This is a genomic window from Mesorhizobium sp. LMG 17147, assembly GCF_024297145.1.
Taxonomy (GTDB): domain Bacteria; phylum Pseudomonadota; class Alphaproteobacteria; order Rhizobiales; family Rhizobiaceae; genus Mesorhizobium.
This window is the reverse complement of record NZ_JANCTC010000003.1, coordinates 221,267-334,287: the sequence shown is the minus strand read 5'-3', so window position 1 is coordinate 334,287 and position 113,021 is coordinate 221,267. Positions and strand designations below refer to the sequence as shown.

General features: G+C 61.9%; 114 protein-coding genes, 1 tRNA gene and 1 pseudogene (1 of these 116 cut by a window edge). 79 read left to right on the top strand and 37 right to left on the bottom strand.

The window, feature by feature from the left end:
• Positions 1-11: 11 nt before the first annotated feature.
• From NMG46_RS09295 to NMG46_RS29870, 5 genes are all read right to left on the bottom strand, one after another.
• Positions 12-410 (bottom strand): hypothetical protein, encoded by a 399-nt coding sequence (locus NMG46_RS09295; RefSeq protein ID WP_368389284.1) that lies wholly within the window; start codon positions 408-410, stop codon positions 12-14.
• Entirely contained in the window at positions 407-1,012 is a 606-nt protein-coding gene (locus tag NMG46_RS09290; protein WP_254817374.1) for an ATP-dependent Clp protease proteolytic subunit, read from the bottom strand. The genes NMG46_RS09295 and NMG46_RS09290 overlap by 4 nt, the downstream gene beginning before the upstream one ends.
• A gap of 25 nt (positions 1,013-1,037) precedes the next feature.
• On the bottom strand, positions 1,038-1,562 hold the full coding sequence (locus tag NMG46_RS09285; protein ID WP_254817373.1) for an SRPBCC domain-containing protein: 525 nt from the start codon (positions 1,560-1,562) through the stop codon (positions 1,038-1,040).
• Positions 1,559-1,873: a helix-turn-helix transcriptional regulator gene (locus tag NMG46_RS09280; RefSeq protein WP_254817372.1), complete on the bottom strand. Its 315-nt coding sequence runs from the start codon at positions 1,871-1,873 to the stop codon at positions 1,559-1,561. The genes NMG46_RS09285 and NMG46_RS09280 overlap by 4 nt, the downstream gene beginning before the upstream one ends.
• A gap of 139 nt (positions 1,874-2,012) precedes the next feature.
• Positions 2,013-2,267: a cupin domain-containing protein gene (locus NMG46_RS29870; protein ID WP_368389287.1), complete on the bottom strand. Its 255-nt coding sequence runs from the start codon at positions 2,265-2,267 to the stop codon at positions 2,013-2,015.
• 273 nt (positions 2,268-2,540) lie between these two features.
• On the opposite strand from NMG46_RS29870, the gene NMG46_RS09275 reads away from it, so the two are divergent.
• Both NMG46_RS09275 and NMG46_RS09270 read left to right on the top strand, forming a co-directional pair.
• Positions 2,541-3,053, top strand: a complete 513-nt coding sequence (locus NMG46_RS09275) for a single-stranded DNA-binding protein (RefSeq protein WP_023674867.1) — start codon at positions 2,541-2,543, stop codon at positions 3,051-3,053.
• Positions 3,054-3,174: 121 nt separating this feature from the next.
• A complete protein-coding gene (locus tag NMG46_RS09270; protein ID WP_254817371.1) occupies positions 3,175-3,600 on the top strand; it encodes an OsmC family protein in 426 nt (141 codons plus the stop codon).
• A gap of 8 nt (positions 3,601-3,608) precedes the next feature.
• Here the strand turns inward: NMG46_RS09270 and NMG46_RS09265 are convergent, their stop codons facing one another.
• A complete protein-coding gene (locus NMG46_RS09265; RefSeq protein ID WP_254817370.1) occupies positions 3,609-4,238 on the bottom strand; it encodes a MarC family protein in 630 nt (209 codons plus the stop codon).
• Between the two features lie 74 nt (positions 4,239-4,312).
• A complete protein-coding gene (locus tag NMG46_RS09260) occupies positions 4,313-4,843 on the bottom strand; it encodes a hypothetical protein (protein WP_254817369.1) in 531 nt (176 codons plus the stop codon).
• A gap of 86 nt (positions 4,844-4,929) precedes the next feature.
• Between NMG46_RS09260 and NMG46_RS09255 the strand changes: the two genes are divergently transcribed.
• Together NMG46_RS09255 and gyrA are read left to right on the top strand one after the other, a co-directional pair.
• Positions 4,930-5,757 (top strand): AraC family transcriptional regulator, encoded by an 828-nt coding sequence (locus NMG46_RS09255; protein WP_254817368.1) that lies wholly within the window; start codon positions 4,930-4,932, stop codon positions 5,755-5,757.
• A 148-nt stretch (positions 5,758-5,905) separates the two neighbouring features.
• Positions 5,906-8,713, top strand: coding sequence for a DNA gyrase subunit A (gene gyrA / locus NMG46_RS09250; protein WP_254817367.1), 2,808 nt, complete (start codon positions 5,906-5,908; stop codon positions 8,711-8,713).
• A gap of 54 nt (positions 8,714-8,767) precedes the next feature.
• Here gyrA and NMG46_RS09245 read toward each other — a convergent pair whose 3' ends face one another.
• The gene (locus tag NMG46_RS09245) at positions 8,768-8,920 is read right to left on the bottom strand and encodes a hypothetical protein (protein ID WP_254817366.1); all 153 of its coding nucleotides are present in this window, start codon (positions 8,918-8,920) and stop codon (positions 8,768-8,770) included.
• A 196-nt stretch (positions 8,921-9,116) separates the two neighbouring features.
• Here NMG46_RS09245 and coaD point away from each other — a divergent pair, with 196 nt between their 5' ends.
• The 7 genes from coaD (at position 9,117) to tgt (ending at position 13,715) form a co-directional block, all read left to right on the top strand.
• Positions 9,117-9,617 (top strand): pantetheine-phosphate adenylyltransferase, encoded by a 501-nt coding sequence (gene coaD / locus NMG46_RS09240; RefSeq protein WP_254817365.1) that lies wholly within the window; start codon positions 9,117-9,119, stop codon positions 9,615-9,617.
• A 75-nt stretch (positions 9,618-9,692) separates the two neighbouring features.
• Entirely contained in the window at positions 9,693-10,283 is a 591-nt protein-coding gene (locus NMG46_RS09235) for a peptidylprolyl isomerase (protein ID WP_254817364.1), read from the top strand.
• A 28-nt stretch (positions 10,284-10,311) separates the two neighbouring features.
• Positions 10,312-10,824, top strand: a complete 513-nt coding sequence (locus tag NMG46_RS09230) for a peptidylprolyl isomerase (protein ID WP_254817363.1) — start codon at positions 10,312-10,314, stop codon at positions 10,822-10,824.
• Positions 10,821-11,219, top strand: a complete 399-nt coding sequence (locus tag NMG46_RS09225; protein WP_254817362.1) for a hypothetical protein — start codon at positions 10,821-10,823, stop codon at positions 11,217-11,219. Before NMG46_RS09230 ends, NMG46_RS09225 begins: the two co-directional genes overlap by 4 nt.
• Positions 11,220-11,231: 12 nt before the next feature.
• Positions 11,232-12,317 (top strand): tRNA preQ1(34) S-adenosylmethionine ribosyltransferase-isomerase QueA, encoded by a 1,086-nt coding sequence (gene queA, locus NMG46_RS09220; protein ID WP_254817361.1) that lies wholly within the window; start codon positions 11,232-11,234, stop codon positions 12,315-12,317.
• The gene (locus NMG46_RS09215) at positions 12,307-12,576 is read left to right on the top strand and encodes a hypothetical protein (protein ID WP_254817360.1); all 270 of its coding nucleotides are present in this window, start codon (positions 12,307-12,309) and stop codon (positions 12,574-12,576) included. The genes queA and NMG46_RS09215 overlap by 11 nt, the downstream gene beginning before the upstream one ends.
• Before the next feature lie 8 nt (positions 12,577-12,584).
• Positions 12,585-13,715, top strand: a complete 1,131-nt coding sequence (gene tgt, locus NMG46_RS09210) for a tRNA guanosine(34) transglycosylase Tgt (protein ID WP_254817359.1) — start codon at positions 12,585-12,587, stop codon at positions 13,713-13,715.
• Positions 13,716-13,723: 8 nt separating this feature from the next.
• On the opposite strand, the gene NMG46_RS09205 is transcribed toward tgt, so the two are convergent.
• The gene (locus NMG46_RS09205) at positions 13,724-14,143 is read right to left on the bottom strand and encodes a DUF4864 domain-containing protein (RefSeq protein ID WP_254817358.1); all 420 of its coding nucleotides are present in this window, start codon (positions 14,141-14,143) and stop codon (positions 13,724-13,726) included.
• A 236-nt stretch (positions 14,144-14,379) separates the two neighbouring features.
• On the opposite strand from NMG46_RS09205, the gene NMG46_RS09200 reads away from it, so the two are divergent.
• The 15 genes from NMG46_RS09200 to glpK all read left to right on the top strand — a co-directional run bounded on the left by NMG46_RS09200 (position 14,380) and on the right by glpK (position 30,784).
• The gene (locus tag NMG46_RS09200) at positions 14,380-14,616 is read left to right on the top strand and encodes an Lrp/AsnC ligand binding domain-containing protein (protein ID WP_023674883.1); all 237 of its coding nucleotides are present in this window, start codon (positions 14,380-14,382) and stop codon (positions 14,614-14,616) included.
• A 172-nt stretch (positions 14,617-14,788) separates the two neighbouring features.
• Entirely contained in the window at positions 14,789-16,201 is a 1,413-nt protein-coding gene (locus tag NMG46_RS09195; protein ID WP_254817357.1) for a circularly permuted type 2 ATP-grasp protein, read from the top strand.
• Positions 16,202-16,358: 157 nt separating this feature from the next.
• Complete coding sequence (locus tag NMG46_RS09190) at positions 16,359-17,300, top strand: alpha-E domain-containing protein (RefSeq protein WP_254817356.1); 942 nt, start codon at positions 16,359-16,361, stop codon at positions 17,298-17,300.
• Between the two features lie 61 nt (positions 17,301-17,361).
• The gene (locus tag NMG46_RS09185; protein ID WP_254817355.1) at positions 17,362-18,156 is read left to right on the top strand and encodes a transglutaminase family protein; all 795 of its coding nucleotides are present in this window, start codon (positions 17,362-17,364) and stop codon (positions 18,154-18,156) included.
• A gap of 31 nt (positions 18,157-18,187) precedes the next feature.
• Complete coding sequence (locus tag NMG46_RS09180) at positions 18,188-18,919, top strand: peptidase (RefSeq protein WP_254817354.1); 732 nt, start codon at positions 18,188-18,190, stop codon at positions 18,917-18,919.
• Positions 18,920-18,976: 57 nt separating this feature from the next.
• Positions 18,977-20,389, top strand: a complete 1,413-nt coding sequence (locus NMG46_RS09175) for a pyridoxal-dependent decarboxylase (RefSeq protein WP_254817353.1) — start codon at positions 18,977-18,979, stop codon at positions 20,387-20,389.
• A 109-nt stretch (positions 20,390-20,498) separates the two neighbouring features.
• A complete protein-coding gene (locus tag NMG46_RS09170) occupies positions 20,499-21,266 on the top strand; it encodes a DeoR/GlpR family DNA-binding transcription regulator (protein ID WP_254817352.1) in 768 nt (255 codons plus the stop codon).
• A 126-nt stretch (positions 21,267-21,392) separates the two neighbouring features.
• A complete protein-coding gene (gene glpD / locus NMG46_RS09165; RefSeq protein ID WP_254817351.1) occupies positions 21,393-22,919 on the top strand; it encodes a glycerol-3-phosphate dehydrogenase in 1,527 nt (508 codons plus the stop codon).
• A gap of 39 nt (positions 22,920-22,958) precedes the next feature.
• On the top strand, positions 22,959-24,038 hold the full coding sequence (locus NMG46_RS09160) for an ABC transporter ATP-binding protein (RefSeq protein ID WP_254817350.1): 1,080 nt from the start codon (positions 22,959-22,961) through the stop codon (positions 24,036-24,038).
• Between the two features lie 9 nt (positions 24,039-24,047).
• Complete coding sequence (locus NMG46_RS09155; protein ID WP_254817349.1) at positions 24,048-25,115, top strand: ABC transporter ATP-binding protein; 1,068 nt, start codon at positions 24,048-24,050, stop codon at positions 25,113-25,115.
• A 1-nt stretch (position 25,116) separates the two neighbouring features.
• Positions 25,117-25,983, top strand: coding sequence for a carbohydrate ABC transporter permease (locus NMG46_RS09150; RefSeq protein ID WP_254817348.1), 867 nt, complete (start codon positions 25,117-25,119; stop codon positions 25,981-25,983).
• Position 25,984: 1 nt separating this feature from the next.
• Positions 25,985-26,899, top strand: a complete 915-nt coding sequence (locus NMG46_RS09145) for a carbohydrate ABC transporter permease (protein WP_254817347.1) — start codon at positions 25,985-25,987, stop codon at positions 26,897-26,899.
• Positions 26,900-27,072: 173 nt separating this feature from the next.
• On the top strand, positions 27,073-27,339 hold the full coding sequence (locus tag NMG46_RS09140; protein WP_031193610.1) for a DUF2160 domain-containing protein: 267 nt from the start codon (positions 27,073-27,075) through the stop codon (positions 27,337-27,339).
• Positions 27,340-27,417: 78 nt separating this feature from the next.
• Positions 27,418-29,145: an ABC transporter substrate-binding protein gene (locus NMG46_RS09135; RefSeq protein WP_254817346.1), complete on the top strand. Its 1,728-nt coding sequence runs from the start codon at positions 27,418-27,420 to the stop codon at positions 29,143-29,145.
• 145 nt (positions 29,146-29,290) lie between these two features.
• The gene (gene glpK, locus NMG46_RS09130) at positions 29,291-30,784 is read left to right on the top strand and encodes a glycerol kinase GlpK (RefSeq protein ID WP_254817345.1); all 1,494 of its coding nucleotides are present in this window, start codon (positions 29,291-29,293) and stop codon (positions 30,782-30,784) included.
• A 78-nt stretch (positions 30,785-30,862) separates the two neighbouring features.
• Here the strand turns inward: glpK and NMG46_RS09125 are convergent, their stop codons facing one another.
• Positions 30,863-31,342 (bottom strand): BA14K family protein, encoded by a 480-nt coding sequence (locus NMG46_RS09125; RefSeq protein ID WP_254817344.1) that lies wholly within the window; start codon positions 31,340-31,342, stop codon positions 30,863-30,865.
• 309 nt (positions 31,343-31,651) lie between these two features.
• Here NMG46_RS09125 and NMG46_RS09120 point away from each other — a divergent pair.
• Positions 31,652-31,727 (top strand) — tRNA-Lys (locus tag NMG46_RS09120).
• 87 nt (positions 31,728-31,814) lie between these two features.
• Here the strand turns inward: NMG46_RS09120 and NMG46_RS09115 are convergent.
• The 5 genes from NMG46_RS09115 to NMG46_RS09095 are packed head-to-tail and all read right to left on the bottom strand — an operon-like array spanning position 31,815 to position 36,270.
• A complete protein-coding gene (locus tag NMG46_RS09115; protein WP_254817343.1) occupies positions 31,815-32,210 on the bottom strand; it encodes a hypothetical protein in 396 nt (131 codons plus the stop codon).
• 45 nt (positions 32,211-32,255) lie between these two features.
• Positions 32,256-33,380, bottom strand: a complete 1,125-nt coding sequence (gene dprA / locus NMG46_RS09110) for a DNA-processing protein DprA (protein ID WP_254817342.1) — start codon at positions 33,378-33,380, stop codon at positions 32,256-32,258.
• Entirely contained in the window at positions 33,377-33,964 is a 588-nt protein-coding gene (gene plsY, locus NMG46_RS09105; protein ID WP_254817341.1) for a glycerol-3-phosphate 1-O-acyltransferase PlsY, read from the bottom strand. The genes dprA and plsY overlap by 4 nt, the downstream gene beginning before the upstream one ends.
• Before the next feature lie 57 nt (positions 33,965-34,021).
• Positions 34,022-35,308 carry a dihydroorotase gene (locus NMG46_RS09100; RefSeq protein WP_254817340.1) on the bottom strand — a complete coding sequence of 429 codons (1,287 nt, stop codon included), beginning with the start codon at positions 35,306-35,308 and terminating at the stop codon, positions 34,022-34,024.
• Positions 35,305-36,270: an aspartate carbamoyltransferase catalytic subunit gene (locus tag NMG46_RS09095; protein ID WP_254817339.1), complete on the bottom strand. Its 966-nt coding sequence runs from the start codon at positions 36,268-36,270 to the stop codon at positions 35,305-35,307. Before NMG46_RS09095 ends, NMG46_RS09100 begins: the two co-directional genes overlap by 4 nt.
• Before the next feature lie 155 nt (positions 36,271-36,425).
• Here NMG46_RS09095 and NMG46_RS09090 point away from each other — a divergent pair, with 155 nt between their 5' ends.
• From NMG46_RS09090 to NMG46_RS09080, 3 genes are all read left to right on the top strand, one after another.
• Entirely contained in the window at positions 36,426-38,054 is a 1,629-nt protein-coding gene (locus NMG46_RS09090) for a DNA alkylation response protein (RefSeq protein WP_254817338.1), read from the top strand.
• A 159-nt stretch (positions 38,055-38,213) separates the two neighbouring features.
• On the top strand, positions 38,214-38,768 hold the full coding sequence (locus NMG46_RS09085; protein WP_254817337.1) for a hypothetical protein: 555 nt from the start codon (positions 38,214-38,216) through the stop codon (positions 38,766-38,768).
• Entirely contained in the window at positions 38,768-39,079 is a 312-nt protein-coding gene (locus NMG46_RS09080) for a DUF6105 family protein (RefSeq protein ID WP_254817336.1), read from the top strand. Before NMG46_RS09085 ends, NMG46_RS09080 begins: the two co-directional genes overlap by 1 nt.
• Here the strand turns inward: NMG46_RS09080 and ruvX are convergent.
• On the bottom strand, positions 39,046-39,531 hold the full coding sequence (gene ruvX, locus NMG46_RS09075) for a Holliday junction resolvase RuvX (protein WP_254817335.1): 486 nt from the start codon (positions 39,529-39,531) through the stop codon (positions 39,046-39,048). The two genes, NMG46_RS09080 and ruvX, sit on opposite strands and share 34 nt — an antisense overlap.
• A gap of 116 nt (positions 39,532-39,647) precedes the next feature.
• On the opposite strand from ruvX, the gene NMG46_RS09070 reads away from it, so the two are divergent.
• The 6 genes from NMG46_RS09070 (at position 39,648) to NMG46_RS09045 (ending at position 44,012) form a co-directional block, all read left to right on the top strand.
• Positions 39,648-40,355 carry a metal-dependent hydrolase gene (locus NMG46_RS09070; RefSeq protein ID WP_254817334.1) on the top strand — a complete coding sequence of 236 codons (708 nt, stop codon included), beginning with the start codon at positions 39,648-39,650 and terminating at the stop codon, positions 40,353-40,355.
• 23 nt (positions 40,356-40,378) lie between these two features.
• Positions 40,379-40,795, top strand: coding sequence for a hypothetical protein (locus NMG46_RS09065; protein ID WP_254817333.1), 417 nt, complete (start codon positions 40,379-40,381; stop codon positions 40,793-40,795).
• Positions 40,796-40,870: 75 nt separating this feature from the next.
• Positions 40,871-41,158: an Asp-tRNA(Asn)/Glu-tRNA(Gln) amidotransferase subunit GatC gene (gatC, locus tag NMG46_RS09060; protein ID WP_023674910.1), complete on the top strand. Its 288-nt coding sequence runs from the start codon at positions 40,871-40,873 to the stop codon at positions 41,156-41,158.
• 7 nt (positions 41,159-41,165) lie between these two features.
• Positions 41,166-41,624, top strand: a complete 459-nt coding sequence (locus tag NMG46_RS09055) for a GNAT family N-acetyltransferase (protein ID WP_254817332.1) — start codon at positions 41,166-41,168, stop codon at positions 41,622-41,624.
• Positions 41,624-43,189: an amidase gene (locus NMG46_RS09050; protein WP_254817331.1), complete on the top strand. Its 1,566-nt coding sequence runs from the start codon at positions 41,624-41,626 to the stop codon at positions 43,187-43,189. The genes NMG46_RS09055 and NMG46_RS09050 overlap by 1 nt, the downstream gene beginning before the upstream one ends.
• A gap of 28 nt (positions 43,190-43,217) precedes the next feature.
• Positions 43,218-44,012 carry a YdcF family protein gene (locus NMG46_RS09045; protein WP_254817330.1) on the top strand — a complete coding sequence of 265 codons (795 nt, stop codon included), beginning with the start codon at positions 43,218-43,220 and terminating at the stop codon, positions 44,010-44,012.
• On the opposite strand, the gene NMG46_RS09040 is transcribed toward NMG46_RS09045, so the two are convergent.
• Positions 43,961-44,704, bottom strand: a complete 744-nt coding sequence (locus tag NMG46_RS09040) for a DUF599 domain-containing protein (protein WP_254817329.1) — start codon at positions 44,702-44,704, stop codon at positions 43,961-43,963. The genes NMG46_RS09045 and NMG46_RS09040 overlap by 52 nt on opposite strands.
• A gap of 170 nt (positions 44,705-44,874) precedes the next feature.
• Here NMG46_RS09040 and NMG46_RS09035 point away from each other — a divergent pair, with 170 nt between their 5' ends.
• The 4 genes from NMG46_RS09035 (at position 44,875) to NMG46_RS09020 (ending at position 48,293) form a co-directional block, all read left to right on the top strand.
• Positions 44,875-46,278 carry an L-serine ammonia-lyase gene (locus NMG46_RS09035; RefSeq protein WP_254817328.1) on the top strand — a complete coding sequence of 468 codons (1,404 nt, stop codon included), beginning with the start codon at positions 44,875-44,877 and terminating at the stop codon, positions 46,276-46,278.
• Positions 46,279-46,363: 85 nt separating this feature from the next.
• Positions 46,364-46,801 carry a DUF1489 family protein gene (locus NMG46_RS09030; protein WP_254817327.1) on the top strand — a complete coding sequence of 146 codons (438 nt, stop codon included), beginning with the start codon at positions 46,364-46,366 and terminating at the stop codon, positions 46,799-46,801.
• Between the two features lie 62 nt (positions 46,802-46,863).
• On the top strand, positions 46,864-47,595 hold the full coding sequence (locus NMG46_RS09025; RefSeq protein ID WP_254817326.1) for a VWA domain-containing protein: 732 nt from the start codon (positions 46,864-46,866) through the stop codon (positions 47,593-47,595).
• Positions 47,595-48,293: a DnaJ domain-containing protein gene (locus NMG46_RS09020; RefSeq protein WP_254817325.1), complete on the top strand. Its 699-nt coding sequence runs from the start codon at positions 47,595-47,597 to the stop codon at positions 48,291-48,293. Before NMG46_RS09025 ends, NMG46_RS09020 begins: the two co-directional genes overlap by 1 nt.
• A 48-nt stretch (positions 48,294-48,341) precedes the next feature.
• Here the strand turns inward: NMG46_RS09020 and NMG46_RS09015 are convergent, their stop codons facing one another.
• Positions 48,342-49,730: a D-alanyl-D-alanine carboxypeptidase gene (locus tag NMG46_RS09015; RefSeq protein ID WP_254817324.1), complete on the bottom strand. Its 1,389-nt coding sequence runs from the start codon at positions 49,728-49,730 to the stop codon at positions 48,342-48,344.
• A gap of 300 nt (positions 49,731-50,030) precedes the next feature.
• On the opposite strand from NMG46_RS09015, the gene NMG46_RS09010 reads away from it, so the two are divergent.
• The 3 genes from NMG46_RS09010 (at position 50,031) to clpA (ending at position 53,436) form a co-directional block, all read left to right on the top strand.
• The gene (locus tag NMG46_RS09010; RefSeq protein ID WP_254817323.1) at positions 50,031-50,360 is read left to right on the top strand and encodes a phasin family protein; all 330 of its coding nucleotides are present in this window, start codon (positions 50,031-50,033) and stop codon (positions 50,358-50,360) included.
• A gap of 274 nt (positions 50,361-50,634) precedes the next feature.
• The gene (gene clpS / locus NMG46_RS09005; protein ID WP_023717744.1) at positions 50,635-50,961 is read left to right on the top strand and encodes an ATP-dependent Clp protease adapter ClpS; all 327 of its coding nucleotides are present in this window, start codon (positions 50,635-50,637) and stop codon (positions 50,959-50,961) included.
• A gap of 6 nt (positions 50,962-50,967) precedes the next feature.
• Complete coding sequence (clpA, locus tag NMG46_RS09000; RefSeq protein ID WP_023674922.1) at positions 50,968-53,436, top strand: ATP-dependent Clp protease ATP-binding subunit ClpA; 2,469 nt, start codon at positions 50,968-50,970, stop codon at positions 53,434-53,436.
• 94 nt (positions 53,437-53,530) lie between these two features.
• On the opposite strand, the gene NMG46_RS08995 is transcribed toward clpA, so the two are convergent.
• From NMG46_RS08995 to NMG46_RS08980, 4 genes are all read right to left on the bottom strand, one after another.
• On the bottom strand, positions 53,531-53,962 hold the full coding sequence (locus tag NMG46_RS08995) for an HIT family protein (protein ID WP_254817322.1): 432 nt from the start codon (positions 53,960-53,962) through the stop codon (positions 53,531-53,533).
• A 119-nt stretch (positions 53,963-54,081) separates the two neighbouring features.
• Positions 54,082-55,296, bottom strand: coding sequence for a GNAT family N-acetyltransferase (locus tag NMG46_RS08990; protein ID WP_254817321.1), 1,215 nt, complete (start codon positions 55,294-55,296; stop codon positions 54,082-54,084).
• 40 nt (positions 55,297-55,336) lie between these two features.
• Entirely contained in the window at positions 55,337-56,065 is a 729-nt protein-coding gene (locus NMG46_RS08985) for a glycerophosphodiester phosphodiesterase (RefSeq protein ID WP_254817320.1), read from the bottom strand.
• Positions 56,066-56,079: 14 nt separating this feature from the next.
• Positions 56,080-56,544: a RidA family protein gene (locus NMG46_RS08980; RefSeq protein WP_254817319.1), complete on the bottom strand. Its 465-nt coding sequence runs from the start codon at positions 56,542-56,544 to the stop codon at positions 56,080-56,082.
• Between the two features lie 138 nt (positions 56,545-56,682).
• Here NMG46_RS08980 and NMG46_RS08975 point away from each other — a divergent pair, with 138 nt between their 5' ends.
• The 16 genes and pseudogenes from NMG46_RS08975 to lpxB all read left to right on the top strand — a co-directional run bounded on the left by NMG46_RS08975 (position 56,683) and on the right by lpxB (position 73,116).
• The gene (locus tag NMG46_RS08975) at positions 56,683-57,510 is read left to right on the top strand and encodes a cell envelope integrity EipB family protein (protein ID WP_023674927.1); all 828 of its coding nucleotides are present in this window, start codon (positions 56,683-56,685) and stop codon (positions 57,508-57,510) included.
• Between the two features lie 135 nt (positions 57,511-57,645).
• Positions 57,646-58,944, top strand: coding sequence for a hypothetical protein (locus NMG46_RS08970; RefSeq protein ID WP_254817318.1), 1,299 nt, complete (start codon positions 57,646-57,648; stop codon positions 58,942-58,944).
• A gap of 43 nt (positions 58,945-58,987) precedes the next feature.
• Positions 58,988-59,266 (top strand): DUF4031 domain-containing protein, encoded by a 279-nt coding sequence (locus NMG46_RS08965; protein WP_254817317.1) that lies wholly within the window; start codon positions 58,988-58,990, stop codon positions 59,264-59,266.
• Between the two features lie 204 nt (positions 59,267-59,470).
• Positions 59,471-60,268 (top strand): 30S ribosomal protein S2, encoded by a 798-nt coding sequence (gene rpsB / locus NMG46_RS08960; protein ID WP_254817316.1) that lies wholly within the window; start codon positions 59,471-59,473, stop codon positions 60,266-60,268.
• A 119-nt stretch (positions 60,269-60,387) separates the two neighbouring features.
• Complete coding sequence (tsf, locus tag NMG46_RS08955) at positions 60,388-61,311, top strand: translation elongation factor Ts (protein WP_254817315.1); 924 nt, start codon at positions 60,388-60,390, stop codon at positions 61,309-61,311.
• A 410-nt stretch (positions 61,312-61,721) separates the two neighbouring features.
• Positions 61,722-62,444, top strand: coding sequence for a UMP kinase (pyrH, locus tag NMG46_RS08950; protein WP_023674934.1), 723 nt, complete (start codon positions 61,722-61,724; stop codon positions 62,442-62,444).
• Between the two features lie 96 nt (positions 62,445-62,540).
• Positions 62,541-63,095 (top strand): ribosome recycling factor, encoded by a 555-nt coding sequence (gene frr / locus NMG46_RS08945; protein ID WP_254817314.1) that lies wholly within the window; start codon positions 62,541-62,543, stop codon positions 63,093-63,095.
• A gap of 32 nt (positions 63,096-63,127) precedes the next feature.
• Positions 63,128-63,850, top strand: coding sequence for an isoprenyl transferase (locus NMG46_RS08940; RefSeq protein ID WP_254817313.1), 723 nt, complete (start codon positions 63,128-63,130; stop codon positions 63,848-63,850).
• Positions 63,851-63,853: 3 nt separating this feature from the next.
• Positions 63,854-64,687: a phosphatidate cytidylyltransferase gene (locus NMG46_RS08935; protein ID WP_254817312.1), complete on the top strand. Its 834-nt coding sequence runs from the start codon at positions 63,854-63,856 to the stop codon at positions 64,685-64,687.
• A 104-nt stretch (positions 64,688-64,791) separates the two neighbouring features.
• Positions 64,792-65,934 carry an RIP metalloprotease RseP gene (rseP, locus tag NMG46_RS08930; protein WP_254817311.1) on the top strand — a complete coding sequence of 381 codons (1,143 nt, stop codon included), beginning with the start codon at positions 64,792-64,794 and terminating at the stop codon, positions 65,932-65,934.
• Between the two features lie 217 nt (positions 65,935-66,151).
• Positions 66,152-68,506, top strand: coding sequence for an outer membrane protein assembly factor BamA (gene bamA / locus NMG46_RS08925; RefSeq protein ID WP_254817310.1), 2,355 nt, complete (start codon positions 66,152-66,154; stop codon positions 68,504-68,506).
• 179 nt (positions 68,507-68,685) lie between these two features.
• On the top strand, positions 68,686-69,744 hold the full coding sequence (lpxD, locus tag NMG46_RS08920; RefSeq protein ID WP_254817309.1) for a UDP-3-O-(3-hydroxymyristoyl)glucosamine N-acyltransferase: 1,059 nt from the start codon (positions 68,686-68,688) through the stop codon (positions 69,742-69,744).
• Entirely contained in the window at positions 69,737-70,201 is a 465-nt protein-coding gene (fabZ, locus tag NMG46_RS08915; protein WP_254817308.1) for a 3-hydroxyacyl-ACP dehydratase FabZ, read from the top strand. Before lpxD ends, fabZ begins: the two co-directional genes overlap by 8 nt.
• Before the next feature lie 13 nt (positions 70,202-70,214).
• Positions 70,215-71,048, top strand: a complete 834-nt coding sequence (gene lpxA / locus NMG46_RS08910) for an acyl-ACP--UDP-N-acetylglucosamine O-acyltransferase (protein WP_254817307.1) — start codon at positions 70,215-70,217, stop codon at positions 71,046-71,048.
• A pseudogene (locus NMG46_RS08905) lies at positions 71,038-71,957 on the top strand (LpxI family protein). Before lpxA ends, NMG46_RS08905 begins: the two are co-directional and overlap by 11 nt.
• Entirely contained in the window at positions 71,947-73,116 is a 1,170-nt protein-coding gene (gene lpxB, locus NMG46_RS08900) for a lipid-A-disaccharide synthase (protein ID WP_254817306.1), read from the top strand. The pseudogene NMG46_RS08905 and the gene lpxB overlap by 11 nt, the downstream one beginning before the upstream one ends.
• A 105-nt stretch (positions 73,117-73,221) precedes the next feature.
• Here the strand turns inward: lpxB and gltA are convergent, their stop codons facing one another.
• A complete protein-coding gene (gene gltA, locus NMG46_RS08895; protein ID WP_254817305.1) occupies positions 73,222-74,550 on the bottom strand; it encodes a citrate synthase in 1,329 nt (442 codons plus the stop codon).
• A gap of 179 nt (positions 74,551-74,729) precedes the next feature.
• Positions 74,730-76,151 carry a glutamate--tRNA ligase gene (gltX, locus tag NMG46_RS08890; RefSeq protein WP_254817304.1) on the bottom strand — a complete coding sequence of 474 codons (1,422 nt, stop codon included), beginning with the start codon at positions 76,149-76,151 and terminating at the stop codon, positions 74,730-74,732.
• Positions 76,152-76,247: 96 nt separating this feature from the next.
• Between gltX and NMG46_RS08885 the strand changes: the two genes are divergently transcribed.
• The gene (locus NMG46_RS08885; RefSeq protein WP_254817303.1) at positions 76,248-78,710 is read left to right on the top strand and encodes a ComEC/Rec2 family competence protein; all 2,463 of its coding nucleotides are present in this window, start codon (positions 76,248-76,250) and stop codon (positions 78,708-78,710) included.
• Here the strand turns inward: NMG46_RS08885 and lexA are convergent.
• Positions 78,704-79,438 carry a transcriptional repressor LexA gene (lexA, locus tag NMG46_RS08880; protein WP_023674949.1) on the bottom strand — a complete coding sequence of 245 codons (735 nt, stop codon included), beginning with the start codon at positions 79,436-79,438 and terminating at the stop codon, positions 78,704-78,706. The two genes, NMG46_RS08885 and lexA, sit on opposite strands and share 7 nt — an antisense overlap.
• 450 nt (positions 79,439-79,888) lie before the next feature.
• Here lexA and kynU point away from each other — a divergent pair, with 450 nt between their 5' ends.
• A complete protein-coding gene (gene kynU, locus NMG46_RS08875; protein WP_254817302.1) occupies positions 79,889-81,136 on the top strand; it encodes a kynureninase in 1,248 nt (415 codons plus the stop codon).
• 96 nt (positions 81,137-81,232) lie between these two features.
• Complete coding sequence (locus NMG46_RS08870) at positions 81,233-82,063, top strand: alpha/beta hydrolase (RefSeq protein WP_254817301.1); 831 nt, start codon at positions 81,233-81,235, stop codon at positions 82,061-82,063.
• 7 nt (positions 82,064-82,070) lie between these two features.
• Here the strand turns inward: NMG46_RS08870 and glp are convergent, their stop codons facing one another.
• From glp to NMG46_RS08845, 5 genes are read right to left on the bottom strand one after another with little or no spacing between them, the layout of a single operon-like run.
• Entirely contained in the window at positions 82,071-83,276 is a 1,206-nt protein-coding gene (gene glp, locus NMG46_RS08865) for a gephyrin-like molybdotransferase Glp (RefSeq protein ID WP_254817300.1), read from the bottom strand.
• A complete protein-coding gene (gene moaC / locus NMG46_RS08860) occupies positions 83,276-83,776 on the bottom strand; it encodes a cyclic pyranopterin monophosphate synthase MoaC (RefSeq protein WP_254817299.1) in 501 nt (166 codons plus the stop codon). The genes glp and moaC overlap by 1 nt, the downstream gene beginning before the upstream one ends.
• Before the next feature lies 1 nt (position 83,777).
• Entirely contained in the window at positions 83,778-84,590 is an 813-nt protein-coding gene (trpC, locus tag NMG46_RS08855) for an indole-3-glycerol phosphate synthase TrpC (RefSeq protein WP_254817298.1), read from the bottom strand.
• A 5-nt stretch (positions 84,591-84,595) separates the two neighbouring features.
• A complete protein-coding gene (gene trpD, locus NMG46_RS08850) occupies positions 84,596-85,606 on the bottom strand; it encodes an anthranilate phosphoribosyltransferase (RefSeq protein ID WP_254817297.1) in 1,011 nt (336 codons plus the stop codon).
• Positions 85,603-87,495 (bottom strand): SurA N-terminal domain-containing protein, encoded by a 1,893-nt coding sequence (locus tag NMG46_RS08845; RefSeq protein ID WP_254817296.1) that lies wholly within the window; start codon positions 87,493-87,495, stop codon positions 85,603-85,605. The genes trpD and NMG46_RS08845 overlap by 4 nt, the downstream gene beginning before the upstream one ends.
• Before the next feature lie 141 nt (positions 87,496-87,636).
• Here NMG46_RS08845 and tpiA point away from each other — a divergent pair, with 141 nt between their 5' ends.
• The 5 genes from tpiA (at position 87,637) to NMG46_RS08820 (ending at position 92,671) form a co-directional block, all read left to right on the top strand.
• A complete protein-coding gene (gene tpiA, locus NMG46_RS08840) occupies positions 87,637-88,404 on the top strand; it encodes a triose-phosphate isomerase (protein ID WP_254817295.1) in 768 nt (255 codons plus the stop codon).
• 163 nt (positions 88,405-88,567) lie between these two features.
• Complete coding sequence (gene secG / locus NMG46_RS08835; RefSeq protein WP_254817294.1) at positions 88,568-89,020, top strand: preprotein translocase subunit SecG; 453 nt, start codon at positions 88,568-88,570, stop codon at positions 89,018-89,020.
• A gap of 199 nt (positions 89,021-89,219) precedes the next feature.
• Complete coding sequence (locus tag NMG46_RS08830; protein ID WP_254817293.1) at positions 89,220-90,344, top strand: L,D-transpeptidase; 1,125 nt, start codon at positions 89,220-89,222, stop codon at positions 90,342-90,344.
• 147 nt (positions 90,345-90,491) lie between these two features.
• Positions 90,492-92,120 carry a CTP synthase gene (locus tag NMG46_RS08825; protein ID WP_254817292.1) on the top strand — a complete coding sequence of 543 codons (1,629 nt, stop codon included), beginning with the start codon at positions 90,492-90,494 and terminating at the stop codon, positions 92,118-92,120.
• An 11-nt stretch (positions 92,121-92,131) separates the two neighbouring features.
• A complete protein-coding gene (locus tag NMG46_RS08820) occupies positions 92,132-92,671 on the top strand; it encodes a DUF1697 domain-containing protein (protein WP_254817291.1) in 540 nt (179 codons plus the stop codon).
• Positions 92,672-92,700: 29 nt separating this feature from the next.
• On the opposite strand, the gene NMG46_RS08815 is transcribed toward NMG46_RS08820, so the two are convergent.
• The 5 genes from NMG46_RS08815 to NMG46_RS08795 all read right to left on the bottom strand — a co-directional run bounded on the left by NMG46_RS08815 (position 92,701) and on the right by NMG46_RS08795 (position 100,352).
• Positions 92,701-94,158, bottom strand: a complete 1,458-nt coding sequence (locus tag NMG46_RS08815; protein ID WP_254817290.1) for an NCS1 family nucleobase:cation symporter-1 — start codon at positions 94,156-94,158, stop codon at positions 92,701-92,703.
• Positions 94,159-94,285: 127 nt separating this feature from the next.
• Positions 94,286-95,128, bottom strand: a complete 843-nt coding sequence (gene otsB, locus NMG46_RS08810) for a trehalose-phosphatase (RefSeq protein ID WP_254817289.1) — start codon at positions 95,126-95,128, stop codon at positions 94,286-94,288.
• Complete coding sequence (locus NMG46_RS08805) at positions 95,125-96,906, bottom strand: trehalose-6-phosphate synthase (protein ID WP_254817288.1); 1,782 nt, start codon at positions 96,904-96,906, stop codon at positions 95,125-95,127. The genes otsB and NMG46_RS08805 overlap by 4 nt, the downstream gene beginning before the upstream one ends.
• 176 nt (positions 96,907-97,082) lie before the next feature.
• Positions 97,083-99,245: an amylo-alpha-1,6-glucosidase gene (locus NMG46_RS08800; RefSeq protein WP_254817287.1), complete on the bottom strand. Its 2,163-nt coding sequence runs from the start codon at positions 99,243-99,245 to the stop codon at positions 97,083-97,085.
• A 45-nt stretch (positions 99,246-99,290) separates the two neighbouring features.
• Complete coding sequence (locus tag NMG46_RS08795) at positions 99,291-100,352, bottom strand: glycosyltransferase family 4 protein (RefSeq protein WP_254817286.1); 1,062 nt, start codon at positions 100,350-100,352, stop codon at positions 99,291-99,293.
• Between the two features lie 254 nt (positions 100,353-100,606).
• On the opposite strand from NMG46_RS08795, the gene NMG46_RS08790 reads away from it, so the two are divergent.
• Positions 100,607-100,909 (top strand): DUF982 domain-containing protein, encoded by a 303-nt coding sequence (locus NMG46_RS08790; RefSeq protein WP_254817285.1) that lies wholly within the window; start codon positions 100,607-100,609, stop codon positions 100,907-100,909.
• A 236-nt stretch (positions 100,910-101,145) separates the two neighbouring features.
• On the opposite strand, the gene NMG46_RS08785 is transcribed toward NMG46_RS08790, so the two are convergent.
• Positions 101,146-101,742, bottom strand: coding sequence for a hypothetical protein (locus tag NMG46_RS08785; RefSeq protein ID WP_254817284.1), 597 nt, complete (start codon positions 101,740-101,742; stop codon positions 101,146-101,148).
• A gap of 198 nt (positions 101,743-101,940) precedes the next feature.
• Here NMG46_RS08785 and NMG46_RS08780 point away from each other — a divergent pair, with 198 nt between their 5' ends.
• The 10 genes from NMG46_RS08780 to NMG46_RS08735 all read left to right on the top strand — a co-directional run bounded on the left by NMG46_RS08780 (position 101,941) and on the right by NMG46_RS08735 (position 111,303).
• Positions 101,941-102,108, top strand: coding sequence for a hypothetical protein (locus NMG46_RS08780; protein WP_254817283.1), 168 nt, complete (start codon positions 101,941-101,943; stop codon positions 102,106-102,108).
• A 262-nt stretch (positions 102,109-102,370) separates the two neighbouring features.
• The gene (locus NMG46_RS08775) at positions 102,371-102,595 is read left to right on the top strand and encodes a hypothetical protein (RefSeq protein WP_254817282.1); all 225 of its coding nucleotides are present in this window, start codon (positions 102,371-102,373) and stop codon (positions 102,593-102,595) included.
• A 217-nt stretch (positions 102,596-102,812) separates the two neighbouring features.
• Positions 102,813-102,965, top strand: a complete 153-nt coding sequence (locus NMG46_RS08770; RefSeq protein WP_254817281.1) for a hypothetical protein — start codon at positions 102,813-102,815, stop codon at positions 102,963-102,965.
• Positions 102,966-103,393: 428 nt separating this feature from the next.
• Positions 103,394-103,936: a class I SAM-dependent methyltransferase gene (locus tag NMG46_RS08765; protein WP_254817280.1), complete on the top strand. Its 543-nt coding sequence runs from the start codon at positions 103,394-103,396 to the stop codon at positions 103,934-103,936.
• A gap of 311 nt (positions 103,937-104,247) precedes the next feature.
• Positions 104,248-105,960: an ABC transporter ATP-binding protein gene (locus NMG46_RS08760; RefSeq protein WP_254817279.1), complete on the top strand. Its 1,713-nt coding sequence runs from the start codon at positions 104,248-104,250 to the stop codon at positions 105,958-105,960.
• A 165-nt stretch (positions 105,961-106,125) separates the two neighbouring features.
• Entirely contained in the window at positions 106,126-107,151 is a 1,026-nt protein-coding gene (locus NMG46_RS08755) for a hypothetical protein (RefSeq protein ID WP_254817278.1), read from the top strand.
• A gap of 9 nt (positions 107,152-107,160) precedes the next feature.
• A complete protein-coding gene (locus tag NMG46_RS08750; protein ID WP_254817277.1) occupies positions 107,161-108,345 on the top strand; it encodes a hypothetical protein in 1,185 nt (394 codons plus the stop codon).
• Complete coding sequence (locus tag NMG46_RS08745; RefSeq protein ID WP_254817276.1) at positions 108,335-109,513, top strand: glycosyltransferase family 9 protein; 1,179 nt, start codon at positions 108,335-108,337, stop codon at positions 109,511-109,513. The genes NMG46_RS08750 and NMG46_RS08745 overlap by 11 nt, the downstream gene beginning before the upstream one ends.
• A 300-nt stretch (positions 109,514-109,813) precedes the next feature.
• Positions 109,814-110,593, top strand: a complete 780-nt coding sequence (locus NMG46_RS08740) for a sulfotransferase domain-containing protein (RefSeq protein ID WP_254817275.1) — start codon at positions 109,814-109,816, stop codon at positions 110,591-110,593.
• Between the two features lie 14 nt (positions 110,594-110,607).
• The gene (locus NMG46_RS08735) at positions 110,608-111,303 is read left to right on the top strand and encodes a sulfotransferase (protein WP_254817274.1); all 696 of its coding nucleotides are present in this window, start codon (positions 110,608-110,610) and stop codon (positions 111,301-111,303) included.
• Positions 111,304-111,332: 29 nt separating this feature from the next.
• Here the strand turns inward: NMG46_RS08735 and NMG46_RS08730 are convergent, their stop codons facing one another.
• The gene (locus NMG46_RS08730) at positions 111,333-112,313 is read right to left on the bottom strand and encodes a glycosyltransferase family 2 protein (protein WP_254817273.1); all 981 of its coding nucleotides are present in this window, start codon (positions 112,311-112,313) and stop codon (positions 111,333-111,335) included.
• Positions 112,314-112,537: 224 nt separating this feature from the next.
• Between NMG46_RS08730 and NMG46_RS08725 the strand changes: the two genes are divergently transcribed.
• On the top strand, positions 112,538-113,021 hold the 5' portion of the coding sequence (locus tag NMG46_RS08725) for a glycosyltransferase family 4 protein (protein ID WP_254817272.1). The gene runs 680 nt beyond the window's last position; the window shows 484 of its 1,164 coding nt (coding positions 1-484); its start codon is at positions 112,538-112,540; the stop codon falls past the right edge of the window.

Genomic DNA, 113,021 nt, shown 5'->3' with positions numbered 1-113,021 from the left:
GCCAGGCGAACTTACCGGCTGGGGGGCCTGATCCCGCCGGTAGCGACATCGATGGTTATGCTGCCGGAAATCCGAACGTCGGTATCGCCGATCTTGAACGTGCCGTTGCCGCTGCTTGGAACCGCGTCGTCGGGCTCAGGCTGCGGCCCTGGCTCGGCGATGCGATAGTCGCTGGTCACGCCGGGCAGGGCGCTCTTTTGCGAAGACGTCGAATTATCTTGGGCAAATGCCATGTCCACCAGCATGTTCGTGCCGGCCACAGTAGCGATAGCAAGGCATAACGGGCTGGATGAACGGCTGGCGGTCATCGCCGGACTATAGTGCCGTGATGGCGGCAAGACCAGATCGATGGCGCTGAAATTGCGGGCGATTAATCGCCTCGGTTGCGTCCGCCGGCCCGGCTCGTTCATGCGGCCTGCTTGCGAGTGTCGAAAACATGGTCGACGAGTCCCCAATCCTTGGCCTCCTGGGCGGTCATGAAAAAGTCGCGGTCGAGCGTGCGTTCCACTTCTTCGTAGGTGCGGCCGCAATGGTGGGCGTAAAGATCGGTCATGCGCCGCTTGGTGCGAAGGATGCCCTCGGCATGGCGCTGGATATCGGAGGCTTGGCCCTGGAAACCGCCGAGAGGCTGATGCAGCACGATGCTGGTGTTGGGTAGCGCGATACGCCGCCCTGGCGTGCCCGCCATCAGGAGAAACGAGGCCATCGAGGCGGCGAAGCCCATACAAACGGTGGAGACCGGGCAGCTGATATACTGCATCGTATCGTAAATGGCGAAACCGCTGGTCACCACGCCACCCGGCGAGTTGATGTAGAGCGAGACCTCCTTGTCGGGATTGTCGGATTCCAGCGACAGAAGCTGGGCGCAGACCAGCGCCGAGGTGCCGTCGTCGATCGGCCCGTTGATGAAGACGATGCGCTCGCGCAGCAGCCGCGAAAATATGTCGAAGGCACGTTCGCCGCGGCTCGACTGCTCGATCACCATCGGCACCAAATTGGCAAGGCCGCTCATCGTTATCTCCTTTGACTGTCGTCGTTCAGGCCGCGCGCATAAAGAGGCGCGGGGTGTTTGCGGCGATCTGCTTGTACTTGGGAGTGCGCGCTTCAAACGAAAGTCGGCAACCGGCGCCTGCCATCGCGATCTCCAGCACTGCTGCCCGAGCAAAACCATCATGGACGATGCGCAGATGCGTGCCGCCGGAAACGGTGCGGTCGAGCGTAAAGGTGACGATGCTGTCCGCTGGGCTATCGTTCATCGGGCTTTCCACCGGGCTGCCGGGCGGCACCCGCGTATCGCCGGGCGCCGGCCGCTCCCGCCAGGAATAGCGCAGCAGCCGTCCGGGATCCGCGTCGAGGATTTCGCACTCGATCGGCGCATCCGGCGCTTTAAAGGCAAAGCGGTTGCCGACCTTTGGTTCAATGTCGTTTGGCATCATCCAGGCCGCGAGCAGGTCCGGCACTGTCAGCGCCCGCCATACTTTTTCCGGCGGCTCGGGCAGCTCGCACTCGAACTCGATCTTGTCTGCCGCCATTTCCGCGCGTTCTTTGCCTCGGCTGGTCATTGGTCCATGTCCTTCAAAACCGTCTTGAGCCTTTCGATGCGCTCTGGCCAGAACGCGCGGTAGCGTTCGATCCAGCCGAGCAGCGGCGCAAGCCCCTTCGGATCGACGCGGTAATAGGCATTGCGGCCGGCCCGGCGTTCGACCACGAGGCCGGCACCGCGCAGCACCGCGAGATGCTGCGATACCGCCGGCTGCGAAACTGGCATGCCATCGCGGAGTTCCGATACCGTCATCTCGCCGTCGGCGAGCCGCTCATAGACGGCGCGACGCGTTGGATCGGCCAGTGCCCGAAAAATCTCTGCTTCGATCATTCCAGAAGCATAAGTCGATACTTATCTGTTTGGCAAGTCGCGTTTTTAGGACAGGCAGTGTTTTTTACGACGGGCGAGATTTTACAAACGAGTCGGAAGCCAGCGTCTCACCATGTCTGGAGATCCGTTAAACGTTGCCTCAAAAACTGGTGACGCGAGCACGGCATGGATATGAAGCAGTTCGGAGCCGACGTTTCGGAAGCCATGTTGCCTGTGCGCGGCAACAACAAGCGACTGTCCGGTGCTCGTCATCGATCCACATCTCGGCCCTGCCGGCGATGACGGTAAGCACTTCCTCGACCGGGTGCCAATGTGTCGGGGCGCCAACCGCGGGTTCGACCCATTGTTCAAATATGCAAAGTTGAGTTGCGCCGTTGCAGGCCGAGACATGCATGCGGGTCTTTACTCCCGTCCGCCATTCTTCTTGCGGCTGATCGTCATGCTCGACCATCTTCATTGAGTTCGCCTCGATCTCAGGGTTCGTGGAAAATTCGGCGCCAAGACACTACTTGTTACTGACATCTATTGACAGTGCAGGACCTTTAACCTAGAACGAAAAGAGAACAAAAACCTTGTGGGAAAAGGCAGCCACGGCAGGCAGGGATTATCCATAGCCTGTAAGGTGCAGCGATAAGAATTTGGTTTCGGATGAGCGCGGAGAAGTGTCATGGCGGGTAGCGTCAACAAGGTCATTCTGGTGGGCAACCTCGGGGCGGACCCTGAAATCCGCCGCCTGAATTCGGGTGACCCGGTCGTCAACATCCGCATCGCGACGTCGGAAAGCTGGCGCGACAAGACATCCGGAGAGCGCAAGGAAAAGACCGAGTGGCACAATGTCGTGATTTTCAACGACCAGATCGCCAAGGTGGCCGAGCAGTATCTGAAGAAAGGCATGAAGGTCTATGTCGAGGGCCAGCTGCAGACGCGCAAATGGCAGGACCAGACCGGCAATGACCGCTATACGACTGAGGTCGTGTTGCAGAAATTCCGCGGCGAGCTGCAGATGCTTGATGCGCGGGGCGAGGGCGGCGGCCAGGTCGGCAACTATGCCGGTGGCGGTGCGAGCCGCGGTTCCGATTTCGGCCAGTCCGGCCCGGGCGAAAGTTTCAATCGGGGTGGCGCCAACAAGGGCGGCGGCGGTGGTTCATCGCGCGAGCTGGACGACGAAATCCCGTTCTGATTTCTCGGGGCGGACTGCCCTTGCGGCGACAAGCGCCAGCACCTTCCACGAAAGGGCGTCCCGAAAATCTGTCTTGGATTTTCGGGACGTTGTGCGTTTGAGCGGTGAAAGGACGTATCAAGTGAAAGCAAGGGTCAAATGGGTGGAGGAGCGCACTTTTGTTGGCGAGTCCGCCAGTGGGCACAAGCTGGTGCTAGGCACGGCGTTCGGGCCGGAGGGCAAGACGCCGGGGCCGAGCCCAATGGAACTGGTGCTGATCGGCACCGGAGGCTGCTCGGCCTATGACGTGGTCCATATCCTCGAAAGGGGGCGCGAGGCGGTCGAAGATTGCGTGGTCGAACTCGATGCCGACCGTGCAGAAGCCGATCCCAGGGTGTTCACCCGCATTCACATGCATTTTGTCGTCAAGGGCCGGGCGCTGTCACACGACAAGGTGAAGCGGGCGATCGGGCTTTCGATCGAGAAATACTGCTCGGCCTCGGCAATGATGGCCAAGACTGCCGAGATTACCCACGACTTCGAAGTCATTGAAACGACAGCGAAGTAGGGCAGTTCCTAGGTCGCCATCAGCGCCTTGATGCCGTCGGCGACGAACTGTATGGCGAGCGCCGCCAGGATGACGCCGAGCAGCCGTGTCAGGATCGAACGGCCGGTTTGGCCGAGGATACGATCAATGCGCTCTGACAGCACGAACACCAGGTAGGTGATGACGAGGCAGATGGCGATGATGCCGACAAGGGCTGTCTGCGCGCCAAAACCCTGAAACGAGCTTGAGAGCAGGACGGTCGCCGAAATCGCGCCGGGACCCGCAATCAGCGGGATCGCCAGCGGAAAGGCGGCGATGTTGTGGATCATGTCCCTGGTGATGGCGACGTCGCCGATCTTCTCCTTACGGTCCTGCCGGCGCTCGAACACCATTTCGAAGGCGATGAAGAACAGCAGAAAGCCGCCGGCGACGCGGAAGGCCGGCAGGGTGATGCCGAAGACCGACAGGATCGACGCGCCGGCGATTGCGAACAATGCCATCACCAGGAAAGCGATGATCGAGGCGCGCACGGAGACCTGGTTGCGCTCCTCGCGGTTCATGCCGCGGGTCACGGCAAGGAAGAGCGGCGCCAGGCCGGGCGGATCGATCGTCACCAGTATGGTGACGAAGGCGTTGAACAGGCTGTCGAAGCTCGGCATGCTGACCCTCCCCGCCGGCAATGCCGGTTAGCGGGATTGGTAGAGCAAAGCGAAGCCAGTGGAAACCGTGCGGATCAGGGGCTGGCGGTGCGGCGCGCCAGAAACTCGACTTCGAGACGCCAGGTGGCGCCGTCGTCATACGAACGCTCGCCCAGCCAGCGGAAGGAATCTCCGGTGATCCGGGAAAAGCTCCAGCGTACCGAAGGGCCGGTGCCGTCTGCGCCTAATTGGACGATCGTGTCGCCTTCGACGCGGCCCAGCTGGCGGCTGTAATACTGGTTGCGCGGGTCGCTCCAGAAGATGTGCCAGGCGTCGACGCCTGGGTCATAGACGCGCAACGTCGTGCCATAGAAGGTCCATTTGCCGAGCGAAGGGGAGGAACCAGCGTCACGAGCTGGCAGGATCCATACGTCCTGGATCGCGCGGCCTTCAAGCACCCAGCCGAAATGCACCTCGCCGCGCCCGGTCAGCACCTGACCGTCTTCGAGATGGCGCGTGGCGTCGAACGTCCAGGCGCCGACGAAGCGGCCGTAAAGGTTCAGTTTCTCCGCAAGGGCCGGTGTGGGCCCATCGCCGTGCAGGGCCTTGGCAAAGGAATTGGACATGGCTTCGCTCTCATCTTGTCAGGAGACCGACAAGCATAGAGGCCGGCAGGGGTTCTGCGCTTGGGAAAAATTGCTATGTTTGGGCGATGACGACGAGCGCGCATAGGCTGGCGTCGGGCCGAGGCTGGCAGGTGTCGGATGTCATCTGCACCGCCAGCGCCGCTGACAGGCCATTCGAGGAGGAGCATCGGGATTTCTGCGTTGCTGCCGTAACCAGCGGCACCTTCCGCTATCGTGCCCGCCAGGGCACGGCGATGCTGGCGCCGGGCGCGCTCCTGCTCGGCAATCCCGGCACATGCTACGAGTGCGGGCACGAGCATGGCGCCGGCGACCGCTGCCTCTCCTTCCATTTCGGACCGGCCTGCATGGAGCGGATCGTCGCCGACGTGCCGGGCGCCAAGACGTTCGATTTCAGCACGCCGCACCTGCCGCCCTTGCCGGCGCTGGTGCCGCTGCTCGCCGAAGCGGAGGCGGCGCGCGAGATGGCCGACACCGGCGCGTTCGAGGAACTCGCCCTGCGCATTGCCGGTGCCGCGGTAACAGCGGCTTGCAGCGCAACGGATCGGGGACGGACGCCGAGCCGCCGTGACCAGAAGCGTGTTGCCGAAGCGGTGCGGCGCATTGAAGTCGATGCCGACCGGCCGATCTCGCTTGCCGAACTTGCCGACGAGACCGCCACCAGCCCTTACCATTTCCTGCGCACCTTCCGGCACGTTGCCGGTATGACACCCTACCAATTCCTGCTGACAACGCGGCTGCACAGGGCAGCCGTGCGGCTGCGGACGTCAGATAACACAATTTCGGCGATCGCCTTTGCGGCGGGATTCAACGATCTATCAACCTTCAACCGCCGTTTCCGGCGGCTGATGGGCGAGGCGCCGGGTACTTATCGCGCCCGCCGGCGACGCCGGTGAAAGGGTGCCAGGGCCATATCGTCGCAATTGGTGTATCCTTTTGAATTTGCCGCTAAAAACCACATTGGAAAACTGCCGCGATCGTTGGAGTTTCGGGCCGACTTCCTATATAAGCACCAAGTGATTCCTGATTAGATTGTGATCCGATTTGACTGACCAAAAGACACCGCGCGGCGCCGACGGCGGCCCCACCGGCATCGAGCCGATATCCATCATCGAGGAGATGCAGCGCTCCTATCTCGATTACGCCATGAGCGTGATCGTCAGTCGCGCGCTGCCGGACGTGCGCGACGGCCTCAAGCCGGTGCATCGCCGCATCCTCTACGCCGCCTATGAGAGCGGCTATCACTGGAACCGTAAATATGTGAAATCGGCACGCCCGGTCGCCGACGTGATGGGTAAATACCATCCGCACGGCGACGCCTCTATCTACGACGCTTTGGTGCGCATGGCGCAGGACTGGTCGCTGCGCGTGCCGCTGATTGACGGGCAGGGCAATTTCGGCTCGATCGACGGCGATCCGCCGGCGGCGATGCGCTACACGGAATCGCGGCTGACCAAGGTCGCGCATGAGTTGCTGGAAGACATCGACAAGGACACCGTCGATTTCCAGGACACTTACGATGCGTCGGGCAGCGAACCGAAAGTCCTGCCGGCGCGCTTTCCGAACCTGTTGGTCAACGGCTCCGGCGGCATCGCCGTCGGCATGGCCACCAACATCCCGCCGCACAATCTGGGCGAGGTCTGCAACGGCGCCATTGCCCTCATCGACAATCCAGCGATCGATCTTCCGGCGCTGATGGAGATCATTCCGGGGCCGGATTTCCCGACCGGCGGCATCGTGCTTGGCCGTTCCGGCATCTACAGCGCCTATTCAACCGGCCGCGGCTCCATCGTCATGCGCGGCCGCGTCAACATCGAGGCGCGCGGCAACGACCGTGAATCGATCGTCATCACCGAGGTTCCCTATCAGGTGAACAAAGCATCGATGATCGAGAAGATGGCCGAACTGGTGCGCGAGAAGCGCATCGAGGGCATTTCCGACATTCGCGACGAGAGCGACCGCCAGGGTTACCGCGTCGTCATCGAACTGAAGCGCGACGCCGTCGCCGACGTCATCCTCAACCAGCTTTACCGCTTCACTCCGCTGCAGACGTCCTTCGGTGCCAATATGGTGGCGCTGAACGGCGGCAAGCCGGAATTGCTGACGCTGACCGATATGCTGAAGGCGTTCGTCGCCTTCCGCGAGGAGGTGATCAGCCGGCGCACGAAATTCCTGCTGCGCAAGGCGCGCGACCGCGCCCATGTGCTGGTCGGCCTTGCCATCGCTGTTGCCAATATCGATGAAGTCATCAAGCTGATCCGCAGCGCTCCGGACCCGCAGACGGCGCGCGAGCAGCTGATGGAGCGGCGCTGGCCTTCGGGCGACGTGGAATCGCTGATTCTTCTGATCGACGACCCGCGCCATCGCATCAACGAGGACGGTACCTACAATCTCTCCGAGGAGCAGGCGCGCGCCATCCTCGAACTGCGCCTGCAGCGCCTGACCGCGCTCGGCCGCGACGAGATCGCCGACGAGCTGAACACGATCGGCGACGAGATCAAGGACTACCTGGACATCCTGTCGTCCCGCGCCCGCGTCCAGCAGATCGTCAAGGACGAGCTCATCGCCGTGCGCGACGAGTTCGGCACGCCGCGCCGCACCGAGCTCGCCGAGGGCGGGGCGGACATGGAAGACGAGGACCTGATCCAGCGCGAGGACATGGTCGTCACGGTCAGCCATTCCGGCTATATCAAGCGCGTGCCGCTGTCGCTCTACCGGGCGCAGCGCCGCGGCGGCAAGGGCCGCTCCGGCATGTCGACCAAGGAAGAGGATTTCGTCACCCGGCTGTTCGTCGCCAACACGCACACGCCGGTGCTGTTCTTCTCTTCGCGTGGCATCGTCTACAAGGAAAAGGTCTGGCGCCTGCCGATCGGCAACCCGCAATCGCGCGGCAAGGCGCTGATCAATATGCTGCCGCTCGAACAGGGCGAGCGCATCACCACGATCATGCCGCTGCCGGAGGATGAGACGAGTTGGGGCGAGCTCGACGTCATGTTTGCCACCACGCGCGGCACCGTGCGTCGCAACAAGCTGTCGGACTTCGTCCAGGTCAACCGCAACGGCAAGATCGCCATGAAGCTGGACGAGGAAGGCGACGAGATCCTCGGCGTCGAGACCTGCACCGATAATGACGACGTGCTTTTGACGGCAAGTTCCGGCCAGTGCATCCGCTTTCCGGTCAGCCACGTACGCGTCTTCCAGAGCCGCAATTCGGTCGGCGTGCGCGGCATCGCCATGGCCGATGGCGACCGGGTGATCTCGATGGCGGTGATCGAGCATGTCGACGCGCCGCCGGCGGAACGTGCCGCCTACCTTAAGCGGGTGGTGGCTGAACGCCGGCTCGCCGCCGACATCGCCGCCGGTGAGGAGGAAGAAATCCAGCTTACCAACGAAGAGGTCGGCGAAGAGGCGGAGCTTTCCGACGAGCGCTACGAATTCCTCAAGGCACACGAGCAGTTCGTGCTGACGGTGACGGAATATGGCTACGGCAAGCGTTCGTCGTCGTACGATTTCCGCCTGACCGGTCGCGGCGGCAAGGGTATCCGCGCCACCGACGTTTCGAAAACGGCCGAAATCGGCCGCCTGGTGGCGACCTTCCCAGTCGGCAATGATGATCAGATCATGCTGGTTTCGGATGGCGGAACCGTCATTCGCGTCCCGGTCAACGGCATTCGTTTCGCCAGCCGCGCCACCAAGGGCGTTACGATCTTTAATACCGCAGAGGGCGAGAAGGTCGTTTCGGTGGAGCGGATTTCGGAGCCGCAGGCGGACGAAGAGATCGAAGAGAGTGTCGAGGCTGAAAGCGGCGCTGCTACCGAAGGTGGGGAGCCTGACAACAACAACGTCGAGTGAGTTGCCACGACGCCGCCAGCCCGATAGGTCGGTCCGGCGTTGTCAACAAACACTCTAGAAGTGGCGATAAGGCTTGCGGTTGCCGAAGCCTTCGAACCGCTTGGTATTGGCCTTGGCGCGGACGCGCTGTGCTTCCTGATGCAGCCCGAATACGGTAGCGATCAGCATGGCGACGGTCATTGCGGTGGCAAGCATGTAGATCAGCATGTGCGTGTTCTCCTGCGCCTAACAACGATCAGGTGGGTGTTTGGTTTCATCTTTTGCAGCTGCAACTTAGTGAACACTGCGTGAAGCCCTTGTGAGCGGCACATTCATCTGTCGTTCACGTCGGCCAAAAGGTTCATGGGGCGGGCCTGTCGATCGGATTTGCCTTTAGGGGAGAGGCTCGCTAGAAGCACCTGCCATGACCGAACGCATCGCCCTTTATGCCGGCTCTTTCGACCCGCTGACCAACGGCCATCTCGACGTGCTGAAGGCATCGCTGGCCGTGGCGGATACAATCTATGCGGCGATCGGCACCCATCCCGGCAAGAAGCCGTTGTTTTCCTTCGAGGAACGGGTTGGCCTGATCGAAACGGCCGCGAAGGCGGAATTCGGCAGCGACGGCGCGCGTATCAAAGTGGTCGCCTTCGACGGGCTGGTCATCGATGCGGCCAGGAAGCATGGCGCCTCGATCATGATCCGCGGCCTGCGCGACGGCACCGATCTTGACTATGAGATGCAGATGGCCGGCATGAACGAGACCATGGCGCCGGAGCTGCAGACGGTGTTCCTGCCCGCCAGCCCCTCGGTGCGCACCATTACCGCCACACTTGTGCGCCAGATAGCTTCGATGGGAGGCGACATCCACCCCTTCGTGCCGGCGGCCGTGGCCGGCTCGCTCGCCGCCAAATTCGCGAAATAAATGCATGTCGCCCAAAAGTGGAACCCGGCTTTGGGTAACGACATGCATGAACGAAGATATTCGGAGAAAGATCCCATGCAGCTGAAAAAGCTTGCCTTCTTGCTTGCCGTGTTTGCCGGTCTTGTGACCGCATCCGTGTCGGCCTTTGCCGCTGATCCGGAAAACACCATGATCGTAACGCTGAAAGACGGCGACGTGACCATCGCGCTGAGGCCCGACCTTGCGCCGAAACACGTCGCGCAGATCAAAAAGCTGGTGCGCCAGGGCGCCTACGACAACGTCGCCTTTCACCGCGTCATCGACGGCTTCATGGCGCAGACCGGCGACGTCAAGTTCGGCAACATGAAGAGCGGCTTCAATGCCGACGCTGTCGGCACCGGCGGCTCCGATCTTCCTGACCTGCCGGCCGAATTCTCCAGTACCGAGCACTACCAGCGCGGCGTGGTCGGCATGGCCCGCTCCGATGATCCGAATTCCGCCAATTCGCAATTCTTCATCATGTTCGCGCCGGCACCGCCGCTCGATGGCCAGTACACCATCGTTGGCAATGTCGTCAGCGGCATGGAGCTGGTGGACCACATCAAGAAAGGCGACGAGGCGCAGAACGGGACGGTGACCGATCCCGATCGCATGATCAAGGTGCGCATCGCCGCCGACGGCAAGTAAACCTAAGTTTCAAAAGGATATTTCTGACATGGCCGAAATCAAGGACCGCGAGAACGCGCTCATCATGGACACGACCAAGGGCAAGGTCGTCATCGAATTGTTTCCAGATCTGGCGCCCGGCCATGTCGGCCGTATCAAGGAGCTGGCACGCGAAGGCGCCTATGACGGCGTGGTCTTCCACCGCGTCATCGACGGCTTCATGGCGCAGACCGGCGACGTGAAGTTCGGCAATTCCAACAAGCCGTCTTTCGCGCCGTCGCGCGCCGGCACTGGCGGTTCCGACAAGCCCGATCTGAAGGCCGAGTTCTCCAACGCCAACCATGGCCGCGGCACCTGTTCGATGGCGCGCTCGCAAAACCCGAACTCGGCCAATTCGCAGTTCTTCATCTGCTTCGACGACGCCGCCTTCCTCAACCGCCAGTACACTGTGTGGGGCCAGGTCATCGAAGGCATGGACAATGTCGACAAGATCAAGCGCGGCGAACCGGTGCAGGACCCTGACAAGATCGTATCGCTCAAGGTTGCGGCCGACGTGAAATGACCAGCCGGGCTGTCGCGGCCATCGCACTTGTGCTCGTCGCGGCGGCCACTCCGGCGCTGGCGACGGAATCGATCGTTTGCAGCGCCGACGGCGGCGCGGCATCGATTGATGTTTTGATGGGCCACACGGCCGTCATTGCGGTGGCGCGGGTGTGGCTGGATGCCGGCGGCAAGACATGGACCACGGACGGCCAGCCAGGCTCAACGAAAGTCATCGTTGGACAGGCATTCGAAGACGACGAGCGCATGCTGATCGATCTCACTGATGAGGGCCTCAGCTCGATTGTCGCCAAATTGCGGCTGGTCAAGGCCAGCGAGCAGTCCAGTTTCGCAATGGGCGGCACGTTGAGCATTGACGGCGTCGGTGCCTGGGCGGTGACCTGCCCGGAACCTTGAGGCGGGGTTTTCTTGCGCGTCGACCTTTTCGACTTCGATCTGCCGGAAGAACGCATCGCGCTTCGCCCAGCCGAGCCGCGCGACAGCGCCAGGATGCTGGTGGTCAGGCCGGGTGAGGGGCTCGAAGACCGGACGGTGCGCGACCTGCCGGCCCTGCTCAAGGCTGGTGATGTGCTGGTCTTCAACGACACCAAGGTCATTCCGGCACAATTGAAGGGCATCAGGCGGCGCGGCGAAGCAGCAGCGCAGGTCGAAGCCACGCTGCATATGCGGACGGCGCCCGACCGCTGGCTCGCCTTCATGCGTCCGGGCAAGCGCATCGCAGCCGGTGACCGCATCCATTTCGGTCATGATGCCAATTCCTGCTTTCTCGGCCAACTCGATGCAACCGTGATCGAGAAGGGGGAAGGCGGCGAGGTGCTGCTCGGCTTCGACCTGTCAGGTCCGTTCCTCGACGAGGCACTGCACGCTGTCGGCCACATCCCGCTGCCGCCCTACATCGCCTCCAAGCGTGACGACGACGAACGCGACCGAAGCGATTACCAGACCATTTATGCCAGGGAGGAGGGCGCGGTCGCCGCGCCGACGGCAGGGCTGCATTTCACGCCGGAGCTGTTTGCGACGCTCGACGCCAAGGGCATAGAGCGCCGTTTCGTCACGCTGCATGTCGGCGCCGGTACGTTCCTGCCGGTGAAGGCGGACGACACCGCCGACCACAAGATGCACGCCGAGACCGGTTCGGTCAGCGCGGAAACCGCCGAGGCGCTGAATGCGGCGAAAGCAAAAGGAGGGCGCATTATCGCTGTCGGCACGACATCGCTGCGCTTGCTGGAGAGCGCGGCTGGCGAGGAGGGCAGGCTGGCCGCATGGTCAGGCCCGACCGACATCTTCATCACCCCCGGCTATCGCTTCAAGACCGCCGACATGCTGATGACCAATTTCCATCTGCCGCGTTCGACGCTGTTCATGCTGGTTTCGGCCTTCTGCGGTTTGCAGACGATGCGGGCGGCCTATGCGCATGCCATCGAGAATCGCTACAGGTTTTATTCCTATGGAGACGCAAGTCTTCTGTTCAGGGAGGATAGTAATGGACGATGACCTGGAAACCTTCGACCGCGAAGCATTGATCGGCGAAGTCAGGAAATTACGCGCCGGCATCCGCCAACACCGCGACGCCACCGGCCATGATCTGTGCTGGCATCATCCCGACCTGTGGTCGCTTTTGCCCGAAAAGACCGAGCCGGCGATTGCAGTGCCGCCGTGGCCGAAATTCATGCGCGGCTGCATCCGCTACCGTCAATCGCTCGACAAGCAAGCTCCGGACGCGCCGGTATTCGACAAGGAGTTCGATGGCTAGGGAATTCAATGACTGACGCATTCACCTTCAAGGTGCTGGCGACCGACGGCAGGGCGCGGCGTGGTGCAATCACCATGCCGCGCGGGGAAATCCGCACGCCTGCCTTCATGCCGGTCGGTACCGGCGGCACGGTGAAGGCCATGTATATGGATCAGGTGCGCGGCGTTGGCTCGGACATCATCCTCGGCAACACCTATCATCTGATGCTGAGGCCCGGCGCCGAGCGCGTGGCACGGCTCGGCGGCCTGCACGAATTCGCCCGCTGGCCGTATCCGATCCTGACTGACAGCGGCGGCTTCCAGGTGATGTCGCTGTCGAAGCTGCGGAAACTGACCGAGAACGGCGTGACCTTCCGTTCGCATATCGACGGCGGCGCCTTCGAGATGTCGCCGGAGCGTTCGATTGAGATCCAGGGGCTGCTCGATTCCGACATCCAGATGCAGCTCGACGAATGCACGGCTCTGCCGGCCAAGCAGAACGAGATCGAGCGTGCCATGGAGTTGTCGTTGCGCTGGGCCGAGCGCTGCAAGACGGCATTCGGCGAGCAGCCCGGCAAGGCGATGTTCGGCATTGTGCAAGGCGGCGACCTGCCGGATCTGCGGCTGCGCTCGGCGCAGGCGCTGAAGGCAATGGAGCTGAAGGGCTACGCGATCGGCGGGCTGGCTGTCGGCGAGCCGCAAGCGGTGATGCTGGAGATGCTCGACATCACTTGCCCGGAGCTGCCGGCTGAGCGGCCGCGCTACCTGATGGGCGTCGGCACCCCGGACGACATCTTGAAGTCGGTAGCGCGCGGCATCGACATGTTCGATTGCGTGATGCCGACGCGGGCAGGGCGCCACGGTCTTGCCTACACGCGGCGCGGCAAGGTCAATCTTCGCAACGCCCGCCATGCCGACGATCCGCGTCCGCTCGATGAGGAAAGCGACTGCCCGGCCGCACGCGACTATTCGCGCGCCTATCTGCACCATCTGGTGCGCTCGCAAGAGGCACTTGGGGCGATGCTCCTGACCTGGAACAATCTGTCCTATTACCAGCAGCTGATGCGCGACATTCGTGAAGCGATCGAGGCTGGCAGGTTGGAAGCACGCTCAGCTGAGATTTCCGAAAGCTGGAGGCGGGGCGATCTCCCAGTGAGGTGATCGAAGGCTCAAGTGCTGAGCGACGTGGACGCGCGCAGGCTGCAGCCGGTGATCCGAAAGCTGCCGTCAGGCTGTAGTTCGAGCGTGTAGACCGCCTCGTAGTCCTTGCCATCCGGGCCGACGATCAGCACTTGCTGGATGATCGAGGTCGGGCTCGTCTCGCGAACCTTGCCGAAGGAGTAGGTCTGCGGCTGGCGCACCGGCGGATAGCCGTTGGTCACCATGTTCATGAAGGTATCGACGGTCGGAAACATGCGCTTCACATTCGGTGCGGCAAAGCTGTAGGCCGTCATTCCGTCATTGGCGATGAAGGCCCTCAACTGAGCATCGATGACCGTCTGCGCCGCTTTGACTTCGGCGTCGCCAGCAAAGGCCTGGGATGCGAAAATGAATGGAACGACTGCGAATGCGAAAAACGCGCGGCGCATGGCCTGTCTCCGTTGTCCCCGAGAAATCGCTGCCTGAAGGTACATGATATCATACGCTTTGCCGTGCTTCAGGGTTTCAGCCGAGCGTAAACATTCGGCGTGGCGGTCCGTGTCCGAGCGGAAAACGCATTGTCGAGGCGAGACAGCCTGAGCGATTGCCGATGCTTGAAAGCCGGGCGGCAGTCTGCCACAAGGGCCGCTCGATTAGAGCGTGCGATGTTGGACAGGACCAGGCAATGAAGGCATTTTTCGTGCAGATAAAGTGCGATCTGGGCAAAGCCTACGACGTTGCCAGCGCCCTGGCCGATGCCGAGATTGCTTCGGAAATCTACTCGACAGCCGGCAACTACGACCTGCTCGCCAAATTCTATGTCGACGACGAGGAAGACATCGGCCACTTCGTCAACGAGAAAGTGCAGATTCTCCCGGGCATCAAGGATACGTTTACGGTCGTCACCTTTCGCGCGTTTTGATCTCCATCCGACATTTGCCCGGACACCAGGCAAAGCCTGATCAAGGCCCTATTGGTGCTGCCTTAATTTTAGGCAACCGCGATATACTGATCGCCGGCGCCCGCCAAATCGCCGATTGCGCTTGATTTTCTCCAGCGAGGCCAGTGAAATGGCGTCACAGGGGAGTATGCGATTGGCAGCGTTCGACGAAATGCTTCCGGAAGTTTCCGGGCTGAGAAAACCGTATTCGGCTTACGATCGCTGGCTGAAGGAACAGGACCCGGCCAGACTTACCGAGAAGATGCAGGACGCCGAACGCGTCTTTCGCAAGACAGGCATCACTTTCGCCGTCTACGGCGAGCAGGAAGCATCGGAGCGCCTGATACCCTTCGATATCGTTCCGCGCATCATTTCGGGCAATGAATGGCGACGGCTGACGCAAGGCATCGAGCAGCGCGTCCAGGCGCTGAACGCCTTTCTCGACGACATCTACCATCGCCAGGAGATCTTGCGCGCCGGCCGGGTGCCGAAGGAGTTGATCGCCAAGAACGAGGCATTCCTGCCCGAGATGATCGGCGTGCGGCCGCCGGCCGGCGTCTATACCCACATCATCGGCGTCGACATCGTACGCATCAGCGAGAACGAGTTCTACGTACTGGAGGACAATGCGCGCACGCCGTCCGGCGTCTCCTACATGCTGGAGAACCGCGAGACGATGATGCAGCTGTTTCCCGAGTTGTTCCAGCAGATCAAGGTGCGGCCGGTGGAGAATTACCCGCAGCTCCTGCGCCAGTCGCTGGCGGCGGTACGGCCGCAAAGCACCAAGGGCACGCCGACAATTGCCGTGCTGACGCCGGGCAGCTTCAACTCAGCCTATTTCGAACATGCTTTCCTTGCCGACCAGATGGGCGTGCAGCTCGTCGAAGGGCAGGATCTGCGCGTCGTCGATGGCCATGTCGCGATGCGCACGACCGAGGGCTACAAGCAGATCGATGTGCTCTACCGGCGTGTCGACGATTCGTTTCTCGATCCGCTGACCTTCCGCCTCGACTCGGCACTTGGCGTGCCGGGCATTATGGACGTCTACCGCGCCGGCAACATCACGATCGCCAATGCGCCGGGAACCGGCATCGCTGACGATAAGGCGATCTATTCGTACATGCCCGAGATCGTCGAATTCTACACCGGCCGCAAGGCGATGCTCGGCAACATCCCGACCTGGCGCTGCTCGGAGCCGGACAGCCTGAAATACGTGCTCGAGCACATTGATGAACTGGTCATCAAGGAGGTCCACGGGTCCGGCGGTTACGGCATGCTGGTCGGTCCGGCGGCGACCAAGAAGGAATGCGAGGATTTTTCGAAAAAGCTCGCGGCAAAACCATCGAACTACATTGCTCAGCCGACGCTGGCGCTGTCGACCTGTCCGATCCTGACGGACAAGGGGCTGGCGCCGCGTCATGTCGATCTGCGCCCCTATGTGCTGGTTTCCGACCGTATCCAGATCGTGCCCGGCGGGCTGACCCGAGTAGCGCTCAAGGAAGGCTCGCTGGTCGTCAATTCCTCGCAAGGCGGGGGCACGAAGGATACCTGGGTGTTGGATGATTAGAGTGGAAGTAGTGAATAGTGAATAGTGAATAGATAAGGATATATGTTGTTGATGTTGGTGAAATGCCCTGAAGTGAAGCACGCGGCATCGTGGCCTAAAGTCTGGATAGTCACCATTCACCATCCACCATCCACCATTCGCCACAGGACCGCCTGACATGCTTCTCGGTCGCACCGCCAACGGGCTCTATTGGATGAACCGCTATATCGAGCGGGCGGAAAACATGGCGCGGCTGGTGGACGCCGGCTTGCGCATGGCGCTAACCCGTACTCAGAACGCTTCGGAGGAGTGGAATTCGGTGCTGCTCAGCGCCGGTTCGGACGCCAGCTTCACGCAGAAATATTCCAACTACACCGCCGCCAATGTCGCCGACTATCTGCTGCGCGACACATCGAACCCGTCGAGCACGATGTCGTCTATCGAAACGGCCCGTAACAATGCCCGCATGGTGCGTACCGCGTTGACGCGTGAAACCTGGGAAAGCATCAACGAAGCCTGGATGTCGCTGAAGCGGATGCTGGCCAAGCCGATCGACGAGCGCGACCTGCCCAACGCGCTCGACGCAATCAAACGCGAGACGGCGCTGATCCGCGGCTCGTTCTACGGCACGATGCTGCGCAATGAGATTTTCGATTTTTCGCAGCTCGGCACTTATGTCGAACGCGCCGACAACACCGCGCGCATCCTGGATGTGAAATACTACGTGCTGTTGCCGTCGATTTCCTGGGTCGGCTCGACGCTCGACAACTACCAGTGGGAATCGATCCTGCGCTCTGTATCGGCGCACCGCTCCTACCGCTGGGTTTATGACGCCGACTACAAGCCGAGCAACATCGCCGACTATCTGATCCTCAACGTCCGCATGCCGCGCTCGCTGACCTTTTGCTACCGCTTCCTGACGGAGCATCTCAAATTCCTGGGTGACGACTATGGTGAGCGCCACGCCTGCCATGCGACGGCTGCCAAGACCCAGGCCATGCTGACGGCCGGCTCGATCAAGGATATTTTCGACGCCGGTCTGCATGAATTCCTGGCCAATTTCATCCGCGACAACACCAGGCTCGGCGACGAGATCGCGCAGGATTACAGGTTCTATTGAGCATGACCCCAAAAAGCGGAGACCGGGTTTCGGAAAAGCTCATGCTCCAGGGACGAGTGCGATGCGGCTGAAGATCACCCACCGGACCGAATACCGCTACGATGCGCCGGTGCATTATTTGTTGCAGCGTTTGCGGCTGCTCCCGGTGAACGGGCGGACCCAGACGGTACTGTCCTGGGCGCTGAAGATCGAAGGCGCACGCGAGGAAGTGCGCTTCACCGACCATTTCGGCAATGATACCCGGCTGTTGAGCGTCGAGGGTGAGCGCGACTTCATCACCGTCGAAGCAGCCGGCGAAGTGGTGACGCGCGACACCGCCGGCGTCTGCGGGCCGCACCAAGGTTTCGTGCCGCTCTGGCTGTTCGGCCACGAAACGCCGCTGACGACGATCGGCAGCGGCATTCGCGAGCTTGCTGCCTCGGTCGGCAAGGGCACCGACATCGAAAGGCTGCACCGGTTGATGGCGATGATCGGCGAGCGCGTCGCTTATACGCCGGGCACCACCAACGCGACGACGCCGGCCGAAGAGGCCCTGGCGCTCAAGACCGGCGTTTGCCAGGACCACAGCCACATCTTCGTTGCGGCGGCGCGCGCCATGGATTTTCCGGCGCGCTATGTCAGTGGCTACCTGATGATGAATGCAGCGATCGAGCAGGCGGCAAGCCACGCCTGGGCCGAGGCGCATGTCTCGGGCCTCGGCTGGGTCGCCTTCGACGTCGCCAACGGCATTTCTCCCGACGAGCGTTATGTAAAGGTGGCGACTGGCCGCGATTATCGCGACGCCACACCGGTATCGGGAATTCGGCTGGGACAGGCGGAAGAACAGCTTGCCGTCACCGTCACCGTGGAGCAGTAATCTCCGCCAAGATTGTTGCCAAAGAGATTCGATGACCTATTGCGTCGGCCTGAAGATCGATCGCGGCCTCGTGTTCATGTCGGACACGCGCACCAACGCCGGCATGGATTCGATCTCGACCTTCAGGAAGATGCATGTCTGGGAAGAGCCGGGCGAGCGCGTCATCGTTTTGATGTCGGCCGGCAATCTGGCGACGACCCAGGCCGTGGTCAGCCTGCTCGACGAACGCACCAAGGCAGTGGCGGAGCGCCGTGCCACGCTGCTCGAAACGCCTTCCATGTACCAGACAGTGCGGCTGGTCGGAGACACCGTCAAGGAGGTCATCGCCAGTTCGTCGCCGGCGGGCGAAAAGGCGGATTCCTATTTCAACGCCTCCTTCATCCTCGGCGGCCAGATCAAGGGCAGCGCGCCACGCCTGTTCATGATCTATCCGGAAGGCAATTTCATCGAATCCACCGATGATACGCCGTTCTTCCAGATCGGTGAGACCAAATACGGCAAGCCGATCATCATCCGCGCTTATGAAAGGACGATGAGTTTCGCCGAGACGGTGAAGTTGCTGCTTGTGTCGTTCGACTCGACGCTGAAGTCGAACCTGTCGGTCGGCCTGCCGCTCGACCTGCTGTTCTATGAAAAGGACACCTTCAAGGTTGGCCTCAAAAAACGAATAACCCAGGATGATCAATATTATCGCACGATCTCGGATAGCTGGTCGAACGCGCTGAAGACTGCCTTTGCCAGCTTGCCTGATTTTCCCGAATGAAAACCTTCGTTTTCGTGCTCTTTGATGGCGGCTCGACGAGGCGCTACGGAGGCGAAGATGAATAGCAACGAATTCCGCGAATGGTCGCTGCGAGCGGCCGAATGGGGCGCCGACTACAGAGATAGCCTTCGCGAAAGACCGGTGCGGCCGTTTGTCGAGCCGGGTGAAATCTTCAAAAGCATCGATGTCGCGCCGCCGGAAAACGGCGAAACGATGCAGGCAATCTTCGCCGATTTCGAGCAAAAGATTCTGCCGGGCATGACGCACTGGCAGCATCCGCGTTTCTTCGCCTATTTCCCGGCCAATGCGGCACCGGCCTCGGTCGTGGCCGAGTATCTGGTTTCCGCCATGGCCGCGCAATGCATGCTTTGGCAGACCTCGCCGGCGGCAACCGAACTCGAGACGCGTGTCGTCGACTGGATGCGGCAGGCGCTTGGTCTGCCGGAGGGATTTTCCGGCGTCATGCAGGATTCGGCTTCGTCGGCGACGCTTGCCGCCGTGCTGACCATGCGCGAGCGCGCGCTCGACTGGCAAGGTAACAAGAACGGCTTGCAAGGCCAGCCGGTCGTGCGGGTCTATTCTTCCGGCCAAGTCCATACTTCTATCGACCGGGCGATCTGGGTGTCGGGCATCGGCGAGGCGAACCTCGTGCGCATTCCGGTCGCCGGACGCTTCCGCGCCATGCAGACGGCGGCTCTGGAAGCCGCGATCGTCACCGACCGCGAAAACGGCATGCTGCCGGCGGGCATCATCGCCAGTGTCGGCGGCACAAGTACCGGCGGCACCGACGATGTGGCGGCTGTTGCCGCGGTGGCTAAGCGGCACGGGCTCTACCTGCATGTCGATGCCGCATGGGCTGGCTCCGCCATGATCTGCCCCGAGTTCCGGCATTTCTGGGCAGGCGCCGAACATGCGGATTCCATTGTCTTCAACCCGCATAAATGGCTGGGCGCACAGTTCGATTGCTCGATGCAGTTCATCCGTCAGCCGGAAGACCTCGTGCGCACGCTGGCGATCAAGCCCGAATTCCTGAAAACGCATGGCCGCGACGGAGTCATCAACTACTCCGAATGGTCGGTGCCGCTTGGCCGGAGGTTCCGCGCGCTGAAACTTTGGTTCCTGCTGCGTGCACATGGCTTGGAAAATCTGCGGACCATGGTCCGCAACCATGTCGCCTGGAGCGAGAGCCTCGCCGCAAGGCTGGCAAAGGAACCGGATTTCGAGATCGTCACGGAGCCGATGCTGTCGCTGTTCTCGTTCCGGCATCTCGCGGCTGCGGGCGCCGACTCTGACGAGCACAATTTGCGGTTGGTCAGCGCGATCAACGATGACGGCCGCATCTATCTGACGCAAACCCGGGTGGACGGGAAGGTGGCGATCCGCTTTCAGGTCGGACAATTCGAAACGACTGCGGCGGATGTCGATACTGCTTTCGAGGTCATCACTGAAATTGCGCGTGGCCTGGGTTGACCGGCATCATCGAGGTTGCGCCGGGCTCTTCTTGCAGTCACCTGATCTTCCTGTTCATGGCTTTCGTTTTCCGTTATAGACAAGTAAAACGAAAACGAGAGGTTGCTAGATGTATCTGTCGCCGCGTCATTCCGAAATCATCCAGATGGCCAAGGACCATGGCCGCGTACTGGTCGAGGAGTTGGCGACGCATTTCAACGTGACGCCGCAGACGATCCGCAAGGATCTCAACGATCTCTGCGACCAGCGGCTTTTGTCTCGCATTCATGGCGGGGCATTGTTCCCGTCCGGCATCGAGAACATGGAATATGAGGCTCGGCGCAAGATCGCCGCCGAGGAGAAGGAGGCGATCGGCCGCGCAGCAGCCCGGCTGATCCCCGACAACGCGTCTCTTTTCATCAATATCGGGACAACGACGGAAGCTGTCAGCAAGTCGCTGCTCGATCACAGCGGCTTGATGGTCATCACCAATAACATCAATGTTGCCAATAGGATGCGCGTTTATCCTTCGATCGAGGTGGTGATCGCCGGCGGTGTCGTACGCGGTTCCGACGGCGGTGTGGTCGGCGAGGCAGCGGTCGATTTCATCCGGCAGTTCAAGGTCGATTTTGCGGTGATCGGCGCCTCGGCCATCGATCACGACGGCGCACTGCTCGACTTCGATTTTCGCGAGGTGAAGGTCGCGCAGGCGATCATCGCCAACGCGCGGCATGTGATCCTCGTGTCGGACCAGACCAAGTTCGAGCGCACCGCGCCCGTCCGCATCGGCCATCTGTCGCAGGTCAACACCTTTATCACCGATCGTTGCGACATCCCATCGGTGCGTAAGATCTGCCAGGAGGCAGAAGTTCAGCTGATCGAAACGTCGCTCTCCTAGAGATGCCGTTGCGGCATCCTGTCGCCAATCATATTTCGTTTGACATTCGTTATCATTTCGAAATAATTCCCGTACGGTTTCGCAAGAACCCAAAAATGCTGCAACGCGAAATCGAGGGAGGACTGTTTGGGCGCATCACCGATCCATGACATTTTCGTCATCGGTGGCGGCATCAATGGCTGCGGCATCGCCCGCGATGCCGTTGGGCGTGGGTTTTCGGTAGTTCTTGCCGAGATGAACGATCTGGCCAGCGGAACCTCTTCGGGCTCGACCAAACTGATCCATGGCGGCTTGCGCTATCTCGAATTCTACGAGTTCCGCCTGGTGCGCGAAGCGCTGATGGAACGCGAGGTCCTGTGGAGGAACGCGCCGCATATCATCTGGCCGATGCGCTTCGTGCTGCCATACGCCAAGGGGCTGCGTCCGGCCTGGCTGATCCGGCTCGGGCTTTTCCTCTACGATCATATTGGCGGGCGCAAATTGCTGCCGCCGACGAAAACGCTGGACATGGCCAAGGATCCGGCCGGCAAGCCGCTGAAGCCGCTGTTTCGAAAGGCGTTCGAATATTCGGACGGTTGGGTCAACGATGCCCGGCTGGTTGTGTTGAACGCCCGCGACGCTGCCGAGCGCGGCGCAACCATTCGAACCCGAACAAAGGTCGTCAGCGCACGCCGCGAAGGCAATCTCTGGACGGTCAGGCTTGAAAACGTGCGGACCGGCGATACCGAGGAGGTCAAGGCGCGGCTGCTGGTCAATGCCGCCGGCCCGTGGGTCGATCAGGTGCTGTCGGCCACCGTCGGCTTGAACGACGTGCACAATGTCCGCCTCGTGCAAGGCAGCCACATCGTCGTGGGCAAGAAATTCGACGACCCACGCGCCTATTTCTTTCAGAACAAGGACGGGCGCATCATTTTCGCCATCCCCTATGAAGACGAGTTCACGCTCATCGGCACCACCGACCGGGACTATCCCGGCGATCCGCACGACGTCAGGATCAGTGATGTCGAGATCGACTATCTCTGCGCTGCGGCAAGCGAATATTTCGCGCAGCCGGTCAAGCCGTCGGATATCGTCTGGACCTATTCCGCGGTGCGCCCGCTCTACGACGATGGCGCCTCAAAGGCGCAGGAAGCCACCCGCGACTATGTGCTGAAGGCCGATGGAGGCGAGGGTGCCGCCCCGATCGTCAATGCCTTTGGCGGCAAGATCACCACCTACCGCCGATTGTCGGAATCGATGCTCGAGAAGATCGAGGGTTTTCTCGGCAAGCGCGGCAAGCCATGGACGGCAAACGCGCCGCTGCCCGGCGGTGACTTTCCCGTCACCGGCTTCGATATTGAGGTGGCGAAACTGAAAACGGCGTACCCGTTCCTCGACGCGCGGCTGGCCCGCCGGTTGACCCGGCTCTACGGCACCCGCGCAAGGAAGCTGCTGGGCCTCGCCAAATCGAACGTCGATCTTGGCCGCAACTTCGGCGCCGATCTCTACGAAGCCGAGGTGCGCTACCTCGCCGAAAACGAATGGGCGATGACTGCCGAGGATGTATTGTGGCGCCGGACCAAGCGCGGCCTGCGTCTCAGCCGTGAGCAGGCGGCAGTGCTCGACGAGTTCATGCGCGGAATAAGCCGGCAGCACGTAGCGGCTGCCGAATAGGAACGGCCGACTGGTGCTGAAAGCCTGGGAGGAGGCATCATGCTTGAACTGAGAAACGTGACGAAGACGGTGGGCGCGGCGGAACATATCCGCGATGTCTCGCTGACGCTTCAGCACGGCTCGCTCAACGTCCTGCTCGGGCCGACGCTCTCCGGCAAGACCAGCCTGATGCGGCTGATGGCGGGCCTCGACGTGCCGACCTCGGGCTCGGTCTGGTTCGATGGCAAGGATGTCACCGGCATGCCGGTGCAAAAGCGCAACGTCGCCATGGTCTACCAGCAATTCATCAATTATCCGGCGATGACGGTCTACGAAAACATCGCCTCACCGCTGCGGGTAGCCGGCACAGATCAGGCAACGATCGACAGGGAGGTGCGCAATGCGGCCGCCCTTCTCAAACTCACGCCCTATCTCGACCGGACGCCTCTCAGTCTGTCGGGCGGCCAGCAGCAGCGCACCGCGCTGGCCCGCGCCATCGTCAAGAATGCCAGCCTCGTGCTGCTCGACGAGCCGCTCGCCAATCTCGACTACAAGCTGCGTGAAGAATTACGCGCGGAACTGCCGAAAGTCTTCGCGGCCGCCGGCACAATCTTTGTTTATGCCACGACCGAGCCGCACGAGGCCTTGCTGCTCGGCGGCAACACGGCAACGCTCTCCGAGGGCAGCATCACCCAGTTCGGGCCGACCATCGAAGTGTTCCGCAAACCGGTCGATCTGGTGACGGCGAGGACCTTCGCCGATCCGCCGCTCAACACCATCGTGCTTGCCAAGAAGGGCCTGGATTTCCTGCTCGAGGGCGGCGTGAAATTGCCGGTGCCGGCGGAACTCTTCGGCATTGCCGATGCGATCTATACGATCGGCTTCCAGCCGCATCATCTGTCCCTCGATCGGCCCAACGCCGCCGCAGTGCCGGTGCGCGCAAAGGTGACGATCACTGAGATCACCGGATCGGAAAGCTTCATCCATCTCGATTTTGCCGATGCGCGCTGGGTCATGCTGACCCACGGCATTCGCGACTTCGAGCCGGACGAGGAGGTCGAGGTGTTCATCGACCCGCGCCACATCATGGTCTTCGACGAGCACGGCCGCGCCGTGGCCGCGCCGAAGCTGGCGGCTTAGGAGGAAGCGATGGCGCGCATCGATGTCAATCATATCCGTCACTCCTATCTGCAGAACCCGCGCACGGATGCCGATTTCGCGCTGAAGGAAGTGCACCACACCTTCGAGGATGGCGGCGCTTATGCGCTGCTCGGCCCGTCCGGCTGCGGCAAGACTACGCTGCTCAATATCATTTCGGGATTGCTGCATCCCTCACACGGCCAGTTGCTGTTCAACGGCAGGAACGTGACCAATCTGTCGACCCAAGAGCGCAACATCGCCCAGGTCTTCCAGTTCCCGGTGATCTACGACACGATGACCGTCTACGACAATCTGGCATTCCCGCTGCGCAATCGCGGCGTGCCGGAGGCCGACGTCGACCGTAAGGTGCGCGAGACGCTGGAGATGACCGGGCTGGCCGATATGGCCAAACGAAAGGCGCGCGGACTGACCGCCGACCAGAAGCAGAAAATTTCGCTCGGACGCGGGCTGGTGCGCTCCGACGTAAATGCCATCCTGTTCGACGAGCCTTTGACCGTCATCGACCCGCATATGAAATGGATGCTGCGCTCCCAGTTGAAGCAGCTTCACCGCCGGTTCGGCTACACCATGGTCTATGTCACGCACGACCAGACCGAGGCGTTGACCTTCGCCGACAGGGTGGTCGTCATGTATGACGGCGAAATCGTACAGATCGGCACACCGGCAGAGCTGTTCGAGCGCCCGCGCCACACCTTTGTTGGCTATTTCATCGGCTCGCCCGGCATGAACGTCATGCCGGTGGCGATCGACGGCAAGACTGCGCGGCTGGGCTCGCAGCAGATCGAACTGCCGGGCGTGCCCAAGGCGGGTGGCGGCGCCATCGAGCTCGGCATCCGTCCCGAATATGTGCGCCTGGGCAGCCAGGGCATGGCCGTCCGGATCAGCAAGGTCGAGGACGTCGGCCGCCACAAGGTGGTCCGTGCCAATCTCGAAGGGCGCGAGATCGCCGCCGTCATCGGCGAGGACGAGACAGTTCCGGCTGATCCGAAGGTGCGGTTCGACCCAGCCGGCATCAACATCTATGCCGATTCCTGGCGCGTCGAGATGGGAGCCTAAAGTGGAAAAGACCTGGAACAATAGAGCCTGGTTCCTGGTGCTGCCGGTGCTGCTGCTGGTGGCGTTCTCGGCGGTCATACCGCTGATGACGGTCGTCAATTATTCGGTGCAGGACACTTTCGGCAATAACGTCTTCTTCTGGGCCGGCACGGAATGGTTCGAGGAACTGCTTGCCTCGAGCCGCTTCTGGCGGGCGATGATCCGCAACCTTGTCTTCTCCTTTATCATCCTGGCGATCGAAGTGCCGCTCGGCATCTTCATTGCGCTCAATATGCCGAAGAAGGGTTGGGGCGTGCCTGTGTGCCTTGTTTTGATGGCGTTGCCGCTGCTGATCCCGTGGAACGTCGTCGGCACCATCTGGCAGGTGTTCGGGCGCAACGACATTGGCCTGCTCGGCTATTACGTCAACGCGCTCGGCATCGACTATAATTATGTGCAAGACCCATATGATGCCTGGGTCACGGTCATCATCATGGACGTCTGGCATTGGACCAGCCTCGTCGTTCTGCTCTGCTATGCCGGCCTGGTCTCGATCCCGGATGCCTTTTATCAGGCAGCCAAGATCGACGGTGCCTCGCGCTGGGCGGTGTTCCGCTACATCCAGCTGCCGAAGATGAACCGCGTGCTGCTGATCGCCGTGCTGCTGCGCTTCATGGATAGCTTCATGATCTACACGGAGCCGTTCGTGGTCACCGGTGGCGGCCCCGGCAACTCGACGACCTTTCTTTCGATTGATCTCGTCAAGACCGCGCTCGGCCAGTTCGACCTCGGCCCGGCGGCGGCGATGTCGCTGGTCTACTTCCTTATCGTCCTGCTGTTGTCGTGGGTGTTCTACACCGTGATGACCAATTATGACGCGGAGCGTTGAGATGAGCCGCACCGAAGAGAGAGCCGATAGGGTGAGCGAGACGACAGCTTCGGAAGGGCTCGCCAGCACGCTACGGCAGGACGAGATCGCACGGCTGATGCGCCGTCGCGGCGAGGAGTCGCGCTGGTGGTGGATCGTGCCGACGCTCTACATCGTCGTTCTGCTTTTGCCGATCTACTGGCTCATCAATATGAGCTTCAAGACCAATGGCGAGATCGTCTCGTCGCTGACTCTCTACCCGCACGCGCCGACATTGGCGAATTACCGCACCATCTTCACCGACGCGTCCTGGTATTCGGGCTACATCAACTCGATCACCTATGTGGTTATGAACATGGTGATTTCGGTGGCTGCGGCACTGCCTGCTGCCTATGCTTTTTCGCGCTATCGCTTCCTCGGCGACAAGCATCTGTTCTTCTGGCTGCTGACCAACCGCATGGCGCCGCCGGCGGTGTTCGCGCTGCCATTCTTCCAGCTTTATTCGGCCTTCGGCCTTATCGACACCCATATCGCCGTGGCTCTGGCGCATTGCCTGTTCAACGTGCCGCTGGCGGTGTGGATCCTCGAAGGCTTCATGTCGGGCGTGCCCAAGGAGATCGACGAGACCGCCTATATCGACGGCTATTCGTTCCCGCACTTCTTCATCAAGATCTTCATGCCGCTGATTGCGAGCGGCATCGGCGTGGCGTGCTTCTTCTGCTTCATGTTCTCGTGGGTGGAGCTCTTGATCGCCCGCACGCTGACGACCACGGATGCCAAGCCGATCGCCGCGACCATGACCCGCACCGTTTCGGCCGCCGGTATGGATTGGGGGTTGCTTGCCGCCGCCGGCGTGCTGACGCTGATTCCCGGCGCGCTCGTCATCTGGTTTGTGCGCAACTACATCGCCAAGGGCTTTGCCCTGGGGAGGGTATGATGGAGCAGGTCGACAGAAGCCCATGGTGGTGGGCCGTGCTGTTTCTTGCCCTGGTCGTCGTCGCCTGGGTGGCACTTCAAATCGATTTCGTGGCAATAACGGTAGGCTTCAGCGATCCGGCCAATATCCGCCTGTGGGGATTTAACCTCTCGTCCAACCTCGATTTTTCGTGGATGGCCTGGACGTGGCCGACCGCGGCCTTCTTTGGAACCATCTTTCTGCTGCTTTGCGGCATGGCGGTGTGGGAATACGTCTCGCCGGGCGGCAATCCGCGCGTCGGCGTGCTGCGCTTCGAAACGACGCGCGGCGACCGCCTGTTCCTGTCGCTGCTGGGCAGCGCCTTTATCCATCTCGCTTGGCTGGGTCTAGTCGGACCCAATCTGTGGTGGGCTCTCGCTCTCTCCGTGGTCTACGCCGTCGGTGTGTTCCGCTACGTATAGAGGGGGAAACTGTTGGAACGGCGGCGTGCCGGCCGCCGATCCAGATCGCACTTAGAACTTTAACAGTGGAGGAAATACATGCGACGGCAATTCTTGACATCAACAACTGCGCTTGTCCTGTTGCTCGGGGCAAGCAATGCCTATGCCGGAATGGACGAGGCCAAGGCCTTCCTGGACAAGGAAATCGGCGACCTCTCGACGCTCGACCGCGCCGGCCAGGAAGCCGAAATGCAATGGTTCATCGATGCCGCGAAACCTTTCGCCGGCATGGATATCAAGGTGGTCTCCGAAACCATCGCCACGCATCAGTATGAATCGCAGGTGCTGGCGCCGGCCTTTACGGCCATCACCGGCATCAAGGTCACGCATGACGTCATCCAGGAAGGCGACGTCGTCGAGAAGATCCAGACCCAGATGCAGACCGGCCAGAACCTCTATGACGGCTGGGTCAACGATTCCGATCTGATCGGCACGCACTGGCGCTACCAGCAGGTGCGCAACCTGACCGACTGGATGGCAGGCGACGGCAAGGATGTCACCAACCCGAATCTCGACCTGAAGGATTTCATCGGCACCTCGTTCACCACCGCGCCCGACAAGAAGCTCTACCAGCTTCCCGACCAGCAGTTCGCGAACCTCTACTGGTTCCGTTACGACTGGTTCAATGACGAGAAGAACAAGGCGGACTTCAAGGCCAAATACGGCTACGACCTCGGCGTGCCGGTCAATTGGTCGGCCTATGAGGACATCGCCGAGTTCTTCACCGGCCGCGAGATCGATGGCAAGAAGGTCTACGGCCATATGGATTATGGCAAGAAGGACCCGTCGCTCGGCTGGCGGTTCACCGACGCATGGCTGTCGATGGCCGGCAATGGCGACAAGGGCATTCCGAACGGTCTGCCCGTCGACGAATGGGGCATCAAGGTCGACGAGAATTCGCGTCCGGTGGGTTCCTGCACGGCGCGCGGCGGCGACACCAATGGCCCGGCTTCCGTCTACGCCATCCAGAAGTACCTCGATTGGCTGAAGGCCTATGCACCGGCGGAAGCCCAGGGCATGACCTTCTCCGAGTCAGGGCCGGTGCCGGCGCAGGGCGCGGTGGCCCAGCAGATCTTCTGGTATACCGCCTTCACCGCCAGCATGGTCGACGCCAGCGCCAAGGCGGTGCTGAACGACGACGGCACGCCGAAGTGGCGCATGGCGCCGTCGCCACATGGCGTCTACTGGAAGGACGGCATGAAGCTCGGCTATCAGGACGTCGGTTCCTGGACGCTGATGAAGTCGACGCCGACCGACCGCGCCAAGGCCGCCTGGCTCTACGCGCAGTTCGTCACCTCGAAGACGGTCGACGTGAAGAAGAGCCATGTCGGCCTGACCTTCATCCGCGAGAGCACGATCCACGACAAGAGCTTCACCGAACGTGCGCCAAAGCTCGGCGGCTTGATCGAGTTCTACCGCTCGCCGGCACGCGTCCAGTGGTCGCCGACCGGCACCAACGTGCCGGACTATCCGAAGCTGGCACAGCTCTGGTGGCAGGCGATCGGCGATGCTTCGTCGGGCGCCAAGAGCGCGCAAGAAGCGATGGACTCGCTCTGTGCCGAGCAGGAAAAGGTGATGAGCCGCATCGAGAAGTCGGGCGTCCAGGGCGATATCGGCCCGAAGATGGCCGAAGAGCATGACCTCGCCTACTGGAACGCCGATGCGGTCAAGAAGGGCAATCTCGCTCCTCAGCTCAAGATCGAGAACGAGAAGGAAAAACCGGTCACCATCAACTATGACGAGCTGGTGAAGAGCTGGCAGCAATAGGACTGTTTGATGCGGGCGTTCGCGCCCGCATCGCCATACTCAGGGGAGGCGGCATGTTGCCGTCTCCCCTGTTTACGTGAACGGCTCCGCGCCATCTGGCGCCGAGACATCGCAGCACCTTGAACTCGCTTCGACGGGACAGAGAATGACCGGATACATCCTTGCAATCGACCAGGGAACGACATCGAGCCGGGCGATCCTGTTCGACGACAAGATGAAGGTCGTCGGCAGCGGGCAAAAGGAATTCACCCAATATTATCCGGCCTCCGGCTGGGTCGAGCACGATCCCGAGGAGATATGGGCAAGCGTCGTGGAAACGGTGAAGGCGGCGCTGAAGACAGCCGGCCGCAACGCAGCGGACGTCGCCGCGATCGGTATCACCAACCAGCGCGAAACGGTCGTCATCTGGGACAAGGAGACCGGCGAGCCGATCCACAACGCGATTGTCTGGCAGGACCGCCGCACCGCGCCGTTATGCCAGAAACTGAAGAAACTGGGGCTGGAGAAGAAATTCACGAAAAAGACCGGCCTGCTGCTCGATCCCTATTTCTCCGGCACCAAGATCGCCTGGATGCTGGACAAGGTGAAGGGCGCCAGAAAACGCGCCGAGAAGGGCGAACTGCTGGCCGGCACCATCGACAGTTTTCTGATTTGGCGCCTGACTGGCGGCAAGGTCCACGCTACTGACGCCACCAACGCCTCGCGTACACTGGTCTACAACATCGAACAAAACGCCTGGGACGACGAGCTGCTGGCCATTCTTGGCATACCCGCAAGAATGCTGCCGCAGGTGAAAGATTGTGCCGATGATTTTGGAATAACCGACAAAAGCCTGTTTGGTGCAGAGATCAGAATCCTCGGTGTGGCCGGCGACCAGCATGCGGCGGCGATCGGCCAGGCCTGTTTCGAGCCGGGCATGATGAAATCCACCTACGGAACCGGTTGCTTCGCGTTGCTCAACACCGGCAGCGATCTGGTGCGTTCGAAGAACCGGCTTTTGACCACCATCGCCTATAGGCTGAACGGCAAGACCACCTATGCCTTGGAGGGCTCTATCTTTATCGCCGGCGCTGCCGTGCAGTGGCTGCGGGACGGCATCAAGGTGATCGGCAAGGCCGAGCAGAGCGGCAAATTGGCGGCGGAGGCCGATCCGACGCAGAACGTCTATCTGGTGCCGGCTTTCGTCGGGCTCGGCGCACCGCACTGGGATGCCGAGGCGCGGGGCGCCATCTTCGGGCTGACCCGCAATTCGGGGCCGGCGGAATTTGCCCACGCGGCGCTGGAATCCGTTGCGTTCCAAACGCGCGATCTGCTCGACGCTATGCGCAAGGACTGGAAGGGCGCTTCGGCCAAGACTGTGCTCAGGGTCGATGGCGGCATGGTGGCGTCGGATTGGACCATGCAGCGGCTGGCCGACATTCTCGATGCGCCGGTCGACCGGCCGACAATTCTCGAGACGACCGCGCTTGGTGCGGCATGGCTGGCCGGCTCGAAGGCGGGTGCCTGGCCGAAGGCGCGGGAATTCGCCAGGAATTGGGCGCTCGAGCGCCGGTTCAAGCCGGAGATGGATGCTTCGACACGTGCCGCCAAGCTGGCAGGTTGGCGCCACGCTGTGCACAGGACGCTAAGTTCGCCATAAGCAGGGATCGCACCGGATTCGCACTCATGAAAAACCCGCGCCGTTGCGGGCGCGGGCTTTACAGTCTCTAATCGCGACTCAGTAGGGCGACCGGCACTGCCGGCGCGGGCCGTAATTGGGCTGGTACGTGTTGTCAGACGCACGATAGCTCCGGTAATGGTCATAGCACCACTGCACGTGTGCATCGCCGCGATAGACACGATTCTGGTTGTTGATGATAGCGCCGGTAATCAGCGCACCGGTGGCGAAAGCGGCCAGCGGGAACCAGTAATCGCCATGGCGGCGATAGCCGCGACGATATTCGCGATAGCCGCGATGGCCACGCCAATACATGCCGTCGTCACGCGCAAAACTGCGCCGGGAGAAATCGCGACGCGAGAAATCGCGATTGAAATTCCGGTGCCTCCGCCACGGCTCGTACTGGACGGTCTGGACATTCGAGGTGAGCCCTTGGGCAGGGGGCGCATAGCTGGGCTGAGCGTTGACTGGCACGATCTCCGCGGCAGCGAATGAGATCGAAAGGGTGGTCGCCAGCAGGCCCGACATGATCCTATTCATGATCTTCTCCTTGAAACGCGTGTCCCTTGTCGCGGAAAAACGGGCAGGCTGCGCAAATTGTTCCGCTAAGAATCCCAAGTTGCTGATCTGCAAAGGTTCTCTCGATTCGCTGCTTGCGCTTGTCCCGCCAAGCGCGAGCTTCGGCCCTTGCGCGAGACGGAGGCAATTCCGTCAACGCCGAAGCGCACCGCACGGCATGATGACGCGGCAGGAAGGTCCGGTCTGGGAGCCGTCTTTTTCCGGTTGACCGGCAGAGGCACTCTCCCTATGTTCCGCGCAATTTCGAGGGCGGCCTTTCTGAGCCCGCGGGAGCGCGTAGCTCAGCCGGTAGAGCAACTGACTTTTAATCAGTAGGTCATGGGTTCGAATCCCATCGCGCTCACCAAATTCAGAGGGTACGACCCGGAGACATAGGTAACAGAATGTACCTACGACATGGGTGACAGCCTCGTGCCGAACGCATGCAGTGGCGTTAGCCGCCCGCGCCATCGTCCATCATCGTGCCGGTGAGCGCCTCATAGGCTCTGCTGCACACCTGAGAACCCGGACAATCCTTCACGATAAGTACTGGCGCCACGGTAAGAACCGCCGCGGCAAGGATTTGCAGGAAAAGACCGACGGCGCTTACCTTCCTGCCGAACGCGCCGGCCAAGAAAAAGTAGAGACCCTGGGCCATGCAGGCTGCCGTCAGAATGCCCAGAAGCGTGCTGGTCGCTCTTGCGAAGGGCGTTATGTAGCCGTCGGGAAAACCCGACATGCCGAGATCCATCGACCATTGCAGCGCCAGCATGACGCTCAGCGCTGACCAGACAAGGGCCGTCGTACGAGTGAACAGCGTCTGCTTTGGTTTGTTGCTCGGATCGGCCATCGGATCACGTCGGAATTGCTTGCCGGGACATGCGCAAGTTCTGGGTCAAATCAGTGAGACGTTGCCGCCGGCATGGCGTTCGAGCCGGGCGGCGAGGTCGAGCTCCAGCAGCACCATGAACACTTGGGCGGGATGTAGGCCGGTGTGGCGGATGATCTCGTCCACTGATACCGGCGTCGGGCCGAGCGCTTCGACGACGCGGTCGCGATCGTCTTCGTGCGGCGGCGGTGTTGCCGAAAAGTCGGGCGGCTCTTCAAGCGGCGATGTCCTTGGCGACCAGCCGCCGACCAGCGGCGCTATGGCACTGGTGATATCGGCGGCCTCGGTCACAAGGGTGGCGCCGTCCTTGAGCAGGCCATTGGCGCCGGCGGCGCGCGGATCGAGCGGTGAACCGGGAACGGCGAAAACCAGCCGCCCCATCTCGCCGGCGAGGCGGGCGCTGATCAGCGAGCCGGAGCGCTGTGCGGCCTCGACCACCACCAATCCCAATGCAGCACCGGCGACGAGCCGGTTGCGGCGCGGAAAATCCTGTGCGCGCGGCTGCCAGCCGAACGGCATTTCGGAAATGATGGCGCCGCCACCCTCGGCGATCTCGTCGCACAGGCCGGCATTTTCGGGCGGGTAGGGCAAATCGAGGCCGCCGGCGAGCACGCCGATCGTGCCGGTCGAAAGGCTGCCCTGGTGAGCGGCCGTATCGATGCCGCGCGCCAGGCCGGAAACAATGCCATAGCCGTCGCGGCCGAGATCCGCCGCCAGCATCCGCGCCATCTTGATGCCTGCCAGCGATGCGTTGCGAGCGCCGACGATAGCGACCGCTGGCAAGCGGAACACCGCGCTGTTGCCCCTGACCGCGAGCAGCGGCGGCGGATGATCCATGCTTTTCATCAGCGGCGGATAATCCGCCTCGCCGATGCCGACGAAGCGGGCGCCGGCCCGCCGGGCCGTCTCCAGCTCCGCCTCGACCTCGGCAATGGACGGGATGCGGACGATTTTTTTGGCGCCACCCGAAATCATCAGCTCGGGCAGCATCGATAATGCTGCTTCGGCCGAACCGAACCGGTTGATCAGGTCGCGAAAGGAAGCCGGGCCGACATTCGGCGTGCGGATCAGACGAAGCCAGCTCAGCCGCTGCCGGTCGCTGAGGCGCGGCCCGGAGTCGGGCTCGCTCACTCCTTGGCCCCGATCTTACCCTCGGTGCCGGCAAGCAGCCGCGCAATGTTGGCGCGGTGCTTTACGATGACGATGAGGCTCATCGCCGCGAAAAGCCCGGCAATCTGCTGGGTGCTCAGGAAATACAGGGCAACGGGCACGACGACCGCTGCCGTCAGTGCCGCAAGCGAGGAGAAGCGGAACAGGAAGGCCACCGCCAGCCAGACGACGGCGAAGATCAGCGCCACTTGCCAGGCAAGGCCGATCAGCACGCCAAGGTAAGTGGCGACACCCTTGCCCCCCTTGAAGCCGAGCCAGACCGGAAAAAGATGACCTGAAAACGCGCCGAATCCGGCCCAAAGTCCGAGCTCGGGCGCAAAGCGGCCTGCGATCAACACCGCCGCGGTGCCCTTCAGCGCATCGAGCAGCAGCGTGGCCGCGGCCAAGCCCTTGTTGCCGGTGCGCAGCACATTGGTGGCGCCGATGTTGCCGGAGCCGATGTTGCGCACGTCGCCGAGGCCGGCGGCACGGGTGATCAGCAGGCCAAACGGGATCGAGCCGAGAAGATAGCCGAACACCAATGCCAAGACGGGACTGTAAACCATTGTTCCCCCGAACTTTCCTTGGCTGAGCGAATTTGAAGACGTGACACCCGCTTCGTCCTAGGCCGAAAACACTGTGCGACCCGCCACCATCGTTTGCAAGACCTTGCCTTGCAGTCGCGCGCCTTCGAAACAGGTGTTTTTCGAGCGTGAGCGGATGCCGCTCTCGCTAACGATCCATGGCTCGTCCAGATCGACGAGCGCAAGGTCGGCCAATGCCCCCGGTTTCAGCGTGCCGCCGGGCAGGCTGAACAATCTTGCCGGCGCGGTCGACAGCGTCTCGATCAGCCGCAGCAGCATCACGTCGCCATTGTGATAGAGCCGCAACGCTGCCCCCAGCAGCGTTTCCAGCCCGATGGCGCCGGCCGCAGCATCGGCAAAGGGCAGGCGCTTGGTGTCGACGTCCTGCGGGTCGTGCGAGGAGACGATGAGGTCGATGGTGCCGTCTTTGATCGCTTCGATCATCGCCAGCCGGTCTTCCTCGGCGCGCAGCGGCGGCGTCAGCCGGAAGAAGGTGCGGTACTCGCCGACATCGTTCTCGTTGAGCGACAGATTGTGGATCGACACGCCGGATGTGACATTGGCGCCTTCGGCCTTGGCTCGCGTCACAGCAGCCGCCGCCATCGCCGTCGAGATCTTGGCCGCGTGATAGGCGCCGCCGGTCAGCCGCGCCAGCGCCAGATCGCGCTCCAGCGGGATGGATTCGGCCTCGCGCGGAATACCGGCAAGGCCGAGCCAACTTGCATATAGGCCTTCATTCATCACGCCTGACGAGGCGAGATCGGCATCCTGGGTTTCGTGGGCGATCACGCCACCGAAATCGCGCGCATAGGTCAGCGCCCGGCGCATCACCAGCGCGCTGGATATGGTGTGGCGACCGTCAGTGAAGGCGACCGCGCCGGCTTCGAGGAGCAGGCCGAACTCGGTCATCTCACGGCCTTCGAGACCCTTGGTGATCGCCGCTGCCGGAAAGATGTTGACGATGGCTGTATCCTTGGCGGTGCGCAGCACAAACTCGACCAATGCGACATTGTCGATCACCGGGTCGGTATCGGGCATCATCACAATCGAGGTGACGCCGCCGGCCGCTGCCGCCACGCTGGCCGAGGCAATGGTCTCCCGGTGTTCGCCGCCCGGTTCGCCGATGAAGACACGCGCATCGATCAGGCCGGGGATGATCGCCTTGCCGGCGCACTCGATGATCGTGGCGGCTTCGGGCGCGCCCTGGTTCAAGGCCGCCTTGCCAGCGGCAACAATTTTGCGCCCTTCGACGATGACGGTGCCGATCTCATCGATGCCGCGCGATGGGTCGACGATGCGGGCGCGGCTGAAGACCGTTATGCTCATCGGCCCCGACCCTCGTGGTTTCGACGCGGGTCGAGCAGCGCTTCCATCACCGCCATGCGTACGGCGACGCCCATCTCAACCTGTTCCTGGATGACGCTTTGCGGGCCGTCGGCGATCTCCGAGGCGATCTCGACGCCGCGGTTCATCGGGCCGGGATGCATAACCAGCGCACCGTCCTTGGCCGCCTTCAGCTTCTCGGCGTCCAGGCCGAAATAGCGGAAATATTCGCGCACCGACGGTACGAAAGCGCCTTCCATGCGTTCGCGCTGCAGGCGCAGCATCATTACCACGTCGGCATCCTTCAGACCCTCGGCCATGGAACGGGTGACGATGACGCCCATCTTCTCGATGCCGGCGGGCAAAAGCGTCGAAGGGGCGACGACCCTGACCTGGGCACCAAGCGCGTTGAGCAGGATGATATTGGAGCGGGCCACGCGCGAATGCAGGATGTCGCCGCAGATCGCCACGATCAGCTTCGACAGCGGACCCTTGGCGCGGCGGATGGTCAGTGCGTCGAGCAGCGCCTGGGTAGGGTGCTCATGGGCGCCGTCGCCGGCATTGACCACCGAGCAGCCGACTTTTTGAGCAAGAAGAGCTGCCGCGCCGGCCGATTGATGGCGGATGATCAATATGTCGGGACGCATGGCATTCAGTGTCATCGCAGTATCGATCAGCGTCTCGCCCTTTTTCACCGAAGAGCTCGCTACGGACATGTTCATGACGTCGGCGCCGAGCCGTTTGCCGGCCAGCTCGAACGACGATTGCGTACGGGTCGAGGCTTCGTAGAACAGATTGATCTGGGTGCGGCCGCGCAGCGTCGATGTCTTCTTGTCCGATTGCCGCGAGATGGCAACGGCCTGGTCCGCCCGGTCGAGCAGAAGCTCTATGTCGGCGGGGGAAAGATCGCGGATGCCCAGAAGATGGCGGTGGGGATAAAGCGGCAGGGACGATGCGTCGGTCATCTCAAGTCGCTGCTATAGGGGGGAGGCTCCGCGGCTGCAAGCATCGGCTTGGGATTGGATCGGTTCTCCCCGGTATTTTCGTCGCGCGCCGCTGGCCATAGGCTATAAACCGCCTTGGCTTTGGATTCGCAGCCTTCAGGTGATAAGGACGAAGCGTGACTGACGACGTGACCAACCAGCCGCCGCCGCTGGCCGGCGGCAACGCCTGGCGGGGCGATCCGTTGCTGATCCAGCTTGCCGAGCGCTTTTCCGATCCGGTGCGTAAGGACCTCGACGGGCTTGGCCGTTTCGTTCTGACCCATGAGGCGCAGGAACTGGCTCGTCTTGCCAATGTCGAGACGCCGAAGCTCAGGACCCATGATCGCCAGGGCCGGCGCATCGACCAGGTCGAGTTCCATCCCGCCTATCACGCGCTCATGCGCCGCTCTGTTGCCAACGGGCTGCATTCGTCGGTTTGGGAGAATGGCGACGCCGAGATCGGCCGTCGCCACCAGGTGCGCGCCGCGCGCTTTTATCTCACGGCTGAGCTCGAGACCGGGCATCTCTGCCCGATCACCATGACCAGCGCTTCGCTGGCAGCGCTGATGGCCAGCCCGAAGCTGTTTCGCGAATGGGCGCCGCGGGTGACGACGCGCAAGTACGATCAAAGCCAAAAGCCGCCGGTCGAAAAAGCAGGGCTGACACTCGGCATGGGCATGACCGAGAAGCAAGGCGGCACCGATGTCCGCTCCAACGTCACCAAGGCGGAGCGCGCCGGCAGCGGGTTTTATCGCCTGACCGGCCACAAATGGTTCATGTCGGCGCCGATGTCGGATGCCTTCCTGGTGCTCGGACAGGTGCCGGAGGGACTGTCGTGCTTTCTCGTGCCCCGCTTGCTCGGCGACGGATCCGGTAACGGCTTCCGTTTTCAACGGCTGAAGGACAAGCTCGGCAACCGCTCCAATGCCTCGTCGGAGGTGGAATTCGTCAATGCCATCGGCGAGATGGTCGGCGAGCCCGGCGCCGGCGTAAAGACGATCATGGATATGGTGACCCTGACGCGGCTCGACTGCGCTGTCGCCTCGTCGGCGATCATGCGGGCCGGACTGGCCGAGGCTGTCCACCACACGCGCCACCGCAAGGTGTTTGGAACCAATCTGATCGAGCAGCCGCTGATGCAGCGTGTGCTGGCCGATATGGCGCTCGACGTTGCCGCCGCTACCGCGCTGTCGTTCCGGCTGGCGCGCTCCTTCGACGAGGCGGCCGGCGACCGCGGCGAGGCGGCCTTCGCCCGCGCCATGACGCCTGTCGTCAAATACTGGGTCTGCAAGATTGCGCCGCCGCTGCTCTATGAAGCGATGGAGTGCCTCGGCGGCAATGGCTATGTCGAGGAGGGGCCGCTCGCCCGCTACTATCGCGAAGCTCCGGTCAACGCGATCTGGGAAGGTTCAGGCAACGTCATGGCGCTCGACGTGTTGCGCGTGCTCGGCCGCGCGCCAGGCCTGTTCGACGACGTGCTGGCCGGCATCGACCGCGATCTAGGCGCCGGCGGACGCGGCACCGTCGGCGTGCTCAAGGCGGCAATGCAGGTCGCAGCAACCGACGAGGGCTCGGCGCGGCTGTTGACCGAGCAATTGGCATTGTCGGCGGCGGCGGCAGAGCTTCGCAGGCTGGGGGCAGGGCGGATCGCCGACGCCTTCGTGGAAACGCGCCTCGCCGGCCAGTGGCGCAATACCTATGGTATGATCGATTCGCGCCATGATGCCCGCATGATCATCGATACGCTCTACCCGCCGATCAACTAGGTGCCGTCGCCAAATTCGCTGCCGCTCTCGCGCCCCTGTGGATGGCCGTTAACCTTAACGAATGGTTTCCATTGCGGCGGCCGGTGGCAAAGCTCAATGTTATGGTTAAGGCAAGGACTGTTCAGCTTGAGCGGCTTTGCCCTGCGAAGCGGGAGCGTCATGCGGCATATTCTGAGCTCTTTTCTGGCATTGCATTGGGCGGCCGTTTTCGCCCTGCTGGCGTTCATCTGCATCGACGGGAATCGAGGCGTGGCGACGGCCCTTGGCGTACTGGGCGTTCCCGTCCAGAACACTCGATTTGCCGATCTCGAAAACGCCGTCGTCGTGGCACCCCTCGCCGTGGCACTGCTTGTCGTCGCGGTGTTGTTCTGCTGGGCCTTTGTTGAAGCACTGACCAGCCACGCGACCAACCCGGATCCTGCCGACAGTGTCGTGCGGATCGCCTTCATCTCCGCCTTGGGCGTGCTGTCGCTGATAGTCATCGGCGGCGCCGCGCAAGGCATCAATGGGCTGTTCATGGTTGTCGCGGTGCAATTGGCGGCACTTCTGGCGTCCTATGTCGCGATGCTCGCCGAGAGGCGGTCGGCCGTTGCCGCGGCAGTTCCAGGGACCGGCGACATCCGAGCGGCCGCGCATGTCATGGCCAAGGCAGCGGCGCATAATTCCTCGCTTGCCCGCATTTCCGGCCGGCTGGATTCGAGGGACGACCGCTGATGCGCACCTTGTTCGCGCTGTGGGCGGCTCCGCTCCTCTTGTTTTGGGGCTGGTTCTTTCTGTCGCTCAACGACATCAATTTCGGCTACATCATGCTGAGCCGTCAATTGCACGATCTCGTCTTCCAGCTCTATGGACAGATGCTCGGCGTCGATCCGGCACTCATTCCGGGCATGGTGGCGAAAGCTTGCGTGTTCGATGGGCTGCTGCTGACGGGGTTCTGGGCATTTCGCCGCCGCAAGGCGATTGGTGGCTGGATCACGGCGACGCGCAACCGTTATTTCGACCAGGCATCGACGCCGAGCACCTGAAGCCGGTCGAGAACGCCTTGGAGGATAAAAGCGGCCGCCGCAGAATCGATCTTGCCGGCGCGTTTCTTGCGGGAAAAATCCATCTCGATCAGTGTCCGCTCGGCCGCCACCGTCGACAGTCTTTCGTCCCAAAAGACGAAGGGCAGATCGGTCAATCCAGCCATATTGCGTACGAAAGCGCGGGATTTTTGGGCGCGCGCGCCTTCCGAGCCGTCCATGTTGATGGGGAGGCCGATCACCACGGCGCCGGCGTTTTCCTTCTGTAGCAGAGCGAGCAGCACTGCGGCATCGAGCGAGAATTTCCTGCGCATGATGACAGCGCGCGGGTGGGCGAAGGACAAGCCGCGATCGGAAACCGCCACGCCGATCGTCTTGTCGCCGAGGTCGAGACCGGCCAGGGTCTTGCCGCCGCCGAGCCGGGCCGGCAACTCCTCGATGGTGATGATGCCCAATGGCTTTTCCTTTGACCGCGACGCCGCACGTCGTATACGCGCAAAGCGTGCGTGGTACTTTAATTTCGCCGTCGGCCTTCTATCCTCTACCGAAGCAAAAATCGAGGAAAGCATTGATGAAACTGACCTGGTACGGACATTCGGCATTCCGAATCGACATCGAGGGCGCGAAAATCCTCATCGACCCCTATCTGGTCGGTAATCCGTCGTGGACGGGTGGGTGGGAAGGGCCGGCCGAAGGGGTCACGCACGTGTTGCTCACCCACGGCCACAGCGACCACATCAGCGGCGCCATCGAAGTGCTCAAGAAGAGCGGCGCGATGGTGGTCGCCAATTTCGAGATTTGCATGTACCTGGTCGGCAAGGGCGTCGGTAACAAGCAGATCAATCCCGGCAATATCGGCGGTACGGTCGATTGCGGCGGCTTCACCACCACCTTCGTTCAGGCTCTGCATTCATCGTCGTTTCCGGGCGAGGGCGGCCAGAACACCTATCTCGGCAATCCGGGCGGGCTGGTCCTGCACTTCCCCGAAGACAAGACGCTGTACCATATGGGCGACACCGACATCTTTTCCGACATGGCCCTGATCAACGAGTTGCATGAACCGAAGATCGGCATCGTGCCGATCGGCGATCGCTTCACCATGGGCGGCGCGGTGGCAGCCCTTGCCTGCCAGCGTTTCTTCAAGTTCGAGACGGTCGTTCCCGCTCATTTCGGCACATTTCCGATGATAGATCAGACCGCCGATAAGTTTGTGGCCGGGCTGGACGGATCGGGTGTGAAAGTGGCGTTGCCGAAGATCGGCGAGACGATTACGCTGTAGCGACAGCGAACCGGAATGACGACATGGATCTGAGAAACTCTCTTTGCATTTCCATGCTGGTTGCCGCGTCGCCGGCGCTGGCCGCCGAGGATTTCATCAACGGGGTCTATCTGCAATCGGAGGATCTCTGCGCGCAGGCCAAAAAGGATACGCTGCAGACGGTGATCGAGGGCGGCAATATCGTGCTGTCGGCAAATGGCCTGGAAAGCATCGAATATAATTGTGAATTCCTGCAGATCACCAAAGCGACACGCTCACCAAGCTGGGCGGTGACCGCTATATGCCAGGAGCCGGGCTACGTCTTTCCCGATGTTCTCTCACTGACACAGATGAGCCCGAAGCAGATCGACCTGGTATCGGTTCGGCCTGCCGCCGACGAAGGCGAGCAGGGCGGTAACGGCGGCAGTTATTTCCTCTGCGACGGCGTCACGATGCCATAGGGCCGTTGTCGGCACGATGCATGTTGCGCGGCACGCGTTGCGCCGCTATAGCGCTGGTTTTCCCCGAGGCACAACATGTCCGTTGATATAAAAACCGTGAAGCGCGTCGCGCACCTTGCCCGTATTGCGGTGAGCGAGGAGGATGCAGAGCGTATGACCGGCGAATTGAACGCCATTTTGGGCTTTGTCGAGCAGTTGAACGAGGTCGATGTTTCCGGCGTCGAGCCGATGACCTCGGTCACGCCGATGGCAATGAAAAAGCGCCAGGACGTCGTCACCGACGGCGGCAAGGCAGCTGACATCGTCGCCAACGCGCCAGCGACCGAAGAGAATTTCTTCCTTGTGCCGAAGGTCGTGGAGTAGCAGGCCGATGGCAATCGACATCGCCGCTGAGACGCCGCTGCAGGACGATGTGCGTGGGCTGGTCGAAGAGCTGAACGCCACATTGCTGGAGCTGACGCCGCCGGAGCATTGCTATCATTTGACCGTCGAGCAGATGGCGGATCGCGACACGACCGTTTTCATCGCCCGCGATAACGGCCTTGCCATCGCTTGCGGCGCACTGAAGCGCCACGATGCTGTGGTCGGCGAGGTCAAGCGGATGTATACGCGACCTTCGCATCGCGGCCGCAAGATCGGTGCGAAGATTGTCGAGCGCATCGAGGCGCTGGCGCGCCAAGAAGGGCTTAAGCGTCTGGTGCTGGAGACGGGGGACCGTCATCCCGCCGCCTGGACCGTCTACGAACGCGCCGGCTTTTCGCGCTGCGGCCCGGTACTGGATTATCCCGATTCCGAGTGGTCGGTGTTTTACGAAAAGAGCCTTGCCTGATGACCGACCTGACCCAGCTGACGATTTCGCAGGCCCGCACCAAATTGCGTTCCAGGGAAATCACCGCCACCGAAATCACCGAGGCCTATCTATCGGCGATCGAGCGAGCCAATCCGGCGCTCAATGCCTATGTCGTGGTCACCGACGACAAGGCGCGCGACATGGCCAAGGCCTCCGACGCGAAATTAGCCAAGGGCGAGGGCGGGTCGCTCGAGGGTATCCCGCTCGGCATCAAGGATTTGTTCGGCACCGAAGGGGTCCACACCCAGGCCTGCAGCCATGTGCTAGACGGCTTCATGCCACGCTACGAATCGACGGTCACGGCAAATCTGTGGGCGGATGGCGCCGTCATGCTCGGCAAGCTCAACATGGACGAGTTCGCCATGGGCTCGTCAAACGAGACCTCGTATTATGGGCCGGTCATCAACCCGTGGCGGCGTTCGCGCCTCGACACGGTGGTGATGCCGACGACACATCAGGGCGAGGGTGGCTTCGTTTCGGCGGGTGGCACCAGGACCGCGCGCACGTTGGACAATGCCCAACTGGTGCCGGGCGGTTCGTCCGGTGGATCGGCATCAGCCGTCTCGGCCTTCCTGTGCGCAGGCGCCACCGCCACCGACACCGGCGGCTCGATCCGCCAGCCCGCCGCCTTCACCGGTACAGTCGGCATCAAGCCGACCTATGGCCGCTGCTCGCGCTGGGGGATCGTAGCTTTCGCCTCGTCGCTCGACCAGGCCGGGCCGATCGCGCGCGACGTCCGCGATGCCGCGATCCTGTTGAAATCGATGGCTTCGGTCGACCCGAAGGACACGACGTCCGTCGACCTGCCGGTGCCGGATTACGAGGCGGCGATCGGCCGCCCGATCAAGGGCATGAAGGTCGGCATCCCCAAGGAATATAGAGTCGACGGCATGCCCGCGGAGATCGAAGCCCTGTGGCAGAGGGGCATTGGCTGGCTGAAAGATGCCGGCGCCGAGATCGTCGATATCTCGCTGCCGCACACCAAATACGCGCTGCCGGCCTATTACATCGTGGCGCCGGCCGAAGCCTCGTCCAACCTCGCCCGTTACGACGGGGTCCGCTATGGGTTGCGCGTGCCCGGCAAGGACATTGTCGACATGTATGAAAAGACCCGCGCCGCCGGCTTCGGGCGCGAGGTCAAGCGCCGCATCATGATCGGCACCTATGTGCTTTCCGCCGGCTACTACGATGCCTACTATCTGCAGGCGCAGAAGGTTCGAACCCTGATCAAGCGCGACTTCGAAAATGTGTTCGCCGCAGGCGTCGACGTCATCCTGACGCCGGCAACGCCTTCCGCCGCCTTCGGCATCGCCGACGAGGACATGGCCGCCGACCCGGTCAAGATGTATCTCAACGACATTTTTACGGTGACGGTGAACATGGCCGGCCTGCCCGGCATAGCGGTTCCGGCTGGGCTCGACGCCAAGGGGCTGCCGCTCGGCCTGCAACTGATCGGCCGGCCCTTCGACGAGGAAACGCTGTTCCAGACTGCCCATGTCATCGAACAGGCGGCCGGCACATTTCAGCCGGATAAATGGTGGTAGGATCGTTTCTCATCTGAGGGGGTGAGGGATGTTCTTCTATGTCTCCAAGATTCTCTGGTTCTTCGTCCAGCCGTTGAATCTGGCGATCTTCCTGCTGCTGGCCGGGCTGGTCGCGGCGATGTTCGGCCGGCGGCGATTGGCGGCCGTCGGCAGCACTCTTGCCTTCCTCATCCTTGTTGTTGCGACATGGAGCCCGCTCGGCCCCATGATGCTAAATCCGCTGGAGGAGCGCTTCCCCAGGCCGCCGCTGCCGGAAAAGGTTGACGGTATCATAGTGCTTGGCGGCAGTCTGGATGGCGCCGTCAATCTGGTGCGTGGCGGCTATGAAATGAACTCCAGTGGCGACCGGATGGTCGAGGCGGCCGTGCTGGCGCGGCGGTTTCCGACAGCGAAAGTCGTTATCTCCGGTGGCAGCATCGAAACCTTCCGCGGCGGCGAAGGCGATGCAGATACCGCACCGCGTCTTTTTGCCGCTTTCGGCGTGGCGGCCGATCGGTTGATCCTCGAGAACAAATCCCGCAACACCTACGAGAATGCTGTCTTTACCAGGGAACTGGTGATGCCGAAACCAGGCGAGACCTGGTTGCTGGTGACCTCGGCCTTCCACATGCCACGCGCCAAGGCGCTGTTCGACAAAGCCGGCTTTTCGACCATTCCGTGGCCAGTCGACTATCGCACCTCCGGCAGGGAAGGCATCGCCACGTTCCCCTATCCCGGCGACTGGCTGGAGGTCACCACTGTTGCGATCCGCGAATGGATAGGGCTTACCGCCTACTGGCTGTCGGGCCGCATCGATCGGCCTTTTCCCGGGCCGGGCGGCTGACCGAGCACCGCCTGCCGCGCCGCCGAGAAAAATTGGCGGCGCACCAGCACCGCCAGCAGCAGCAGCGTCGATAGCACAAAAACGGCGGGATCGACGAACCAGCCAAGATAGCCAATCGAGAAGAACACGCCGCGCAGGCCCGAATTGAAATGCTTCCCGGCCAGCATGTTCATGCGCGCCGCACGCCAGACTGCCGTTTCGGTGACCGGATTGCGCGACGCCTCGCCATGCGGAATCGGCACGGCTCCGATCAGGATCGAGCAATAGTTGAACAGCCGGTAAGCCCAGCCGAACTTGAAGAAGGAAAAGGCCAGGATCAGCACCAGGCCGAACACCTTCGTCTGGAACGCCGCGCGTGAGGGCGTAGCGCCAAACGGCAGGTCACCCAGCACGGTCAGAACCTGGTCGGAGGCGCCGAGCAAAGCAAAACAGCCGCCGATCGCAATCAGCGAACTCGAGGCAAAGAAGGCGGTTCCCTGCTGCAGGCCGCTCATGATGGCGGTGTCGACGATGCGGATCTCGCGCTCGGCCATGGTCCGCATCCAGGCCTCGCGCTGCGCGTTCATCGCCCTCGTCAGCGACATGCGGCTGACCAGCATTCCGTCGGCGGCGAGCGTATGCAGCACCCACGCGGCAAGGAAGAACCCCAGCGCCGCAAGGTCGGCCATCGATAGATGAAAGGAATCGCTCATGCGGTGCTTTTACCACAGGCGGAGGGGACGCTTCGATGGCCGAAGCTGGAATGTCGCTGCCGGAGCAAACAAGGTCGGCAGGCGCAGCGCCGCAATCGTCAAAACAGCGGAAAACACCATGGGAATTCCTATATGTAGACCTCAACAAGGTCCCAGGAGAAAACGCCCACGTGTTCCTTTCGGTTTTCGACCTGTTCAAGATCGGCATCGGCCCATCGAGTTCGCACACGATGGGGCCGATGACGGCTGCGCGGCGGTTTCTCGACGAGATTGCGGGAGACGACTGGCCGCGCCCGGCCGGCGCCAAGGTCGACCGGATCGCGGCCAGCCTGCATGGCTCGCTCGCCTATACCGGCATCGGCCATGGCTCCGATCGTGCCGTGGTGCTCGGCCTCGCCGGCCAGACGCCGCAGACGGTGGATCCCGACCAGGCGGACGGCATCGTCGCTCGCATCGCCGCCGAGAAGCGGATCTCGCCGCCCGGCCATCCGTCCTATCGTTTCGACCCGGCAATGGATCTGGTGCTGGATCGCAAGACGCCGCTGCCGGGTCACGCCAATGGCATGGCCTTCTCTGCCTATGATGCCGGCGACCGGTTGCTGCTGAGGCGCGTCTATTATTCGATCGGCGGCGGCTTCGTAATGTCCGAGGAGGAACTGCAGCGGATGAAAGCAAGGGGCTCGGCGACAACCGAAGGCAAGAAGGTTCCGTATCCGTTCAAGAACGCCGTCGAAATGCTGTCCATGGCAGCGAAAAGCGGGCTTTCCATTGCCGAGATGAAGCGCGTCAATGAGGAGACGCAGATGTCGCGCGAGGAGCTCGACGCCGGCCTCGACGGCATCTGGAGCGCCATGAAGGGCTGCATCGAGCGCGGCCTGTCGCAAGACGGCATCATGCCGGGCGGACTCAAGGTGCGCCGCCGTGCCCGGATGCTGCACGACAAGCTGCAGGAGCAATGGCAGCAGAACCGGCCCAACCCGCTGCTCGCCAACGACTGGCTGTCGATCTATGCGATGGCGGTCAATGAGGAGAACGCCGCCGGCGGCCGTGTCGTCACCGCGCCAACCAATGGGGCGGCCGGCACTCTGCCCGCAGTGCTGCGCTACTGGTTGCATTTCCATCCAGAAGCCGACCAGCCCAGCATACGCGATTTCCTGCTGACGGCGGCGGCCGTCGGCGGCATCATCAAAACCAATGCTTCGATCTCGGGGGCGGAAGTCGGCTGCCAGGGCGAGGTCGGTTCGGCTTCGGCAATGGCTGCGGCGGGATTGTGCGCCGTCATGGGCGGCACGCCCGAGCAGGTCGAGAACGCTGCCGAGATCGCGTTGGAACATCATCTCGGCATGACCTGCGATCCAGTCGGCGGGCTGGTGCAGGTGCCGTGTATCGAGCGCAACGCGCTTGGTGCCGTCAAGGCGGTGACCGCCGCTTCGCTGGCCATCAAGGGCGACGGCGTTCATTTCGTGCCGCTCGATGCCGCGATCGAGACGATGCGCCAGACCGGCCTCGACATGAACGAAAAGTACAAGGAAACCAGCCTCGGCGGATTGGCAGTCAATGTCGTGGAGTGCTGACCGCCAATCTGGTGGCCTGGACCACCACTGTGGAGAAGTCGATCAGGCCGTTGACGCGTTCGCGTGCTGGACTAAACCTTAAACGATGTCTCTCAATCTCATAAAGCTTTGCGTCGGCTGTGACAGCGTCGAGGATCTGGAAGAGTGGATTGCTTTCCGTCTCGACGAGCGGCGCCGCGCCGGCGAACCGGCCGAGCACTACCACACCACCCGCATGGTGCCGACACGCGGCGTCGAGATTACCGACGGCGGCTCGCTCTACTGGGTGATCAAGGGCAATGTCCAATGCCGCCAGCTGATCACCGAAATCCGCCCCTTCACCGATGACGAGGGCATCGGCCGTTGCCATCTGATCCTCGATCCCGAGGTCGTGCGCACTGTCTGGCAACCGCGCCGTGCATTCCAGGGATGGCGCTACCTGAAGCAGGCGGACGCGCCGGCCGATCTCGGAAAGGGCAAGGCCGGGCTGATCGAGATGCCGCCAAAGCTCAGGCGAGAGCTTGCCGATCTCGGCCTGCTCTGACGCCGAGAAGGTCGCCTCATCTGGGCTTGCAAGCCGGGGAACAACGCCACATCTTGAATGTCATGAGCGACAAGAAGCAGCCCGTGCCTGCAAGGGCCAATCCTGCACCGGTCGAGTCTCAATCGAGCACCGGCGAGATCGACGCGTTTCTCCGTCAGGCAAGGACGCTCGCTGCATCCGCCACCGGTTCAGGCAGGCTGATCCTGTCCCTCGACGCGACGATGAGCCGCCAGCCGACCTGGGATCTCGCCTGTGCGCTGCAGGCCGAGATGTTCGACGCCGTCGGCAAGGCCGGGGCGCTCAAGGTTCAACTTGTCTATTTTCGCGGCCTTGGCGACTGCCGCTCCTCCGCATTCGTCACCGATACCGAAGCTCTGAAGCAGCTGATGACGCGCATCGACTGCCGCAGCGGCCATACCCAGATCGGCAAGGTGCTCGCCCATGCCCTGAAACAGACGGCGGCGGCCAAGGTCAACGCGCTGGTCTATATCGGCGACGCGATGGAAGAAAACATAGATGATCTGGCCGAAAAGGCCGGCAGCCTCGGTCTGCACGGCGTTCCTGTCTTCGTCTTTCAGGAGGGCCATGATGCCGCCGCGGAAAAGGCGTTCAAGGAGATTGCGCGGCTGTCGAAAGGGGCCTGGTTCCGCTTCGATCGGCGGGCTGCCGCAACCTTGGCCGGCCTGCTTTCGTCCGTCGCCGTGTTTGCGACCGGCGGGCTGAAAGCACTGGAGGCCCGGGGCAGACCGGAAGACCGGCTGATGATCGAGCATATGCGGGGCGGCGGAAACTGATGAGCGCAATTATCGCTTTTGTAGCGTTGCTTCTAGTGCTTCTCGGCATGCTCACCATCTTCCTGCGCGCCGATGCGGCGAAGCTTGCAGGCGGCATGAGAACGCTTGGACCTGTACTGCTCGGGCTGGTCGGCGTCGCCGTGCTGCTGGTCGGGCGCGAGGGCATCGGCGGCTTGATCCTGTCGGTTGCGCTCGCCTGGTACGGCTCCATGCGCATGAATCGGCCGGCGGCAAAACTGGCACAAGGCAAGCGTTCGACAGTTCGTACCGCGGCGCTTGAAATGGAACTCGATCACGATACCGGCGGCCTCGAAGGCCTCGTGCTGGCCGGGCGCCATGAAGGCAAGATGCTTGGCTCGATGGGGCGTGCCGAATTGCAGCAACTCTATCGCGAACTCTCCGGCGATCCGGAGAGCCGCCAATTGCTAGAGACGTATCTTGACGGCAGATTTCCCATCTGGCGCAAAGACGCTGATGCGAATGACGGCGAAGGGCTGGGTGTTGCGCCAGGTTCTGGCGCCATGACTAAGGAGGAGGCCTACAAGATCCTTGGTCTTGAAGCGGGGGCTGCCGCGGCGGATGTCCGCAAGGCGCACCGCCGCCTGATGCAGCGCCTGCACCCCGATATCGGTGGCACGTCTTTCCTGGCGGCGCGGATCAATGAAGCCAAGGACGTCTTGCTCTCCAATCACAACTAGTCTCCTTCGACGCAGAACTTTCGGGAAAGATATCGTTTCGCGCGCCGCTTACTGCTGGACGGCGTAGCACTCGATCTTCTTCTTTTTCAAAGCGTTGCAAGCCTTCCAGGCAGCGGTCTTCGAACCGAAACCACCGAACCGGGCGCGGTAGTAGGTGACGCCGTCCTTGTCGAAGGCGACGGTGAAACCGGAGGCATCGACCAGAACGGAGGGTGCCTGCTTCGTCGCCTTGTCGAGGTAAGCCTTCGCTTCGGCCTGTTTTGGCGAAGAGGCGACCTGGATTGCCCAGCCGGATGGCACCGATGCCGTGCTGACCGGATCGAGCTCTGCCGCCGGTTCGGCATAGGCTGCGGCGACCCGGGCTGTCGCCACGTCGTCCACCGTCGCCACCGCCGTCGTCTTGACCCTCTTAGCCTGAACGACCGGAGTGGTTTCTTCAACGGCGGGCGCATTTTCCTCGACAAGGGAGGCAACGGCATCGTCGTTCGGCTTACTGTCCGGTGTAGGCGCGTCATGCTTCGGTAGAAACACCTTGGCCAAGGCTGAAATCGGATTGCCACCGCCAGCCTTGGCAATCAGCACGCCGCCGCCGCTCGACGAGGCCTTCGGCATGTAGGCATTGATCAACCCGGCCATCTGGCTGTCGCGGCTGCCGCCGGATCTGCCGCCCATGACCACCGCTACGATCCGCCGATCGCCATCCGAGACCGAGGAGACCAGATTGTAACCGGAGGCGCGGGTGTAACCGGTCTTGATGCCGTCGACGCCCTTGATGCGTCCGAGCAGACGGTTATGGCCGTTGATGCGCTGCCGCCCATAAAGAAAGGAGCGCTGCGAGAAATAGCCGTAATATTGCGGAAAATGCTCTCTCAGGGCGATGCCGAGCATCGCCATGTCGCGCGCGGTTGTGAACTGGCCGGGATCAGGCAAGCCGTTGGCGTTGCGGAAAACGGTTCCCCTCATGCCCAGCGCCCGCGCCTTGGCGGTCATCATGCGGGCGAAATTGGCTTCATTGCCGCCGAGCATCTCGCCAAGCGCCGTTGCGGAATCGTTTGCCGATTTGGTCACCATCGACAGGATCGCGGTCTCGACCGTGACCGAGCTGCCGCGCTTGACGCCTAGCTTCGTCGGCGGCTCGGCAGCGGCATTGGCCGAGAACACGACCGGGGAATTCTTGCTGATCCTGCCCTTCGCCAATGCCTCGAACGTCAGATAAAGCGTCATCATCTTGGTAAGCGAGGCTGGATAGCGCCGGCCATCGGCATCCGACGAATAAAGCACCTTGCCGGTCTTGGCATCGATGACGATGGCCGCCGACTTGGCCGCCATGGATGAAGCCGCGTCCGCGACGACGAAGCTCAGCGCCATGGCGAGGATCATGATCGTTTTGAGGGGGGACGCGGATTTGGAAACGAAGCCCGACAACGCCTTACGCACTGATAGTTCCTTTGAATTTCCGTTGCCTTGGAGGCGGCAAAGGGGTCCTGCCTCACCTTCGGCCACGCTAACGCGGGCAGCGTTACCAATCCGTTTATGGTAACCGCCGCGTTCACCATTTTCTGCGGGATTGAGCTTCTCTTTATTCGAATCTTAGCGATTGCCGGCAGCTCACGATGCGCATTGCCGCGGGAATCTTGACTTTTTGTGCACTGCACAATATATTTACACGCATTGCACAACGCGGCCCGGACAAGGCGCGTCTATCGTCCAAGGCAACCGTTCAAGGGAAAGCGTGAAATGACCCAGACCTATGAAGATTTCAGCAAATACGGCAAGGAATTTGCGGACACCGGATTGAAGAGCTTCGCCTCGCTGTCCAAGGGTGCACAGGCTATCGCCGCCGAGGCGGGCGAGTACACCAAGAAAAGCTTCGAAGCCGGTAGCGCCGCTGTCGAGAAGCTCTTTTCCGCCAAGTCGCTGGACAAGGCGATCGAGATCCAGTCCGACTATGCCAAGCGGGCCTATGAGAGCTTCGTCACCGAGGCCACCAAGCTTGGCGATCTCTATGCCGAACTCGCCAAGGAAGCCTACAAGCCGTTCGAATCGATCGTCGCCAAGGCGAAGTAAATTCGACGAACATTCCGAGCCGGCCCCTGGGCTTGCAAAGACAAACCCGGTCGCGAACGCACGGCCGGGTTTTTTCATGCCAGCTCGAAATCGGGGGCCTACGGTCTTCACGATTTGAAAAATCGGGCAAGTTTGGCCACCTAGCCATATTGTCAGCTAAACAGAAGGGCTTAAAATCGTCCATCGAACACCTACATGTCGAGCATGCATGAGGATTCGAAAGAGGCAGGACTACGTGACTACAGGTTTGACTGCCACGAGCTACGTGGTGCGAATGCAGAACGGCAGCAACGGCAATGAGGCCGGTCGCGGCACGGCCGTCATCACGCGCACAAAAACCAAGACCAAGAAGCCCAGTCTGTATCGGGTCCTCATTCTTAACGACGACTACACACCCATGGAATTCGTGGTCCACGTGCTGGAACGCTTTTTCCAGAAGGACCGCGAAGCCGCCACACGCATAATGCTTCATGTTCACAATCATGGGGTGGGCGAGTGCGGGGTCTATACATTCGAGGTGGCCGAGACCAAAGTGTCTCAGGTCATGGATTTCGCCCGACAGAATCAGCATCCGCTGCAATGCGTGATGGAGAAGAAGTGAGGTAACATGCCGGCTTTCTCCCAAGGCCTGGAAAAGGCGCTTCACCAAGCGCTGACGCTCGCCAATGAGCGGCACCATGAATATGCAACCCTTGAACATTTGCTGCTCGCCCTGATCGACGACACCGAGGCGGCGGCCGTCATGCGCGCCTGCAACGTCGATCTCGACGAGTTGAAGCATACGGTTCTGACCTATATCGACACCGAGCTCGACAATCTCGTCACCGGCTACGATGAAGATTCCAAGCCGACTGCCGGTTTCCAGCGCGTCATCCAGCGCGCGGTGATCCATGTGCAGTCGTCAGGCCGCGAGGAAGTGTCCGGCGCCAACGTGCTCGTCGCCATCTTCGCTGAGCGTGAAAGCCACGCCGCTTACTTCCTGCAGGAACAGCAGATGACCCGCTACGACGCGGTCAACTACATCTCGCATGGCATCGCCAAGCGCCCCGGCGCTTCCGAGACGCGTACCCCGCGCGGCGCCGACGACGAGCAGGGCAGCCAGAGCGGAGCCGAGCCGCAGGAGGAAGGCGGCAAGAAGAAGCAGCAGCAGGACGCGCTGACTGCCTATTGCGTCAACCTGAACAACAAGGCCAAGGCCGGCAAGATCGATCCATTGATCGGTCGCGAGAGCGAGATCAACCGGACCATCCAGGTGCTGTGCCGCCGCTCCAAGAACAACCCGCTCTATGTCGGTGATCCCGGCGTCGGCAAGACGGCTATCGCCGAAGGCCTCGCCAAGCGCATCGTCGAGGGCGACGTTCCCGAAGTGTTGCACAATGCCACCATCTTCGCGCTCGACATGGGCACGCTGCTGGCCGGCACCCGCTATCGCGGCGATTTCGAGGAGCGGCTGAAGCAGGTCGTCAAGGAGCTCGAGGATTATCCCGGCGCCGTGCTGTTCATCGATGAAATCCACACCGTGATCGGGGCAGGGGCCACCTCCGGCGGCGCCATGGATGCATCGAACCTGTTAAAACCCGCACTGTCGTCCGGCGCCATCCGCTGCATCGGCTCGACCACCTACAAGGAGTTCCGTCAGTTCTTCGAGAAGGACCGCGCGCTGGTGCGGCGCTTCCAGAAGATCGACGTCAACGAGCCGACGGTCGAGGACGCCATCGAGATCATGAAGGGCCTCAAGCCTTATTTCGAAGAGTTCCACAAGGTCCGCTACACGAGCGAGGCGATCAAGGCTTCGGTCGAACTCTCGGCGCGTTACATCAACGATCGCAAGCTGCCGGACAAGGCGATCGACGTGATCGACGAGACCGGCGCCTCGCAAATGCTGGTGCCGGAAGCCAAGCGCAAGAAGACCATTGGCATCAAGGAGATCGAAGCGACGATCGCCACCATGGCGCGCATCCCGCCGAAGACGGTTTCCGCCGACGACGAGAAGGTGCTGCAAGGCCTCGACATCGAGTTGAAGCGCGTCGTTTACGGCCAGGACACCGCAATCACAGCGCTGACTTCGGCCATCAAGCTGGCGCGGGCCGGCCTGCGGGAACCGGAAAAGCCGATCGGCTCGTACCTGTTCTCGGGCCCGACCGGTGTCGGCAAGACGGAAGTGGCCAAGCAGCTCGCCGCCTCGCTCGGCGTGGAGCTGATCCGCTTCGACATGTCGGAATATATGGAACGCCACACCGTTTCGCGGTTGATCGGCGCGCCTCCCGGCTATGTCGGCTTCGACCAGGGCGGCCTTCTGACCGACGGCGTCGACCAGCATCCGCATTGCGTGCTGTTGCTGGACGAAGTCGAGAAGGCGCATCCGGACCTGTTCAACATCCTGTTGCAGGTCATGGACCACGGCAAGCTGACCGACCATAACGGCAAGCAGATCGACTTCCGCAATGTCATCCTGATCATGACTACCAATGCGGGCGCATCCGATGCGCAGCGCGCGGCGATCGGTTTCGGTTCGACCAAGCGCGAAGGCGACGATGTCGAGGCGATCAACCGGCTGTTCACGCCGGAGTTCCGCAACCGTCTCGATGCGATCATTCCGTTCGGCTCGCTGCCGGTGCCGGTCATCCATCAGGTGGTGCAGAAGTTCGTCATGCAGCTGGAAGCGCAGCTTTCCGAGCGTGGCGTGACCTTCGACTTGTCGCAGGATGCAATCGCATGGCTGGCCGACAAGGGCTATGACGAGCGCATGGGCGCCCGGCCGCTCGGCCGTGTCATCCAGGAGCACATCAAGAAGCCGCTGGCCGACGAGGTGCTGTTCGGCAAGCTCAAGAAGGGCGGCACGGTGCGTGTCACCGTCGAGAAGAAGGAAACCGGCGAGACCGGCCTGAAGCTCGAATCGCTCGCCGACGAGGCGCCGGTGAAGCCGAAGAAGGAAGAGCCGGACGACGTGCCGAAGGCCAAGAAGGCGGTGGCAAAGAAGCCCGCCGCGAAAAAGGCGGTGGCGCAGAAGCCGGAGCCCAAAGGTAAGGACGGCGGCAAGCGCAGTCTTGTGCCGCAACTGCCGCGTAAGAACTGACGAACCAGTCGGTAAAAAAGCCCCGGAAACGGGGCTTTTTTTGTGACACCCTCCGGTTAAGCACCCGGCGCCCGCCGGAGCGGTTTGCGCCGGTTCAGCTTGCCAGCGCCATCCGTATCTTGCCGGCGTTCTGGGCCAGGATTTCAGGCTTTTCCATCTGTCCGCTGTGCGGTTTCAGGGGAATGCCCTCGAAGCGCGGAATGACATGGACGTGAAGGTGAAAGACAGTCTGCCCCGAAGCTGGTTCGTTGAACTGCATAATCGTGACGCCATCGGCATCGAAGGCCTTCTTTACGGCCCGCGCAACTTTCTGGACGTGAGCGAAGAGCGGGCCAAGCACCGCCGGATCGGCGTCAAGCAGGTTGCGCGACGGCGCTTTCGGCACCACCAGCGTGTGACCCTGTCCTTGCGGCATCACATCCATGAAGACAATGACCGCTTCATCCTCGTAGACGCGGTGCGAAGGGATTTCTCCGCGCAGGATTTTGGCGAAGATGTTGCTGCTGTCGTAGGTTGCTTCGGCCATGGCGCGCGCTCCGGTTCTTGGCTCGCTGTCTCGTGTAGCGAAGCTGTTCCGGGTGGGCAAGATGATCGATCGACAGCGGCCGTGCGGGCTCGCGCGGCTGAGCGATTGGGCTCGCTACCCTACTCCGCCATGTCCTTGCGGAACGGGGTGTGCTCTTCCAGATATTCGCTCATCCGCTCGACTTCGCGCCGCTCGCGCCGGAGGTAGTCGGCCACTGCATTGCGCAGACCTGGATGGGCGATATAGTGCGCCGAATGCATCGTCACGGGCCGGTAGCCGCGCGCCAGCTTGTGCTCGCCCTGAGCACCGGCTTCAACCACCTTCAGCTTGCGCGAGATGGCGAAATCGATTGCCTGATGGTAGCAGACTTCGAAATGCAGGAATGGGTGGTCCTCGATGCAGCCCCAGTTGCGGCCGTAGAGCGCGTCTGAGCCGATGAAGTTGATTGCGCCCGCTATGTAGCGTCCGTTGCGTTTGGCCATGACCAGCAGGATGTCGTCGGCCATGCGCTCGCCGATTAGGGAGAAGAAATCGCGGTTGAGGTAGGGCCGGCCCCACTTCCTGCTGCCGGTATCCATGTAGAACGCGAAAAAGTCGTCCCAGGTCTTTTCGGTCAGATCCTTGCCGGTCAGCCAGTCGATCGAGATGCCGTCGGCGAGCGCCTCGCGCCGCTCTTTCTTCATTGCCTTGCGCTTGCGCGACGCTAACGTCGCGAGAAAATCGTCATAGCTCGAAAAACCTTCGTTGAAGAAGTGAAACTGCTGGTCGGTGCGATGCAGGAAACCGGCCGCCGCCAATATCTGGACATCGTCCTCCGGCGCGAAGGTGACATGGGCGGAAGACACGCCGAGCTTATCCGTCACCGCCTTCAGGCCGGCCGCAAGACCGGCCTTGACGGTGGGACTGTCCTCGCCCTTGCCGACCAGCAGGCGAGGGCCGGTGACGGGCGTGAACGGCACCGCGCATTGCAGCTTCGGGTAGTAGCGCCCGCCGGCGCGTTCGAATGCGTCCGACCAGCCATGGTCGAATACATATTCGCCCTGGCTGTGCGACTTCAGATAGCAGGGGACCGCCCCGAGCAGCTTGCCTCGGGCGGCTTCCAGCCTCAGGTGATGGCCTTGCCAGCCGGTACGCCGAACAGCGCAGCCGGAATCTTCCAGCGCGCTCAAAAAAGCAAATGAAACAAGTGGGTTGTAGCCGTTTTCTGCATCGCCGCGCGTAGTGCCGCCGAGGCTGTCCCATTCAGCGCTGGTAAAGGCCCCGATGCCCGCTGCGATGCGGATCGACAGCTCCGCGTTCGCCGTTTGTCTTTCGCAGTCGTCCCCTTGATCCATGAGGCTTACTTAAGCTCGCTGCGGACCCATACAAGCCCGCTCAAGCAAGCCGTACCAGATCTGGCTCGAATCCTTCGAACGTCATCTGGTCGGCATATTTGAAGGTCAGCTCGACGGCAGGCTGGTCGTGCACGGTCCAGGTGATCACCGGCATGCCGAGTTTTTCTCGCACGAAGGAGACGAACCGGTTCGGCAGGTCGCCGGCGGCGTAGGAGGTGAAGGCGATGTCATGCGCCAGCATGGCGAAATGCGCCTCGATCAGGTGGTTGTCGTTGCCGTACGCGGTCAACCCGCCGGGTATGCCGGGAGCATATTTCGGGAACTCTCGGATCAGCCAATGGTCGAACGACATGATCGCAGCCTTGCCCTTGTATTGCTTGAGCATCTTGCCGACGCTTTCGACCAGGCCTTCGTCGTGCCCGGCAGCTCCTTTCAGCTCGACAACCATCGGCACACGGCCGTCGACCAGATCAAGCGCCTGCTGCAGCGTCGGCAGATGGTCAGCGGTGCCGCCGACCTTCAGCGCGGTGATCTCGGCAGCCGTACGCTGCCAGACGAAGCCGTTCTCGCCGGTCAGCCGCCGCAGATCGCCATCGTGGATGATGACGGGGACGCCGTCGGATGACAGGTGCACGTCGCATTCGATCGCGTAGCCGCGCTCGGCCGCCGCGGCGAAGGCGGAAAGGGTGTTCTCCCAGCGCATCTTGTTCATGTCGTGGAGGCCGCGATGGGCGACGGGCCGGGCGGTCAGCCAGGAAAGATCGGTCATGGTTGCAGTCCCGGTCATTCGACTTCGAAGATCGCTTCGATTTCCACTGCGGCATTAAGCGGCAGGGAGGCGGTGCCGACGGCGGAGCGAGCGTGCGTGCCGCGATCGCCGAGCACCGCGGCGAGAAAATCCGAGGCGCCGTTGGCAACCAGATGCTGTTCGACAAAGTCTGGTGCCGAGGCGACGAAGACGGTGATCTTCACCAAGCGACGGATTTTCTCGAGATCGCCAAGTGCTGCCTGGGCTTGCGCCAATATGTTGATCGCACAGTATTTTGCGGCTTCCTTGCCGGTCGCGGTGTCGACATCGCTGCCAAGCAGTCCGCTCGCCTGGAGCTTGCCGTCCTTGAGCGGCAACTGCCCGGCGGTGAACAGCAGATTGCCGGTCCTGCAATAGGGCACGTAATTGGCGGCGGGCGCGGCGGCGGCCGGCAGCGACACGCCGAGATCGCTTAGCCGCTTTTCGATTGTTTCGCTCATGCTATTTCCCTATTGCTTGAAGGTGCCGCGCAGGCCGGGCCGAAATTGCTATTTTTGCCTCGCTTCCGCCACGACTTTTTTTAAGCTGGACCATCTTTCCATGCGGCCTGCCATTAGCCGCGATGATCGGAGCACCCCATGCGCGCAACGCGCCTTGCATTCAACGCCGTTCTCTTGACAGCGGCTTCCTGGGCGGCTCCCGCTTTTGCGGTGCCGGCGCTGCAGGCGCATCGCGCGGTTTACGACATTTCACTCGACAAAGCCTCCGACCGCTCCGGCATCACCGGCATCACTGGCCGCATGGTCTACGAGTTCAACGGCTCGCCTTGCGAGGGCTATACGGTAAAGTTCCGTTTGGTGACCCAGATCGTAACCAGCGACAACACCAGGCTGACAGACCAGCAGATGACCACCTTTGAGGACGCCGAGGGCAAGACCTTCTCCTTCGTGAACAAATCCTTTGTCGACCAGAACCTCGACAAGGAGGTCAAGGGTACCGCAACGAAGGAGGCCAACGGTCTCAAGGTCGATATCGACAAGCCCGAGAAGAACAGCCTGGAACTCGCGCCGACCCAGTTCCCGACCCAGCAAATGGTCGAAATGATCGGCAAGGCGGAAAAGGGCGAGCGTTTCTACGAAACCAACCTGTTCGACGGCTCTGAGGATGCCAACAAGGTGGTGACCACCACCGTCGTCGTCGGCAAGCAAGCCGATGCCGACAACGCCGATCCGGAAGCGCCGGCGCTGGCCAAGCTCGCCACCGACAAATACTGGCCGGTCGACATCGCCTATTTCGATGATGCCGACAAAGGCGGCGAGGAGGTGCCGGAATACCGGATCAGCTTCAAGCTGCACAAGAACGGCATCACGCGCGATCTCGTCATGGACTATGGCGAGTTCTCGATGACCGGCAAACTGGTCAATCTGTCGCTGTTCGATCAGCCAAAGACCTGCCCGTCGAAATAGGCTCGAACCAACGACAAGCCGCCGGCCGCTATCCAGGATAGTAGCGCTTGATATTGCGGGGCGTGTCGTATCGACTTGAGCATGCCGCAATTGCCTATCATCGTCTTACGACGGTAAGCGCCGTGGGGGAGCAGGTTGAGCAGGATCGACGTTTTTGTGGCGCCGCGGCCCAATGCGACGCTGATCAAGGCCATGACGTTCGTCAACCGAATTGTCATGCTGCACGGCATTCCAGGCTTTCGCGACCTGTTGCCGTTCAACCGTCTGGCCGGTTTGCGCGGCGTCGCCAATGTCCGCCACATCGATTTTCCAGAGGATGACCGGCAAAGGCTGAAGGCTTGTTGCGGTGCGGGCAAGGCGACGTTCATCACGCCCAACCATCCCGAATTCTTTACCGACTGGATGATCGACAAGGAGGTCGTCTCGCGGGTAAGCCCGCTGGCGGCATCCTGGGCCACGCACGGCGTCGTCAACGGGCTTGGCCGGCTGATGCAGAAATTCTGGTTGGCCAACAATCTGATCGCGCAAATCCCGGGCAACAGCGCGGCCGCCAAGGAACATTCGGTGGCCTGGGCGCTGAAGGGGCACGGCGTGCTCCTGCATCCCGAAGGCGGTGTCGGCTGGCATGCCAACATCGTTGCCCCGTTGCTGCCAGGCGCGGTCGAGATGGGATACGAGGCGCTGAAGCGCGGCCGCCTGACCGATCCGGACTTCAAGGTTTGGATAGCGCCCGTGATCTGGAAGCTTGCTTTCACGGGGAATGTCGAGGCAGCGCTGGCAAAGGAATGCGCCTATGTCGAGCACAGCCTGAAGATCGAACGCCGTGCCGCCGATTCGCTGCCGGAGCGCATCCATCATATCTATGCGACGTTGCTGTCGCGCGATGAGGCTGCGTATGGCCTGCGGTCCGATGCGCGGGTTTCGTATGACGCTCGTCAAAAGAACCTGCTCGCGGAACTCGGCCGTCGCCTTGCTGAACTTGTCTCGGTCGACGCCGACACGCTCGACACTGCCGAGCTTTTGCGCCGGTCGCGGCGCTGGCTTCGAGAGAACATGGACGGCACCGAAAACCAGAAGCAGGTCCGAACGCTGGCAGATACGATCCAGCGCCTGCGGCGTGTCGGGCCGTGGGCCTCAGCCAATCCGCGCATCACGCAGGAGGAGATCGCCGAACATTTGAAGCGGATCCGCAATGACTATTGCAAGGGTACGCTGCGCGATACGATCAACCGTTTCGTGCCGCAGCCGGCAGGCCCACGCCGCGCCTATGTCCGGGTACCGGAGCCGCTAGGGTTGTACGCTTATCAAGGCTCCGTCGAGGAGGCACTCGCCGAACTGCACGACCGCATGCAGGAGACCGTCACCAGGACGATGACGCAACTCGAGGCCGGCGGCGCCTTCATTTTCTATGCCAATCCCTTCTATCATCGTTAACGGCGTGCTGGTCGGCGCAAGATGAAGGAGTGCGGCAAACCTCATGGCGGTCTATGTCGATGCGGCGATCTGGAAATGGGTCGGCCACCGCTGGTGTCATCTGCTGGCAGACGATACCGACGAGCTGCATCGCTTCGCCGCGCAGCTCGGCATCAAGCGCTCGTCCTATCAAGGGCCGCCCAAGACATCGGCGCCGCATTATGACATAACCGGGTTGGAGCGTGACCGCGCAGTGCGGTTAGGCGCCATCGAATGCACCCGCGAGGAGATCGTCGCCGTTTTCCGGCGTGTGCGGGTGCGGAAGGGGAAGATGCGACAATGACACCGGTGCGCTGATCGCCGCACGCTGAGCCGCCAGACGCCACAGTGCTTGCGTTTGTCGTGCTTCCCCTCTATATGCGCGCTCATTCCACACACGGACTTTGGTGTCTGCCCGGGAGAAATCCGGCTGAAACCTCCGGTGGCGTTCGAGGACAAAATCCAAAAATGCCTGTGTCCGTGGAGGCTAACCGGAAAGGAAATAAGAATGGCTCTGCCTGATTTCAGCATGCGCCAGCTATTGGAAGCTGGCATTCACTTCGGCCACCAGACCCACCGCTGGAACCCGAAAATGGCGCCCTATATCTACGGCGCCCGCAACAACATCCATATCATCGACCTCTCGCAGACGGTGCCTCTGCTGCACCAGGCGCTGAAGCAGGTTTCCGACACTGTTGCCAAGGGCGGCCGCGTGCTGTTCGTCGGCACCAAGCGCCAGGCCTCCGACATTGTCGCCGATGCCGCGCAGCGCTCGGCCCAGTACTATGTCAACTCGCGCTGGCTCGGCGGCATGCTGACCAACTGGAAGACGATCTCGAATTCCATCCAGCGCCTGCGCAAGCTCGACGAGATGCTGGCCGGCGAGGCTCAGGGCCTGACCAAGAAGGAGCGCCTCAACCTCGATCGCGAGCGTGAAAAGCTCGACAAGGCGCTGGGCGGCATCAAGGATATGGGTTCGACGCCCGATTTGATGTTCGTGATCGACACCAACAAGGAAGCGATCGCCATTCTCGAGGCCAAGCGTCTCGGCATCCCGGTCGTTGCCATCATCGATTCCAACTGCGACCCGGACAAGATCGACTTCCCGATCCCCGGCAATGACGACGCGGCCCGCGCCATCCAGCTGTATTGCGATCTGATCGCCAAGGCAGCTATCGACGGCATCGCCCGTCAGCAGGGCGCGCTCGGTGTCGATATCGGCGCATCGGTCGAGGCTCCGGTCGAGCCGGCGCTCGAGCAGACCCCGGCCGCCGAGAGCCCGGCAGCCCAGACCCCGGAAGCATAGTAGCGAAGGCCGGCTGCGGCCTTCATCTTTCCAATATGTTGGCGCGGTAAGCGCTACCGGCACCAGGCGCATCATCGAAAATCGATGGTGCGTCAGTGCATTTAGACAAAGAGGCGACAATGAGCATTTCGGCTGCACAGGTCAAAGAACTCCGCGACTTGACCGGCGCGGGCATGATGGACTGCAAGGCGGCGTTGAACGAGACCAACGGCAATATGGAAGAAGCCATCGACTGGCTGCGCAAGAAGGGCATTTCCAAGGCCGACAAGAAGGCTGGCCGTACCGCTGCCGAAGGCCTGATCGGCGTCGATTCGGGCGTCCGCGAGGCAGCGATCGTCGAGGTCAATTCCGAGACGGACTTCGTTGCCCGCAATGCTGCGTTCCAGGAGATCGTCGCCAACGTCGCGAAGGTCGCGCTTGCCTATGGCGGCAAGACCGAGGCCGTTGCCGCTGCTCCCTATCCGGGCTCGGGCAAGTCGGTCGCCGAGACCATCAAGGACGCCGTCGGCACCATCGGCGAGAATCTGGGCTTCCGCCGCTCGGCCAAGCTCACCGTCGAGCACGGCGCTGTCGCAACCTACGTTCACAATGCGGTCGCGGACGGCCTCGGCAAGCTCGGCGTGCTGGTGGCCATCGAGACGACAGGCAACGCGCATGCCGCGAACGCCTTCGCCCGTCAGGTTGCCATGCATGTCGCTGCCACCAATCCGATGGCCTTGACCACCGAAGAGCTCGATCCGGCCGCGGTGGAGCGCGAGAAGGCGATCTTCGCCGACCAGGCACGCCAGTCCGGCAAGCCGGAAGCGATTATCGAGAAGATGGTCGAGGGCCGTTTGCGCAAGTTCTACGAAGAGGTCGTGCTGCTCAAGCAGGCTTTCGTGCTCAATCCCGACATCACCGTCGAGAAGGCGCTGAAGGATGCCGAACGCGAGATCGGCGCGCCAGCCAAAATCGCTGCCTACCTGCGCTTCGCGCTCGGTGAGGGCATCGAGAAGGAAGAGACCGATTTCGCGGCGGAAGTCGCGGCAGCGGTCAAGAAGTAAACTATTCGTTTAAAAGGCTTTTTCGGCCGGGTGTCCGCGAGGATGCCCGGCCGATTTCTTGCGCGGTGTAGGATCAACTCAAGGACGACCTCGGCGCGCTCGATTTCGACATTGCGCAGGACGTTCGGGCACGGCTCGATGCGGTGAGCCGGTCATTCACACCCTTTCTCGTATTCGTTCTTCGGCTCGGAAATACAGGGTGGCCTTACCGGAGGTCAGACAGTCGGTGACAAGCCGGCGGGCTACATGCCGAACCTGTTCATGCAAGGTGCTTTTGCAGTGTAAGCTGAAGCTGGAAGAGAGTTTTCCGGCTCGGGCGCCGCGTGACATCGTGGCGCCCTTCGTGTATCGGAACGCCCAGTGTTTCGGGGCGTGCCGAAACGCGTCACACGCACGATGACGAGGACCAGATGACGGTGAAGCCCCTCTACCGACGTGTCTTGCTGAAAGCATCGGGCGAAGCGTTGATGGGCGAGCAGCATTTCGGCATCGACGTATCGGTGGTCGACCGCATCGCCGCCGACATCGCCGAGGCCCGCGCATTGGGCATCGAAGTCGGTGTCGTCATAGGGGGCGGCAACATCTTCCGTGGCGTCGCAGTCGCGTCAAAAGGCGGAGACCGCGTCACCGGCGACCATATGGGCATGCTTGCCACCGTCATCAATTCGCTGGCGCTGCGCACCTCGCTCAACAAGATCGGCGTCGACGCCGTGGTGCTGTCGGCGATCGCCATGCCCGAGCTTTGCGAAAGTTTTTCGCAGCGTCAGGCGACCGCCTACATGAACCAGGGCAAGGTCGTTATCTTCGCCGGCGGCACCGGCAATCCGTTCTTCACCACCGATTCGGCTGCAGCCCTTCGCGCCGCCGAGATCGGAGCCGATGCTCTGTTCAAGGGCACCCAGGTCGATGGTGTCTATTCGGCTGATCCCAAGAAGGACCCGCACGCGACACGTTTCGAGCGGATCAGCCATGACGAAGTCATCAAACGCGGGCTTTCGATCATGGATACGGCGGCGATTGCACTTGCGCGCGAAAACAACATTCCGATAATCGTCTATTCGATCCACGAGAAGGGTGGTTTCGGCGATATCCTGAGGGGTGGCGGCCGTTGCACGGTCGTCGCAGACGATTGACCGGACCATGAACCCGAAAGGGATCGGTTGCGGATGAGGCTCGAACAGGGCTTACCCTAAGCAGTGAACCCGGGTTAACGGGTCGAGGAGACGATGATGAGTGGCGAATACGACGATCTCAAACGGCGCATGGACGGGGCGATCGCCGCGTTCAAGCATGATCTGGCTTCGCTGCGCACCGGCCGCGCGTCGAGCAACCTGCTCGATGCCGTCCAGGTGCAGGCCTATGGCACCACCATGCCGATCAACCAGGTGGCAACAGTGTCGGTTCCGGAACCGCGCATGATTTCGGTTTCGGTGTGGGACAAGTCGATGGTCAGCGCGGTCGACCGTGCCATCCGTGAAGCCAATCTCGGGTTCAATCCTATCGTCGACGGTACCAATCTCAGGATTCCGCTGCCCGAGCTCAACGAACAGCGCCGCAGGGAGCTGGTCAAGATCTCGCACGGTTATGCCGAGAATGCCCGCGTCGCCGCGCGACACGTTCGCCGGGACGGCATGGACTTTCTGAAAAAGGCGGAAAAGGACGGCGACATCAGTGAGGACGACCATCGCAAACGGGCCGACCAGGTTCAGAAACTGACCGACGAGACAATCAGCACCATCGACCACCTGCTTTCCGACAAGGAAGCGGAAATCATGCAGGTCTAGGGTCTGGCCACGGCTGGCCCGGAAGTGAGAACATGGCAACGCCCGCGCATGTCGCGATCATCATGGACGGAAACGGACGCTGGGCCAAGGCGCGCGGCTTGCCTCGGCTGGCTGGTCACCGCGCCGGGGTCGAGGCGCTGCGCAAGACAGTGCGCGCCGCCCCCGGCCTCGGCATCTCCTTCCTGACCGTCTACGCTTTCTCGTCGGAAAACTGGTCACGACCGAAATCCGAAGTCAGCGACCTCATGGGCCTGCTGAAGCTTTTCATCCGACGTGACCTCGCCGAGCTGCACCAGAGTGGGGTGCGGATCAGGGTCATCGGTGACAGGGCAGGGCTGCAGCCCGACATAAGGGGCCTGCTTGAAGAAGCCGAAACGCTCACTCTCCGCAACGAAGCGCTGACGCTGGTCATTGCCTTCAATTACGGCGGGCGCGACGAGATCGTGCGCACCGCGCGCAAGCTCGCCACAGCGGTGGCGCGCGGTGAGATCGACAGCGAGGCGATCACGGCCGAGTCCTTTGCCAGCTCGCTCGATACAGAGGGCATTCCGGATCCGGAACTGGTCATCCGCACCAGCGGCGAGCTTCGGTTGTCGAATTTCCTGTTATGGCAGGCTGCCTATAGTGAACTCGTTTTTCTGCCTTGCTACTGGCCCGACTTCAGTCGCGAGCACCTGTCCGATGCACTGCGCGATTTCGCCGGCCGCGAGCGCCGCTTCGGCGGACTTGCCGCCCAAGATGTCGCCTCAGGCTGAGGAATGAGCAACCTCCAACTCCGGGTCATTTCGGCCGTCGTGCTTGCCGTCGTCACGCTTGGCCTGACCTGGCTCGGCGGACTGCCCTTCCGGTTGCTTTGCGCTGCCATGGCGGCAGTGATCTTCTACGAGTGGACGCGGATGAGCCGCCCCGTTGCCCCGGCAGGTGCTGGTGCTATGGCAGGTCTCGGCTTTCTGCCCGAGGCGCTGATCGTGGTCTTTATTGGTGCCCTCGTCGCCGGCCTGCCTGCGTCTTTGCTGCTGCCGCTCGTGGCGGCTCTGGTTGCTGTCACTGCCATCGCGGCGTCGATGCGCAAGGCAGGACCGTGGGAAGCATGCGGCCTTGCCTATGCGGCCGTGTCGGGCTTGTCGCTGGCCTTCTTGCGTGATGGCGACCATTCAGGGCTGCTGGCCGTTCTGTTCCTATTCGCCGTGGTTTGGGCGACCGATATTTTTGCTTATTTCGTCGGCCGCTCCGTCGGTGGCCCAAGGCTGGCGCCGTCGATCTCGCCGGGCAAGACGCGGAGCGGGGCGCTCGGTGGGGTGGTCGGCGGCGTAGTGGCCGGTCTGCTTCTGGCCGCAGTAGCCGGAACGGGCAACCTCGCCGTGCTTGGCGTGGTCGCACTGGTGCTTTCGATCGTCGCGCAGGCCGGCGACCTGTTCGAATCATGGGTCAAGCGACGCCACGGCCGTAAAGATTCCGGCACGCTGATACCCGGCCATGGCGGCATCATGGATCGGGTCGATGGGCTTGTCGCGGCGGCTTTCGCCCTATACGTCATCGGCTGGATTTCCGCGACCGCCGACCATCCGGCACAGGGGCTGTTTCCGGTTTGAACGGCATCGTCGGTGGGCCGGCGCGAGGCTGCGTCATGGATTCGCCTGGATTGATGTCACAGTCGCGGCGTGATCTGCGCCGTGGATGAATTTGAGGGCATGAATTGAACGAGATTTTTCACGCGGTTTTCAGCACGGACGGCCTTGTCCTCGGTACGCTGGTGCCTTTCCTGTTCGTGCTGACCGTGGTCGTGTTCGTCCACGAAATGGGCCATTACCTCGTCGGCCGCTGGTGCGGTATCGGCGCAAAAGCCTTTTCGATCGGTTTCGGCCCTGAGATCATCGGCTTCAACGACAGCCGCGGCACCCGCTGGAAGCTTTGCGCCATACCGCTCGGCGGCTACGTCAAGTTCGTCGGCGATATGAACGCGACGTCGAGCCAGCCCAGCTCGGAGGAGGTCGAGGCGCTGAGCGACGACGAACGCAAGGTTGCCTTCCACACGCAGCCGATCTGGAAGCGGGCGGCGACCGTCGTGGCGGGGCCGCTGTTCAACTTCCTGCTGACGATCGCCGTCTTTGCCGTGCTGTTTTCAATATATGGCCGGCCGGTATACGAGCCGATGGTGGCTGAAGTCACCGCAGGCAGTCCGGCAGCGGCGGCCGGCATCATGCCCGGTGACCGATTCGTCAGCGTCGACGGCAGCAAGGTCGAGACCTTTGCCGACGTCCAGCGTCTGGTTTCGGGCCGCGCCGGCGACAGCATCACCTTCGTTATGTTACGCGGCGGCAAGGAAATCACCGTCACGGCGACGCCGCGCTTGATGGAACAACAAGACGCATTGGGCAACAAAGCCCAGGTGGCCGTGATCGGCGTCGTCAACAACAAGGAACTCGGCCAGCCGCGGCTGATCACCTACAGCCCGGCCGGGGCAGTCGGGGCGGCCGTCCAGGAAACCGGACACGTCATCCAGCGCACCGGCCAGTTCCTGCAGCGTTTCGTTGTTGGCCGCGAGGACAAGTGCCAGCTGGGCGGGCCTATCAAGATCGCCAAGATGTCGGGCCAGGCGGCAAAGCTCGGCTTCGAATTGCTCGTCCAGCTTGTTGCATATCTGTCAGTCGGGATAGGAATTCTCAATCTTCTGCCGATTCCCCCCCTCGACGGAGGGCATCTTCTGTTCTACGGCGTGGAAGCTGTCATCCGACGGCCAGTGTCCGAACGGATGATGGAAATGGCTTATCGGAGCGGCCTCATCCTGGTGCTCGGCTTCATGGGCTTTGTTTTCTGGAACGATCTGTTTGGGTGCTGAAATCATGAAGAAATTTGGCTTCAGCGCGACCAATGTTGAGACGCCGTTTACCATGCGTGGGGATATGCGTGACGCGAAAGCCACGCCACAGGGTTAAGTAAATACAAATTAACCAGAAGCCTTGCGTGTAGGGAAAATCCGGTTAATACGGTAGGGGAAATTACCGCACGTCCGGTTTTCTCGCCGTGGGGACTTCGAGAAAAGGTACAAAAGCCCGATGAAGGCAGCATCCAAGTTTCTGAGCGCCGCGTCCGCGGTGGCTATGTCCGCTGCTCTGGTTGTACCAGGCGCGCTCGCAGTGCAGTTCGTTGCCACATCGGCCGCCGAGGCGGCTGTCGTCTCCAGAGTCGAAGTCACCGGCAATCAGCGTGTCGACGCGGACACCATCCGCAATTACGTGACAATCAAGCCCGGCAAGGCGTTTTCCAGCTCCGACATCGACGATGCGGTCAAGGCGCTGTTTGGCACCGGGCTGTTTTCGGACGTGCAGATCAACCAGGTCGGATCGACGCTGGTCATCAAGGTTTCCGAATACCAGGTCGTCAACCAGGTGCTGTTCCAGGGCAACAAGAAGCTCAAGGACAACGCGCTTGCAGCCGCGGTGCAATTGAAGCCGCGCGGCACCTTCTCGCAACAACAGCTCGACGCCGATGTCGAGGCGGTCAAGGCCGCATACCGGCGTATCGGCCGCGACGATGCCGCCGTGACCACCCAGATCATGGATCTCGGCGACAACCGGGTAAACGTGGTCTTCAACATCAACGAAGGCGGCCGCACCCAGATTGCGGCGATCAATTTCGTCGGCAATAGCGCCTATTCGAGCCGCCGTCTGTCGGACATCATCTCCACCAAGCGCTCGTCCTTCCTGTCGTTCGTGCTGCGCGACGATGTTTATGACGAGGACAAGCTGCGCGCCGACCAAGAGCTGCTGCGCCGCTTCTATTATAATCACGGCTATGCCGACTTCCAGGTCGTCTCGGCTGTCGGCGAACTCGACGACACAACCAACAAATACACCGTTACCATCACGGTGCAGGAGGGCGAGCGTTACACGTTCGGGGACGTCAGCGTCGAAAGCACGATCCCCGAGGTCGACAGCAAGTCGCTTGAATCGGTGGTCGAGACCCACAAGGGCGATGTCTACAACGCCAAGAACGTCGAGGACACGATCATCGCCTTGACCGAAAAGGTCGCTGGATCCGGCTATGCCTTCGCCCAGGTGACGCCGCGCGGCGACCGCAACTTCGAAAACCACACGATCTCGGTGGTCTATACGGTCGATCAGGGCACCAAGGCCTATATCGAGCGCATCGAGATTCGCGGCAACGATCGGACGCGCGACTACGTCATTCGCCGCGAGTTCGATGTCAGCGAAGGCGATGCTTTCAATCAGGTGCTCATCCAGCGCGCGAAGAGGCGGCTGGAAGCGCTCGATTATTTTGAAAAAGTCGAAATTTCCACCGTTCCGGGTTCTGAGCCGGACCAAGTTGTGCTGGTGGTCGATGTGGTCGAGAAATCGACCGGTGAGTTCACGGTCGGCGCCGGTTATTCGACTGGCGGTGAAACGTCAGGTCCGTCCGTCGAAGGCTCCATCAGTGAGCGCAACTTCCTTGGTCGCGGCCAATTTATCAAGGTGGCGGCGGGCGGTGGCAAGAACTCGCGCGACTACAGCTTCTCTTTCACCGAACCCTATTTCCTCGGCCGGCGGATCGCTGCCGGTTTCGACATCTACAAGCAGAGCCGAAACTACACCCATTACGACAGCGATACGACGGGCGCGACCATCCGCTTCGGCCTGCCGATCACCGACAATATCACGACGCAGCTGGCGTATAACATCGCGCAAGAGAAGTACGAGTTCGACGAGGGCTGCGACCCGAACAACAGTTGCGACGTTTCCCAGGCGATCCAAAATGGCGTTAACGAGAGCCCATGGCTCAAGTCTTCGGTCAGTCTCGGTCTGATTTACAATACGATCGACGACATGAAGAACCCGCATGACGGCATTTATGCCAATGTCGGCACCGAAGTGGCCGGTCTCGGCGGCGATGCCAAGTTCATCAAGGTCACGGCGCGCGGCAGCATTTATCAGACGCTGTCCGAACAATTGGATCTGGTAGGCCTCATTTCTGGCGGTGCCGGCCATGTTCAGGGATATGGCAATGGCGACCTGCGCGTCTTCGATCATTTCCAGAGCAGCGAGCGTATGATCCGCGGTTTCGAATATGGCGGCATCGGCCCGGTTGCTTTGGACAACAGCAATGACCATCTCGGCGGCACCACCTACTTCAATGCCTCGGCGGAAGCGCAGTTCCCGCTGCCGGTCATCCCCGAAAGCTTCGGTTTGCGCGGCGCGGTGTTCGCCGATGCGGCAACGCTCTACGGCAGCAAGATTGCCTCCAACCTCGTCAATCAGTCGACGACCGGCATGGAATGGCGCGCTTCTGTCGGCGTCGGCTTGATGTGGGCATCGCCTTTCGGCCCGATCCGCATCGACTATGCGATCCCGGTCAAGAAGGAAAAGACCGACGACGTGCAGGAATTCAACTTCGGCATATCGACCCGCTTCTGATGTGCGGGTAACGATGCTTCCGGCTCGTTTGGATCCGGATGTCAGTGATCCGACACTACAGCGCAGTGCGTCCTATCGGACGCTCAAAGAACGTTGTAGCAATTTGATTTGCGCATGATCCTTTCCGAGGATCGATTTCCGATTTCGGGGTCATGCGCTAGCTGGATATTGCTTCTGGAATGACCGATCCGGTGTTCTTCGCGCCCTCACGCCGGTATACGGCCGGCGAAGTCGCGAATCTGACCGGCTCGATGCTTGTCGATTCCGCTCTCTCCGATGTTTCGATCGACGCTTTGGCTCCCGCCAACGAAGGCGGCGAGAACGCTCTTGTCTTCGTCGATGGCAGGCGCAATTTCGCCCTGATGCAGTCACTGCGGGCGGCAGCGGTTCTCTGCCCTGCCGAATTTGCCGGCAAGGCGCCGGCGGGCATCGCGGTTCTGGTGCATCCGCGCCCGCAGCAGGCTTTCGCAATGGTCGGGCGCCTGCTTTTCCCAGCGGCTGCGACACCTGGACCGATGACCGGCGAAACCGGTATCTCGCCGCACGCCCATATCGATGCGACTGCCCATGTCGAGCCCGGTGCGATCATCGAAGCGGGAGCGGTCATCGGACCGCGCGCTGCCATCGGCAGCGGAACCGTCATTGCCCCTCATGCGGTCATCGGTCCTTCCTCCCAGATTGGCCGCGACGGCTATGTCGGTCCAGGCGCCAGCGTGCAATATGCATTGATCGGCAATCGCGTCATCATCCATGGCGGCGCCAGGATCGGCCAGGATGGCTTCGGCTTCGTGGCCGGCGCCAAGGGTCCGGAGCGGGTTCCGCAGATCGGCCGTGTCATCATCCAGGACGACGTCGAGATCGGGTCGAATACGACCGTCGATCGCGGCGCCATGTCCGACACGATCATCGGCCAGGGCACCAAGATCGACAATCTGGTGCAGGTCGCGCACAACGTTCGCATCGGCCGCAATTGCATAATAGCCGGGCTTTCGGGTATTTCCGGTTCAGTGACGATAGGCGACAACGTCACCATGGGTGGCGGCGTCGGCCTTGCGGATCATTTGACCATCGGGTCCGGCGCCAAGCTTGCCGCAAGAAGCGGGTTTATGAGCAATGTGCCTGCCGGTGAGATTTGGGGAGGATATCCGGCGCAGCCGATGGCGGAAGCCATGCGCGAGATAGCGGCCTTGCGCAGACTTGCACGGACGCGCAGACAGGGTGAGGGGGGAAATGGCTGACATCGCAGCGGCGACGCTCGAAGTGGTTGACATAATGCGGCTGATGAAGCTCCTGCCGCACCGCTATCCGTTCTTGATGATCGACCGTATCGTCGACATAGACGGCGACGAATCCGCAATCGGCATCAAGAACGTCACCATAAACGAGCCGCATTTCCAAGGTCATTTCCCTGACCAGCCGGTCATGCCCGGCGTGCTGATCATCGAGGCGATGGCGCAGACGGCCGGCGCCATCTGCATCCGCAGCCTTGGTACGGAAAAGCCGTCGCTGGTTTATTTCCTGACCATCGACAATGCCAAGTTCCGCAAGCCGGTTGTTCCAGGCGACCAGTTGAAAATTCATGTGAAGAAAATCAAGAAACGCGGCAATCTTCTCAAATTCGCTTGCGAGGCCCTCGTCGATGGCGCCAAGGCGGCGGAAGCCGAGATCTCGGCGATGATGGTCGCAAGCGGCTGACAAACGAATGCTAATGAAAATCCAGACAGTCATCCATCCATCGTCGGTCATCGAGGCAGGCGCCCAAATCGGCGAAGGCGCCCGCATCGGGCCCTTCTGTCACGTCGGCCCCGATGCCGTGATTGGCGACCGCGTCGAACTGGTCAGCCATGTCTCGGTGATTGGCGCGACCACCATCGGTGCATCGACTAAGGTTTATCCGATGGCGATACTGGGCGGACCACCGCAGAACACCAAGCACAAGGGCGGCCGTACCACGCTGGTGATCGGCGAGAACTGCACGATCCGCGAAGGCGTCACCATGCATGTCGGCACCGATTCCAGCCGCGGCGAAACGACGATCGGCGACAACGGCAATTTCCTTGCCTATGCCCACATTGCCCATGACTGCGTGGTCGGCAAGAACGCCACCTTCGCCAATCAAGCGACGTTAGGCGGGCATTGCGAAGTCGGTAACAATGTCTACATCGGCGGCCTTACCGCGGTTCATCAGTTTGTCCGCATCGGCGATAACGCCTTTCTCGGCGGCTGCTCGGCGATCGTCGGCGATGTCATCCCCTACGCCATCGCGGTTGGCAACCGTGCCAGCCTTCGCGGCCTCAACATCATTGGGCTGAAGCGCGCCGGCCTGCCACGTTCGGAGATCCATTTGCTGCGCAAAGCCTATAAGACGATCTTCGATCGCTCCCGGACCGTCGGCGAAAACATCGAATTCGCCAAGGCGGAGTTCGCCTCGTCGCCGACTGCCATGAAGATCGTCGATTTCATTGCCGGTCGCGGCAAGCGGCACTATGCCGTGCCGTCGCTCAAGGGTGGCGACGGCGACGATGCCGATGATGAAGACTGAGAGCAGATGACGAAGATTGAGGCTGCCGGAAAGGGCCTTGATCTCGCGCCAGATGCCAAGGTCGGTATCATCGCCGGCGGCGGCAGCCTCCCGGTCGAAATTGCCCGAGCGCTCGCCCGGCAAGGCAAATTGCCCTTCGTCGTGATGGCGGCGGGCGAGGTCGACCGCATAGCCGATTTCGAGCCCTATGAGCAGGCAACCCTGAGGCTGGAAGACGTCGGCTCGCTGTTGCCGATCCTCAAGCAGCATCACGTTACGCATCTGGTGACCGCGGGTCATATCACGCGCCGCCCCAGGCTGAGCGCCATGCGCCTCAATTTGGGCCTGCTCGCCTGGCTGCCCAGCCTTTTCGTCGGTGTAACCCGGGGAGACGATACGGTGCTGAAATTGTTCGTGCGCAGGATCGAGCGCAGCGGCATCAAAGTCGTCGGCGCTCACGAGATCGTGCCGGAGCTGGTCGCCGCCGAAGGACTGCTGACCAAGGCGGCGCCACGCAAAGCCGACTGGCGCGACATCGAGGCGGCGCACGCGGCGGCAAAAGCCATCGGCGCGCTGGACATCGGCCAAGCGGCTGTTGCGGTCGGCGGCCGCGCCATTGCGCTGGAAGGCGTCGAAGGGACTGACGGGCTGCTCGAGCGGACAAGGGAATTGCGCGGGCACGGCAGGCTGGCGGGCAGGACGCGCGGTGTCCTGGTCAAATGCGCCAAGCCCGGTCAGGAACTGCGTGCCGATCTGCCCTCCATTGGCCCGCTGACCGTCGAGGCGGCGCATGCCGCCGGACTGGCCGGCATTGCCGTAGAAGCCGGCCGCTCGCTGGTGCTCGAAGGTCCCGCCACCATCGGGCGTGCCAATGCGCTCGGCCTGTTCGTGATCGGGCTGCCTGCTGCGGAGCCGGCGCATGGCGAATGAGCGGCCGTTGAAGATAGCCGTCGTCGCCGGCGAGGAGTCCGGCGACCTGCTTGGTGCCGATCTTGTGCAGGCGTTAAAACGCATGACCGGGCGCGACGTTCGGCTTGTCGGCATCGGCGGCCGCCATTTGCGGGCGCTCGGCCTGGCGCCATTGTTCGACGGCAGCGAGATCGCGCTGATGGGGCTTAGCGCCATCCTGCGCGACCTGCCGCGCCTGATGCGGCGGATCGGCCAGACGGCAAACGCGATTGCCGGTGAAAAGCCCGATTGCCTTATCACCATCGACAGTCCGGATTTCTCGCTGCGCGTCGCCAAAAAGGTGCGTGCCGCCGATCCGACTATCCCGATCGTCCACTATGTCTGCCCGAGCGTGTGGGCTTGGCGGCCGGGCAGGGCGGCGGCGATGAAACCGTATGTCGATCACATTCTTTGCGTCCTGCCGTTCGAGGTGAAGGAACTCGCTCGCGTGGGCGGGCCGCCCGGCACCTATGTCGGGCATCGCCTTGCACACGATCCGGGCATAGTCAGTGCCGCCAGGGCGCAGGCGCAGCCGCGTGACCTGTCCGCCGATCACGTCAAAACGTTGCTCGTATTGCCCGGTTCGCGTCGCGGCGAGGTGCGACGCCTGGTCGGGCCGTTCGGCGAGACGGTGTCGACCCTGCGGGCGCGGGGGCACCGCTTGCGCCTGCTGTTGCCGACGGTCCCGCACGTCGCCGACCTCGTCAGGACCTCGGTTGCGAGCTGGGACGAGAAGCCGGAGATCATCCTTGACGCCGAACGCAAATGGCAGGCCTTCGGCAAGGCGGATGCGGCGCTGATCGCGTCGGGGACGGTATCGCTGGAACTTGCACTGGCAGGTGTGCCGATGATCTCCTGCTACCGGCTCGATCCGGTCATGCGCATGGCGCAGCCCCTGATCAAAGTATGGAGTGCAGCCTTGCCCAATCTCATTGCCGACCGGCCGGTTGTGCCGGAACACTACAATCAATATGTGCGGCCGCATTATCTGGCGCGGCAACTGGAAGCGCTGTTCTCCGATACCGCCTGCCGCACCTGGCAGAAGCACGGTTTTGCCGACATTGCCGGGCGTATGGCAACCGCCAAGCCGTCAGGCGAGATTGCTGCGGGGGTGGTGATGGGGATGGTGAGGAAGGGGTGAATAGTGAATAGTGAGTAGGAAATGGTGCTGGCGGTAACAGCCAAGCTGCTTCAGCTACTACTCGCTACTCGCTACTCGCTACTCGCTACTCGCTACTCGCTACCTTCACCGCTTCGCGATCGGCACGTAATCCCGTTCCGGCGCGCCGGTATAGAGCTGGCGCGGGCGACCGATCTTCTGGTGCGGATCCTCGATCATCTCCTTCCACTGCGCGATCCAGCCGACGGTGCGGGCGACCGCGAACAGTACGGTGAACATGGTGGTGGGGAAGCCCAGCGCCTTAAGGGTGATGCCGGAATAAAAATCGACGTTGGGGTAGAGCTTCTTCTCGATGAAATAGGAATCGGTCAGCGCGATCTTTTCCAACTCCATGGCGATGTCGAGCAGCGGATCGTCCTTGATGCCGAGCTCGCCCAGGACTTCGTGCGCCGTTTTCTGCATGATCTTGGCACGCGGATCGTAGTTCTTGTAAACGCGGTGGCCAAAGCCCATCAATCGGAACGGATCGTTCTTATCCTTGGCGCGCGCAATGAATTCCGGGATGTGATCGACATGGCCGATCTCGCCCAGCATGTTCAGCGCTGCCTCGTTGGCGCCGCCATGTGCGGGACCCCACAGGCAGGCGATGCCGGCAGCGATACAGGCAAAGGGATTGGCGCCCGACGAGCCGGCCAGGCGGACGGTCGAAGTCGAGGCGTTCTGTTCGTGATCGGCGTGCAGGATAAAGATGCGCTCCATCGCGCGCGCCAGCACCGGATTGATCTTGTATTCCTCGCAAGGCACGGCGAAGCACATATGCAGGAAGTTGGCTGCGAAATTCAGCTCGTTCTTCGGATAAATGAACGGCTGGCCGATGTGGTATTTGTACGCCATCGCCGCGATTGTGGGCATCTTGGCGATCAGCCGCATTGAGGCGACCATGCGTTGATAAGGATCCGAGATGTCGGTGGAATCGTGATAGAAGGCCGACAGCGCGCCGACCACGCCGCACATCACCGCCATCGGATGCGCATCACGGCGGAAGCCGGTGAAAAAGCGCGACATCTGCTCATGCACCATGGTGTGGCGCGTCACCCGGTAGTCGAAGTCGTCCTTCTGCGCCTTGGTCGGTAATTCACCATAGAGCAAGAGATAGCAGACTTCGAGGAAGTCGCCGTGCTCGGCCAATTGGTCGATCGGGTAGCCGCGGTGCAAAAGAATGCCGGCATCGCCATCGATGAAGGTGATTTCCGATTCGCAGCTCGCCGTCGACGTAAAGCCGGGATCGTAGGTAAAGACGCCGGCGGTATTGTAGAGCGAACCGATGTCGATGACGTCAGGTCCTACCGAACCACTTCGGATCTTGAATTCATGGGTTTTGCCGCCGAGCTCCAGCTTTGCCGTCGATGCCTGGGTTTTGCCGCCAAATTCCATTTTCGTCGCAGGTTCGGTCATAGCAAACTCCTTTTTGTTTCCTCAGGCCGGCAAAGGCAAAATATCTGAACCCAACACGTCAAAAGCATCGGAATATGCACATTTGCGCCCGCAATTGTATCTGCGCGCCAGATTAGGCCAAGGCCCAATGTTGCACTGCGAAACACACCTTTCAATGCCAATCTTCTTGGGCCAGTTCGCTAATCGATTTGATCAGCGATCCGCGCCAGGCTTTCCTCGCGGCCCAGCACGGCAAGCACATCAAAGACACCTGGCGAGGTACTTTTGCCGGTGAGCGCGGCGCGCAAAGGTTGGGCCACGGCGCCGAGTTTATGGCCGCCGGCCTGCGCGTAGTCGCGGATCACGGCTTCCGCCGAGGCAGCAGACCAGTCCGAAACCGTGGCCAGTGCCGCATGAGCGCCCCGCAGGATCGCGCGCGCCTCACCGCTGAGCAGCGCCGCCGCCTTCTCGTCGACCGGCAGCGGCCGCTCGACGAACAGGAATGCAGCCCCTTCAACAAGTTCGACCAGCGTCTTGGCGCGCTCCTTCAGGCCCGGCAAAGCGGCAAGCAGTTGCGCCCTGCGTCCGTCGTCGAGGCGCGCGGCGATTGCCGGGCCGCCTTCGAGATATGGCAGAGTGGTGACGAAGGTGTCGAGCAGCGCCTCGTCGTTCATCCGTCGCATATGCACGCCATTAAGCGCCTCGAGCTTGGCGAAGTCGAAACGGGCGGCGCCCTTGTTGACGTCGCCAATGTCGAACCATGCAATCATGTCGGCGATCGACATGATCTCATCGTCGCCGTGGCTCCAGCCAAGCCTCGCCAGATAGTTGAGCAGCGCCTCCGGCAGGTAGCCCATGGCGCGATAGGCCTCGACGCCAAGCGCACCGTGCCGCTTCGACAGCTTGGCGCCGTCGGAACCGTGGATCAGCGGGATATGCGACATCGACGGCACCTCCCAGCCCATGGCCTGGTAGATTACGGTCTGGCGTGCGGCGTTGGTCAAATGATCGTCGCCGCGGATGATGTGGGTGATGCCCATGTCGTGATCGTCGACAACGACGGCATGCATGTAGGTCGGATTGCCGTCCGAGCGCAGAATAATGAAATCGTCGAGATCCTTGTTGGGAAAACGCACGTCGCCCTGGACGCGGTCATGCACCACCGTCTCGCCGTCTGTCGGCGCCTTGATGCGGATCGCCCCCTTGGCGCCGGGCGGCGCCTCCGACGGGTCGCGGTCGCGCCAGCGTCCGTCATAGCGGGGAGGCAGCCCCTTGGCTCGCGCGCTCTCGCGCATTGCTTCCAGCTCGGCAGGCGTCGCGTAACAATAATAGGCCTTGCCCATGCGAACGAGCTCCTCGGCCACCTCGCGATGGCGCGGCGCACGCTCGAATTGCGACACCGGCTCACCGTCCCATGTCAGGCCAAGCCAGGAAAGCCCGTCGAGAATGGCCGCGGTTGCCGCATCGGTGGAGCGCTCGCGGTCGGTGTCTTCGATGCGCAGCAGCATCGTGCCGCCTGTGTGCTTGGCATACAGCCAGTTGAACAGCGCCGTGCGCGCGCCGCCAATATGCAGATAACCGGTGGGCGAGGGGGCAAAACGGGTGACGACCTTATCGGGCATGGAACTCTCAGGCGGGCCAAGGAAGTGGGTTTGCGGACTTTCGCGCGTTGCGCGTTCATGTAGCATAGGAGGTCGAGGGCGCAAGGGGCAGACCCAATGGCTGTGCGAAGCCGTGGTGCGGGCGAGGGCGAGGACGCTGGTAGCGGCGTCAGCGAACGCTTGCTGTTTGCCGCTCCCCCGCCTGCCCTGCCGGCACCGGCATTGCTGCCCGCTCCGCGCTTCGATGCGCCGTCGCTGCCGGCCAGCGACCCAGCAACGGTTCTCGTGCCCGCGGGCGAGCCCATCGTGCGCCTACGCCGTCGTTTCCGCCTCCCGTCACCGTCCCGTATCCGCAACGGCGTAACCTCGGCAGCCGGCCTGGAACTCGACCGTGGGGTCGCCTTCCTGCTGGTGCCGGTGTTCCTCGCATGCGGGGTGGTCGTATATTTCGCGCTGTCGGTGGAGCCAGCCTTTCCGCAGCCGATCGCAATCGTGCTCCTCGCGGCCGTTTGTGCCGTCATGTCGCGGTCATGGCCCAGAACCCGCCTGTGCTTCATGGTGGCGCTGCTCTGCGCGCTTGGCGTGCTTGCCGCCAAGTTCGAGACCTGGCGTGTCGGGACGCATATGCTCGGTTCCGAAATCTCGACGCGGCTGACGGGTCGTGTCGTATCGTACGAGCCCATGGCGGGCGGCCGCATCAGGCTGACGATCGATGTGATCTCAACCGCCAGGCCGACGCTGCGCTACATGCCGGAACGGGTCCGCATTTCGGCGATGAAGATACCGGCTGAGCTGGCCGCTGGTTCCGAGATCGCCGGCTATGTGCGGTTGCTGCCGCCGACCGGCCCGGTGCGGCCCGACAGCTATGATTTCTCCTTCGACAGCTATTTCGCCGGTATCGGCGGCAGCGGCTTCTTTCTCGGCAATCCGAAAGTCGTGGCTTCGGGCAGCATGCCGCTTGCCGCGCGGCTTTCTTCCGCGATCGAAGACGCGCGCGAATCCATCGCCGACCGTATCCGCAGCCGCATCGGCGGCGCCGAGGGCGAGATTGCTGCTGCGCTGATCGTTGGCGTGCGCGCCGGCATTCCCGAGGAGATCAACGAAGCGATGCGGCGTACAGGCATCTACCACATCATCTCCATCTCGGGGCTGCATATGGCGTTGGTCGCCGGCACCATCAGGGCGCTGCTGCGCGGTGCCTTTGCGCTGTTTCCCGACTTCTCATCGCGACGGCCGGTCAAAAAATATGCCGCAGCCGCCGCGCTTTTTTCGATTGCGGCGTACCTCGTCTTTTCCGGCATTGTGGTGGCGGCCGAACGCAGCTTCATCATGCTGGCGGTGATGCTCATCGCCGTGCTGTTCGACCGGGCCGCGCTCACCATGCGCAATCTGGCGATCTCGGCAATCGCGGTCATCGTGGTGTCGCCGCACGAGGTGGTCGGTCCGAGTTTCCAGATGTCCTTCGCCGCGACGGCGGCCCTTGTCGGCGCCTATGCCGGCTGGTCCGATTACCGCACCGGCAGGGCTACCACGCCGCCGCCCCGGCGGTCGCCGCTACGCTTGGCCACGCGAAAGGTCCTGCTGGGCATGGGCGGCCTGGCGACGACCTCGATCATTGCAGGGAGCGCCACGGCGCTTTTCGCCATATGGCATTTCCAGCGCGTGGCGCCGCTCAGCCTGTTCGCCAATCTGGCCATCATGCCCATCGTCTCACTGGTCGTCATGCCCTTCGCCGTCCTCAGCGCGCTGGCGATGCCGTTCGGCGCGGATGGACCTTTCCTATACGTGATGGGCAAGGGGCTGACGGCGATGATCGCCCTGTCCGCGTGGATCTCCGAGCGCTCGCCGATCGATGCGGTGGGGTTGATTTCGCTGAGATCTGTCCTTTTGGTCACGATCGCCCTCGTCATTGCCAGCATGGCGACGACCTGGTTGCGGCTCGCGGCAATTCCTTTTGCGCTCGCCGGCTTGCTAACAACAACGCAGACGCGCGTACCCGACGTATTGATCTCGGAGGACGCACGGCTGGTCGCGCTGCCGATCGGCAGCGGTGAGCTCGCGGTCAACCGGGCACGTCCGAATGAGTTCACCATCGACAACTGGAAACGCGCGCTCACATCAGAGGCTATCGTCGCGCCGGAAACACCTGGAAAGAACGATCCGCAATTCGACATTGCCGATCCGGCCGACCTACCGCCGGGCATGCCCTTCATTTGCACGGACGGTCTCTGCCTCGCCAGGCATCCATCCGGCGCGATCATTGCGCAAGCCAAGGATCGCGATACCGCACGGCCAGCCTGCGCCTTCGCCAGCTTGGTCGTCATCGACGACGCCACCGCCCATAATCCCTGCTACTACGACCGGCTGGTCCTCGTCGTCACAAAACGGCAACTGGCGCGCGCAGGAAGTGCGGCCGTCTATTTCGATCCACAAGCGGCAACACGCGCCGAAATCCGCTTCGCCGTCGAAAAATCATACCGGCCCTGGCACGTGCAGCGGAAATTTTCACGCGCGGCGCGCGGCCTGCCGCCATACCGGGCCGACAATCCAAAAGCCGGCACCAAGGGCGCAACTCAGTAGCGGCGGATCAGCCCAACGAGCTTGCCCTGCACCTTGACCCTGTCTGGTCCAAAGATGCGCGTCTCGTAGGCCGGATTGGCGGCCTCCAGGGCGATCGAGGCGCCCTTGCGGCGGAACCGCTTCAGCGTCGCTTCCTCCTCGTCGACCAGGGCCACCACGATCTCACCGGGGCTCGCCGTATCGGCATTGCGGATGATCACCGTGTCGCCGTCGAAAATGCCAGCCTCGATCATCGAATCGCCTTTGACCTCGAGCGCATAATGCTCGCCGCCCATGATCATATCCGGCGGCACCGAAATCGAATGCGTCTGGTGCTGGATAGCATCGATCGGCACACCGGCGGCGATGCGGCCCATTACCGGGATCGAAACGGCGGCGACGACATCGTCGTCATTGCCGGCTGCAGGGACGCGCGACGATGTCGGCTTGCCCTGCCGAGGGGCACCTTGCCCAAGACTGCCCTGGATGACACTCGGCGAGAACTTGCGTGCCGCATTGAGGCCGGGGGCGATCGAGTCAGGCAGGCGTAGTACCTCCAGCGCACGGGCCCGGTTGGGCAAACGGCGAATGAAGCCGCGCTCCTCCAGCGCCGTAATCAGTCGGTGGATTCCGGATTTGGAAGCCAGGTCGAGCGCTTCCTTCATCTCGTCGAAGGAAGGTGGGATACCGCTTTCCTTCAACCTTTCGTGGATGAACATAAGCAGTTCGTGTTGTTTGCGTGTCAGCATAGCGACCCCCAACAGAATCAGAAAACAAACCCAGAACAGACACTATCTGTTCCAGTTGTGTTCCGCAACTGTTTAAAGTTTAATGAATGCGTTAAGGCTCGGGAAACAAACGACGTCCCCCTACCGGCGTACCGCATTTTCACCACCGCGAGCCTCATCGCCTTGATTCTGCTTTCGTTTGCGCCCTTCTGTCGTCCCGGAAGGGCGCATTGGCATCGGTCGTCGGTCGGCAAAGGGCACGGAAGTGAACCCCAATCGAATGTGCGGTTTGGTCAATGCACCGTGAACGAAACGAATTCAAAACGCCAACCTCAGGGTTAAGTCCCGGTTTCCACCGCCTGGTCAGGCTGCTTCTCGCCGATGGAGCCTTGCTACGCGCTACCCGGTAATGGAAGAACAGTTGATGCGTGTCCGGCGTTGCGTTGGATTTTTTGGGGGAGCAGGTAAATCATGACGGGAATTCCCGATCTCGCGGCCATAAGGGCGATGGATGCCGCAGATCCGCTGGGCGCGATGCGCGACCGCTTTGTGTTGCCGCAAGGAGTGATCTATCTCGACGGCAATTCGCTAGGAGCTGCTTCACGTGCCGCTTTCGATGAACTGCACAAGGCCGCGACCGAGGAATGGTCGCATGATCTCATCCGCGCATGGAACACGGCCGGCTGGTTCAACATGCCGCTTGAACTTGGCAACCAGCTCGGGCGCCTGATCGGTGCCGCGGTCGGCCAGACGGTGGTCTGCGACACGACGTCGGTCAACATCTACAAGCTGCTGCACGCCGCCATGGCCATGCGACCGGAGCGGCAGGCCATCGTCGCCGAGGGCGATAGTTTTCCGACAGACCTCTACATGGCTGAGGGTGTGGTTTCGACGCGAAAAGATACGCTGCTGCGCCTCTCGGGGGTCGACGCGCCGACCATCGAGGAGCTGATCGACGATCGCACCGCCGTGGTGCTGGTCAACCACGTCAACTACAAATCGGGCGAACTGCGCGACATGCCGGCTCTGACGCGCAGGGCCCAGGAAGCCGGGGCGATGATCGTCTGGGATCTCTGCCACACCGCTGGCGCGATGCCAGTCGAGCTCGACAAAGCAAACGCCGATTTTGCCGTTGGCTGCACCTACAAATATCTGAATGGCGGCCCGGGCGCGCCTGCCTTCATCTATGCGGCTGAGCGGCATCTTGCCGACATTCAGCAGCCGCTCACCGGCTGGTGGGGCCATGCACGGCCCTTCGCCTTCGAGCCAGGCTATGCGGCCGGTACCGGCATCCGCCGGTTTCTGTGCGGCACCCAGCCCATCCTTTCGATGCGCACGCTGAAGGGCGCGCTCGACATCTGGGACGATGTCGACATGACTGCGGTGCGCAAGAAGAGCATCGCACTGGCCGATCTGTTCATCGAGCTTGTCGAGGCAAAGTGCGGCACTTACGGCCTCACGCTCGAAAGCACACGCGATGGGGAAAAACGCGGCAGCCAGATTTCATTCATGCATGAGCATGGCTATCAGATCATGCGCGCGCTGATCGAACGTGGCGTGATCGGCGATTTTCGCGCGCCATCGACCATGCGCTTCGGCTTCACCCCGCTCTATGTCGGCTATGCCGATGTCTGGCAGGCCGTCGAAGTGCTTGAGGACATCCTGCGCACCGGTGCGTGGAAGGATGCGCGCTTCGCCATCAAGGCGGCTGTCACTTGAGATTGATGCGAGAGCTGGAATCGTGAGGCTGGCGATGATGCGCCGCGCGATGCTCGCGGCTAGGTTGCAAGGCCATATTGCCAGGGAGGGCGCAGGGTGTTCGAACGTCATATTGCCGATTGGGACAACGCCTATGCCAACGGCGCCAACATAGCCGGCAGCGATCGCTGGCCGGCGGCCTGGGTCGAGCCCGCGCAGGTTTTCCGCGAGGCGCTTTCGACCGAGGGCAGGGCGCGGCTCGACCTGGCCTATGGCGATAACCCACGCAACCGGCTCGATCTTTTCCTGCCGGCCACCAAGCCGAAGGGGGTCGTGGTGTTCGTCCATGGCGGCTACTGGATGGCATTCGACAAGAGTTTCTGGTCACATCTTGCCGCGGGCGCTGTTGATCGCGGCTATGCAGTTGCCATGCCGTCCTACACGCTCTGTCCGCAGATACGCATTGGCAGCATCGTCAAGGAAGTCGGCGCGGCGATAGGCAAGGCGGCGGCGATGGTCGCAGGGCCGCTGATGCTGACCGGGCACTCGGCCGGCGGCCATCTTGTTAGCCGGATGGTTACCAGGACGACGCCGCTGGCGCCCGAAGTGGTCCGGCGCGTTCGTCACGTGGTGTCGATCTCGGGGGTGCATGATTTGCGCCCGATCATGCGCACCGGCATGAACGAGACGCTGGCGATCGATGAGGCCGAGGCGCAGGCCGAAAGTCCGGTGCTGCTGCGCCCGATGGAAAAGGCCCGCCTGACCTGCTGGGCCGGCGGCGGCGAGCGCGCCGAATTCCTGCGCCAGAGCGCGTTGCTGGCCAACATCTGGATCGGCCTGGGTGCCGCGACCAGCTCCGTAGTCGAGCCCGACCGGCATCATTTCAACATCATCGACGGTTTGGCCGATCCAGACCATCCGCTGACCCGGACCTTGACCTCGGAGTGAGGCAGGTTCAGCGTAGCATCAGCACGTCGCAGGGGGAGCCCGCCGCCGCAGCAGGCGCGAACGGCGCGCGGACGATCAGCCCATTGGCATCGGCCAGCATTTTCAGCATCGAGGAGTCCTGGATGCCGAACGGCGTCGCCACGAGCGCACCGGCGTCGTCTGTGACAACAGCCCGCACATAATCTTGCCTGAGATCGTTGGCCGGCATGGCAGCACCGAGCCGTGCCCGACGGATATCCTGCTGAAAGGCGCGGCCGCCGAGCCGCGCCAGCAGCGGCTTCAGGAAGAGCTGAGCGCAGACCAGGCTCGCTACGGGATTGCCGGGCAGGCCGATGCAGCGAATGTCGCCCAGCCGCCCGAACATCAGCGGCTTGCCCGGTCGCATTGCGATCTTCCAGAAATCGAGCGTCATGCCTTGCCCGGTCAGCACGTCATGGACGAAGTCGTGGTCGCCGACCGAGGCACCGCCCAGCGTGACGATGACGTTCGCGCCAGCCTTCACGGCCTTTTCAACCAATGCCGCGATCGCCTCCCTGCGGTCCGGCGCGATACCGAGGTCGAGCGCCCGCGCACCGACCGACTGTGCGGCGGCAGCGACACCATAAGCGTTGGAGGAGATGATCTGGTCGGGGCCAAGCTCGCTGCCCGGCGGCAGCAATTCGTCGCCGGTGGCGATGATGGCGACCAGCGGCCGTTTTACCACGACGATCTCGGGGTGGTTGGCCGATGCCGCCAGCGACAAGGCGGCCGAATCGAGCAGGCGGCCTTTGGGCAACAGGACATCGCCCCTGGCGAAATCGAGCCCAAGGCGGCGGATGTTGCGCCCCTGTACCGTCGGCTCCGTCACTTCGACGCTGCCGCCGCCGAGGTCGCGGACGTTCTCCTGGATGACGATAGTGTCGGTGCCTGCGGGAAGCGGCGCGCCGGTAAAGATGCGCACGGCCTGCCGCTGCTGCACCGTTCCGGCAAAGCCGCGTCCGGCCGGCGCCATGCCGATCACCGAAAGCCTTGCCGGTATGGACGCGATGTCGGCCGCCCGCACGGCATAGCCGTCCATGGCGGAGGCGTTGAACGGCGGCTGGGTGCGGAGCGCCACAACCGGCTCCGCCAGCACGCGGTCGGCGGCATCCAGCAGCGCGACACGTTCGCCCGGCAGCGCAACTGCTCCGTCCAGCAGGCGCTCGAGCGCCTCGGCAACTGGGACCAGCGCCATTAGCGGCCTGCCTCGGTGGCCCCGGTGATCTTGTAGTCGCCGGATTTACCGCCGGTCTTTTCAACCAGCCTGATGCCGGAGATGACCATGGCGCGGTCGACCGCCTTGGCCATGTCGTAGATGGTCAGGCAAGCGACCGAGACGGCACTCAAGGCCTCCATTTCAACGCCGGTCTTGCCGATGACGCGGGTCAATGCCGTCACCTTCAGGCCGGGCAGTGCGGCGTCCGGCTCGATATCGACAGATATCCTGGTCAGCAGCAGCGGATGGCAAAGCGGGATCAGTTCATGCGTCTTCTTGGCCGCCATGATGCCGGCAATGCGCGCGGTGCCCAGCACGTCGCCCTTCTTGGCGTCGCCGGCGAGGATCATGTCCAGCGTCTCGGGCCGCATCGCCACAAAACCTTCCGCGACTGCCGTGCGCACCGTCTCAGCCTTGTCGCCGACATCGACCATGTTGGCTTCGCCCTGCGCGCCAAGATGGGTGAGGGCGGCCGCCATCTCAGATCGCCTCTGCCGGCGCCTTGCCCGTCAAAAGCAGGCGCGTTGCCGCAGCCACGTCCTGCTGGCGCATCAGGCTCTCGCCGACCAGAAAAGTGGCGATGCCGCTCCGCTCCAGCCGGCGGCAATCGTCATGCGAAAAGATCCCGCTCTCACTGACCAGAAGGCGGCCGCCCGGCACCATCGCTACCAGCCGTTCCGAGGTCTCGAGGCTGGTTTCGAAGGTCCGGAGATTGCGGTTGTTGATGCCGATCAGCCGCGACGACAGCCGCAGCGCACGTTCCATTTCCGCCTCGTCATGCACTTCGACCAGCGCGTCCATGCCGAGCCCGAAAGCTGTCGCTTCGAGTTCTCTTGCCAACGCGTCGTCGACGCTGGCCATAATGATCAGGATGGCATCGGCGCCCCATGCCCTGGCCTCGTAGACCTGATAGGGGTCGAACAGGAAATCCTTGCGCAAGGCAGGCAACTCGACGGCAGCGCGCGCAGCGGTGAGGAATTCGGGCGCGCCTTGGAAAGAGGGTGTGTCGGTCAGCACCGAAAGGCAGGCGGCACCGCCTTTCGCATAGGCCCTGGCCAGCGCCGGCGGATCGAAATCGGCGCGGATCAGGCCTTTGGATGGGCTAGCCTTCTTGATTTCGGCAATCAGCGCGAACCCGCCGGATTTGCGCCTGGTCTCAAGGGCGGAAAGAAAGCCGCGCGGCGCGTCGGCATGCGTCGCCCGTGCCTTGATCTCGGCCAATGGCACGCGTGCTTTAGCCGCCGCGATCTCGTCGCGCTTGTAAGCCTCGATCTTGCGCAGGATGTCGGACATGGGTTTTAACCGTTCGAAATCTCGACCAGCCTGTCGAGCACTTTCAGCGCGCGGCCGCTGTCGATGGCCTGCGCCGCCGTTACCATGCCGTCGGCAAGCGTCGTCGCCTTGCCGGCTACCACCAGCCCGGCGCCGGCATTCATCAGCACCGTATCGCGAAAGGCGCCAGCGGCGCCGCGCAGCATGTCGCGCAGTGCCTGGGCGTTGTGGGCGGCGTCGCCGCCGCGCAACTCGTCCTTGGTGTGACGCGTCAGCCCGACTGCTTCCGGGGTCAGCACAAAGCTGCGTATCTCGCCGCCGGCCAATTCGGCGACCTGCGTTTCGCCGGTGGTGGTGATCTCGTCATAGCCGTCGCCATGGACGACCCAGGCGTGGTCGGCGCCAAGCTCCTTCAACGTTTCTGCCACCGGCATGATCCATTCGGGCAGGAACACGCCGACCATCTGCCGTCTGACACTGGCCGGATTGGAAAGCGGGCCCAGCAGATTGAAGATGGTGCGGGTGCCGAGCTCGACCCGGGTCGGGCCGACATGCTTCATCGCCGGGTGATGCGCCGGCGCGAACATGAAGCCAACGCCGGCCTCGTGAATGCAGCGGCCGATCGTCTCCGGAGGGATGTCGATCTTGACGCCCAATGCGATCAGCACATCGGCGGCGCCGGTCAGCGAGGACAGTCCGCGATTGCCGTGCTTGGCGACGGGCACGCCGCTGCCGGCGATGACGAAGGCGGATGCGGTCGAAATGTTGACGCTGTGCGAATTGTCGCCGCCGGTGCCGACAATGTCGATGGCGCCCTCGGGGGCTTCGACGCGCAGCATCTTGGCGCGCATGGTGGCGACAGCGCCGGCGATCTCGCTGACGGTCTCGCCGCGCACGCGCAATGCCATCAGGAAGCCGCCTATCTGGCCCGGAGTAGCATCGCCCGACATGATAATGTCGAAGGCCTCGCGCGCCTCCTCGAAAGAAAGAGCGCTGCCGGCGGCGACCTTGGCGATGTGGATCTTCAGTGCGCTCATCTGGCCAGGGCTTGGGTTACGGCCGTCTGATCGATGCGGACGTCATATTGCGTCTGCAACTGCGCTACCAACTGGTCGAGCAGGTCGTCGGACATGCCGGATGTGAAGGATTTCTGTGCGTCCTGGGGTACTGAGCTGGCGTCGGCCCCGGCGGGCTCGAATACCTCGGCAACCTTGAACAGGATCTGTCCGTCGCCGGTGGGCGAGGGGATCAGCCCGGTGCCGCCTTCGCCGACGCCGAACATCGCGGCGGCCCCTTCCTTGCCGAAATCGACGTCGTCAGCATCGCGCTTGACGCCGCGCTTGGTCTGCTTTTCGAGCTTGAGCTCACCGGCGATCACCTCGAGCGTGGCGCCGGCCTTGAGACGCTTCTCGAGCTCTTGTGCTTTTGCGGTGAGCCGTTTGGTGGTCTCCGCCGCGGTCCAGTCGGCCACGACCTTCTGGCGGACTTCGTCCAATGTGCGGTCACGGGCCGGCGTGATCGCGCTCACGTCGTAGAAGACGAAGCCGTTATCGGCGGTGGTGAGACCTTCATTGTCGGTTCCGGGTTCGGATTCGAACACCGCCTTGATGAGCGCCGGCGATTCCGGCAGGTCTTTGACGATGCTTCCATCCGGCCGTTGGCCGGTGCGGTCGATGGCGTCGATGGTGACGACCTTCAGCTTCAATTTGGCGGCTGCCTCGGCGAGCGAACTGCCCGAGGCGCGCGTATCCTCGTAATTGTCGTGCACGTCCAGCAAGATGCGGCTTGCCTCGCCCAGTGCCAGGTCCTTGCGGATCTGCTCGGATACTTCGGCCAGCGGCTTCACCACTTCCGGCTTGATCTCGGTGACACGCAGCAGAACGGGACCAAATGCGCCTTGTACGACCGGGCTGACCTCATTGACGTTGAGCTTGAAGGCAGCGTCGGCGACCGCCTTGTCAGCGATCTTGTCCTTGGCCAGCGTGCCGAGCAGCGTGTCGGCCGGGGTCTTGCCCTCGGCGGCGACGATCTTGTCGAAGGTCGCGCCGGTCCTGAGCGAATCGAGCGCCGCCTTTGCGGCATCAGGCGTCTTGAATACAAGCTGCTCGATGGTGCGCATCTCCGGCGTGGTGTAGCGCGCCTTGTTCTTGTTGTAGTCGTCGCTGACCTGTTGGTCGGTCACCGCGCTCAAATCCATGATGTCTTCCGGCTCGAGCCTGACATAGGAGAACTTGCGGTATTCGGGAGCGGCGTAGGTTTTCTTGTTTTCCTCGAAATAGGCCGAAAGCACGCTGTCGGACGGCGCTTCTATCGGCTCGACAAGCGATTTCGGCAAGGTCAGGTAGTCGATGGTGCGATCTTCGCCGCGATAGAGCGCGACCGCCTTGAAGAATGTATCAGGGGCCTTGAGGCCGTCCGAAACCGCCTCGACGATCTGCTGGCGGACCGCGACCTGGGCGCGGTTCTTCAAATAGTCTTCCGGCCGCATGCCGATCTGCCGAAGCAGGTACTCGAACGTTCTCCTGTCGAAGGTTCCGGCAGGCCCTTTGAACGCCGGGTCTTCACGCGTCAGTTCGGCGAGCCGGTCCTTGGACAGGCCGAGGCCGAGCTTGCGGGCCTGCTCGTCGAGGACGGCACCCGATACGAGTTGCGCCAGCACCTGGTTGTCGATGCCGAGCGCCGTCGCCTGCTCACGGCTGATGCGCTGGCCGAATTGCTGCGACATGACGCTGAGCTGGCGATCGTAGGCGAGGCGGTATTCGTTGATAGAGACCTTGGTGCCTCCGGCCGTGATCACGGCGTCATGGCCGGCAAGACCGCCCATCAGCCGTCCCGAGATACCCCAGACGGCGAAGCTCAACACCAACAATGACAGCAGCAGTTTCGCGACCCAGGTCCCCGCCGCACTTCTCAACATACCAAGCATGAGTACTTCCGATTTTTGCGCATTTCGCATGCGCCGAGTCTGAAACAAGCGCAATAGCGCCCTTCCTGCTCACTGTCGATTGCTTTGTGGCCTGATTTTGATAGTGAGGGCCAGCTGGAAATTGCCCGGAGAAACAATCCCATGACGCCTGGAATCCGCCCGCTCGTCGCCGGCAACTGGAAAATGAACGGTACCAGCGCCTCGCTCAACGAGCTCAGGATGATCGGCAACGGCTTCATGAGCGGGCTTGACGCCGAGACCGAAGCGGTGCTCTGCGTGCCGGCGACCTTACTTGCGCACGCCGCCGAGATTCTGTCGCGCACACCGGTGCGGGCCGGCGGGGAGGATTGCCACACCGAGGAAAGCGGCGCCTATACCGGCTGCATTTCGGCCGAGATGCTGAAGGATGCAGGAGCCAGCCATGTCATTGTCGGCCATTCCGAATGCCGCGCCGATCGCAAGGAGGACGATGCCTTGGTCCAGGCCAAGGCCTCCGCCGCATGGCGTGCCGGGCTGGTGGCCATCATCTGCATTGGTGAGACAAGAGCCGAACGCGAAGCAGGAGCCACGCTCGACGTGCTGTCGCGCCAGGTCGCTGGCTCGGTCCCGCCAAACGCCACGGCTTCCAACACCGTCATTGCCTATGAGCCGATATGGGCGATCGGGACCGGCTTGACCCCAACCGCCGCCGACGTCGCCGAGGCACATGCGCATATCCGCGACGAGCTGGCACGGAAGCTCGGCAATACGGCGGCCAAGATGCGCATTCTCTACGGCGGCTCGGTCAAGCCGTCCAATGCCGTCGAGTTGCTCGGCGTCAGGAATGTCGATGGCGCGCTGGTCGGCGGCGCCAGCCTGAAGGCGGCGGACTTCCTCGGCATCGCGGAAGCCTATCGAAACATCGCTTGATACAAGGGCTGCTTGCTGCATTTGAGCGGATGGCCGGCGCCGAAATCGTTGCAAAGGACGCATTGCTTCCCATATTCCGGCCACGGGCTTGGAAATGCCGTCAAAGCATTGTATTGAGCCGCCTCCAAATCAGCGGCCGCACCAGGCCTTGCCAGGATAAATTATGGAAACCGTACTGATCGTCGTCCACCTCATGGTCGTGCTCGCGCTTGTCGGCGTGGTGCTGCTGCAGCGCTCCGAAGGCGGCGGCCTCGGCATCGGCGGCGGATCGGGCTTCATGACCGCGCGTGGCGCCGCCAATGCGCTGACGCGGGCGACGGCGATCCTGGCCGCAGCTTTCTTCGTCACGTCGCTGACACTGTCGATCGTAGCGCGCTATGGCGAGAAGCCGATCGACATTCTCGATCGCGTGCCTGCGACCTCGGACGGGGCAGGCAAGGGCGTACTCAACCAATTGCCCGGAACCACGACGCCGACGCCGCCTTCGGGCACCACGGCGCCGACCCCGCCGTCCGGCAATGGCGCGGCAACGACGCCGCCGGCAACCGCTCCGGCGACGCCGCCAGCGACAAACGGCGCCACCGCGCCGGCCACGCCGCAGGTCCCCAACCAGTAATCGGGCATCTTATGCCGCGATCTGTTGTCGTTTGAACACAGTCGCGGCAAATGCCGCACGATCACGAAGATTCGACCGCACCGCGCGCTTGAGGCGCTTCCGGCTAATCGATTATAGGTTGCACGCGGCATTCTCGGCGTCCTTGGGGGGCGCCGGGCGATGCCGTGGGCAACAAGCATTGAACGATCGGATCTTCCCCATGCAGCTTCGCAGCTTCATTTTTGCCGGCCTTTGTGCCGTGCTCAGCCTAGGTGCGCCCGCTTACGCGGCCATGCCGACGGCAAACTCGGCCCATAAAGCCGCAGCAACAACCGACGTCGTCAACGTCGCTGCCAAAAGCGATGCGGCGCAATTGAAGCTCCTCAAGAAGAAGAAAGATCCGACGCCGGACGACCTTGCGCAGATCCGCAAGATCGAAGCCAAGATCGCAGCCGACAAGGAAGCCGCTCGCGCCAAGGCACTCGAAGCCAGGAAGCTGGCGATGCGGGAGGCGGCGAAAGCCAAAGCCGATGCGGAACGGCAGGCATTCCTTGCCAAGAAGAGCCAGCCGCTCGCGGCGGCGAAGGTGGCTGACGCTACGCCAGCCAAGAAGAAGAAGACCCTCAACATCATCGAACCGATTGCGCCCATTGCGCCGATCCAGTCGGCCGAGCCGATCCCGGCCGAGGCTATGAACGTTGCCCTGACCGGCAACAACGGCGAATTGCGCAGCGAACCGGTGGGGCAGAAGCCGCAGAGCGTCGGGCTGTTCGCGGGACTGTTCGGCGGCACATCTTCGTCGTCAATGTCGCTGCTTCCGGAAACACGCGCGCTCGACGCCGCGCTCGAAAGGAAGCAGGCCAAGCGGCAGTTCAAGGTCAAGCCGGAATTCGTGCCGCAGGAGGTCGAATTCACTGGCTACAACCCGGGCACCATCGTCATCGATACCAGCGCTCGCCGTCTCTACCTCGTCGAATCATCGTCAACCGCCCGCCGTTATGCCATCGCGGTCGGCCGGGAAGGCCTGCAGTTCAAGGGTACGGTTGCCGTAGGCGACAAGCAGGAATGGCCGCGCTGGATTCCGACGCTGGATATGCAAAAGCGCGAACCCAAGCACTATGGCCAGTACAAGGACGGCATGCCCGGCGGCGGCGACAATCCGCTCGGTGCGCGCGCCATCTATCTTTACGACGGCAAGAAGGATACCCACCTGCGCATTCACGGCACCATCGCGCCGCAGTCGATCGGAACCAGCGCCTCCAATGGCTGCTTCCGCATGATCAACGAGCACGTCATGGACCTTTACCGCCGGGTGAAAGTAGGCACCAAAGTCGTCATCATCTGACGCTTTGACAGATCGTGCCAAAAGGGCCGGCCTCGCCGGCCCTTTTGTTTTGATACGCCAACGACCAGAGCGCCTTCTTGGGAAAAAGCCTTCGCGGCGGTTTTTTCTCTGGCGGAATCAATTCGGCCGCGTTAAGCGATGACTCCCATGGCGCGATATGTATTCATCACAGGCGGCGTGGTTTCCTCACTTGGAAAAGGCATTGCTGCGGCGGCCCTTGGGGCTCTCTTGCAGGCGCGGGGCTATCGCGCACGCATCAAAAAGCTCGATCCCTATCTCAATGTCGATCCCGGCACGATGTCGCCCTATCAGCACGGCGAAGTCTTCGTGACCGATGACGGGGCCGAGACCGATCTCGATCTTGGCCATTATGAGCGCTTCACCGGCCGCTCGGCCAACCAGCAAGACAACATCACCACCGGCCGGATCTATAAGAACATCATCGAGCGCGAGCGGCGCGGCGACTATCTCGGCGCCACCGTGCAGGTCATTCCGCACGTCACCGACGAGATCAAGAACTTCGTCCTCAACGGCAATGACGATTACGATTTCGTGCTGTGCGAGATCGGCGGCACCGTCGGCGACATCGAAGCGATGCCGTTCCTGGAGGCGATCCGCCAGCTCGGCAACGACCTGCCGCGCAACAACGCCGTCTACGTCCACCTGACCTTAATGCCTTACATTCCGACGGCAGGCGAACTGAAGACCAAGCCGACGCAGCATTCGGTCAAGGAGTTGCGCGGCATCGGCATTGCACCCGACATACTGCTGGTCCGCGCCGACCGGCCGATCCCAAAGGAAGAGCGCAGAAAGCTGTCGCTGTTCTGCAATGTCCGAGAAAGCGCCGTCATCCAGGCGCTCGACGTCCCGCACATCTACGACGTGCCGATGGCCTATCACAATGAAGGGCTGGATTCGGAAGTGCTGGCCGCCTTCGGCATCGATCCGGCGCCGAAGCCGCGCATGGAACGGTGGCAAGCGGTGTCCAACCGCATCCACAATCCGGAAGGCGAAGTGACCATTGCCGTCGTCGGCAAATATACGGGCCTCAAGGACGCCTACAAATCGCTGATCGAGGCGCTGTCGCATGGCGGCCTCGCCAACCGGGTGAAGGTCAAGCTCGACTGGATCGAAAGCGAGATATTCGAGAAGGAAGACCCGGCGCCGTGGCTGGAGAAGGTCCATGGCATCCTCGTCCCCGGCGGTTTTGGCGAGCGCGGCTCGGAGGGCAAGATCCTGGCGGCGAAGTTCGCGCGCGAGCGCAAGGTGCCGTATTTCGGCATCTGCTTCGGCATGCAGATGGCCTGCATCGAGGCGGCGCGTTCGCTGGCCGGCGTCGAGCACGCATCATCGACCGAGTTCGGCCCGACCGAGGAGCCGGTCGTCGGCTTGATGACCGAATGGCTGAAGGGCAACATGCTGGAAAAGCGCAGGGAAACCGGCGATCTTGGCGGGACCATGCGGCTCGGTGCCTACCAGGCCGACCTCGCCAAGGGATCGAAGATCGCTGAGATCTATGGCGATACCCAGATTTCCGAACGCCATCGTCACCGCTACGAGGTCAATGTCGACTACAAGGAGCGGCTCGAGAATTGCGGCCTGGTGTTTGCCGGCATGTCGCCGGACGGCGTGCTGCCGGAGACGGTCGAATATCCCGACCACCCCTGGTTCATCGGCGTGCAGTACCATCCCGAGCTGAAAAGCCGGCCACTCGATCCACACCCGCTGTTTGCGAGCTTCATCGAGGCGGCGGTAGAGCAGTCGCGTCTGGTCTAGACTGGCCGCCCATGCAAACTTACGTCGCGCTGCTCTACAGCGTTGTCCTGGGCGAGGGGCGGCGGGTCGTCATGTCCGATCTGAAGGCGATGGCCGAGGACCTGGGCCTGAATAACCCGCGCACGCTGGTGGCGACCGGCAATCTTGTTTTCGAGGTGCAAGAAACAGAACTTGCGGCGTTGGAGCAGCGGCTGGAGGCGGCGTTCGCAAAGACTTTCGGCCGCCACGTCGACATAATCGTGCGCCGCGCCGACGGCTGGCTGAGGCTGGCGGCCGGCAATCCGTTCCCAGCTGAATCGGCTGAGGCCGCGGACCAGGTGGCGGTGCGCGTGATGCGGGCGCCCGTTCGCGACGAGTCCGCCGCGGCGCTTGAGGCCTATGCCGGCAAGGGCGAGAAGCTGCGGATTGTCGGCGGCGACATCTGGATCGTCTTTTCGCGCGAGACGCCGAGTTCGCGGCTGCTTGCAGCGGTCAGTCACAAACGCCTGGGCATCGGCACCTCGCGCAACTGGAACACCGTACGCCGCCTGGCCGAGATGGTCGCAGAATGAACGGGGCGGCTTGCGCCGCCCCGAATCGCTCAAGCCTTGGCTATCCTGGCTCCGGCACCGAGTGCCATCGTGCGCAGCACGTAATAGATGACGCCGGCAATTGCCACGCCGAAGAACCAGCCATAGACGCCCCACCATGACGGCAGCAGACTGGTGAAGTTGGGCAGGATCGAGGAGAAGACCGCGCCGATGCCGGCGGCGATGAAGGCATTGACATGCCAGCCGCCCTGGAAGCGGAATTCGCCATTCTCCCTGTAGAGCGCCTCGACGTCGACCTCGCCCTTCCGGATCAGGTAATAGTCGACCATCATCACGCCGAAGATCGGCCCCATCGTCGCGCCGATGATGTTGACGAACGAGGCAGCACTGCCTTCCCAGGGCGCGAAAGGATAAAGCACAAGCGCTATCAACGCCGCGATGTAACCGCCCTTCTTGAAGTCGATCTGGCGTGGAAAGACGTTGGAGAAGTCGAAGGCTGGCGACACGAAGTTCGCCACCACATTGATGCCGAGCGTCGCCACCGCAAAAGTCAGCGCTGCGAGCGCCGCCAGGAACCAGCTGTCGAACTTCGCCGAGATCTGGTCGGGATGCAGCAGCACTTCGCCATAAACGTCGAAGGCGGCGATCGTGGTGACGCCGGCGACAAGCGAGAACAGGATGAGATTGACCGGCAGGCCCCAGATGTTGCCCTTGCGCAGCGATGCCTTGTCCGGCGCATAGCGGGCGAAATCGCAGAAGTTGAGATAGAGGGCGGAGAAATAGGTCACCCAGATAGCCGCCACCGCAAACAGCGAGGTCCAGGAGCCCGGCGTGCCCGGCACGCCCGCGTCCTTCGTCTTTTCCAGCAGCACATCCATCGGGATGTCGCTGGTGAATGCGAAGGTGCCTGCCTTGATGCAAAGATAGATGGCCAGGATCAGCATCATCACCCACACCGCCGGTCCGGCCCAATCCTGGAAGCGGCGCACCGTTTCCATGCCCTTCTGGATGATCAGGAGCTGCAGCGCCCAGATGACGGCGAAGCAGATCACCTCGAGCCCGGAGTGGCCGAGGAAATGTGTGCTCTGGTTGAAGTCGGCGAACCATTGCGAGCGGATCAGCAGAGCTACGATCGCGCCTGAGGCAGCCGCCGTCTGCGCGCCGTACCAAAAGCAGGCGACTATGGCGCGCACCAGCGCCGGTATGTTGGCGCCCCAGATGCCGAAGGAGGCACGCGCTAGGACAGGGTAGGGAACCCCGGTCTTCACGCCGGCATAGCCGACCATGTTCATCAATGCATAGATGATCAGCGAACCGATACCGATGGCGATGATGAAGTTGACGAAGCCGCCGCAAAACAGGAACAGGCTGGCCGCCAGATAGTAGCCCCACAGGCTGTGGACATCCGACGTCCAGACGTTGAAGATCGAGAACGGTCCCCAGTTTCGAACCTTCGCCGGGGCGAGATCGTCATTGTACAGGTCCGGTGATGCGCCTTGTATGGTCATTGCTATGTCCTCCCCTCGTTATGGCACGCGCCTCCACGCATGGCAGCAGGTTAAGCCTGACGCAGGGGAACCGGCAAGCAGACGATTTGCCGGCTTTGGCCTTAAAGACATTCAATGAGAACCGCGCTTATCGGCCGGACGATGCCGTGGCTGCGATGTTGATCTTCGCCCTTGATTCGGTCTCTGCCTGCTTGTCGGCCGGTCGAGCACCGGAGACCGCCGATGTCTCGAAACTGGCCTTGAGCCAGGCTATTGCGCCGGTCACGTCGTCGAGGGCATAGTTTGCGGCCGTCGGCCCGTTCGGCTTCACGCGGATGGAGATGCCGCCAATTTCATTGATCGCCTCGAAACCGTGTTCGTCCGATGTATCGTCTCCGAGGAATATCGGCCGCCGGCCGACAAAGGGCGGAATGTCCATAAAACGCCGGATGGCTGCACCTTTGACGGCTTCCAGGGGCATGAGCTCGACGCCGGCGTTTCCCGGAAGCACCCGATAACCCTTCGGAAGCCGGGCCAATGCCTGTTCGACGAGCTGGATTGCGGGCGCAAGCAGTTGCGGTGCTGCTCTTGTATGAACGGCAAGGACCGGCCCCTTGCGCTCGACATAGACCTTGCCGCTGCCCAGTTCGGCCTCGATCTCGTCGGCAAGGGCGGCGATGTCGGCCGGCGCGTCGGCGGTATCGATCGGACCGGTCGGCGTCAGCCGGTGCTCCAGCCCATACAGTCCGGCGATCCGCAGCTTCAGCGGATGGAACAGCTTGTCCACGGCGGGGATCGATCGGCCGGTGATGAAAGCGACCGCACCATCCAGCCGCCGCTCGATGCGTCCAAGCAGATTGCGCAATTCCTCGCCGACAAACACCGCGTCGGGATGGGCAGCGTGTTCCAGCAAGGTTCCGTCGATGTCGAGGAAGAGCGCCCATTGCCCTTCCGACAGGCTCAACGCTGGCGGTTGTTCAAAGCTTTTCACGATGCTGCCTTCCGTGCCCGCTCGAACATCGAGATGACGTTGTTGGTGTTCGATGGCGGGCGCTCGCCGGTTCCGGTCACCCTGTCGAGATCGCCGCGTTTGCGCAGGCGTGCGGCGTCCAGCAGCATGCTGCCGGCCCAGCGGTAGACATTGTTGTCGCGGACCATCTCACGCATCGGCCGCAAACGTTCGCGCTGCTCTTCCGGCGTCATCGTCAGCGCCTGCAACAGCGCCTCGCTCATCATGGCCGCATCGTAAGGGTTAACGATCAGTGCTTCCAGCAGTTCGCGCGAGGCACCGGCGAAGGTGCTGAGCAAAAGCACGCCTTGTTCGTCGTCGCGCGCCGCGACGAATTCCTTGGCGACAAGGTTCATGCCGTCATGCAGGCTGGTGACCATGCAGATGTCGGCGGCGCGATAGACCTCGTAGACCTGCTCCTGCCGATGATGTTCGGCGACCATCAGGATAGGACTGTATGTCTCGCTGCCATAGCGTCGGTTGAGCTCGTCGGCATAGCGGCGGCATTCGTCGTGGAGTTGCTGGTAGGCGGGCAATGTCCCCCGGCTCGGGGCTGCGATCTGCAGGAAAACCACTTTGCCTATCCATTCGGGATATTTCGTGAACAATTCGTCCAAGGCATGGAAGCGGTCGAGAATGCCTTTCGTGTAGTCGAGGCGCTCGACTCCGATGCACAGTTTGGTATCCGCTGACAGGCCGAATCTGTCGCGGACACGGGCGCGGCACTCCTCCACAGACGGCAGTTTTGCCAGCAATTGGGCCGGCCATTCTATGGAAATGGGATAGGCGTGGACCAAGGTCGTCTGTCCGCCATAGGAGATTGCCGCGTCTGCCCGTTCTATCCGGCTCTCCAGAAAGCGATCGACACTTTCGGTGAAGTTGTTGGCATGGAATTGGGTATGAAAGCCGATGATCGAACTGCCGAGCAGTCCCTCCAGGATCCGCTCACGCCACGGACAGATGCTGAACACTTCCGAATTGGGCCAGGGAATATGCCAGAAGGTGATGACTATCGCATCCGGCAGGCGCTGGCGAATCATGCGCGGCAGCAGCGCAAAATGGTAGTCCTGCACCAGCACGATCGGCCGTTCGTTGCGGGCTTCGGCAACCACCGTATCGGCGAATTTGCGGTTGACGGCCTCGTAGGCGTCCCAGTCCGAGGCGCGAAACACGGGGCGGGTGAAGGCGATATGGCAAAGCGGCCATAGCCCCTCATTGGCGAAACCCAGATAATAGCCCTGATATTCCTCCTCCGTCAGCCAGACCCTGCGCAGCGTGTAGGACGGATTGCCTGGCGGCACCTGCACCCGGTCGTCCTTGTCGACTGTGAGGCGGTCTGCCGTGCCGCCGCCATAGGCGATCCAGGTGCCGGCACAGGCGCGGGTGATGGGCTCGAGTGCCGAAACCAGCCCGCTGGCCGGCACTAAAAGTTGCACGCCGTCATCCTTGATGTTGTGGATGTAGGGTTCGCGGTTGGACACCACGATGACCTGTGCGTCCGGCAGGTCGTCGGCCAGGATCTTGCGCAAGGTGTCGGGCGACCACGTGACCAGTGCCGCATCGGCCGATTGGCCGTTCTTTTCGAACTCGCGCAGCACCTTGCGTGCCGCTTCCGACGCGACATCCTCGCTCGGCGTGTATGCGGCCGCCGTTGCGCGGCCGCGGCGCTGGCGGGATATCGATAGGAGAATGGCAAAAGCGGAAAAGCCAAAACTTGCAATCAGCAAAACCCAGAGCAGGTTTACAGTATAATCTGACATCGAATGTGATCTCGCCTCCGGCCGGCCGATAGCCGTTTTTATCTGTTTTTCTGGTTCGCTGCCGTGTGACGACGACAGCATCCCCCGCTGCCCATTTTGCAACGCACAAAGAGGCTATCGGTTCCGGACGGTTGCAATGCCGGGCGTCATTTTCGATGCGCCGCAGAGCGGCGGCGTCAAGTACGCACGATGAGCGGCACCATCCCCTCATACCGATCGGCGAGAAAGGCGACGACCCGGTCGCCGACACGCTGGAATGTGAGGTCGACCACCGTCGAGCCGACACCCAGATGCCGCAATGTCAGCGTGTCGATGCCGATCGGCAGCCTTGGGCGGGTGACCCGGATTTCGCTCTTCCAGCCGTCGATCTCGAGGCCAAGGCAGGCCTGCATCAGCATGAAGGCCGATCCCGCCGACCAGGCCTGCGGCAGGCACGCGACGGGATAGGCGATCGGCGCTTCACCCGGCGACCGGGTAAAGCCGCAGAACAGTTCCGGCAGCCGCATGTTGAAATGGACAGCCGATTCGAACGTGCCGCTCATCAGCCGGACCACGCTGTCGCGCACGCCGTAACGTGCCAGGCCGGCACCGCACATGGCGGTGTCGTGCGGCCAGATCGAACCATTGTGGTAGGACATCGGGTTGAAGAATATCGCATCGTCGGCCAGCGTCCTCACTCCCCAACCAGAGTGGAACGACGCGGAGAGCAGCTGATCGGCGACCATGTGCGCCCGTTCCGGCTCGGGCAGCCCGACATAGAGAAGATGGCCGGCATTCGACGTCCGTACCTTGCAGAGCTCGCCTGCACCATCGATCGCCAGTGCATAGAAATTGAGATCGTCCATCCAGAAATGGCGTTCCACCGCGGCGCGCATGGTTTCGGCGCGTTCCTCCCAATGATCGGCCTTGTCGTCCTCGCCGCGGCGGCGGGCGAGCGCCGCCAGCCCACGGAACGCGGCAAAGACGTAGCCTTGCACCTCGACCAGGGCGATCGGCCCCTTGGGCATGCGGCCATCGGCATGGAAGACGGAATCGAAACTGTCCTTCCAGCCCTGGTTGGCGAGGCCGGTCTCGGCGCCGCGCTGGTAGGTAACGAAGCCGGTCGCGCGGCTTGTCTCTTCCGTCCATTCGGCCGCTGCACAAAGCGATGGCCACAGGCTGTCGACGAACGCCATGTCGCCGGTACGATCCGCATAGGCGCAAGCGAGATGAATGTAGAGCGGCGTGGTATCGACACCGCCGTAATAGCGGCCGAACGGGAGCTCCCGCAGCGCCGCCATCTCGCCCTTGCGGGTCTCGTGCATGATCTTGCCCGGCTGCGAATCGCTGAACGGCGACGTTTCGGTTGCCTGATGCTGGGCGAGAAAGGCGAGTACGCCGCGCGCCAGCCCAGGATTCAACCACAGCATCTGCAGTGCGGAGATCACCCCGTCACGGCCAAACGCCGTCGAGAACCAGGGTATGCCGGCATAGGGGTAAGGTCCGGTCGCAAGCTCGGTGGTCAGCAACGCCACGTCCGCGCGCGCGCGTTCGATCCAGTCGTTGAAGACGCGGCCGGAGCTGTGCACCGTCGCACCGTGGCGGCGTTTGGCGCGCATGCCGAAGCGAGCGCGGGCGGCGGCAGCCCGAAAACGGTCACGGTCGGGTGTCTCCGCCACCTCCGGGCCGACCTCGATATAGAGGACCTCGCTACTGCGCTTCGTCACCGCAACCAGGAAATCCGCACGGCTGGCGGTCAAATTGTCCGGCGCCTGCGAGAACGAGATCGCCGACAGGCGTACGAGCTGGTCCAGCCCGTCATATCGAAGCACCACGGATGTCGGACTGGTCTCGGCGGCGTGGGCTATTCCGCGCTTGAGCCGGGTCGAACCGCGCACCTCGAACATGTCGCGGAAATCTGCTGCGAAATGCAAGGAAACCCGAATGGCCGACGATTCCTGGCTGTAGTTCGAAAGGGTGATGCGCTCGAACAGCCGGTCCTGCCAAAGCAGCCTGACGCGTTCTATGTGGATTGCCCCCTGCGGAATGTCGCGGCCACCGACACTCTGGATCGGCAGATTGGTCAGGTTCGAGGTGAAAAGCACATTGTCCTGGCTGAGCGATGCGCCCAGCAGCGACATTTGCCGGCCACCGATCGTCAGCCGGAATTCCGAAAGCACACGCGTGTCGTCTCGGAAAAAGCCGTCGCCGGCGCCGCGGATGTCGCCATAAGCGTCGGCCACCGCGAAGCAGTCGCCTTGCTTGAGGGCGAACAGTCGGTGCGGCTCCCGGGGCGCAACCTCGTCGAGCGAGGCAAGGGCTACGGCGGGATCAAGCTTACGCTCGTCGAGTTGATTCATACGTCACAAGCTCTGTCGTTTCGTTTCCGTCCACAATGACGCCGATCAGGACGCTCTCGCTTCACCGGGAGTGCCGATCAGGCGCGCATAGGTAGTCACATAGTCGTGGGCCATTCTCGTGGCAGAAAAACGGTTTTCGAATACGGCTCTCACCTGTCGCCTGTCGAGGCGCAGCAATTCCGGTATCGAGGCGACGGCAGCATCGACTGAATCGACAAGGAAACCGGTGACGCCGTGGTCGATGATCTCCGGCAGGGCACCGCATTTCCAGGCGATCACCGGCGTGCCGCAAGCCATAGCCTCTATCGCGGCAAGACCGAACGGCTCCGGCCAATCGATCGGAAACAGCAGGCCGGCCGCCTTGCCGAGGAATTCCGCTTTTCTGTCCTCTTCGATCTCGCCGATGTAGTCGACACGGTCGCCGTCGATCAGCGGCTCGACCGTGCCGTGGAAAAAAGCGCGGTCGTCGTCGCCGATCTTTGCCGCAACCTTCAGTTTCAACCCGGAGCGCAAGGCGATCTCAATGGCCCGGTCCGGGCGCTTGTCGCGCGACAGCCGGCCCAGAAAGGCCAGATACGGCTCGTCCGCATCCGTCTCGAAAGTCGGCTCGTAGATATTGATCGGCAGCCCGTGATGGATGGTCGCCAGCCAATTGGCCTTGGGTAGCCCGGTTCTCTGGCTGCGCGAAATCGAGATCATCGGAAAGCGCGGAAAACGTTCGTAGGCCGGGGCCAGGTCGACATAGTCGAGCCTGCCATGCGGTGTCGTCACCGTCCGGTCGGGCATGTGTTCGAAGAAAGGAAAATGCAGGAAGTGGCTGAGATGGAAATGGATGATGTCGAACTGTTGCGCCCGGTTCCTCACCTCGGCGAGCATCGCGAGGTGCGCCGCGGTTTCGGATTTGTGCGGGCGCGGATCGAGACGGAGCGCGCGCTCGCGACACGCCACCAATTTTGCCGATGTTTTGGTATCGCCGCTGGCGAACAGGGTCACGTCATGGCCAAGCTCGACCAATCCTTCGGTCAGATAGGAGACGATGCGCTCCGTCCCTCCATAGAACCGGGGTGGCACGGATTCATGGAGCGGCGCCACATGGGCTATTCTCATGTTTTGGCATTTCCCTCAAAAAAGACTGCTCGTGGCATCGAAATGCATCAGCCGCGCTAACGTTCCCGTACCATAGCAAGATGTCATCCAATTGGGGCAAGATGTCATCCGATAGGGGCTGCGGGGCGTTTCCACCGCTGCTCGTCTGGTCCGCCAACATTTTCCAAGCCAAGCCCTCTTTGCCGGGAACCAAAGCCCGGTTCGCGAGTTTAGTGGGGTTCGATCGCACGCATCCGGTCGACGGGGAGGAAATGATGGACCGCTTGCAATTCTTTTCACCCGTGCGGATTTTGCGCGGACAGGGACAGCCCGTGGAGGAGATCGACAGCGTTGCCGAAGCAATGGCATTCTTGCGAAAATGGCCGGCCGGGCGGCGCGGGCCAGTTTACCAGTGCGCCGTGAATTGCTGCGCTGCGGCCATGGCCGGCCGGATGTCGGCCGAGGAAGCGCGAAAGGCTTTTACCGGCTTTGCCCGGATCACCCGCCTGCTCGAGGGCGATCGGCCGTTGCCGATGAGCGGCGAGGATCGGCATCGCGATCACGCGTTGAGGCGATAGGCGCCAACTGCCGCTGATCGTCAGAGCACGGCATTCAGCCGGAGCGCTCGATCGGCGACCGATGCGCTTTGCGAACAGGCGTTTGAGCTGGGCTACAGCACCGTTCTCGGCGATGTAATCGCAATAGGCAACGTAAGCGGGGTCGCGTGACAGATGGCGTTCCTCGGTGATGGCGCGGAGTGCGTAGAAGGCGTTGAGTCCGAGCAGGATGGCGGAGTGCGGAGTGCCGTAGCGCTTCAGCGGGTCCTGCGGCGGTGAGGAAAGGTACGGAGATCAGCCACCAGGAGAGGTTCTTCGAAACATAGGCCGGATGCTTGATGCAGCGATGCGGTCCCCTGGTAATGATTTCCGCGATTGGTGAGATTGGAAAATCTCAGGCCAAAGCTCACGGTGGACCAGACAAAAATCAAGATGCAGAAGAGGACAGCCGATCCCCAGAAAACTTGGAGCGCCGGTGAGGGAATCACCGCCGTCCAGTTGGCGCCCGTTTCGTAGTTCAGGTAGGCACGGGTGGCGGTGTTGATGGGTTCATAACAGGCAAGACAAACCAGCCAGCCGAACACGGCGGGCTCGACGCTGCGGATATGGTTGTCGAGTACGCGCAGCGTGAAGATATAGCTGACGATCGCGACAAGAACATCCACCATGAACAGGAGATCGATTGCAAAAGCGTGCCAGCGCATGATGTCGAGCTGATACGGTTGTTCAAGCCCGGCAAGGATCGAACCCAGTGTGGAGCACAGATAGACGAACATCAGCGGCAGGAAGAAGCCTTTGACGATCCAGCCCCGCACATGCTGGCGTATCTGCCCGGTCCGTTGCGGCAAACTCACGCCGGTATTCCGGCATTATCCAGTAGACTGCGGCAATGGTCGTGAGCGTAACGATGACGCCGATGAGCTTGCGCACGACGCGTTCTCAGCGGTCGGGCTCAGGGGCGGCATAGAAAGTTGAACGAAGCGCAGACAATGGTGCCGCATTGCGGTATTTCGACCGGAAAGGCCAGAGATGCACTTTTGGGGGAATAGATAATGTCGAAACGGCTTAGACTGGTCCTGGGAACTGCCGGCGCAATCGCCGTCGCCATCGTCTGGGGGATCGTCGCGACGCTGATGGGGGTGCCATCGATTCTGATCACCGTCGGAGCGGTCGCGATCGGCGCGGGCATCTACAGCTATCTCGATCGAAGCCGGATCTGATCCAGTACCCCGGCGACGCGGCATAGCCCAAAAATCCCACGGCCGCAGACTGACGGCGGCAATGCTCAGTGTACGAAAATTACCAACGACAGCGTTCTGTGGAACGAGTGGCCTCTCGAAGCTATTGTGTGACGGTCCGAGACCCCCGCCTCGGCCCATTGGCTCACCCAGCCGAGAGGTCCGCTGCTAGCCAACGGCAGCGGACCTTCACTCGGAGGACCGCCCCCGGAAGACGGACATTGTGCCGAATCGAGGGAGAACGATGGTCGTCGACGAGATTGCAGCGCGGCGCCTGAAAATTCTGATCGAGCAATATATCGAGACCAGGAAGAGGCGCCACGATGAGGTTTCTACCGCAGCGGCTGAGATCGCGATCATGGCAGTCATGCCGAATTGCCCGGTCTCCGGAAAAGCCCTGGACGACATGATTGCGGCATGTGCGTTCGAACATGGGCTGGGGGTGCTGTTCGATCGACCTGACGCATGAAGGCCTGAACGCCATGAATCCCGATGTCAAAATCGTACAGTGCTGTCCTGTACTTACGAATTCAACGCTGTTCCTGAGACCGCTCGCGACGACATAATTAACCAGCCGGAGCAGGCACGCCGAGATATTTTTTTCATTTCCGAAACAATGACGGCCGCTTGACGGAAGATTCGAGAGGCAGGAGGTGGATGGCCTGTCTGCCGCCCAGGACAACGCCATGGCTTCGGCCAAGGAAACCCTGGCCGAGGGTCTGCTCAGCGGCAGCCCAGTCCTGACAGGTCTTTCCTTCGAAATCTGCGAGGAGAACCGGAAGCTGCTTTTCCGATTTCCCTTCTCGGAAGCTGCCGAAAAGGCTGGCGCTCGACCTTGATCGCCCAAGACCCTGCAATGCGGGCGAGCTTTGATCGAGCCTGGCTGAAAAACCGCATCTCGCGGCAAGACGGTCGTTGGTGCAAATCAGCACCATAGGCAAATTAGTAGCATAGCTGCCGGCACAAAGCAAGAACAAACATGGCTTGCCTTGCCGAAAGGGCGTACGTTTCAGGAACTCGAGGGCAGGCCCGGGTAGGGGGGCGCCAAGCGACATTGCGGTTTCCAACCGATGTGTCGATCTGTCGGGCTGGTGTTCGTCAGCTTCCCGAAACGTCTTCGCAGGATGCTGTGATCAGGAGTTCCTTTCTCCCGCGGTTACGTTTACAGGACGTTCTGGACAGTGTGGTTTGCGCGCCAGCAACTGGTCCGGGGCCAAGGCCCAGCGCACAGTCGTCCTCCGTCAAGGAAACCAGTCCGGCGCCGCTTTTGGAGAACAATGATTTGTGGTGGTCAAATAAGCAAAAGAGATTCAAGGGAACGTGGGACGACCGACTGGACGGCCTATTCTCAGCAGAGGTCGACTACGCCGGGAAGTCCATTCTCGATGTTGGCTGCAACATGGGTGTTGTCGCCTATGAGATATCCAAGCTAGGACCAAGTTCGATCCATGGGATCGACATTCTCAAGCCGCATATCGAGACGGCCAGGATGATCTTCCTGGGTTGTCCGGTTCAAAGCCGGTTCGATTGTCTCGATCTTGGCAGCCGGAAGCTGCAAAATGTTCTCCAACCGCAGTATGACATCGTCATGCTGCTGGCGGTCTACCATCACATGCAGTGGAGCCTCGGCGCGGACAAGGCGCGACGCGTGCTGTGCGATATCGCCAGGCGTGCTCAAACGATCGTTGCCCGCGTTCCTCCTGGCAAGGATAGAGAGATGATCGCGGTGCTTTCGGATGTGGGCTTTTCAATCAAAAGCAATCACACCTCGCCTCTTGGAAGCCATCTCATGGTCCTCGCGAAACACTGACCGGGCATAGCGCGGCCGACGGCGAATGGCGCAAGAGCCGCGTGGCTGGGTCCGCTATGCTCGTATGCGAGGAACCGACGGTCGTAAGCCGATGACGTGCAAGGATCCGGTTCGGCATTGACTGCGGTCGGGAACGAAGCCACAGACAGGTGATCGAAACCGTTTCGCGCTTCAAGACAACACGAAGACCGGACGGGATCGCAACGGGCGGCGACGAGATGATTGCAAAGAAACGAGTGTCAACGGGCCCAGCATATCCGCTGATCAAGCGTCTGATTGGCGAAAATCTGCCGCCGCACAAGATGCTGTATGTGACAGGTTTGCTGTGCTCGATCGCTGCTGCTGCGGCGACCGGGGCAGCGGCCTGGATCATGAAAGTCATGATCAACACCATCTATGTCGAGCGAGACGCTGCCGCTGTATCGGGTATCAGCGTCGTCATCATCGGCATTTTCCTGGTCAAGGGCATAGCTGCCTACTGCCAGACCATCACCACGGGCAAGATTCGCCGGGCTATCGTTTCAGACCTTCAAAACCGTCAATTTTCCCGAATGGTGTATTTCGACATCAGCCGTTTCGCGAACCAGCATCCGGCAAAATTTATCTCCAAGATCATGTTCAACGCGCGCGCCGGGGCGACCGTTATTCTCACCCTCACGAGCAGCGCCGTCTCTGATCTGCTGACCCTGATTGCCTTGGCCAGCGTCATGGTCAAGCAGGACCCGGTAATGTCGCTGATATCCGTGGCGGTTCTGCCGATGCTGTTCCTATCGGTCGGCGCGATAACCAGGAAGCTCAAGGCGCTGGCGAGGGGCGAGACGGAATTGGCCGCACAGGTCCAGTCGATCGGCACGGAAGCCGTCGAAGGCATCCGCACCATCAAGTCCTTCCAGCTCGAGGACAAGGCGGTTGCCAGCTTTGCAAAGGCCGTCCGCAAGATGGAAAGACGTGGCATCCAGATCAACCGGACGTCAGCATTGATGAGCCCATTGATGGAGACCGGCGGCGGCGTGATCATCGGGCTTTTCGTTATGTACGCCAGCTGGCAGACCCTCGGCAACGGCAAGACGCCCGGCGAATTCATGGCCTTCATTACCGCGTTCCTGCTTGCCTATGAGCCTGCCAAGCGGTTGGCCCGGGTCAACGTCGACATCCAGAAGCAAATGGTCGCCGTCGAGCAGATGTATGATTTGATCGACACGCCCGAGCAGCGGCGACTTGCAATCGCGGGCGAGCGCCTGGCCGATGTCGATGGTGGTATCCGCTTTGAAGATGTGGCCTTCTCCTATGACGGCAACAGCCCGGCGCTGGAGGGTGTTTCCTTCGACGTGCGACCTCGTGAGAAGCTGGCGATCGTCGGCCGCTCCGGCGCCGGCAAGACCACCATCGTCAATCTGATCCTGCGCCTGATGGAGCCGGACAAGGGCAGGATCCTGATCGACGGAAAGGACATTTCGAAGATCAGCCTGGCCGACGTTCGCGATAACATCGCACTGGTGTCACAGGACGTCTTCCTGTTCGAAGGCTCGATCCGCGACAACATTCGCGACGGCCGCCCGAACGCCACGGATCAGGAAATCGAGTCCGCTGCGAACCTCGCCCGGGTCACCAGCTTTGCTTCGGCGCTCGAAAACGGGCTCGACACGCTTGTCGGGCCGAGCGGCACCAATCTGTCGGGCGGGCAGAAACAGCGCGTCGCCATCGCACGCGCCCTGCTCAAGAATGCTGCGGTAATCGTCTATGATGAAGCGACATCGGCGCTTGACGGTGAAAACGAACGGGCAGTCATGGAGGCAGCCTTCGACAACACATTTCAGCGCACAGTGATCTGCATTGCGCACAGGCTGTCTACAATCAAGGCGGCCGATCGTATTCTCGTGTTTGACGCCGGACAGCTTGTCGATGCTGGAACGCATGACCAGCTTGCCAAGCACAGCGAGATATATCGTTCGATATTCCACCTGGAGACGCCCGATCCGATGGTCGAAAGCGGCAAAAAGCTGCGGCAGAGCGTATTGCGTTGAAGGCCGATGACCAGCTTTTACCACGGTTCCTATATCCGGTATGTGATCGGCGGGTTGGGTCAGCGGTTGCGCCGATACACAAAGGCGTTGCGGAAATTGTCTGCCCGCTCCAAACCTCTCCCTGCCTCCGTTCTTGAGCTGCAAGCCAAGGTTGAGGCCCTTATCGTGCGCAGGGACTGGAAAGGCCTTGAAGCCGGTACCAATGAGATAGCTGTCACCGCCGATCATAATCGCGACCCGGAGCTGATGCAGAAGGCGGGCCAGGCATTCGAACGGTTTGGCAACTTTGCGCGGGCAGCTGAGCTTCGGCTTTCCGCTCGCCGGCTGCGGAAAGGGAAAAGCGCCAACGAGTGGACCGGCGAGAATCTCGGATCGGATACACTGCTGATCGATCTTGTGGAGGATGACCCGCGCAGCCTTGGCCGGGTTATCCGCCACGCGCGACTGGCCGGCGCTGCCGCTGCCTATGCGCAAAGCGCAACAATCCGGGTCGAGCCGCGCCTGGTATCAATTCTGCAGCGAACGTTCCCGAAGGCGACGGTGGTCCCGGCGCAGCGGGATGTGGTCGGAGACAAACGTGCGACTTTCGAAGATCTCGCCTGGGTGTTCGGACGCGACGCCGAAAAGCTTGCTGCCGACTTCGTGCCGCTGCGGGCAGATCCTGAACTCGTCGAGGCATTCCGCAAGCGCTATCGGGCGATGACGGATCTGCCGCTGGTCGGTCTCTCCTGGGGCAGCAAATCCCACACCAAGGACGTGCCTGATTTTCCTGAATGGGCACAGTTCATCGCCCAGACACAAGCGACATTCGTTTCGCTCCAGTATGGACAGATCAAGCCGGCGTTGCGGCGCCTTCGCAACGGCAATGACGCGCGTCTGATCTTTGACGACAGCGTCGACCAGATGGTCGACATGGACCGTTTCGCCGCACAGGTCGCCGCACTCGATGCTGTCGTGACGATCAGCAATACGGCGGCCCATCTTGCCGGAGCCCTTGGCGTGCCGACGGTTTTCCTCATCGACGATAATTTTCAGACGGCATGGCCAGTGACCGGCGACCGGACACCCTGGTATCCGAAGGGCATTGTCATTCACAAGGAGGGGCGCACTTGGTCACTGGTGCTCGACGAGGCCGGCCGGCGGCTCTCATCGATCCTAACGACGCCTTCCGACGCTCCCCGAGGACGATAGAACATCGCCGTGCAGAACAGACGAACCATCCTTCAGAAAGCAAAAACCGCCGATCTGCGCCCGCAGGGCGCCGTCGGCAAGCGGCTGCAGAAGGTTCTCGAGCGGGCAAAGGAACTTCTTAGACGTCCCTCGCGCCACGCCGACGAAAGTGCCGAAAGGCATATGAGGCTGATGGAGGAAAGCGTGCAGCGTGGTGACTGGCAAACTGCTCGCGACCATGCACTGGCGCTTGGCGCGCTTGGTGAGCAGCTTGGCGATCTCGGCCTGATCAAGAAAGCGGGGCGCGGACTGAGGCGTCTCGACGGAGGAAATCGCATCTGGCAGTTGATGGCGGCGAGCAAGCAGCGCGGCAGACCCGATTGGGATGGCAGTGATCTTGCGGGTCGCACGCTTCTAGTCGATCGTCGCGAAGGCGACCTGGCAATCTTTTTCCAGTTCGCGTCGCTGCTTGGTCCAGTCGTCGCGGCTGCCGGTCGATGCATCGTCTTCGTCGAGCCGCGACTGGCACCGCTTTATCGCAGAACATATCCTGGGCTCGATGTCAGGATTGAAGGGGAAGAGGACATGGCGGCGGTGGACGCCGATGTCGTTGCCGGTTTCGAGACACTCGCAAAGCATTTCTGGCCGGACGACCCGGCGGCACGCGCGCCCTTCGTTCCGTTGGAGCCGGACCGCCGACTGGTTGCCGAGCTGCGCAGCACCTATCTCGATGGCGGCCCAGGTCCCCTGATCGGATTTGCCTGGGGAAGCCTCAACAAGAGCAAGGATCTGCCGGCCCTGGACGACTGGCGGACGCTGTTCGCCAGCCTGCCGGGGCGCCTCGTCAGCTTGCAATATGGCGATGTCGGGCCGGCCCTCTCCGAGTTCGAGCGCCAGGCGCCGGGCCGCATCATCCATGACGCTTCCGTCGATCAGTTGACGGACATGGACCGCTTTGCCGCCCAAATCGAGGCGCTCGACGCAGTGGTGACGATCAGCAATACCGGTGCCAACCTGGCGGGAGCGCTCGGCGTGCCGACGATTGTCATGCTCGACGACGGGTTTCGACTGTCCTGGCCTGCCTTCGGCGAGACCGTCGCCGCATATCCGAGCGTTCGACTGGTCCGAAAAGGCGGCCGAGCCTGGGCGTCGGCAGTGCAGGAAGCAGGCGGACGCGTCATGCAGATCATCGGCGGAGCTGGCGATGGAAGGTAGCCTACTTCTCGGCCGGTTGCGCCGCGCTGTCGCGCTTGCAGGCTACAAATACAAGGTCTGGTTCCGACGTCACCGGCGGCAGCTCTTCCTTCGCTGGCGTGACGGCGACATTGCCGATCAGATGGCGGATTATCGGCGAAGCGTCGAGTCCCGCGATTGGCCGGCGGCACTGCCGAAAGCCCTGGCTCTTGGATCCATTGCGAAGTCGAGGGGCGAGGTCCACCTGATCGACGAGCTCAGCAAGGCGCTGATGCGGATGGGCGCCTATGGCGCAGCCGCCGAACTCAGGATTGCACGACGCCACATCGTCAACGGCCGCGTCGATGGCGAGTGGCTGGGCCAGGATATTTCTGGCCAGACACTGCTGATCGATCTGATGGAAACCGAAAAGCAGGGTCTGGCCACCGCGATCCATCATGCGAGCTCCGTCGGCTGTGCCCTGGCGCGCGCCGCCCGTTCGATCGTCCTCGTCGAGCGCCGCCTGGTACCGCTCTTTCAGCGCACTTTTCCGACTGCCGATGTGCGGCCGGTCGGCGCTGGCGGCAAGGCCGTCTATGCCGAGGCTCAGGCCTTCGCCGGCGTCCAGCATCTGACTGCCGTTTTCGAGACCGACGAGGCGACGATCCGCGAGCATTTCGTGCCCCTTAAGCCGGATCCGGCCCGGGTCGCTGAACTTCGCGCCCGCTACCGGAAGGAAGGGCGGCCGTTGGTCGGTATCGCATGGGGCAGCTCCAATCCCGGCAAAGACCTGCCGCCGCTTGCCGCCTGGCGAAACCTGATCGGCCGCCGGGACCTCCGGTTCGTCTCGCTGCAGTACGGCCAGATCGAGACCGATCTGAAGATACTGACCGACGGTGAGCCGGAGCGCATTCTTTATGACAGATCGGTCGATCAGCTCGTAGACATGGACCTTTTCGCCGCGCAGGTTGCCGCGATGGACGCCGTGGTGACCATCAGCAATACCGGAGCGCATCTGGCGGGCGCGCTCGGCATCCCCTCGGTTTTCATTCTGGGCGACGGCTTCAAGCGCTCCTGGCCGGTCGAGGGCGACCGCACGCCCTACTATCCATCGGCCGTGCTGGTCTCGAAACGGGAACGCCCCTGGTCCGTGGTGATGAGCGAGGCCGAGGCCATCCTGGCGCCATGGATCACAAAAGTGAGTGGCTAATGCATGTCGTCCGAAAGCGCGTCACTGAATACGCATCGACGCGATCCGCATTAAGCGTTCGGCCGACGGATCGCGGAATGGAGCGCCCGTGTCGAACACTCGTCGCAACAGGCCAAAAAACATAAGGCATTCCGAACCGGGATATAGTAAAGGCCAATTCGCCCCTCAGAGGATCGCAATTCTTGCCGGCATTTCTGCCTTGTGTTCGAATCAGCCGTAGGCTTAGGCGCCCAGTAATGGGGTTGGTCTGGCCGGCAGCGGTTCGGCGCCAGCTCTGATAATCTAAAGGAGGTCTCTCCCATGTCCTTTCTAAAATTTTTCCAGGCCAAAGCGCCGCCTCTTCCTCTTATCGTATCCTTTCCAAAATCAGGGCGCACGTGGCTGCGTGTCATGCTGGACGATCTCGGGGTTGAAGTTCAATACATTCACGACGGAACCGACCACAAGTTACTTCGACCAAAATCGAGCCTCAAGGAGAATAAATCTCGATACAAGAAGAGAAGAACAATAATGCTTGTTCGCGATCCAAGAGATACGGTGGTCTCAGGGTACTTTCAGGTTCAGAAGCGCCACATGCTTCCGGCCGGATCGTTCAGTGATTTTATCAGAAGCGACAATCATGGGATTGAAAAGATCATCAGGTTCAATCTGCATTGGTTCGCGGCCATGCCCCGGATGCGCGAAATCCGGTATCTTCAATATGAAGATATGCATCGGGATACGGCTGGTGTCCTTCGCGCGATCCTTGGATTCCTGAACCAGCAGGCTGACGATCGGACGCTTGTCGAGGTGGCGAACAACCGAACCTTCGACAAGATGAAAGTGAGTGAATCGACCGGTGATCTGTCCGATCGATACGGCAAGATATTACAGCCGCGCGATGCGAACGATCCCGAAAGCTTCAAGGTGCGCAAGGGTAAGATAGGCGGTTACGGCGAATATCTTTCCGAGAACGACGTGGCCTATTGTGACGAGCAGTTGGCCAAGTTCGAATATTGGGAGAAGCTGGACAAGGTCTTTAGCACGAACGGCTTGTGCTACGCTCGCGTCGATAACCGCGCCCGGGTCGCCTTGGGTTAGGGGCCATTGCCGACATGGTGATGCGGACCGGATTCATTTGCGGCTGCGGCCATAGCGGGACGACGTTGATTGCGACGATCCTTGCGTCGCATCCTGACGTCTACCTGCCGCTCCAGGAAACCAACATTTTCTTCAAGTGGACGCCACTGGCCATGTTCCGCTTCTGGAAACTGAAGCGGGCGGCGCGCGAGGCTGGAAAGAACGTGCTGCTTGAAAAGACACCGCGGCATATCCGCCGTGTGGCCCGCATTCGTCGGCTCGTGCCCGGCGCGCGTTTCATCATGCCGGTGCGAGATGGGCGCGACGTCGTGGCGTCGCTGACCAGACGACTTGACAACCCAAAGGAGGCTCTCGACCGCTGGATCAACGACAATGCGCTGGTTCTCGCGGAACGGGGAAAGCCGGATGTGCTGATCTATCGCTATGAGGATCTAGTCGAGAATCCGGGCAAAGTCGTCGAGCAGATATGCGGCTTTCTTGATGTGACCTTCAGCCCGGATCTCCTCGACTACCACAAGAATCCGCAGCAATGGTTCAAGCCGACCGACGCCAGCGTCGAGACGCCACACGAGGTGCTCCGGAACCAACAGGTCAATCAGCCAATCTATGACGGGAGCGGGAGATGGCGCTCCGAACTTGGAGACGCCGAGTTACAGGACCTGGTACAAGGACGAGGTGCCCAGCTCATGAAAGCGTTCGGTTATGCATGATGTTGGTTCGGCATCTGCTGGAATGCCGTCTACCAATCAATTTTGTCGATCAAACCCGTTTTGAACAAGCTGTGAGCGCCTTCGTACGGCATTGACTGTTCGCTCATCGCGCTGAGAGCGGCTTTACCGCTCGATACCTCATGATATTGGCGATATTTGGAAGCGCCGTTCCAATACTGACCTTCCGCCACCGCAACCTGCGCCTTGTCGTTGAAATCGGCGAAGAACTTGAAATGAAGCAGGCCGGCCAATCCCTTTATATAGTTTCGCCAGTAAGGCAGCGGTGCGTGAATTGACGTAAAAATCGTTTGGCGATCGACATATATCAGAGGAAACTTGGTCAACTTGTGCTGCCTGGCGAAAAGCCGGGTCCTCGGGCCGCCTGTGATCTTCAGATGCCGGGGGCTCCTCGTCACCTCATAGCCGCTGCCGTCGAAATGGTCCGCAACCTGCCATGGCGGCACGATGGGATCGAAAGGTACGTCCCAGATGTTTCCGCTCGGATACATGTCGATCATCGGCGCCAGCAGGCGTGTCATTCCGCGCCGCTTGAGCCAGGCGGCCATCGCGCCGAGCGGATGCTGATCCATGCCGTCATAGACAAGATATTCGTCCGCATCGACGGTCAGATACCAGCGAGGCTGACCATAAATCTGCACAAGACGCTGCCGCCAAAGGTTTCCCAGATCCGACTGAGAATAGGTGAGCGGCGAGCTGAATAGATCGACATCTGGCTGCTCGGCCAGAAGCTCAGCTGTTCCGTCGGTCGAGCGATCATCAAGGACGGCGAATCTGGTGACGCCGAGCTCGCGATAGTGCTTCAGGAACGGGCGCAGCCTGTCCGCCTCGTTGCGGATGACGAGGATCAAAGGCAGGTCATTCGCTTTAAGGGGCGTTATCCGCCGCAGCGATGACACTTCTGCCCGCCTTCCGAAGGTGTGTCTCAGCCGATATATGGCGGTGTCGGTAATCGTCCGGCGGACAATGGCGGGCCAGGTTGCTTTGCTCAAGCCGTCGATTCCCCTCATAGCGGTCACTACCCGGCTGGAGCTGGCGCTGATCCGCTGTTTGCAGTTGATTTCTACATGCAGCACCGTCAGGCAAATCGCAAGCAGTCGCGGACAATGGACACAGGCCTGTTCTGAGTTCCGCGAGTGAGCTTTCCAACTGTTGCCGATGCGGGCTGGCCTCTATAGACATCGTCAGATGGCAACAAGGCCGGAGCCCTGACCCAATGCATGCCGGCATTCGTGGCATCGAAAATCAATTCGACAGGCCGATCCTGTTCGTGCGCCAGCGTTATGCGCCCTTTGGCGGCGGCGAGATCATGCTGGAAAACATCATGGCTGCATTTGCCGCGCGTCAGCGGCCGGTGGCCGTGCTCTCCGGCGACTGGCCGCGCTATGAAGGCATAGAATTCATACATTGCGCCGGCCGCCGCTTTCCGCGTTCGCTGCGGGCGGCGTCCTTTGCTCAAGCCGCCTGCCGCAAGATCGCCGAGATGCCACCGGCGCTGGTGCAGAGCAACGATCGCCTCCCGTGCTGCGATGTTTTCCGGGCCGGGGAGGGCGTTCATGCCGCCTATCTTGCCGAACGGCGGCGTTTCGAGACGCGGCTTGGCAGGGCGGCAATGGCGCTGAGCCCCTTTCACCGCCAGACGCTGCGCCTCGAGCGTGCAACCTATGCCAGCCCACGGCTCAAAGCTGTCATAGCGATTT

What these genes read in the sequence shown, in the direction of transcription:
- NMG46_RS09295 (WP_368389284.1), bottom strand. Translation starts at nt 410, where the DNA reads ATGAACGAGCCGGGCCGGCGGACGCAACCGAGGCGATTAATCGCCCGC.
- NMG46_RS09290 (WP_254817374.1), bottom strand. Translation starts at nt 1,012, where the DNA reads ATGAGCGGCCTTGCCAATTTGGTGCCGATGGTGATCGAGCAGTCGAGC.
- NMG46_RS09285 (WP_254817373.1), bottom strand. Translation starts at nt 1,562, where the DNA reads ATGACCAGCCGAGGCAAAGAACGCGCGGAAATGGCGGCAGACAAGATC.
- NMG46_RS09280 (WP_254817372.1), bottom strand. Translation starts at nt 1,873, where the DNA reads ATGATCGAAGCAGAGATTTTTCGGGCACTGGCCGATCCAACGCGTCGC.
- NMG46_RS29870 (WP_368389287.1), bottom strand. Translation starts at nt 2,267, where the DNA reads ATGCATGTCTCGGCCTGCAACGGCGCAACTCAACTTTGCATATTTGAA.
- NMG46_RS09275 (WP_023674867.1), top strand. Translation starts at nt 2,541, where the DNA reads ATGGCGGGTAGCGTCAACAAGGTCATTCTGGTGGGCAACCTCGGGGCG.
- NMG46_RS09265 (WP_254817370.1), bottom strand. Translation starts at nt 4,238, where the DNA reads ATGCCGAGCTTCGACAGCCTGTTCAACGCCTTCGTCACCATACTGGTG.
- NMG46_RS09260 (WP_254817369.1), bottom strand. Translation starts at nt 4,843, where the DNA reads ATGTCCAATTCCTTTGCCAAGGCCCTGCACGGCGATGGGCCCACACCG.
- NMG46_RS09255 (WP_254817368.1), top strand. Translation starts at nt 4,930, where the DNA reads ATGACGACGAGCGCGCATAGGCTGGCGTCGGGCCGAGGCTGGCAGGTG.
- NMG46_RS09245 (WP_254817366.1), bottom strand. Translation starts at nt 8,920, where the DNA reads ATGCTGATCTACATGCTTGCCACCGCAATGACCGTCGCCATGCTGATC.
- coaD (WP_254817365.1), top strand. Translation starts at nt 9,117, where the DNA reads ATGACCGAACGCATCGCCCTTTATGCCGGCTCTTTCGACCCGCTGACC.
- NMG46_RS09235 (WP_254817364.1), top strand. Translation starts at nt 9,693, where the DNA reads ATGCAGCTGAAAAAGCTTGCCTTCTTGCTTGCCGTGTTTGCCGGTCTT.
- NMG46_RS09230 (WP_254817363.1), top strand. Translation starts at nt 10,312, where the DNA reads ATGGCCGAAATCAAGGACCGCGAGAACGCGCTCATCATGGACACGACC.
- NMG46_RS09225 (WP_254817362.1), top strand. Translation starts at nt 10,821, where the DNA reads ATGACCAGCCGGGCTGTCGCGGCCATCGCACTTGTGCTCGTCGCGGCG.
- NMG46_RS09215 (WP_254817360.1), top strand. Translation starts at nt 12,307, where the DNA reads ATGGACGATGACCTGGAAACCTTCGACCGCGAAGCATTGATCGGCGAA.
- tgt (WP_254817359.1), top strand. Translation starts at nt 12,585, where the DNA reads ATGACTGACGCATTCACCTTCAAGGTGCTGGCGACCGACGGCAGGGCG.
- NMG46_RS09205 (WP_254817358.1), bottom strand. Translation starts at nt 14,143, where the DNA reads ATGCGCCGCGCGTTTTTCGCATTCGCAGTCGTTCCATTCATTTTCGCA.
- NMG46_RS09200 (WP_023674883.1), top strand. Translation starts at nt 14,380, where the DNA reads ATGAAGGCATTTTTCGTGCAGATAAAGTGCGATCTGGGCAAAGCCTAC.
- NMG46_RS09190 (WP_254817356.1), top strand. Translation starts at nt 16,359, where the DNA reads ATGCTTCTCGGTCGCACCGCCAACGGGCTCTATTGGATGAACCGCTAT.
- NMG46_RS09185 (WP_254817355.1), top strand. Translation starts at nt 17,362, where the DNA reads ATGCGGCTGAAGATCACCCACCGGACCGAATACCGCTACGATGCGCCG.
- NMG46_RS09180 (WP_254817354.1), top strand. Translation starts at nt 18,188, where the DNA reads ATGACCTATTGCGTCGGCCTGAAGATCGATCGCGGCCTCGTGTTCATG.
- NMG46_RS09175 (WP_254817353.1), top strand. Translation starts at nt 18,977, where the DNA reads ATGAATAGCAACGAATTCCGCGAATGGTCGCTGCGAGCGGCCGAATGG.
- NMG46_RS09170 (WP_254817352.1), top strand. Translation starts at nt 20,499, where the DNA reads ATGTATCTGTCGCCGCGTCATTCCGAAATCATCCAGATGGCCAAGGAC.
- NMG46_RS09160 (WP_254817350.1), top strand. Translation starts at nt 22,959, where the DNA reads ATGCTTGAACTGAGAAACGTGACGAAGACGGTGGGCGCGGCGGAACAT.
- NMG46_RS09155 (WP_254817349.1), top strand. Translation starts at nt 24,048, where the DNA reads ATGGCGCGCATCGATGTCAATCATATCCGTCACTCCTATCTGCAGAAC.
- NMG46_RS09145 (WP_254817347.1), top strand. Translation starts at nt 25,985, where the DNA reads ATGAGCCGCACCGAAGAGAGAGCCGATAGGGTGAGCGAGACGACAGCT.
- NMG46_RS09140 (WP_031193610.1), top strand. Translation starts at nt 27,073, where the DNA reads ATGGCCTGGACGTGGCCGACCGCGGCCTTCTTTGGAACCATCTTTCTG.
- NMG46_RS09135 (WP_254817346.1), top strand. Translation starts at nt 27,418, where the DNA reads ATGCGACGGCAATTCTTGACATCAACAACTGCGCTTGTCCTGTTGCTC.
- glpK (WP_254817345.1), top strand. Translation starts at nt 29,291, where the DNA reads ATGACCGGATACATCCTTGCAATCGACCAGGGAACGACATCGAGCCGG.
- NMG46_RS09125 (WP_254817344.1), bottom strand. Translation starts at nt 31,342, where the DNA reads ATGAATAGGATCATGTCGGGCCTGCTGGCGACCACCCTTTCGATCTCA.
- NMG46_RS09115 (WP_254817343.1), bottom strand. Translation starts at nt 32,210, where the DNA reads ATGGCCGATCCGAGCAACAAACCAAAGCAGACGCTGTTCACTCGTACG.
- plsY (WP_254817341.1), bottom strand. Translation starts at nt 33,964, where the DNA reads ATGGTTTACAGTCCCGTCTTGGCATTGGTGTTCGGCTATCTTCTCGGC.
- NMG46_RS09100 (WP_254817340.1), bottom strand. Translation starts at nt 35,308, where the DNA reads ATGAGCATAACGGTCTTCAGCCGCGCCCGCATCGTCGACCCATCGCGC.
- NMG46_RS09095 (WP_254817339.1), bottom strand. Translation starts at nt 36,270, where the DNA reads ATGACCGACGCATCGTCCCTGCCGCTTTATCCCCACCGCCATCTTCTG.
- NMG46_RS09085 (WP_254817337.1), top strand. Translation starts at nt 38,214, where the DNA reads ATGCGGCATATTCTGAGCTCTTTTCTGGCATTGCATTGGGCGGCCGTT.
- NMG46_RS09080 (WP_254817336.1), top strand. Translation starts at nt 38,768, where the DNA reads ATGCGCACCTTGTTCGCGCTGTGGGCGGCTCCGCTCCTCTTGTTTTGG.
- NMG46_RS09070 (WP_254817334.1), top strand. Translation starts at nt 39,648, where the DNA reads ATGAAACTGACCTGGTACGGACATTCGGCATTCCGAATCGACATCGAG.
- NMG46_RS09065 (WP_254817333.1), top strand. Translation starts at nt 40,379, where the DNA reads ATGGATCTGAGAAACTCTCTTTGCATTTCCATGCTGGTTGCCGCGTCG.
- gatC (WP_023674910.1), top strand. Translation starts at nt 40,871, where the DNA reads ATGTCCGTTGATATAAAAACCGTGAAGCGCGTCGCGCACCTTGCCCGT.
- NMG46_RS09055 (WP_254817332.1), top strand. Translation starts at nt 41,166, where the DNA reads ATGGCAATCGACATCGCCGCTGAGACGCCGCTGCAGGACGATGTGCGT.
- NMG46_RS09050 (WP_254817331.1), top strand. Translation starts at nt 41,624, where the DNA reads ATGACCGACCTGACCCAGCTGACGATTTCGCAGGCCCGCACCAAATTG.
- NMG46_RS09045 (WP_254817330.1), top strand. Translation starts at nt 43,218, where the DNA reads ATGTTCTTCTATGTCTCCAAGATTCTCTGGTTCTTCGTCCAGCCGTTG.
- NMG46_RS09040 (WP_254817329.1), bottom strand. Translation starts at nt 44,704, where the DNA reads ATGAGCGATTCCTTTCATCTATCGATGGCCGACCTTGCGGCGCTGGGG.
- NMG46_RS09030 (WP_254817327.1), top strand. Translation starts at nt 46,364, where the DNA reads ATGTCTCTCAATCTCATAAAGCTTTGCGTCGGCTGTGACAGCGTCGAG.
- NMG46_RS09025 (WP_254817326.1), top strand. Translation starts at nt 46,864, where the DNA reads ATGAGCGACAAGAAGCAGCCCGTGCCTGCAAGGGCCAATCCTGCACCG.
- NMG46_RS09020 (WP_254817325.1), top strand. Translation starts at nt 47,595, where the DNA reads ATGAGCGCAATTATCGCTTTTGTAGCGTTGCTTCTAGTGCTTCTCGGC.
- NMG46_RS09010 (WP_254817323.1), top strand. Translation starts at nt 50,031, where the DNA reads ATGACCCAGACCTATGAAGATTTCAGCAAATACGGCAAGGAATTTGCG.
- clpS (WP_023717744.1), top strand. Translation starts at nt 50,635, where the DNA reads ATGCAGAACGGCAGCAACGGCAATGAGGCCGGTCGCGGCACGGCCGTC.
- clpA (WP_023674922.1), top strand. Translation starts at nt 50,968, where the DNA reads ATGCCGGCTTTCTCCCAAGGCCTGGAAAAGGCGCTTCACCAAGCGCTG.
- NMG46_RS08995 (WP_254817322.1), bottom strand. Translation starts at nt 53,962, where the DNA reads ATGGCCGAAGCAACCTACGACAGCAGCAACATCTTCGCCAAAATCCTG.
- NMG46_RS08990 (WP_254817321.1), bottom strand. Translation starts at nt 55,296, where the DNA reads ATGGATCAAGGGGACGACTGCGAAAGACAAACGGCGAACGCGGAGCTG.
- NMG46_RS08985 (WP_254817320.1), bottom strand. Translation starts at nt 56,065, where the DNA reads ATGACCGATCTTTCCTGGCTGACCGCCCGGCCCGTCGCCCATCGCGGC.
- NMG46_RS08980 (WP_254817319.1), bottom strand. Translation starts at nt 56,544, where the DNA reads ATGAGCGAAACAATCGAAAAGCGGCTAAGCGATCTCGGCGTGTCGCTG.
- NMG46_RS08975 (WP_023674927.1), top strand. Translation starts at nt 56,683, where the DNA reads ATGCGCGCAACGCGCCTTGCATTCAACGCCGTTCTCTTGACAGCGGCT.
- NMG46_RS08965 (WP_254817317.1), top strand. Translation starts at nt 58,988, where the DNA reads ATGGCGGTCTATGTCGATGCGGCGATCTGGAAATGGGTCGGCCACCGC.
- rpsB (WP_254817316.1), top strand. Translation starts at nt 59,471, where the DNA reads ATGGCTCTGCCTGATTTCAGCATGCGCCAGCTATTGGAAGCTGGCATT.
- tsf (WP_254817315.1), top strand. Translation starts at nt 60,388, where the DNA reads ATGAGCATTTCGGCTGCACAGGTCAAAGAACTCCGCGACTTGACCGGC.
- pyrH (WP_023674934.1), top strand. Translation starts at nt 61,722, where the DNA reads ATGACGGTGAAGCCCCTCTACCGACGTGTCTTGCTGAAAGCATCGGGC.
- frr (WP_254817314.1), top strand. Translation starts at nt 62,541, where the DNA reads ATGAGTGGCGAATACGACGATCTCAAACGGCGCATGGACGGGGCGATC.
- NMG46_RS08940 (WP_254817313.1), top strand. Translation starts at nt 63,128, where the DNA reads ATGGCAACGCCCGCGCATGTCGCGATCATCATGGACGGAAACGGACGC.
- NMG46_RS08935 (WP_254817312.1), top strand. Translation starts at nt 63,854, where the DNA reads ATGAGCAACCTCCAACTCCGGGTCATTTCGGCCGTCGTGCTTGCCGTC.
- bamA (WP_254817310.1), top strand. Translation starts at nt 66,152, where the DNA reads ATGAAGGCAGCATCCAAGTTTCTGAGCGCCGCGTCCGCGGTGGCTATG.
- lpxD (WP_254817309.1), top strand. Translation starts at nt 68,686, where the DNA reads ATGACCGATCCGGTGTTCTTCGCGCCCTCACGCCGGTATACGGCCGGC.
- fabZ (WP_254817308.1), top strand. Translation starts at nt 69,737, where the DNA reads ATGGCTGACATCGCAGCGGCGACGCTCGAAGTGGTTGACATAATGCGG.
- lpxA (WP_254817307.1), top strand. Translation starts at nt 70,215, where the DNA reads ATGAAAATCCAGACAGTCATCCATCCATCGTCGGTCATCGAGGCAGGC.
- lpxB (WP_254817306.1), top strand. Translation starts at nt 71,947, where the DNA reads ATGGCGAATGAGCGGCCGTTGAAGATAGCCGTCGTCGCCGGCGAGGAG.
- gltA (WP_254817305.1), bottom strand. Translation starts at nt 74,550, where the DNA reads ATGACCGAACCTGCGACGAAAATGGAATTTGGCGGCAAAACCCAGGCA.
- gltX (WP_254817304.1), bottom strand. Translation starts at nt 76,151, where the DNA reads ATGCCCGATAAGGTCGTCACCCGTTTTGCCCCCTCGCCCACCGGTTAT.
- NMG46_RS08885 (WP_254817303.1), top strand. Translation starts at nt 76,248, where the DNA reads ATGGCTGTGCGAAGCCGTGGTGCGGGCGAGGGCGAGGACGCTGGTAGC.
- lexA (WP_023674949.1), bottom strand. Translation starts at nt 79,438, where the DNA reads ATGCTGACACGCAAACAACACGAACTGCTTATGTTCATCCACGAAAGG.
- kynU (WP_254817302.1), top strand. Translation starts at nt 79,889, where the DNA reads ATGACGGGAATTCCCGATCTCGCGGCCATAAGGGCGATGGATGCCGCA.
- glp (WP_254817300.1), bottom strand. Translation starts at nt 83,276, where the DNA reads ATGGCGCTGGTCCCAGTTGCCGAGGCGCTCGAGCGCCTGCTGGACGGA.
- moaC (WP_254817299.1), bottom strand. Translation starts at nt 83,776, where the DNA reads ATGGCGGCCGCCCTCACCCATCTTGGCGCGCAGGGCGAAGCCAACATG.
- trpC (WP_254817298.1), bottom strand. Translation starts at nt 84,590, where the DNA reads ATGTCCGACATCCTGCGCAAGATCGAGGCTTACAAGCGCGACGAGATC.
- trpD (WP_254817297.1), bottom strand. Translation starts at nt 85,606, where the DNA reads ATGAGCGCACTGAAGATCCACATCGCCAAGGTCGCCGCCGGCAGCGCT.
- NMG46_RS08845 (WP_254817296.1), bottom strand. Translation starts at nt 87,495, where the DNA reads ATGCTTGGTATGTTGAGAAGTGCGGCGGGGACCTGGGTCGCGAAACTG.
- tpiA (WP_254817295.1), top strand. Translation starts at nt 87,637, where the DNA reads ATGACGCCTGGAATCCGCCCGCTCGTCGCCGGCAACTGGAAAATGAAC.
- secG (WP_254817294.1), top strand. Translation starts at nt 88,568, where the DNA reads ATGGAAACCGTACTGATCGTCGTCCACCTCATGGTCGTGCTCGCGCTT.
- NMG46_RS08830 (WP_254817293.1), top strand. Translation starts at nt 89,220, where the DNA reads ATGCAGCTTCGCAGCTTCATTTTTGCCGGCCTTTGTGCCGTGCTCAGC.
- NMG46_RS08825 (WP_254817292.1), top strand. Translation starts at nt 90,492, where the DNA reads ATGGCGCGATATGTATTCATCACAGGCGGCGTGGTTTCCTCACTTGGA.
- NMG46_RS08820 (WP_254817291.1), top strand. Translation starts at nt 92,132, where the DNA reads ATGCAAACTTACGTCGCGCTGCTCTACAGCGTTGTCCTGGGCGAGGGG.
- NMG46_RS08815 (WP_254817290.1), bottom strand. Translation starts at nt 94,158, where the DNA reads ATGACCATACAAGGCGCATCACCGGACCTGTACAATGACGATCTCGCC.
- NMG46_RS08805 (WP_254817288.1), bottom strand. Translation starts at nt 96,906, where the DNA reads ATGTCAGATTATACTGTAAACCTGCTCTGGGTTTTGCTGATTGCAAGT.
- NMG46_RS08800 (WP_254817287.1), bottom strand. Translation starts at nt 99,245, where the DNA reads ATGAATCAACTCGACGAGCGTAAGCTTGATCCCGCCGTAGCCCTTGCC.
- NMG46_RS08795 (WP_254817286.1), bottom strand. Translation starts at nt 100,352, where the DNA reads ATGAGAATAGCCCATGTGGCGCCGCTCCATGAATCCGTGCCACCCCGG.
- NMG46_RS08790 (WP_254817285.1), top strand. Translation starts at nt 100,607, where the DNA reads ATGGACCGCTTGCAATTCTTTTCACCCGTGCGGATTTTGCGCGGACAG.
- NMG46_RS08780 (WP_254817283.1), top strand. Translation starts at nt 101,941, where the DNA reads ATGTCGAAACGGCTTAGACTGGTCCTGGGAACTGCCGGCGCAATCGCC.
- NMG46_RS08775 (WP_254817282.1), top strand. Translation starts at nt 102,371, where the DNA reads ATGGTCGTCGACGAGATTGCAGCGCGGCGCCTGAAAATTCTGATCGAG.
- NMG46_RS08770 (WP_254817281.1), top strand. Translation starts at nt 102,813, where the DNA reads ATGGCTTCGGCCAAGGAAACCCTGGCCGAGGGTCTGCTCAGCGGCAGC.
- NMG46_RS08745 (WP_254817276.1), top strand. Translation starts at nt 108,335, where the DNA reads ATGGAAGGTAGCCTACTTCTCGGCCGGTTGCGCCGCGCTGTCGCGCTT.
- NMG46_RS08740 (WP_254817275.1), top strand. Translation starts at nt 109,814, where the DNA reads ATGTCCTTTCTAAAATTTTTCCAGGCCAAAGCGCCGCCTCTTCCTCTT.
- NMG46_RS08735 (WP_254817274.1), top strand. Translation starts at nt 110,608, where the DNA reads ATGGTGATGCGGACCGGATTCATTTGCGGCTGCGGCCATAGCGGGACG.